104 protein-coding genes, 1 rRNA gene and 1 pseudogene (1 of these 106 running past the window's edge) are annotated in these 110645 nt (G+C 71.6%); 44 read left to right on the top strand and 62 right to left on the bottom strand.

Annotated features, from left to right (window positions below; genetic code table 11):
- Positions 1 to 177: the 3' portion of a hypothetical protein gene (locus ACLJQM_RS27760; RefSeq protein ID WP_360776488.1), read on the top strand. 90 nt of this gene lie to the left of the window's left edge; the window shows 177 of its 267 coding nt (coding positions 91-267); its start codon lies beyond the left edge, outside the window; the stop codon is at positions 175 to 177.
- A gap of 191 nt (positions 178 to 368) precedes the next feature.
- Positions 369 to 1415: a tyrosine recombinase XerC gene (xerC, locus tag ACLJQM_RS27755; RefSeq protein WP_410633306.1), complete on the top strand. Its 1047-nt coding sequence runs from the start codon at positions 369 to 371 to the stop codon at positions 1413 to 1415.
- Here the strand turns inward: xerC and ACLJQM_RS27750 are convergent.
- Both ACLJQM_RS27750 and ACLJQM_RS27745 read right to left on the bottom strand, forming a co-directional pair.
- Positions 1401 to 1658: a hypothetical protein gene (locus tag ACLJQM_RS27750; RefSeq protein WP_410633305.1), complete on the bottom strand. Its 258-nt coding sequence runs from the start codon at positions 1656 to 1658 to the stop codon at positions 1401 to 1403. The genes xerC and ACLJQM_RS27750 overlap by 15 nt on opposite strands.
- Complete coding sequence (locus tag ACLJQM_RS27745) at positions 1651 to 1998, bottom strand: hypothetical protein (protein ID WP_410633304.1); 348 nt, start codon at positions 1996 to 1998, stop codon at positions 1651 to 1653. The genes ACLJQM_RS27750 and ACLJQM_RS27745 overlap by 8 nt, the downstream gene beginning before the upstream one ends.
- A gap of 578 nt (positions 1999 to 2576) precedes the next feature.
- Here ACLJQM_RS27745 and ACLJQM_RS27740 point away from each other — a divergent pair.
- The 5 genes from ACLJQM_RS27740 (at position 2577) to ACLJQM_RS27720 (ending at position 6552) form a co-directional block, all read left to right on the top strand.
- Positions 2577 to 2873, top strand: a complete 297-nt coding sequence (locus ACLJQM_RS27740; protein ID WP_410633303.1) for a hypothetical protein — start codon at positions 2577 to 2579, stop codon at positions 2871 to 2873.
- Between the two features lie 154 nt (positions 2874 to 3027).
- Positions 3028 to 3645, top strand: coding sequence for a TIGR03086 family metal-binding protein (locus ACLJQM_RS27735; protein WP_410633302.1), 618 nt, complete (start codon positions 3028 to 3030; stop codon positions 3643 to 3645).
- Between the two features lie 46 nt (positions 3646 to 3691).
- Positions 3692 to 4159 (top strand): VOC family protein, encoded by a 468-nt coding sequence (locus ACLJQM_RS27730; protein WP_410633301.1) that lies wholly within the window; start codon positions 3692 to 3694, stop codon positions 4157 to 4159.
- A gap of 87 nt (positions 4160 to 4246) precedes the next feature.
- Positions 4247 to 4840, top strand: a complete 594-nt coding sequence (locus ACLJQM_RS27725; RefSeq protein ID WP_410633300.1) for a dihydrofolate reductase family protein — start codon at positions 4247 to 4249, stop codon at positions 4838 to 4840.
- Positions 4841 to 5013: 173 nt separating this feature from the next.
- Complete coding sequence (locus tag ACLJQM_RS27720) at positions 5014 to 6552, top strand: alpha-amylase family glycosyl hydrolase (protein WP_360776499.1); 1539 nt, start codon at positions 5014 to 5016, stop codon at positions 6550 to 6552.
- A 640-nt stretch (positions 6553 to 7192) separates the two neighbouring features.
- Here the strand turns inward: ACLJQM_RS27720 and ACLJQM_RS27715 are convergent.
- Positions 7193 to 8146 (bottom strand): NAD-dependent epimerase/dehydratase family protein, encoded by a 954-nt coding sequence (locus tag ACLJQM_RS27715; protein ID WP_360776501.1) that lies wholly within the window; start codon positions 8144 to 8146, stop codon positions 7193 to 7195.
- Positions 8147 to 8324: 178 nt separating this feature from the next.
- On the opposite strand from ACLJQM_RS27715, the gene ACLJQM_RS27710 reads away from it, so the two are divergent.
- Positions 8325 to 8927: a sugar O-acetyltransferase gene (locus ACLJQM_RS27710; RefSeq protein WP_360776503.1), complete on the top strand. Its 603-nt coding sequence runs from the start codon at positions 8325 to 8327 to the stop codon at positions 8925 to 8927.
- A gap of 54 nt (positions 8928 to 8981) precedes the next feature.
- On the opposite strand, the gene ACLJQM_RS27705 is transcribed toward ACLJQM_RS27710, so the two are convergent.
- Both ACLJQM_RS27705 and ACLJQM_RS27700 read right to left on the bottom strand, forming a co-directional pair.
- Positions 8982 to 10520, bottom strand: a complete 1539-nt coding sequence (locus ACLJQM_RS27705; protein ID WP_410633299.1) for an FAD-binding oxidoreductase — start codon at positions 10518 to 10520, stop codon at positions 8982 to 8984.
- Between the two features lie 299 nt (positions 10521 to 10819).
- Positions 10820 to 11752 carry an LLM class F420-dependent oxidoreductase gene (locus tag ACLJQM_RS27700; protein ID WP_247020368.1) on the bottom strand — a complete coding sequence of 311 codons (933 nt, stop codon included), beginning with the start codon at positions 11750 to 11752 and terminating at the stop codon, positions 10820 to 10822.
- Positions 11753 to 11992: 240 nt separating this feature from the next.
- Between ACLJQM_RS27700 and aroB the strand changes: the two genes are divergently transcribed.
- The 9 genes from aroB to ACLJQM_RS27655 are packed head-to-tail and all read left to right on the top strand — an operon-like array spanning position 11993 to position 20115.
- Positions 11993 to 13183, top strand: coding sequence for a 3-dehydroquinate synthase (gene aroB, locus ACLJQM_RS27695; protein ID WP_410633298.1), 1191 nt, complete (start codon positions 11993 to 11995; stop codon positions 13181 to 13183).
- Complete coding sequence (locus tag ACLJQM_RS27690; protein WP_247020364.1) at positions 13180 to 13851, top strand: HAD-IA family hydrolase; 672 nt, start codon at positions 13180 to 13182, stop codon at positions 13849 to 13851. Before aroB ends, ACLJQM_RS27690 begins: the two co-directional genes overlap by 4 nt.
- On the top strand, positions 13844 to 14743 hold the full coding sequence (locus ACLJQM_RS27685; RefSeq protein WP_360776513.1) for an SDR family oxidoreductase: 900 nt from the start codon (positions 13844 to 13846) through the stop codon (positions 14741 to 14743). The genes ACLJQM_RS27690 and ACLJQM_RS27685 overlap by 8 nt, the downstream gene beginning before the upstream one ends.
- The gene (locus tag ACLJQM_RS27680; RefSeq protein ID WP_360776515.1) at positions 14743 to 15750 is read left to right on the top strand and encodes a BadF/BadG/BcrA/BcrD ATPase family protein; all 1008 of its coding nucleotides are present in this window, start codon (positions 14743 to 14745) and stop codon (positions 15748 to 15750) included. The genes ACLJQM_RS27685 and ACLJQM_RS27680 overlap by 1 nt, the downstream gene beginning before the upstream one ends.
- On the top strand, positions 15716 to 16672 hold the full coding sequence (locus tag ACLJQM_RS27675) for a sugar phosphate isomerase/epimerase family protein (RefSeq protein WP_410633297.1): 957 nt from the start codon (positions 15716 to 15718) through the stop codon (positions 16670 to 16672). The genes ACLJQM_RS27680 and ACLJQM_RS27675 overlap by 35 nt, the downstream gene beginning before the upstream one ends.
- Positions 16666 to 17940: a glycosyltransferase gene (locus ACLJQM_RS27670; RefSeq protein WP_410633296.1), complete on the top strand. Its 1275-nt coding sequence runs from the start codon at positions 16666 to 16668 to the stop codon at positions 17938 to 17940. Before ACLJQM_RS27675 ends, ACLJQM_RS27670 begins: the two co-directional genes overlap by 7 nt.
- On the top strand, positions 17937 to 18662 hold the full coding sequence (locus ACLJQM_RS27665; RefSeq protein ID WP_410633295.1) for an SDR family NAD(P)-dependent oxidoreductase: 726 nt from the start codon (positions 17937 to 17939) through the stop codon (positions 18660 to 18662). Before ACLJQM_RS27670 ends, ACLJQM_RS27665 begins: the two co-directional genes overlap by 4 nt.
- The gene (gene mca / locus ACLJQM_RS27660; protein ID WP_247020353.1) at positions 18659 to 19492 is read left to right on the top strand and encodes a mycothiol conjugate amidase Mca; all 834 of its coding nucleotides are present in this window, start codon (positions 18659 to 18661) and stop codon (positions 19490 to 19492) included. The genes ACLJQM_RS27665 and mca overlap by 4 nt, the downstream gene beginning before the upstream one ends.
- Positions 19493 to 19494: 2 nt before the next feature.
- On the top strand, positions 19495 to 20115 hold the full coding sequence (locus tag ACLJQM_RS27655; RefSeq protein WP_247020352.1) for a DsbA family protein: 621 nt from the start codon (positions 19495 to 19497) through the stop codon (positions 20113 to 20115).
- Between the two features lie 51 nt (positions 20116 to 20166).
- Here the strand turns inward: ACLJQM_RS27655 and ACLJQM_RS27650 are convergent, their stop codons facing one another.
- From ACLJQM_RS27650 to ACLJQM_RS27630, 5 genes are all read right to left on the bottom strand, one after another.
- On the bottom strand, positions 20167 to 21360 hold the full coding sequence (locus ACLJQM_RS27650; protein WP_410633294.1) for an amidohydrolase family protein: 1194 nt from the start codon (positions 21358 to 21360) through the stop codon (positions 20167 to 20169).
- Positions 21357 to 22577 carry a MalY/PatB family protein gene (locus ACLJQM_RS27645; protein ID WP_410633293.1) on the bottom strand — a complete coding sequence of 407 codons (1221 nt, stop codon included), beginning with the start codon at positions 22575 to 22577 and terminating at the stop codon, positions 21357 to 21359. Before ACLJQM_RS27645 ends, ACLJQM_RS27650 begins: the two co-directional genes overlap by 4 nt.
- Positions 22578 to 22750: 173 nt before the next feature.
- Complete coding sequence (locus ACLJQM_RS27640; RefSeq protein WP_247020345.1) at positions 22751 to 23200, bottom strand: NUDIX domain-containing protein; 450 nt, start codon at positions 23198 to 23200, stop codon at positions 22751 to 22753.
- A gap of 26 nt (positions 23201 to 23226) precedes the next feature.
- Complete coding sequence (locus ACLJQM_RS27635; protein ID WP_410633292.1) at positions 23227 to 24579, bottom strand: FAD-binding oxidoreductase; 1353 nt, start codon at positions 24577 to 24579, stop codon at positions 23227 to 23229.
- Positions 24580 to 24600: 21 nt separating this feature from the next.
- The gene (locus tag ACLJQM_RS27630; RefSeq protein ID WP_247020342.1) at positions 24601 to 25902 is read right to left on the bottom strand and encodes an MFS transporter; all 1302 of its coding nucleotides are present in this window, start codon (positions 25900 to 25902) and stop codon (positions 24601 to 24603) included.
- Between the two features lie 333 nt (positions 25903 to 26235).
- Between ACLJQM_RS27630 and ACLJQM_RS27625 the strand changes: the two genes are divergently transcribed.
- The 3 genes from ACLJQM_RS27625 to ACLJQM_RS27615 all read left to right on the top strand — a co-directional run bounded on the left by ACLJQM_RS27625 (position 26236) and on the right by ACLJQM_RS27615 (position 29244).
- Positions 26236 to 26889: a sigma-70 family RNA polymerase sigma factor gene (locus ACLJQM_RS27625; protein ID WP_410633291.1), complete on the top strand. Its 654-nt coding sequence runs from the start codon at positions 26236 to 26238 to the stop codon at positions 26887 to 26889.
- 51 nt (positions 26890 to 26940) lie between these two features.
- Entirely contained in the window at positions 26941 to 27936 is a 996-nt protein-coding gene (rfbB, locus tag ACLJQM_RS27620; RefSeq protein ID WP_247020337.1) for a dTDP-glucose 4,6-dehydratase, read from the top strand.
- Positions 27937 to 28023: 87 nt separating this feature from the next.
- Complete coding sequence (locus ACLJQM_RS27615) at positions 28024 to 29244, top strand: class I SAM-dependent methyltransferase (protein WP_247020335.1); 1221 nt, start codon at positions 28024 to 28026, stop codon at positions 29242 to 29244.
- A 152-nt stretch (positions 29245 to 29396) separates the two neighbouring features.
- Here the strand turns inward: ACLJQM_RS27615 and ACLJQM_RS27610 are convergent, their stop codons facing one another.
- Positions 29397 to 30572 (bottom strand): acyltransferase family protein, encoded by a 1176-nt coding sequence (locus ACLJQM_RS27610; protein WP_247020333.1) that lies wholly within the window; start codon positions 30570 to 30572, stop codon positions 29397 to 29399.
- A 188-nt stretch (positions 30573 to 30760) separates the two neighbouring features.
- Between ACLJQM_RS27610 and ACLJQM_RS27605 the strand changes: the two genes are divergently transcribed.
- The 3 genes and pseudogenes from ACLJQM_RS27605 (at position 30761) to ACLJQM_RS27595 (ending at position 33186) form a co-directional block, all read left to right on the top strand.
- Complete coding sequence (locus ACLJQM_RS27605) at positions 30761 to 32014, top strand: cytochrome P450 (RefSeq protein ID WP_360776538.1); 1254 nt, start codon at positions 30761 to 30763, stop codon at positions 32012 to 32014.
- A gap of 17 nt (positions 32015 to 32031) precedes the next feature.
- A pseudogene (locus ACLJQM_RS27600) lies at positions 32032 to 32181 on the top strand (hypothetical protein); the annotation flags it as partial.
- Entirely contained in the window at positions 32164 to 33186 is a 1023-nt protein-coding gene (locus ACLJQM_RS27595; RefSeq protein WP_410633580.1) for a class I SAM-dependent methyltransferase, read from the top strand. The pseudogene ACLJQM_RS27600 and the gene ACLJQM_RS27595, both read left to right, overlap by 18 nt.
- Before the next feature lie 4 nt (positions 33187 to 33190).
- Here ACLJQM_RS27595 and ACLJQM_RS27590 read toward each other — a convergent pair whose 3' ends face one another.
- The gene (locus ACLJQM_RS27590) at positions 33191 to 34777 is read right to left on the bottom strand and encodes an MFS transporter (RefSeq protein ID WP_410633290.1); all 1587 of its coding nucleotides are present in this window, start codon (positions 34775 to 34777) and stop codon (positions 33191 to 33193) included.
- A gap of 226 nt (positions 34778 to 35003) precedes the next feature.
- Between ACLJQM_RS27590 and ACLJQM_RS27585 the strand changes: the two genes are divergently transcribed.
- The gene (locus ACLJQM_RS27585; protein WP_360776542.1) at positions 35004 to 36140 is read left to right on the top strand and encodes a nucleotide disphospho-sugar-binding domain-containing protein; all 1137 of its coding nucleotides are present in this window, start codon (positions 35004 to 35006) and stop codon (positions 36138 to 36140) included.
- A 74-nt stretch (positions 36141 to 36214) separates the two neighbouring features.
- On the opposite strand, the gene ACLJQM_RS27580 is transcribed toward ACLJQM_RS27585, so the two are convergent.
- From ACLJQM_RS27580 to ACLJQM_RS27540, 9 genes are all read right to left on the bottom strand, one after another.
- The gene (locus ACLJQM_RS27580; RefSeq protein ID WP_360776543.1) at positions 36215 to 37570 is read right to left on the bottom strand and encodes a nucleotide disphospho-sugar-binding domain-containing protein; all 1356 of its coding nucleotides are present in this window, start codon (positions 37568 to 37570) and stop codon (positions 36215 to 36217) included.
- A gap of 101 nt (positions 37571 to 37671) precedes the next feature.
- Positions 37672 to 39180, bottom strand: a complete 1509-nt coding sequence (locus tag ACLJQM_RS27575; protein ID WP_410633289.1) for an APC family permease — start codon at positions 39178 to 39180, stop codon at positions 37672 to 37674.
- Between the two features lie 177 nt (positions 39181 to 39357).
- Positions 39358 to 40926: a GMC family oxidoreductase gene (locus tag ACLJQM_RS27570; RefSeq protein WP_247020320.1), complete on the bottom strand. Its 1569-nt coding sequence runs from the start codon at positions 40924 to 40926 to the stop codon at positions 39358 to 39360.
- Positions 40926 to 42473: a GMC family oxidoreductase gene (locus tag ACLJQM_RS27565; protein WP_247020318.1), complete on the bottom strand. Its 1548-nt coding sequence runs from the start codon at positions 42471 to 42473 to the stop codon at positions 40926 to 40928. Before ACLJQM_RS27565 ends, ACLJQM_RS27570 begins: the two co-directional genes overlap by 1 nt.
- Positions 42474 to 42567: 94 nt before the next feature.
- Positions 42568 to 43947, bottom strand: a complete 1380-nt coding sequence (locus tag ACLJQM_RS27560) for an aspartate aminotransferase family protein (protein ID WP_360776548.1) — start codon at positions 43945 to 43947, stop codon at positions 42568 to 42570.
- A 129-nt stretch (positions 43948 to 44076) separates the two neighbouring features.
- Positions 44077 to 45264 carry an acyl-CoA dehydrogenase family protein gene (locus ACLJQM_RS27555; RefSeq protein WP_410633288.1) on the bottom strand — a complete coding sequence of 396 codons (1188 nt, stop codon included), beginning with the start codon at positions 45262 to 45264 and terminating at the stop codon, positions 44077 to 44079.
- 106 nt (positions 45265 to 45370) lie between these two features.
- Positions 45371 to 45832 carry an SgcJ/EcaC family oxidoreductase gene (locus tag ACLJQM_RS27550; protein WP_247020312.1) on the bottom strand — a complete coding sequence of 154 codons (462 nt, stop codon included), beginning with the start codon at positions 45830 to 45832 and terminating at the stop codon, positions 45371 to 45373.
- A 29-nt stretch (positions 45833 to 45861) separates the two neighbouring features.
- The gene (locus tag ACLJQM_RS27545; RefSeq protein WP_247020310.1) at positions 45862 to 46329 is read right to left on the bottom strand and encodes an SgcJ/EcaC family oxidoreductase; all 468 of its coding nucleotides are present in this window, start codon (positions 46327 to 46329) and stop codon (positions 45862 to 45864) included.
- Between the two features lie 87 nt (positions 46330 to 46416).
- Positions 46417 to 46890, bottom strand: coding sequence for a hypothetical protein (locus ACLJQM_RS27540; protein WP_247020308.1), 474 nt, complete (start codon positions 46888 to 46890; stop codon positions 46417 to 46419).
- Between the two features lie 172 nt (positions 46891 to 47062).
- On the opposite strand from ACLJQM_RS27540, the gene ACLJQM_RS27535 reads away from it, so the two are divergent.
- Together ACLJQM_RS27535 and ACLJQM_RS27530 are read left to right on the top strand one after the other, a co-directional pair.
- Positions 47063 to 48589, top strand: a complete 1527-nt coding sequence (locus ACLJQM_RS27535) for a hypothetical protein (RefSeq protein ID WP_410633287.1) — start codon at positions 47063 to 47065, stop codon at positions 48587 to 48589.
- A 37-nt stretch (positions 48590 to 48626) separates the two neighbouring features.
- Positions 48627 to 48812, top strand: a complete 186-nt coding sequence (locus tag ACLJQM_RS27530; RefSeq protein WP_410633286.1) for a hypothetical protein — start codon at positions 48627 to 48629, stop codon at positions 48810 to 48812.
- Between the two features lie 132 nt (positions 48813 to 48944).
- On the opposite strand, the gene ACLJQM_RS27525 is transcribed toward ACLJQM_RS27530, so the two are convergent.
- From ACLJQM_RS27525 to tpx, 4 genes are all read right to left on the bottom strand, one after another.
- Positions 48945 to 49970 carry a methyltransferase gene (locus ACLJQM_RS27525; RefSeq protein ID WP_247020304.1) on the bottom strand — a complete coding sequence of 342 codons (1026 nt, stop codon included), beginning with the start codon at positions 49968 to 49970 and terminating at the stop codon, positions 48945 to 48947.
- Positions 49971 to 50116: 146 nt separating this feature from the next.
- Positions 50117 to 50572 carry an SgcJ/EcaC family oxidoreductase gene (locus tag ACLJQM_RS27520; RefSeq protein WP_247020302.1) on the bottom strand — a complete coding sequence of 152 codons (456 nt, stop codon included), beginning with the start codon at positions 50570 to 50572 and terminating at the stop codon, positions 50117 to 50119.
- A 23-nt stretch (positions 50573 to 50595) separates the two neighbouring features.
- Complete coding sequence (locus ACLJQM_RS27515; protein ID WP_360776557.1) at positions 50596 to 51054, bottom strand: SgcJ/EcaC family oxidoreductase; 459 nt, start codon at positions 51052 to 51054, stop codon at positions 50596 to 50598.
- Between the two features lie 108 nt (positions 51055 to 51162).
- Positions 51163 to 51702, bottom strand: a complete 540-nt coding sequence (gene tpx / locus ACLJQM_RS27510; RefSeq protein ID WP_410633285.1) for a thiol peroxidase — start codon at positions 51700 to 51702, stop codon at positions 51163 to 51165.
- Positions 51703 to 51960: 258 nt separating this feature from the next.
- On the opposite strand from tpx, the gene ACLJQM_RS27505 reads away from it, so the two are divergent.
- From ACLJQM_RS27505 to ACLJQM_RS27495, 3 genes are all read left to right on the top strand, one after another.
- On the top strand, positions 51961 to 52623 hold the full coding sequence (locus tag ACLJQM_RS27505; RefSeq protein WP_360776559.1) for a DUF899 domain-containing protein: 663 nt from the start codon (positions 51961 to 51963) through the stop codon (positions 52621 to 52623).
- Positions 52624 to 52700: 77 nt separating this feature from the next.
- A complete protein-coding gene (locus tag ACLJQM_RS27500) occupies positions 52701 to 53495 on the top strand; it encodes an SAM-dependent methyltransferase (RefSeq protein ID WP_410633284.1) in 795 nt (264 codons plus the stop codon).
- A 58-nt stretch (positions 53496 to 53553) separates the two neighbouring features.
- Positions 53554 to 54666, top strand: a complete 1113-nt coding sequence (locus ACLJQM_RS27495; RefSeq protein WP_410633283.1) for an epoxide hydrolase family protein — start codon at positions 53554 to 53556, stop codon at positions 54664 to 54666.
- A gap of 52 nt (positions 54667 to 54718) precedes the next feature.
- On the opposite strand, the gene ACLJQM_RS27490 is transcribed toward ACLJQM_RS27495, so the two are convergent.
- The 7 genes from ACLJQM_RS27490 to ACLJQM_RS27460 form a co-directional block, all read right to left on the bottom strand.
- A complete protein-coding gene (locus ACLJQM_RS27490) occupies positions 54719 to 55648 on the bottom strand; it encodes a hypothetical protein (protein ID WP_410633282.1) in 930 nt (309 codons plus the stop codon).
- Positions 55649 to 55717: 69 nt separating this feature from the next.
- The gene (locus tag ACLJQM_RS27485; protein WP_360776567.1) at positions 55718 to 56266 is read right to left on the bottom strand and encodes a carboxymuconolactone decarboxylase family protein; all 549 of its coding nucleotides are present in this window, start codon (positions 56264 to 56266) and stop codon (positions 55718 to 55720) included.
- Positions 56238 to 56690, bottom strand: coding sequence for a DUF6187 family protein (locus tag ACLJQM_RS27480; RefSeq protein WP_247020287.1), 453 nt, complete (start codon positions 56688 to 56690; stop codon positions 56238 to 56240). Before ACLJQM_RS27480 ends, ACLJQM_RS27485 begins: the two co-directional genes overlap by 29 nt.
- Positions 56691 to 56701: 11 nt before the next feature.
- Positions 56702 to 58030, bottom strand: a complete 1329-nt coding sequence (locus ACLJQM_RS27475) for a hypothetical protein (protein WP_410633281.1) — start codon at positions 58028 to 58030, stop codon at positions 56702 to 56704.
- Positions 58031 to 58064: 34 nt separating this feature from the next.
- Positions 58065 to 58541 (bottom strand): DUF6423 family protein, encoded by a 477-nt coding sequence (locus ACLJQM_RS27470; RefSeq protein ID WP_315863277.1) that lies wholly within the window; start codon positions 58539 to 58541, stop codon positions 58065 to 58067.
- A gap of 254 nt (positions 58542 to 58795) precedes the next feature.
- Entirely contained in the window at positions 58796 to 59107 is a 312-nt protein-coding gene (locus ACLJQM_RS27465) for a DUF6235 family protein (RefSeq protein ID WP_247020281.1), read from the bottom strand.
- Positions 59108 to 59261: 154 nt separating this feature from the next.
- Entirely contained in the window at positions 59262 to 59402 is a 141-nt protein-coding gene (locus ACLJQM_RS27460) for a hypothetical protein (RefSeq protein WP_247020279.1), read from the bottom strand.
- Between the two features lie 169 nt (positions 59403 to 59571).
- On the opposite strand from ACLJQM_RS27460, the gene ACLJQM_RS27455 reads away from it, so the two are divergent.
- Positions 59572 to 59820, top strand: a complete 249-nt coding sequence (locus ACLJQM_RS27455; RefSeq protein ID WP_247020277.1) for a hypothetical protein — start codon at positions 59572 to 59574, stop codon at positions 59818 to 59820.
- 1141 nt (positions 59821 to 60961) lie between these two features.
- Here the strand turns inward: ACLJQM_RS27455 and ACLJQM_RS27450 are convergent.
- The 17 genes from ACLJQM_RS27450 to ACLJQM_RS27370 form a co-directional block, all read right to left on the bottom strand.
- Positions 60962 to 61153 carry an acyl-CoA carboxylase epsilon subunit gene (locus ACLJQM_RS27450; protein WP_410633280.1) on the bottom strand — a complete coding sequence of 64 codons (192 nt, stop codon included), beginning with the start codon at positions 61151 to 61153 and terminating at the stop codon, positions 60962 to 60964.
- A 9-nt stretch (positions 61154 to 61162) separates the two neighbouring features.
- Positions 61163 to 62878, bottom strand: a complete 1716-nt coding sequence (locus ACLJQM_RS27445; protein WP_247020273.1) for an acyl-CoA carboxylase subunit beta — start codon at positions 62876 to 62878, stop codon at positions 61163 to 61165.
- Positions 62875 to 63054, bottom strand: a complete 180-nt coding sequence (locus ACLJQM_RS27440; protein WP_247020271.1) for a DUF6222 family protein — start codon at positions 63052 to 63054, stop codon at positions 62875 to 62877. The genes ACLJQM_RS27445 and ACLJQM_RS27440 overlap by 4 nt, the downstream gene beginning before the upstream one ends.
- Positions 63051 to 64094 (bottom strand): NAD-dependent epimerase/dehydratase family protein, encoded by a 1044-nt coding sequence (locus ACLJQM_RS27435; RefSeq protein WP_410633279.1) that lies wholly within the window; start codon positions 64092 to 64094, stop codon positions 63051 to 63053. The genes ACLJQM_RS27440 and ACLJQM_RS27435 overlap by 4 nt, the downstream gene beginning before the upstream one ends.
- Before the next feature lie 14 nt (positions 64095 to 64108).
- A complete protein-coding gene (locus tag ACLJQM_RS27430; protein ID WP_360776580.1) occupies positions 64109 to 64684 on the bottom strand; it encodes a flavin reductase family protein in 576 nt (191 codons plus the stop codon).
- A gap of 1 nt (position 64685) precedes the next feature.
- The gene (locus ACLJQM_RS27425) at positions 64686 to 65138 is read right to left on the bottom strand and encodes an acyl-CoA thioesterase (RefSeq protein ID WP_247020264.1); all 453 of its coding nucleotides are present in this window, start codon (positions 65136 to 65138) and stop codon (positions 64686 to 64688) included.
- A gap of 2 nt (positions 65139 to 65140) precedes the next feature.
- Complete coding sequence (locus ACLJQM_RS27420; protein ID WP_410633278.1) at positions 65141 to 70966, bottom strand: SDR family NAD(P)-dependent oxidoreductase; 5826 nt, start codon at positions 70964 to 70966, stop codon at positions 65141 to 65143.
- A 251-nt stretch (positions 70967 to 71217) separates the two neighbouring features.
- The gene (locus ACLJQM_RS27415) at positions 71218 to 72012 is read right to left on the bottom strand and encodes a TIGR03084 family metal-binding protein (RefSeq protein WP_247020260.1); all 795 of its coding nucleotides are present in this window, start codon (positions 72010 to 72012) and stop codon (positions 71218 to 71220) included.
- A 194-nt stretch (positions 72013 to 72206) separates the two neighbouring features.
- Positions 72207 to 73268, bottom strand: coding sequence for a carboxymuconolactone decarboxylase family protein (locus ACLJQM_RS27410; RefSeq protein WP_410633277.1), 1062 nt, complete (start codon positions 73266 to 73268; stop codon positions 72207 to 72209).
- Positions 73269 to 73342: 74 nt separating this feature from the next.
- Positions 73343 to 74995, bottom strand: a complete 1653-nt coding sequence (locus tag ACLJQM_RS27405) for a GMC family oxidoreductase (protein WP_247020256.1) — start codon at positions 74993 to 74995, stop codon at positions 73343 to 73345.
- Positions 74992 to 75561, bottom strand: coding sequence for a DUF5987 family protein (locus tag ACLJQM_RS27400; protein WP_360776587.1), 570 nt, complete (start codon positions 75559 to 75561; stop codon positions 74992 to 74994). Before ACLJQM_RS27400 ends, ACLJQM_RS27405 begins: the two co-directional genes overlap by 4 nt.
- Positions 75562 to 75596: 35 nt before the next feature.
- Positions 75597 to 76973, bottom strand: coding sequence for a cytochrome P450 (locus ACLJQM_RS27395; protein ID WP_410633276.1), 1377 nt, complete (start codon positions 76971 to 76973; stop codon positions 75597 to 75599).
- Positions 76970 to 77974 (bottom strand): enediyne biosynthesis protein, encoded by a 1005-nt coding sequence (locus tag ACLJQM_RS27390; protein WP_410633275.1) that lies wholly within the window; start codon positions 77972 to 77974, stop codon positions 76970 to 76972. Before ACLJQM_RS27390 ends, ACLJQM_RS27395 begins: the two co-directional genes overlap by 4 nt.
- 1 nt (position 77975) lies before the next feature.
- Positions 77976 to 79949: a CRTAC1 family protein gene (locus tag ACLJQM_RS27385; RefSeq protein ID WP_410633274.1), complete on the bottom strand. Its 1974-nt coding sequence runs from the start codon at positions 79947 to 79949 to the stop codon at positions 77976 to 77978.
- Positions 79946 to 80929, bottom strand: a complete 984-nt coding sequence (locus ACLJQM_RS27380; RefSeq protein WP_410633273.1) for a DUF1702 family protein — start codon at positions 80927 to 80929, stop codon at positions 79946 to 79948. The genes ACLJQM_RS27385 and ACLJQM_RS27380 overlap by 4 nt, the downstream gene beginning before the upstream one ends.
- A 132-nt stretch (positions 80930 to 81061) precedes the next feature.
- Positions 81062 to 82057, bottom strand: coding sequence for a DUF1702 family protein (locus tag ACLJQM_RS27375; protein WP_410633272.1), 996 nt, complete (start codon positions 82055 to 82057; stop codon positions 81062 to 81064).
- Positions 82058 to 82088: 31 nt separating this feature from the next.
- Positions 82089 to 82994 (bottom strand): helix-turn-helix transcriptional regulator, encoded by a 906-nt coding sequence (locus ACLJQM_RS27370; protein ID WP_247020246.1) that lies wholly within the window; start codon positions 82992 to 82994, stop codon positions 82089 to 82091.
- Positions 82995 to 83492: 498 nt separating this feature from the next.
- Here ACLJQM_RS27370 and ACLJQM_RS27365 point away from each other — a divergent pair, with 498 nt between their 5' ends.
- A complete protein-coding gene (locus tag ACLJQM_RS27365) occupies positions 83493 to 84299 on the top strand; it encodes an AfsR/SARP family transcriptional regulator (RefSeq protein WP_247020244.1) in 807 nt (268 codons plus the stop codon).
- A gap of 67 nt (positions 84300 to 84366) precedes the next feature.
- Complete coding sequence (locus tag ACLJQM_RS27360; RefSeq protein WP_247020242.1) at positions 84367 to 85065, top strand: winged helix-turn-helix transcriptional regulator; 699 nt, start codon at positions 84367 to 84369, stop codon at positions 85063 to 85065.
- A 20-nt stretch (positions 85066 to 85085) separates the two neighbouring features.
- On the opposite strand, the gene ACLJQM_RS27355 is transcribed toward ACLJQM_RS27360, so the two are convergent.
- Together ACLJQM_RS27355 and ACLJQM_RS27350 are read right to left on the bottom strand one after the other, a co-directional pair.
- Positions 85086 to 86303 carry an RNA polymerase sigma factor gene (locus ACLJQM_RS27355; RefSeq protein WP_410633271.1) on the bottom strand — a complete coding sequence of 406 codons (1218 nt, stop codon included), beginning with the start codon at positions 86301 to 86303 and terminating at the stop codon, positions 85086 to 85088.
- The gene (locus ACLJQM_RS27350; protein ID WP_247020238.1) at positions 86300 to 86683 is read right to left on the bottom strand and encodes a YciI family protein; all 384 of its coding nucleotides are present in this window, start codon (positions 86681 to 86683) and stop codon (positions 86300 to 86302) included. Before ACLJQM_RS27350 ends, ACLJQM_RS27355 begins: the two co-directional genes overlap by 4 nt.
- Before the next feature lie 127 nt (positions 86684 to 86810).
- Here ACLJQM_RS27350 and ACLJQM_RS27345 point away from each other — a divergent pair, with 127 nt between their 5' ends.
- Positions 86811 to 87476, top strand: a complete 666-nt coding sequence (locus ACLJQM_RS27345; RefSeq protein WP_247020236.1) for a maleylpyruvate isomerase family mycothiol-dependent enzyme — start codon at positions 86811 to 86813, stop codon at positions 87474 to 87476.
- Between the two features lie 81 nt (positions 87477 to 87557).
- Here the strand turns inward: ACLJQM_RS27345 and ACLJQM_RS27340 are convergent, their stop codons facing one another.
- Positions 87558 to 88178: an L-threonylcarbamoyladenylate synthase gene (locus ACLJQM_RS27340; RefSeq protein ID WP_247020234.1), complete on the bottom strand. Its 621-nt coding sequence runs from the start codon at positions 88176 to 88178 to the stop codon at positions 87558 to 87560.
- Between the two features lie 162 nt (positions 88179 to 88340).
- Here ACLJQM_RS27340 and ACLJQM_RS27335 point away from each other — a divergent pair, with 162 nt between their 5' ends.
- Together ACLJQM_RS27335 and ACLJQM_RS27330 are read left to right on the top strand one after the other, a co-directional pair.
- Positions 88341 to 88856 carry a DUF899 family protein gene (locus tag ACLJQM_RS27335; RefSeq protein ID WP_247020232.1) on the top strand — a complete coding sequence of 172 codons (516 nt, stop codon included), beginning with the start codon at positions 88341 to 88343 and terminating at the stop codon, positions 88854 to 88856.
- A 181-nt stretch (positions 88857 to 89037) separates the two neighbouring features.
- A complete protein-coding gene (locus ACLJQM_RS27330) occupies positions 89038 to 91443 on the top strand; it encodes a sensor histidine kinase (protein ID WP_410633270.1) in 2406 nt (801 codons plus the stop codon).
- Positions 91444 to 91495: 52 nt separating this feature from the next.
- Here ACLJQM_RS27330 and ACLJQM_RS27325 read toward each other — a convergent pair whose 3' ends face one another.
- The gene (locus ACLJQM_RS27325; RefSeq protein WP_247020228.1) at positions 91496 to 92101 is read right to left on the bottom strand and encodes a DNA-binding response regulator; all 606 of its coding nucleotides are present in this window, start codon (positions 92099 to 92101) and stop codon (positions 91496 to 91498) included.
- 315 nt (positions 92102 to 92416) lie between these two features.
- Positions 92417 to 92593, bottom strand: a complete 177-nt coding sequence (locus tag ACLJQM_RS27320; protein WP_247020226.1) for a hypothetical protein — start codon at positions 92591 to 92593, stop codon at positions 92417 to 92419.
- A 453-nt stretch (positions 92594 to 93046) separates the two neighbouring features.
- Between ACLJQM_RS27320 and ACLJQM_RS27315 the strand changes: the two genes are divergently transcribed.
- Together ACLJQM_RS27315 and ACLJQM_RS27310 are read left to right on the top strand one after the other, a co-directional pair.
- A complete protein-coding gene (locus ACLJQM_RS27315) occupies positions 93047 to 93799 on the top strand; it encodes a helix-turn-helix domain-containing protein (protein WP_247020224.1) in 753 nt (250 codons plus the stop codon).
- A gap of 273 nt (positions 93800 to 94072) precedes the next feature.
- A complete protein-coding gene (locus ACLJQM_RS27310; RefSeq protein WP_086860973.1) occupies positions 94073 to 94678 on the top strand; it encodes a DNA-binding response regulator in 606 nt (201 codons plus the stop codon).
- Positions 94679 to 94911: 233 nt separating this feature from the next.
- Here ACLJQM_RS27310 and ACLJQM_RS27305 read toward each other — a convergent pair whose 3' ends face one another.
- From ACLJQM_RS27305 to ACLJQM_RS27295, 3 genes are all read right to left on the bottom strand, one after another.
- A complete protein-coding gene (locus tag ACLJQM_RS27305) occupies positions 94912 to 96108 on the bottom strand; it encodes a sensor histidine kinase (protein WP_360776607.1) in 1197 nt (398 codons plus the stop codon).
- A 68-nt stretch (positions 96109 to 96176) separates the two neighbouring features.
- The gene (locus ACLJQM_RS27300; RefSeq protein ID WP_360776609.1) at positions 96177 to 97622 is read right to left on the bottom strand and encodes a SagB/ThcOx family dehydrogenase; all 1446 of its coding nucleotides are present in this window, start codon (positions 97620 to 97622) and stop codon (positions 96177 to 96179) included.
- A 49-nt stretch (positions 97623 to 97671) separates the two neighbouring features.
- Positions 97672 to 99978, bottom strand: coding sequence for a TOMM precursor leader peptide-binding protein (locus ACLJQM_RS27295; RefSeq protein WP_247020218.1), 2307 nt, complete (start codon positions 99976 to 99978; stop codon positions 97672 to 97674).
- Between the two features lie 302 nt (positions 99979 to 100280).
- On the opposite strand from ACLJQM_RS27295, the gene ACLJQM_RS27290 reads away from it, so the two are divergent.
- From ACLJQM_RS27290 to ACLJQM_RS27280, 3 genes are all read left to right on the top strand, one after another.
- Complete coding sequence (locus tag ACLJQM_RS27290; protein ID WP_410633269.1) at positions 100281 to 100973, top strand: winged helix-turn-helix transcriptional regulator; 693 nt, start codon at positions 100281 to 100283, stop codon at positions 100971 to 100973.
- 152 nt (positions 100974 to 101125) lie between these two features.
- Positions 101126 to 101701, top strand: a complete 576-nt coding sequence (locus ACLJQM_RS27285; RefSeq protein WP_410633268.1) for a hypothetical protein — start codon at positions 101126 to 101128, stop codon at positions 101699 to 101701.
- Positions 101698 to 103026, top strand: coding sequence for a copper resistance CopC/CopD family protein (locus ACLJQM_RS27280; protein WP_410633267.1), 1329 nt, complete (start codon positions 101698 to 101700; stop codon positions 103024 to 103026). The genes ACLJQM_RS27285 and ACLJQM_RS27280 overlap by 4 nt, the downstream gene beginning before the upstream one ends.
- A gap of 62 nt (positions 103027 to 103088) precedes the next feature.
- On the opposite strand, the gene ACLJQM_RS27275 is transcribed toward ACLJQM_RS27280, so the two are convergent.
- Complete coding sequence (locus ACLJQM_RS27275; protein WP_410633266.1) at positions 103089 to 103760, bottom strand: maleylpyruvate isomerase family mycothiol-dependent enzyme; 672 nt, start codon at positions 103758 to 103760, stop codon at positions 103089 to 103091.
- A gap of 109 nt (positions 103761 to 103869) precedes the next feature.
- On the opposite strand from ACLJQM_RS27275, the gene ACLJQM_RS27270 reads away from it, so the two are divergent.
- The 3 genes from ACLJQM_RS27270 to ACLJQM_RS27260 all read left to right on the top strand — a co-directional run bounded on the left by ACLJQM_RS27270 (position 103870) and on the right by ACLJQM_RS27260 (position 106951).
- Positions 103870 to 104589, top strand: coding sequence for an MgtC/SapB family protein (locus tag ACLJQM_RS27270; RefSeq protein WP_247025032.1), 720 nt, complete (start codon positions 103870 to 103872; stop codon positions 104587 to 104589).
- 120 nt (positions 104590 to 104709) lie between these two features.
- Positions 104710 to 105552, top strand: coding sequence for a M protein (locus tag ACLJQM_RS27265; protein WP_410633265.1), 843 nt, complete (start codon positions 104710 to 104712; stop codon positions 105550 to 105552).
- Between the two features lie 691 nt (positions 105553 to 106243).
- A complete protein-coding gene (locus ACLJQM_RS27260; RefSeq protein WP_410633264.1) occupies positions 106244 to 106951 on the top strand; it encodes a CPBP family intramembrane glutamic endopeptidase in 708 nt (235 codons plus the stop codon).
- Between the two features lies 1 nt (position 106952).
- Here the strand turns inward: ACLJQM_RS27260 and ACLJQM_RS27255 are convergent, their stop codons facing one another.
- From ACLJQM_RS27255 to ACLJQM_RS27245, 3 genes are read right to left on the bottom strand one after another with little or no spacing between them, the layout of a single operon-like run.
- Positions 106953 to 107234, bottom strand: coding sequence for a metal-sensitive transcriptional regulator (locus ACLJQM_RS27255; RefSeq protein ID WP_125314973.1), 282 nt, complete (start codon positions 107232 to 107234; stop codon positions 106953 to 106955).
- Positions 107235 to 107289: 55 nt separating this feature from the next.
- Positions 107290 to 109410, bottom strand: a complete 2121-nt coding sequence (locus ACLJQM_RS27250; RefSeq protein WP_410633263.1) for a heavy metal translocating P-type ATPase — start codon at positions 109408 to 109410, stop codon at positions 107290 to 107292.
- Positions 109410 to 109616: a heavy-metal-associated domain-containing protein gene (locus ACLJQM_RS27245; RefSeq protein WP_360776625.1), complete on the bottom strand. Its 207-nt coding sequence runs from the start codon at positions 109614 to 109616 to the stop codon at positions 109410 to 109412. The genes ACLJQM_RS27250 and ACLJQM_RS27245 overlap by 1 nt, the downstream gene beginning before the upstream one ends.
- Before the next feature lie 79 nt (positions 109617 to 109695).
- Here ACLJQM_RS27245 and cobF point away from each other — a divergent pair, with 79 nt between their 5' ends.
- A complete protein-coding gene (gene cobF / locus ACLJQM_RS27240) occupies positions 109696 to 110463 on the top strand; it encodes a precorrin-6A synthase (deacetylating) (protein ID WP_410633262.1) in 768 nt (255 codons plus the stop codon).
- A 55-nt stretch (positions 110464 to 110518) separates the two neighbouring features.
- On the opposite strand, the gene rrf is transcribed toward cobF, so the two are convergent.
- Positions 110519 to 110635, bottom strand: a 5S ribosomal RNA gene (rrf, locus tag ACLJQM_RS27235).
- Positions 110636 to 110645: the final 10 nt, after the last annotated feature.

Below are 110645 nucleotides of genomic sequence, written 5' to 3'. Positions count from 1 at the left end.
CTACTTCTCCTGGTCCACGCAATCCTCGGCTTCATCCACCGATGGCCCACCCACCTGTTCGGCTTGCACCTGGGCATCGCGATCGTCCTCGGTGTCGCTGCTGTTCTCCAGGCTGACCGCCGGCGACGCGCGATCGACCGAATCGCGGACGCGATCCGGGACCGCGAAGCCGCCTGACCCCTCCGCGGAGAAGCAGCATGGCACGACCAAGAACCGAGATCGGCACATTCGGGAACATCAACACCCGCGAAGTGTCCCCCGGCGTGTGGGAGGCGCGTGCACGGTTCCGGATGCGGAACGGCCGGCTGCGGCCGGTGAAGCGCCGCGGCGCGTCCCGGACGGCGGCGGAGCGGAAGCTGAAGGCGGCGATGGCGAAGCTCGCCACGGAAGCCTCGAGTAAGACGATCAACGTGGAGACCCGGTTCACGGCGGTGATCGACCTGTGGTTGGCGGAGTTCCGGCGGAAGGTGGAGCGTGGGGAGCGGGCGGCGAAGTCGCTGTACGACTACGAGGACTCCGCGGAGCAGATCCGGAAGCTGATGGGTGAGCTGACCTGCGGGGAGGCGGACAACGCGGGGCTGGCCGATGAGACGTTGAAGGCGATCCGGGACTCTGCGGCGAAGTCGAACCGGTCGAAGCGGGGCGCTGGGTATGCGGCGGCGAAGCGGGCGAAGACGGTCCTGACGGGGATTTGCGGGTTGGCGGTGCGGCATGGGGCGATGACGTCGAATCCGGCGAAGTCGGCGGAGGCGATCGAGCAGTCCGGTGACCGTGAGGACGTGCGCGCCCTGGAGCCCGGGGAGCGGCTGGACTTCTTGACGAAGCTGCGGGCGTGGTGCGAGAGGAAGGCTGGAGGCTCGGCGCGGGGCGGGGTGCGGATGGCGGTGTGGCTGGATCTGCCGGATACGGCGGAGGCGATGCTGGCGACGGGTGGCCGGCCGGGTGAGATCCTCGCGGCGACCGGGTCGGGGGTGGATTCGTCGGCGCGGACGGTGCTGCTTGACCATCACCTGGTGCGGATCGAGCGGGTGGGGTTGGTGCGGAAGCCGCGGCGGAAGGGCGGGGGTGAGGCGGTGGAGCCGATGTATCCGTCGTGGGCGGCGAGCATGTTCGCGCGGCGGAAGTTGGCGGCGGGTGAGGGGCCGTTGTTTCCGACGTGGAATGGGGAGTGGACGGATCCGTCGAACTTCCAGAAGCGGTTCCGGCAGGCGTGTGATCAGATCGGGTATGAGTGGGTGGCCGCGCGGATGTTGCGGCACACGGTGGGGACGCACATCGTGGACGTAGGCGGGACGAACGAGGACGCCGCAGATCAGTTGGGGAACACGCCGGAGATCGTGGAGCGGAACTACCGGCGGAAGCGGCGGACGTCGCCGGAGAACGCGGCGAAGCTGGAGTCGCTACTCGGCGGGTGACGACGTGGTCGTCTGCTCGCCGCGCGCGCGGATCGAGTCGATTAGGTCCTTGAGGTACCGCTGTACTTCGAAGCACGCCGTGTTGCACGCCATCATCTGGGCGGCCTGCTGCGTGAGGCCCTTCTGGTTGTATCGGGCGTGGGCGTCGGAGAAGTTGGTGGCGTCCTTGACGATGCGGGCGCGTGCTCTGGTGAGCGCGTGGAGATGCTGCGGACCGAACTGGGGCGGCTTCAGGTCATCCACGGGAAACCTCCGCGCGCGGCGTGCGCGCGATGCGGCGGAGCTGGCTGGCGATCTCTTCCAGGCGGTCGAGCTGGCCGGGCCGCGCGGACACCGAGGCTTCGGAGTCGAGCTTCTCAGCGAGCTCCATCAGCTCCGCGTTGGCCACTTCACCGCGGACCTGATCGTACTCGCGTAGCGCCTCGTCGAGTGCATACATGTGGTGCTCGGTGAAGAACGCCCGCCAGTTCGGATTCTCCGTCCGGTACTTGTCGTAGTGGTGGCGGAAAGCGCCCCACACGTACGGCCAGCTCTCGCCCGCGTGCGGACCGGTGCGCTCTTCGGTCTGGGTAGTCTCTGCCACGTCGACTCCTCAGGTCGGCCATGCCCCCGGGGCCGTTCGCGCGGCTGCCGGGGTCTCTCGTGCCCAGAGCGTACGCGGTGACACGCCCGAACGATGGTCCACAAACGGACCAGAAACGTATCCGAAAGTGCCCGTTAGTACCCCACGGTCAGAGCATATTCTAGCTGGCCAGGCGCCCGTACCGGTCTAGATCGGACGGTTTCCTGCGACTCTCTAGGTCGCAGGTTCGAGTCCTGCCGGGGGCGCCACCAGGGAAGACGTCGTGCGCGGCTGCGCACGACGTGCCCTGGCCACGTGATCGGCCCCACACCGGAACAGCTTCTCCTGCTCGGTGTGCTCCCACAGTGGACGGTGGCGGCCCGCATTCCCCCGCAGCGCGCGAAGGTCCGGACGACCCACCGTGCGAGCGGCCAGGTGGCCCAACCTGACCGGGCCGAGTTCCAGTCGAGACAACCTTGTTACCCAGGCGGCGAACCCGGCCGTCGTGCTCGCGCGCGACCGAACGGTCACACCGAGCAATGAAACCCGTCAACCCGACACGCCGGACCGATCCGGCACACCCACTGGAGGACACGATCGTGGCGTATCACGGATCCACCCCGCGCCACCGCCGTCGCCGCGAGAACGGCGCCGCGCGGGCCATCTTCGCCGAAGCGCGGCGGACCGGTCTGGTGCAGCGGCACCTGAGGAAGCTGCACCACTTGGCCTTCCGGGCGGCCGCGGAGCATTCCGGCACCGCACCACCGGTCGCGGGCGGCACCGCACTGTCCAGTTCGGATCCGACGACGGGCGGGCTCGCGGCACCGTGCGGAGACACCGTTCGGACGGCGAACGATCCGGTGCCGGACCAGGCCGCGGCCGACCGGGCCGCCTGACCATCACTTGTGGGCACCCGGCCCGTTCCCCGGTACGCCAAGCACTTGCCTCCGAGCCGCTGACCACCGCAAAGGCGAATCTCGCACGCAGCAAGATGATCGTTTGCTTGATCATGTTCCAGATTGGAGGAAAGCCGGCGACGAGAGGACGGACATGGACCTGCCCACACTGCTCGAGCGCGCTTTCCGGACGACGGCGGACGTGGTGGCCGCCATCGAACCGGCGGCCTGGGACCGGCCGAGCCCGTGCCAACGGTGGTCGGTCCGCCAGGTCGGCAACCACATGCTCGGCATGGTCGGGTTGGCGACGCAGGCGGCGACCGGGCCGGCGCTGGACCCCGCGGACTCGCAGCCGGACCGGCTGGAGCACCTGGCGCACACCGAACGGCTCGGCGCGGACCCCGCGGCCACCGTTCGCGCGCTCGGGGACCGGTGCGTCACCGCCTTTTCCGAGCCGGGGATCCTCGACCGGGTCACCCCGGGCAAGGGCGGCGCGGACACGCCCGGTTCGGTGCACGCCTTGATGTGCCTCAACGAGGTGCTCACCCACGGCTGGGACCTGGCGAGCGGCGGCGGGATCGCCTACGCGCCCGACGCCGAGGTCGTCGCCGCGGCGCAGAAGTTCGCCGCCGTGCTCGTCGGGCCCGAAGCGCGGGCGCTCGGGATGTTCGGGCCGCCCGTGGAAGTCGGGGCGGACGCCGACCTGCTGACCGCGCACCTGGGTCACGTGGGGCGCCGGTCGCCGTGGCCGGGGGCGCAGGCGGCCGCGTAGGTTTCGCGGCGGACCGGAATCGTCCGACGAGCGAGGGGAATTCACCATGAGCGGTGCGGCCGGGGGTGGCGTGCGGCGGTTCGAGCACGTCGGCGTGATCGTCGACGACCTCGAAGCGGTCACGGCTTTCTTCGCCGACCTCGGCTTCGAAGTCGCCGCGCCGATGCGGATCGAAGACGAGTGGGTCGAGCGGATCCTCGGGCTCGAGGGCGTGCGGCTGGAAATGGTGATGGTCAACGCGCCGGACGGGAGCGGAAAACTGGAGCTGACCAAGTTCCACCACCCGGTCGACCCGGCGACGGATTCAGCGGACGCGCAGGCGCCGGCGGTGAACCGGTTGGGGTTCCGGCACATCGCGTACATCGTCGGGAATCTCGACAGCACGATCGAGCGAATTCGGGCAAAAGGACTGGACACCATCGGCGAGATCGTCAATTACGAAAACATCTTCCGGATGTGCTACGTCCGCGGTCCCGAAGGTCTCATCGTCGAACTCGCCGAGGAGAGCAATTAGGGAGATGCGCCCCGCGGCCCCGCCGATAGCATCGCCAACGGGCGCAGGAATGTCCTGCGCCGCCGATGAAATCAAGGAGCGGATGCAATGGCCCGAGTTGTCGTACACGCCGTGGTCTCGCTGGACGGCTACATCGCCTACCCGGACGACTCGGTCGGGCCGCTGTTCGACTGGTACTCGAACGGCGACGTCACGATCCGCGCCAACGACGAGTGGTCGTTCAACGTCAGCCAGGCCTCTGCGGACTACGTGCAGCCCTTCTGGGACGCCATCAAGGTCACGGTGATCGGCCGGCACCTGTTCGACACGTTCGACGGCTGGGGCGGCAAGCCCGCGTCCGCCGACGAGCTTGTCGTCGTCACCCACCGGCCGCTGCCGGACGAGTGGCTGGCCCGGTTCCCCGACGCGCCCTTCCACACGGCCGACTCGGTCGAGAACGGCATCAACCTGGCCAAGAAGCTCGCCGGTGACGGGCTGGTCTGCGTGGCCGCCGGTGACGTCGCCGGACAGGCGTTCTCGGCCGGGCTCGTCGACGAGGTCGCGCTGGACGTCGCGCCGGTCGTCTTCGGCGAGGGCAAGCGGTACTTCGGCAGCCACGCCGGTACCGTCCAGCTCGAAGACCCGGACGTCGTCATCCAGGGCGACCGCGTGCTGCACCTGCACTACAACGTCAAGCGCTGACCGGTCCGGCGCCCGGCCGGTGAACGCGTCCGGCCGCCAGGGAAAACGTTTACCAGATCGCCGGGAGCACGGCCGCTCTCGGCGATCTGCGTGCCTCGGCGCAGTCGCGCGCGCGGGCCTTCCCGCACGTTCGGATACGCCCGCCGACCGGCGGTTCTTGTAGCTTGGCAAGCATGGCTGACTGGTTGGCGGATGCGGTCCTATACCAGATCTATCCGCAGAGCTTCGCGGACTCGAACGGGGACGGGATCGGCGATCTCGGGGGCGTCGAGTCCAAATTGGACTACCTGGCGTGGCTGGGTGTCAACACGGTCTGGCTGAACCCGTGCTTCGCCTCCCCCATGTTCGACGCGGGGTACGACGTCGCGGACTACTACCGCGTCGACCCGCGGTACGGCAGCAACGACGACCTGCTCAAGCTGGTCGATTCGGCGGGCAGGCACGGGATCCGCGTGCTGCTCGACCTCGTGCCGGGGCACACCTCCAACGAGCACCCGTGGTTCGTGCACTCGGCGAACGACCCGGACGACCACCGGTACATCTGGGCGGCGGAGCGGGGGCCGAACTTCCAGCCGTCGCCCGGCAGCCGCGAGGGTTTCTACCTGCCGAACTACTTCCCCGTGCAGCCCGCGCTGAACTTCGGCTACGGGCGGCCGAACGAAGCCGAGCCGTGGCGCCAGCCGGTGGACGCCGAAGGGCCGCGGGAGAACCGGCAGGCCCTGCGCGACATCATGGACTTCTGGATGGGCTACGGCATCGCCGGGTTCCGCGTCGACATGGCGCCGTTCCTGATCAAGGACGACCCCGGCCTCGTCGAGACGTCGAAGCTGTGGCGCGACGTGCGCGAGTGGATCGACCGCGCGCACCCCGGCACGGTGCTGCTGTCGGAGTGGAACGACCCGAAGGTCGCCGTCCCGGCCGGGTTCGACGCGGACTTCTTCATGCACTACGGGGAAAGCCGCGCGTTCCGTTCGCTGTTCCACAACCGCGCCGTCTACGACATGACGTGGGAAGACCCGCGACCGGCCTACTTCGACGCGGCGGGCCAGGGCTCGATCGACGTGTTCCTCGCCGAATGGGCGACGACGACGGCGTCGATCGGCGACCGCGGCCACGTCATCCTGCCCACGGCGAACCACGACTGGCCGCGCCTGGTGGCGGGTTCGCGTTCGGCCCGGCACGCGCGCAGCGCGCTGGTGTTCCTGCTGACGTGGCCGACGCTGCCGGCGATCTACTACGGCGACGAGATCGGCACGCAGTACCAGCCCGGCCTGCCCGACCACGAGGGCAGCCTGCTGCAGGTCTTCGAAGACGGCTTCAACCGCGCGGGCTCGCGCACGCCGATGCAGTGGGACGCGGCGGATCCGGAGGTCACGTACCTGCCGCCGAACCCGTCCCCGACCCGGCCGGACGTGGCTTCCCAGCAGGCCGACCCGGACTCGAACCTGAACCTCGTCCGCGAGCTGATCGCCCTGCGCAAGGCGAACCCGGCGCTCGGCGCCCGGGGCGAGGTTTCGATCGTGCGGGCCGGCTACCCGTTCGTCTACCGCCGCGGCGAATTCACCGTGGTGGTCAACCCGGCCCTGCGCCCGGCGACGGTGACCGTCCCGGACCCCGGCGAGCTGATCCTCGGCCAGGGCACGAGCTACGACGCGGCCGGTCTGCACGTCTCGGGCTACGGCTACGGCATTTACCGGGCCGCCGCAGACTGACGCGCTTCGACGCAACGAAACGGATCCCGGCCCGGTCACGACGACCCGGCCGGGATCTTTCGTCGGCGGCAGGCAGCACCGCCGCCACCGGGGCGGGGCGCACGACCGGGTACCGGCGGGGGCGAACTCGCGCGCCGCGCCGGGCCCAGGACGAGCCCCACGCGGCGAGCCCGGCCCGCGCGGGGTCCCAACGCGAGGCAGGCGCGGGTCCGCAACACGCGAAAGCCCGCGCGCGTCCGCAACGCGCGAAGGCCCGCGCGGTTCCGCAACGCGCGAAGAGGCCGCCGGACGGCGGCTAGCGCCGCCCGGCGCGCGGAAAGCCTCGCCCCGCGCAAGTCCGCGCCGCGTGAAGAACCCCCAGGCGACGATCCGCACTGCCCGGATCGCGAAAGGACCCCAGCCGACGATCCGCGCTACCCGAAGCACGAAAAGACCCCAGCCGACGATCCGCGCTACCCGAAGCACGAAAAGACCCCAGCCGACGATCCGCGCTACCCGAAGCACAAAAAGACCCCAGGCGGCGATCCGCACTGCCCCGAGCGCCGACTCGCGCGGAGGCCCGGCCCCCGCGCGAGTCCCCGCCACGCGAAAAGGCCCCAGGCGGCGCTTGGCGCTGCCTGGGGCCCGTTCCCAAAACTACCTACCGCTCGTGCGTCTTCAGCCAAGCGACGTAGTCCTGCACCGTCCGCGCCGAGTCGTACTCGGGCTCGAAGCCCGTGTCCTCGCGCAGGCGGGTGATGTCCAGGTAGTTCGGCGAGGGGCGCTCCGGGCTGCGGCCCGGGGGGAGGGTGATGTTCGCGCCCGGGACCGCCTTGTTGATCTCGTCGACGACCTCGGCGTAAGGCACCAGGCGGCCGCTCGAGACGTTGTACGTGTTGTGGTTCAGGTGCTTCGCCGTCATCAACAGGGCGATCGCGCGGCCGCAGTCCTTGACGTAGCAGAGGTCCGTTGCGTCCTCGGCGTAGGCGTCCGGGCGGGGCGGGGTCAGGTCCGCGTCCTCGCCCAGTACCGCCGAGCTGAGCAGGCGGGGCAGGGCGAAGAACGGCGAGTCCGGCAGGCTCAGCGGGCCCCAGATCGTGCCGATGCGCAGGTTGACCAGCTCGAAGCCGCCGGCGGCCGCGGCTGCGATCGAGAACAGCTCTGCCGTCTTCTTGAACTGGAGGATCTGGGGCAGGGGCAGCACCGGGAGGGCCGCGTCCTCGCGCCACGGGGCGGAGTCGTCGACACCGACGTACACGCCGATCGAGCTGGCGACCGAGAAGCGGCGGACGCCCCAGACCGACGCCGCCTTGAGGGCGTTCAGGAGGCCGAGGGTCTCGACGCGGAGGTACTCGACCGGGTCGGGGGTGGCGAAGTAGCTCGCCGCGAGGTGGACGATGCCGGTGATCTCGTGGCGCTTGCCCAGGTCGAGGAACGCCTGCTCGTCCGTGGTGTCCAGCGGCTCGACGACGACCCGGCCCTCGGCCTCGTTCGCGAGGTATTCCGGCAGTTCGGTCGACCGGTGCGCGGTGAGCACGACGGACTCGCCCTGGTCGAGCAAACCCCGTGCGGTGTGCGACCCGATGGAACCCAGGCCGCCGGTAACGAGTATCATTTTCATCCTTTCGCGCTTCGCCGACGAATGATCGCGCTCGTCTTTGCCGACAGTCATCCTGCCCTACCTCAGCGCATTTTTCGCCGGGGTGGAAGGGGATCGGCACGCTGGGAGATGTCCTGGTCCGGGGCGCGCGGGCACCGTGAAACGGTGAACCAGGACCTCAGGGAGCGTCGCCATGCAGCTTGATGACCACGCGATGAAGGAATTGATGCTGGCCGGCGAGTACCACCTCGCGAACGGGGAACTCCTGAGCGAGGAGGTCCGGCGCGCGCAGGTACTGCTGGAGGAGTACAACCGCAGTTCCGTGCTGGAAGGCGAACGGCGCCGCGAGATCTGCGAAGAGCTCTTCGGCGAATTCGGCGAGGGTGCCTACCTGCGCCCGCCGTTCTACTGCAACTACGGGTACCAGACCAAGATCGGGGCCCGCAGCTTCGCGAACTTCGGCGTCATCTTCCTCGACGTCGGGCAGATCACCATCGGCGAGGACGTCCTGCTCGGGTCGTACTCGCAGCTGCTGGCCGCCGGGCACACGATCGAGCCCGAGTCGCGCCGCGCGAAGTGGGGCTACGGCAAGCCCATCACCATCGGGGACAACGTCTGGCTCGGCGCGGGCAGCATCGTCGGCCCGGGCGTCACGATCGGGGAGAACGCCGTGATCGGCGCGAATTCCGTGGTGATGAAGGACATCCCGGCGAACGTCGTCGCCGTGGGTGCGCCGGCCCGCGTCGTCCGGACCATCGAGCCGGGCGAAGACCGGCCCATCGACATCGCGAGCTGACCGTACGAAAAGGCCCCGGATCGCTGAGCGGTCCGGGGCTTTTCCGTACGCGGGTCAGGACGGGAGTTCGACCGACTGGCGGTGCCGGAACACGTTGCGCGGGTCGTACTTCTTCTTCACAGCCTGCAGGCGCGGGTACGCGCCCTTGTAGTACAACGCGTGCCACGGCGAAGCCGACTTGTTGAACGCGGGGTCGCTCAGGTCGGCGTCGCAGTGGTTGACGTACGAGCCGTCCGAGACGTCGTTGGGCACCGGGACGCCGCCGGTGGCCGCGTAGACCTCGGAGTAGACCTCGCGCGCCCAGGCGATGTTGGCGGCGTCGCCGGCGGCGCCGCTCCACACCGACGACCACTGCACCTGGTAGGCGGCGTCGCGGTGCTGGATGGCCGTGTTCGCCTGCGGCACCGCGGAAACCTGGCCGCCGTAGGGCTGGAAGATGATGTTGATGTTGGGGTTGCTGATGTCGGACCGGGTGAGGTGCTTGTACATCGCCGCGGTCTGCGCCGGGGTGAACAGGCCCTTCATGAAGGCGGCCTTGTACTTCGCGCGCGACGTCGGGTCGTTCGCGACCGAGTTGGTGGTCCCGGTCAGCTCGACGAACTGCAGCCACGGCAGCGTCTGCGGGGCGACGAAATCGGGCGGCGCCACGCCGTCGGCGAGGTAGGCGATGTAGCCGTCCATGATGGCCTGCGCGTTCGGCACCGACACGTCCAGCTGCGCCAGCGCGGTGACCGACCCGCTCGACTTGTGGTTCACCGACAGGGCAGCGGTGAGGTCACGGGCCGGGCTGTTCGGCGACTTGTTGTCGATGTGCCACTGCGAGTAGTTCCGCACCAGGCGGGAGAACTGCGCCTCCGTCAGGTTGTTCAGGTTCCAGCCGGCGACGGTGAAGTTCGTCCGCGCGGGCGGCTTCGGCAGCAGCTTGCGCGGGTCGGTGCCGGTCGCGCCCGGCGAGCGGAAGAAGTACCGCGTCACGATGCCGAAGTTGCCGCCGCCACCGCCGGTGTGCGCCCACCAGAGCTCGCGGTGGGGGTCGCCGGGCTCGCGGGTGGCCACGACCGTCTGGGCCCGGCCCGCGGCGTTCACGGTGACGACCTCGACGGCGTACAGGTGGTCCACGACCAGGCCGTTGCGGCGCACCAGCCAGCCCCAGCCGCCGCCGGCGACGTGCCCGCCGACGCCGACGGAATAGCAGACGCCGCCGGGGATGACGACGCCCCAGGTCTTGTACAGCTTCTCGTAGACGTCCAGCAGGATCGCCCCGGACTCGACCGCGATCGCGTTGCGCTGCTGGTCGTAGTAGATGCGGTTCATGCTGCTCAGGTCGAGGATGACCTGGGTTTCGTCGCTGTAGACGAAGTCTTCGTAGCAGTGGCCGCCGCTGCGGACGCTGATCCGCTTGCCCGCGCTGACGGCCGCGGTCACCAGCGGGGCGACCTGCGACGGCGAGTCGATGACGGCGACCCGCTCCGGGTGCGCCACGAACCGGGCGTTGAGGGCGCGCACCAGGTCCGGGTACTGCTGGTCCGCGGGGTTGACGATCGAGGCGGGGCAATCGGCACCCGCCGCGGTGGATTCGGCGGCTCCCGCCACGCCGGTGAGGAGCCCGTTGTCGAGGAGCGCCGTCCCGCCGACTCCGAGAACTGCGCCAGTGAGGAATTTTCTCCGACCAGTGACCTGCCGCTCATTGAGCATTTCTGCCGTTCCTCTGCGATCGCGACTGAGTGCCGAGTCAAGAATTGAGAGGAAAAAATTAACCGATCAGGTGATTGACCAGCATCTTGCGTCGTGCCTTTAACAAAAAAGATTCACTTTGACACTCCCCGTGACCGCACAAAGGAAGGGGACTTCCCCCTGCTGAGGAAAGCCCCCTTCGACACCGCGGCGGACCCCTAGACCTGCGGGACGACCTCCGCCGCGATCAGGTCCAGGTGGTCCAGGTCGGCCAGGTCGAGGACCTGGAGGTACACGCGGGAGAGCCCGGTGCGCTCGCGCCACCGGCCGAGCTTGTCGACGACCTCCGCGGGCGAGCCGGCGAGCGCTTTCTCCCGCAGGTCTTCCACCGTGCGGCCGATCTTCTCCGCACGTGCGGCGAGCGCGGCTTCGTCCGCGCCGACGCAGATGGTCTGGGCCACCGAGAACGTGATCTCCGCCGGGTCGCGGCCGATCTCCGCGCACGCCGCGCGGACGCGGTCGAACTGCGCGGCCGTGTTCTCCTCGTCCCACAGGGAGTTGTTGAACTCGTTCGCGTAGCGCGCCACCAGCCGGGGCAGGCGCCGGGGCCCCTTGCCGCCCATGATGATCGGCGGGTGGGGCTGCTGCACCGGCTTCGGCAGGGCCGGCGAGTCGACGATGCGGTAGTGCTTGCCCTCGAAGGAATACGTGTCGCCGACCGGGGTGCCCCAGAGTCCGGTGAGGATCTCGAGCTGCTCCCCCAGCCGGTCCACGCGCTCGCCCTTGGTCGGGAACGGCGCGCCGATCGCCTCGTGCTCGCCGGCGAACCAGCCCGAGCCGATGCCGAATTCGACGCGCCCGCCCGACATTTCGTCGACCTGGGCGATCGTGACGGCCAGCGCGCCGGGGTACCGGAACGTCACCGGGCTCAGCAGCACCCCCAGCCGGATGCGGCTGGTCTCCCGCGCCAGCGCGCCGAGCGTGACCCACGCGTCCGACGGGCCCGGGTGCGCCGCCGCGGTTCCGGTGCGCATGTAGTGGTCGGACCGGAAGAACGCGGGGAACCCCGTCGCTTCGGCGTGCCGGGCCACGCGCAGCAGATCGCCGTGGGCGGCACCTTCCTGCGGTTCGGTGAAGATCCTCAGCTCCATGGCGAAAAGCCTATCCCGGCAAGGCGGACGCGCTAAGCGAGGCGGCACGCTCGGAGATGAGCACGACAAGGACCGGTGCGAGAGTTCGATAAGCGACGGCGCAGCCCGCGGTGCTCGCCACCCGGCCATTCCCGGTGACTACAAACTACCAGCCGGAGCACGGGGTTCCACGATTTGGACACCGAGCGGGTCCGCAAGGTGCGGTTGCGCGATCAAGAGGACTTCAAGGGGAGTCAAACCATGCTCGAGCACGTGCGTTGTCCGCATCTGGTACCGATTCCCGCCGCGGACGATACCGAGCCGTTCACCGCCTCCGCCAGCCGGGACGACACCTATTCGGTGTTCGTCTGCAAGGCCGAACCCTGCGCGGAGAAATTCCTCCTCAACCAGATCGACGGGCGCCGGGTCGCGCTCATCACCGACGACACGGTTTCCGCGCTGCACGCCGAGCGCCTCGCGAACTCGTTGCGGGACAAGGGAATCGACGTCTCGATGACGTCGTTCGCACCCGGGGAGGCCAACAAGTCGATCGACACCGCGGTCCGCATGCTCGACTGGCTGGCCGGCACGTCCATCGCCCGGCGCGACATCATCCTGTCGGTCGGCGGCGGCGTGGTCATCGACACCATCGGCTGGGTCGCCAGCGCCTACATGCGCGGCATCCCGTACATCAACGTCCCCACCACGCTGCTGGGCCAGGTGGACGCGGCGCTCGGCGGCAAGGTCGCCGTCGACCACCCGAGCGCGAAGAACCTCATCGGCGCGTTCTACCAGCCGAAGGCGGTCGTCTCGAACGTCGCCTACCTGTCCACTTTGGACCGCCGGCAGATCGCGGCCGGGCTGGCCGAGGCCATCAAGAAGGGCATGATCGGCTCGCCGCCGCTGTTCGACCTCATCGAGGACAACGCCGATCTGGCGCTGAACCGCGACCTGCCGGCGCTGGAGCAGATCGTGCGCGCGGCGAGCGTCGTGAAGTCCGAGCTGATCCAGCTGGACCCGTACGAAGTGGATTTGCGGCGCCCGCTGAACTTCGGGCACACCGTCGGCCACGCGGTCGAGACGGTGACCGGCTACGGCCCGGTGCTGCACGGCGAGGCCGTCGCCTACGGCATGACGATCGCCGCCGAAATCGCGGTGCGGCGCGGGATGCTCGCCGAGAAGGACCGCGCGCGGCTGGTCGGCCTGCTGAACCGCTGCGGGCTGCCGACGTCCACTTTGGACCTCCCGAGCTCGGTCCAGGCGGGTGCCGTCACGGCGGCGCTCGGCCAGATCCGGAAGATCCGCGACTCGAAGATCCGGTTCGTGCTGCCCATCGAGTACGGCTGCACGGTCATCGCCGACGACGTCACCGACGACGAGGTCGCCATGGCGATGGCCGCGACCCGCGCCACCGCGCTGGCCGAAGCCCGCGAGGGGGCGAGGGCGGCATGAGCACCCCGGCCGATGCGCTGTCGTGCGCGGCGGTGCTGTTCGACCTCGACGGCGTGCTGGTGGAGTCCGGCAGCACCGTGGAGCGGTCGTGGCGCGCCTGGGCGGTGGACCACGGGCTGGACCCGGACGCCGTGGTCGCCGCCTGCCACGGACGCCCGTCGGCCGAGACGATCGCGGCCGTCGCGCCGCACCTCGACGCCGCCGGTGAAGCCGCCGCACTGGAACTGCTCCAGGCGGCGGACACCAGCGAGCTCGTGGCGTGCCCCGGAGCGGCGGAGATCCTCGCCGCGCTGCCCGGCACCCGGCACGCCGTGGTGACGTCCGGGACGCGGCCGCTCGCGACCGCCCGGCTGACCAGCGTGCTGCTGCCGGTCCCGGCCGTCCTGATCGCCGCGGGCGAGGTCCCGCGCGGCAAGCCGGCCCCCGACGGCTACCTCGCCGCCGCCGCGCGGCTCGGCTTCGCGCCGGAGTCGTGCGTCGTCGTCGAGGACGCCCGGCCCGGCGTGCTCGCCGCGCGGGCCGCCGGCTGCCGCGTCATCGGCATCGACGGGCCCCTGCTCGGTGATCCGTCCGATGTGGACATCCTGGTGCCGGACCTCGCCGCGCTGGCGGCCACGGTGGGCACCGGCTCGATCGCGCTGACGAGGAGGAGCGAAACCCATGTCTGACCACACGGTTCTGGTCGTCGGCCGCGGGCTGATCGGTGCTTCGGTGGCCGACCGGCTGCGCGCGGACGGCCACGACGTGGCGACCGTGTCGACCACGCCGCTCGCCCACGCCGGGCACCTGTCCGTCGATCTCGACGACCCGGCGGGCCGCGAACGCCTGCGCACCCACGTCGACACGCTGCGCCCGGCGCGGGTCATCCTGACCCACGGCCCCAGCGACGTCACCTGGATCGAAGCGAACGAGCAGCGCGCGGAGGCCGTCCACCACGGCGTGGCCAAGCTGCTCGCCGGGTCCGGGGTGCCGACGGTGCTGGTCTCCACCGACAACGTCTTCGACGGTTCGCGCGGCGGCCACCGCCCGGCCGACCCGATCAGCCCGCACAACGTCTACGGGCGGGTCAAGGCGCTGGCGGAGCAGGAACTGCTGACCGGCCCGAACCTCGCGCTGCGCGTCAGCCTCGTCTACGGCTGGACCGGCCCGGCGCACCGCGCCACCTACGGCCAGCGCTGCCTGCAGGCCGCCGCCGCGGGCGAGGAGCTGGAGGCGCCGACCGACCAGTCGTTCACGCCGGTGCACATCGACGACGTCTCGGCGGTGCTGGCCGCGCTCTGCCGCGTGCCGGAGCTCCCGACCGGCATCGCGCACCTGGCCGGGCCGGCCGAGCTGAGCCGGTTCGACTTCGCGACGGTGGCCTACCGCCTGAGCGGGACCGACCCGGCGCTGGTGCGGCCGGTCCTGCGCCGCGACACCCTGTGGGCTTCGCGCCCGCGGCACTCCTCGCTGGCCTGCGACGACTTCGGGCACCTGCCCGGGCTGGCCGGCTGGACGCCGATGACGCCGGCGGACGGGCTGCGGCAGATGCTGCGGACCGGCCCCGTGGTCGCGGTCTGATGGTCGGCCGGTTCGCGATCGACGCCGGCGGCAGCCGGACCCGGGCTCTGGTGGTGCCCGGGGACGGCGGCCCGCGGCGGACGTTCGAGCTGCCGTCGATCAACCCGCACGCCACCGGCGACGCCGCCGGCCGCACCCTGCGCGAGGCGTTCGCCGAGATCGGCGCCGTGCTCGGGACCGGGCCGTCGGTCGGCTGGCTGGCCAGCGCCGCGGCCGGGCCCGGCGGGATCGGCCCGGAGCTCGAGCGGGCCCGCGCCGCCGCCGACGCTGTGGGCCTGGACGCCGGGCTGGTCGTCTCCAACGACGTGCTGCCGCTGCTGTGGGGCGTTCCGGCGCTCTCCGGCGTCGGTGTGGTCGCCGTGTGCGGCACCGGCTCCGGCTTCTTCGGGACCGACGGGAAGCGCGTGGCCAACGCGGGCGGCTGCGAGTACCTCGGCAGCGACGAGGGCGGCGCCGTCGACATCGGCCTGCGCGGGCTGCGGGCCGCCGTCCGCGCCACCGACGGCCGCGGCCCGGAGACGCAGCTCGTCGACGCGCTGAGCGAGTACGCGGGGACGACCGTCGCCGGCCTCGCGCGCCGGCTGGCCGCGCAGCCGTTCCCCAAGCAGGGCCTGGCCGCGCTCGCACCGGTGATCTGCAGGACCTGGCTGGCCGGCGACGACGTCGCGCTCGGCGTGATCGACCAGGCCGTCGGCGATCTGGCCGAAGGCGTGTACGCGGTCCGCGACGCGCTCGGCCTGCCGGACGGGTTCGCCGTCGCCGCGGCGGGCGGGGTGTTCACCGGGTGCCCCGAGCTGTACGAGCAGTTCGCCCACCACCTGACCGGACCGGTCGGCGCCGGCAGCGCCGACCTCGTGACCGACACGGCCTCGGTCGTGCTGACCGCGCTCGACCGGTTCGCCGGCTCCGGCGAACCGGCGCTGCCCGGCGGGCTCGACGCCTACGCCGCGGCGCTGCCCCCGAGGAGGCGACATGAAGCTGGGACTGTGCTTGGCGGCGTTCGGTGACCTCGACCTGGCCACCGCGTTGCGGCACGCGGAGAAGTTCGGCCCGCTGTGGCTGGACGTGCCGACCGACACGACGTTCGGGCTGATCGACGCGGTCCGGTGCGCGGACGACGCGACCTACCGCGACGAGGTGGCGGAGGTGCTGCGCGGGCAGCAGATCGGCTGCGTCAGCAACAGCCGCGACGCGCAGCTGCTGCTCGGCCCGCACGACCGGCACACCGACCCGGTGCACCGCGGCGACGCGGCGGCCAAGCGCGCCCACGCGCTCACCTGCGCCCTCGGCGCGATCCGCCTGGCCGAGCGGCTCGGCGCGCCGGACGTCCGGCTGCTGCCCGGCTGCCCCGACTTCGGGCGCTGGCTGTCGTGGTGGCACAGCGACGTGAGCTGGGCCGACAACATCGCCGCGTTCCGCACGGCCGCCGAGCCGCTGGTGCGGGCCGCGCGCGAGGCCGGCGTCCGGCTGCTGGTGGAGCCGCACCCGAAGCAGGTCGTCTACGACCGCGCGAGCGCGGACCTGCTGTTCTCGATGACCGAAGACTGGGCCGACGTGCTCGGGCTGTGCGTCGACCCGGCGAACCTCGCCGCGACCGGCCACGACCCGGTCGACGCGGTGCGCGGCTGGGAAACGCGGATGGGCTCGGTGCACGCGAAGGACCTGCAGCGCTGGTCCGGGCGCGGCCTGCCGTCCGGCCCCGGCTGGGGCCGCTACGGACCGCAGCCGCCGATCCGGTTCCGCGCGCTCGGCCTCGGCGAGCTGCCCTGGGCGGAAATCGTGGCGACGCTGCAGGACGAAGGTTTCGACGGCGTGCTGTACCTCGAGCACGAGGACACGCTGCTCCCCCGCGAACGCAGCATCGAGCGCGGCCTCGGCGTGCTCCGGTCGATGGTGCCGGACGCGGTGGCCGAAGGGCGGACGTGGTGAAGCCCGCGTGGGTGCGTGAGCCGGGCCCGGGGCCGCGGCTGGTGCACGTCAACGCGACCGCGACCGGCGGCGGTGTCGCCGAGCTGCTGCACGGCCTGGTACCGGCGCAGCTCGCCGCCGGCGTCGACGCGGGGTGGGCGGTGATCGCCGGGGACGACGGGTTCTTCGCGTTCACCAAGTCCCTGCACCACTTGCTGCACGACCGCGGTGCGCCGCGGATCCCGGCGGCCGGCCTGGACCACTACCGGGCGGTGCTGGCCCCGCAGGCGGAGTGGCTGGCCGCGCGGGTGGGACCGGGCGACACCGTGGTGCTGCACGACCCGCAGGTGCTGGGCCTGGCCCCGGCGCTGGCGGCGGTGGGCGCGCGGGTGGTGTGGCACTGCCACATCGGGACCGACGCCGCGGGTGCGGCGGGGCCCAAGGTGGTGTGGCGGGCTTTCGCGGGTGAACTGTCCTCTGTGGACGTCGTGGTGACGGCGCTGGCGGAGTACGCCCCGCCGGGACGTCCGGTGGCGGTGTGCGCGCCGGCGTTCGACCCGAAGGCGGCGAAGAACCGGCCGATGTGCGCGGCGGAGACGGGTGCGCTGCTGGCGGAGGCCGGGCTGACGGCGGAAGCCGCCGGGGCGCTCGCCGTCGTCGAGCAGGATGCGCCCATGCCCGTAGGGGCTCGGATGGTGCTGCAGGTCTCCCGGTGGGATCCGCTCAAGGACATGCCCGGCGTTCTCCGCCTCCTGCCCGGCCTGCCCGGGGACGTCCACCTCGTGCTGGCGGGCAACGACCCCGAAGAGATCCCGGACGACCCCGAAGGCCTCGCCGTGCTCGCCGAAGTGCGGCGGCTCAGGGCCGGTCTGCCCGCGTCGCTGCGGCGCCGGGTGCACCTCCTGCGCACCTCACAGCAGCACCCCGAACGAGCCGCCCTGCTGATCAACGCCTTGCAACGGCGGGCCGACGTCGTTGTGCAGAAGAGCCTCGCGGAAGGCTTCGGGCTCACCGTCACCGAAGCGATGGCCAAGGGACGGCCGGTCGTCGCGGGGCGCGTCGGCGGGCTGTGTGCCCAGATCGAGCACGGCCGGACCGGGCTGCTGGTCGATCCGGCGGACACCGCGGCCGTCACGGCTGCCGTGTGCGGGCTGCTTTCCTGCCTGCGGGACCGCGAGCGCATCGGCGCGGCCGCGGCGGCCGCGGCGGCAGCCACCTACCCGATGGACCGCCTGGTCGCGGACTACCGCGCGGTGGCGGCCCGCATCCCGGAAGGGGCGTCTCGATGAGAACCGGAGTGGTCACCGCCGCGGGCGGGCGGATCGGGTCGGCCGTGGCCGAGCGGCTGCTCGACGCCGGCGTGGTCGACGAAGTCGTGGCGGTCGACGTGGTCGAGCCGGTGGTTCCCGCCGGTGCCAAGGGTTTCGTCTGCGACCTGCGTGAAGCGTCCGAAGTGGACAGACTGGCGGCCGCGCTGCCCGACGAGCTCACCGTGCTCGTCAACGTGCTCGGCGGCGAACGGCGCCCGCACCTCGAACCCGTCGACGACCCGGCGTGGCCGCCGGAAGCGGTGTTCGACGACATCTTCGCGCTCAACCTCACCACGGCCTACCGCGTGACGCGCGCCCTGCGCGAGCGGTTCGGCCGCGGCTCGGCGATCTGCAACGTCAGCTCGATCGCGGCGAACATGCCGTGGGTCGTCTCCCCCGCGTACGGCGCCGCGAAGGCCGCGCTCGAGCACTGGAGCACCTCGCTCGCCGTCGCGCTGGCGCCGGCCGGGGTGCGGGTGAACACCGTCCGGCCCGGGTTCGTCTGGAGCAAGCAGTGGCAGGACGTCAGCCGCGCCGAGTTCGACGAGGTCGTCGCCGACCGCGTCCCGCTCGGCCGGGAACAGACCGCCGACGACGTCGCCGACGTCGTGGCGTTCCTCTGCTCGCCCGCCGCGAAGCACATCACGGGGCAGGGCCTGGACGTCGACGGCGGGGCGACCCTGGTGCGGAGGGCACGATGAGGCTGATGGCGGTGCACGCGCACCCGGACGACGAATCGAGCAAGGCCGCGGCGACGCTCGCGCGGTACGTCGACGAGGGCCACGAAGTCCTGGTCGTCACCTGCACCGGCGGCGAAGAGGGCAGCATCCTCAACCCGGCCATGGACACGCCGGAAGTGCGCGCCGACCTGACCGCGGTCCGCCGCGGCGAGATCGCCCGCGCGATCGAGGTGCTCGGCGTCGAGCAGAGGTGGCTCGGCTTCGCCGACTCCGGCTGGCCGGACGGCACCCCGGTCCCGCCGGGCCGGTTCGCCAGCCTGCCGCTGGAAACGTGCGCCGAACGGCTGCTCGTCGAGATGCGGGAGTTCCGGCCGCACGTCGTGATCACCTACGACGAGAACGGCGGCTACCCGCACCCGGACCACATCCGGGCGCACGAGGTCGCGGTCGCGGCGTTCGAGGCGGCCGGCGACGACCCGGACTGGCAGCCGCTGAAGCTCTACTACGTCCACGAGTGGTGCGGCAAGAAGATGGCGATGTTCCACGAGGCGCTGCTCGAGGCGGGCCTGGAGTCGCCGTACCACGAGTGGCTGAAGGAGTGGGACACCAAGCCGGACGTCTACGCCCGGATCACGACCAGGGTGCCGTGCGCGGACCACTTCCCGCGGCGGGACGCGGCGCTGCTCGCGCACGCCACCCAGATCGACCCGGACAGCCACTGGTTCGCCGTCCCGCTGGAGCTCCAGCGGCAGCTGTGGCCGACCGAAGATTTCGAGCTCGCCCGTTCCCGGGTGGGCGGCTCTGGGCCGGAGGACGACCTGTTCGCCGGCATCGAAGTGCGGAAGGGGTAAGGATGAACACCGTGGAACAGTGGTTCGACCCGATGGACCCGTGGTCCTGGGTCGTGTCGCGGTGGCTGCTGGAGGTCGAGCAGGTCCGGGAGATCGACCTGCGGTTCCGGGTGATGAGCGTTTCGGTGGTCAACGCCGACCGCGAGATCCCGGAGCAGTACCTCGACGACCCGCAGGCGTACCTCAAGCGGATGCAGGCGGCCTGGGGCCCGGTCCGCGTGGCGACGGCGGCCGCCGACCAGCTCGGCCCGAAGGTCCTGCGCGACCTCTACACCGCGCTGGGCAAGCGGATCCACGAAGAGGGCAACAAGGACTTCCCGGCGGTGATCTCGGCGGCGCTGGACGAGCTGGGCCTGCCGGCGGAGCTGAACGAGGTCGCCACGACGGATGCCGCCGACGACCAGGTCCGCGCGAGCACGCGCGAGGCGATGGACGCGGTCGGCATCGAGATCGGCACGCCGATCATCCGGATCGACGGGGCGGCGTTCTTCGGCCCGGTGGTCTCGAAGATCGCGCGCGGCGAAGACGCGGGACGGCTGTTCGACGCGCTGGCGACGCTGGCGGGCTTCGAGCACGTTTCGGAGATCAAGCGGGCCCGGATTTCGGAGCCCGACTTCTCCTGAACGGCGTGCTGAAGGGGACTTTCCCGGCATCGGCTGCGGGGAAAGTCCCCTTCAGCGCACCACGCGGCCGCGGGCGACCACCAAGCGCACGTCGGCCAGCACGGACGTCGAGGTGCGCGGATCGCCGCCGACCACGAGCAGGTCCGCGTCCAGTCCGGGGCGCACGCGGCCGGTCACCGACGACAACCCCAGGATGTCCGCCGCGCCCGACGTCGCCAGCTCCAGGACGCGTTCCGGGCTGAACCCCAGCCACTCGTACATCCCCAGCAGCCCGGCGTATTCGCCGAACACCGCGTTCCGCACCCCGCCGTCGGACCCGGGCAGGATCGGCACGCCCAGCGCGTCGAGCCACGCGATCCGGTCGAACAGCGGCCGGGCCGCCGCCTCGCCGAGTTTTTCCCGCTGCACCAGCCAGTCTCGCGGGCCGGCCGTGCAGCACGCCGCGATGCCGGCGGAAGCCATCCGGCGCGCGATGTCCTCGCGGCGGTGCCACTGCGCGTCACCGGCCAGCCAGTAGCAGTGCTCGATCGTGTCCGCGCCCGCGTCGACCGCGAACTCGATGGACTCCGTGCCGTGCGCGTGCGCCGCCACGGGCAGGCCGAGCGCGTGCGCCTCCGCGACGACCGCCTTCATCTCGGCCGGGGTGAACTGGGACTCCCACATCGCGGCGCCGCCGGGCGTGAGGCTGCCGCCGCTGGCCATCACCTTGATGACGTCCGCGCCCGCTTCGGCGTTGGCGCGGACCAGGTCTCGCATCGCCGCTTCGCCGGTCACCTCGCCGCCGAAGAACCAGCAGTGCCCGCCCGGCGGGGTCAGCGGGGCCAGCGCGGCCAGGATGCGGGGGCCCGGCCGGGTGCCGGCGTCGATCTCCCGCCGGAGCCCGGTGATCCGCGGCGGCCGGTCGCCGAGGTCGCGGACCGTCGTCACGCCGGAGGCGACGAGCCGCGCGGCCCGCGCCGCCATCCCGGCCTCGACTTCGCCGGGGCCCGCGGCGAGCAGCGCCGCCACCGGGTCGCTACCCCCGTCCATCGCCAGGTGCACGTGCCCGTCGATCAGGCCGGGCACCAGCGTCGCGCCCGGGAACGCCAGGCGCCGCGCGCAGTCCGGCGCCGGTACGGACCCGCGCGGGCCCGCCGCGGCGATCTTCCCGTCCACCACCAGGACGGCGGCGTCCGGGACGCATTCGCCGAGCGGGCCGCGCAGGAGCCTGCTCACCTCGATCAGCAGCGGCTCCGGAGCACTCATGCCACGGACGATAGCAACGGAACGCTGGCCGCCACCCGGCCTTTCAGGTCGCAGAGCAACGGCCAAGAAGTCGCGAAGTTCAGCCGCGCGAACCCCTGCCCGCCGCGGCCGAACGACTCGCCCGGGCTCAGCTCGATGCCGGCGGTCTCGCGCACCACCGACGTCGGGTCCGACCAGCCGAACGCCCGGAAGTCCAGCCACGCCAGGTAAGTCGCCTCCGGCAGGTGGTAGCGCACCATCGGCAGCTCGGTCCGCATCGTCTCGGCGACCATGTACCGGCTGCGGTCGAGGTAGGAGACCGTCGCGTCGAGCCACTCGTCGCCCCGGGTCCACGCGGCCACCGTCGCGGCCGCGCCGAAGATGTTGACCGAGCCGAGCAGGCCCGCCTGGACGTCGACCACCGCGCGCATCCACTTGGGCCCGAGGTGCGCCACCGCGCAGCGCAGCCCGGCCAGGTTGAAGGCCTTGCTGGCGCCGTACACGGTCACCGTGCGCGCGCCCATTTCCGTGCTCAGCGAAGCGAACGGGATGTGCCGGTGCGGCGCGAACGTCAGGTCGGCGTGCAGCTCGTCGGAGAGGACCAGCATGTCGTTCCGCTCGACGGCGGCGGCGAGCGCGGTCAGTTCCGCGCGGGTGAACACGCGCCCGGTCGGGTTGTGCGGGCTCACCAGCAGGAGCAGCTTGGCCCCGGCCAGCACCGCGTCCAGCTGCCCGGCGTCGAACCGCCAGCCGGCTTCGGTGTCCTCCATCGGGATCGGCACGACCCGGCGGCCCAGGCTGGTGATCATCTTCGTGAGCGGGCCGAACGCCGGGGTGTGGATGGCGATCCCGTCGCCCGGGCGCGTCGACGCTTCCAGCACCACGCGCACGGCCTGCGCGACGTTCGTGAACTCGCGCACGTCACCCGGGTTCACGAACCAGCCGTAGCGGTCGGCCATCCGGTCGACGAAGGCTTCGCGCACGGTCCGCGCGCCCGTCGGCCAGTCCGGGTAGCCGAAGTCGCCCGCCGAAATCAGGTCGTGGAGGGACTCCCGGATCGGCTCCGCGACCGGGAAGTCCATGTCCGCCACCCACGCCGGCACCACGTCCGGGCGCACGACCTGCCACTTGGCCCCTGGCCGCGACCGCAGTTCAGGCTCCGACAGCGCCGAGAACGCCTGATGCAGCCGCGATCGCGCCGCCGGCACCAGCGTCGCGCTCGCCTGCTCGATCGTCATGACCGCACCTCGTTTTCGTCTCCACCCAGTGGTTGTTGCCTGCTTATGTGACGGCCGGCGGGTGCAGAACTCATCGGTGCCAGGCGAAAAATCCCCTGCCGATCGCGATTTTCCTGGTCAGGGCATGGGAAGAGCCCGGCCGCGGCCGGGCTCTTCTTCTGGTGAGCGGACTTTCAGCCGTTCCCGGCCGGCTTCCCGCGCTCCAGGGAGAGCGTTTTCGTCGTGCCGTGCGCGACGGTGAACCGCGCCGCCAGCTCCGGCGGCAGGTACTCGGCGAGCCGGTCCACCGGGACCCACTCCGAGCGGTCCAGGCCGTTGCGGCCGAGCGTGAGCCGGATGTCGTCGTCGGCGAGTTCGCCGCCGTCGAAGACGTAGAGGAACTCGTCGCCGTCGTCGCCGGGCACCCAGTCGACGACGACCAGGCCCCGCGGCTCCCGGTCCAGGCCGAGGTCCTCGCCCAGCTGGCGCCGCGCGGCCGCGGCCGGCGATTCGCCGTGCCCCACCAGCGCGCCCGGGATGTCCCAGCCGTTCTCGTAGATCGAGCGGTGGAGCAGCAGCACCGTGTCGCCGCGGGTGAACAGCGTCCCCGCGCAGACGTGCGGCGCGGGCGTGGGCTCGGTCATGGTTCCTCTCCTTCCTGGCCGTCCCGCTACGCGAGCGGCACGGACTGGGCGAACCGGAACAGTCCGTCCGGGTCGTAGTGCGCCTTGACCGCCCGCAGCCGGGCGAGGTTGGCGCCGTAGTAGGCCGAGGGGGCGTCCTCGAGGTCGGGGTCCGGGAAGCCCGGGTAGGCGCCGCCGGTGCCCCACGGGCGCGTCAGGTCCCACGAGCGGTTCAGCCACTTGCGCGTGTCGGCCGGCTCGAGGTCGGCGTCGATGTCGGCGGCGTGCTTGAGCAGGTACTGCGCGTCCCGGTGCGGGAAGGCCGTCGCGGCGGGGTCGACGTCGTTGTACGCGCCGCCCGAAGGCAGCAGCTCCAGGGAGCGGCCCTCCCCCGCCTTGCGCCCGTCGTCGAACTCGGCCAGCAGCGCTTCGACGACGTCGGCGGGCAGCGGCGTGCCGATGAACTCCGCCCGGCTGTAGAGGTGCGCGCCCGGGTGGTCGTCGCCCGGCCCGTTCTCCGCGAGGTAGGCCTTGGTTTCGCGGTAGGGCAGCGTGACGCGGGTGTCGGTGAACGGTGCGGGCAGTGAGCGCACGAACTCCGTCACCGATTCCGCACCGCCGGTCAGCGTGCCGAACAGGTGCGTGACGGGCTCGTCGGCCGGGTTCGCCGACGCCGTCACCATCAGGCTCGGGGCCACTTCGCGCGGCGCGCCGGCGAGCCACTCCTGCCAGGCGAGCACCAGCGCCGGGGCGTGCTCGCGGCCCCACGTGAGGTGGAAGCTGGTGGCCTCCGGCGCGGGCACGGGGTCGAAGACCAGCCGCGTCACGACGCCGAAGTTGCCGGTGCCCGCCCCGCGCAGCGCCCAGAACAGGTCCGGCTCCCGCTGCTCGGAACAGGCCACGACCCGGCCGTCCGCGAGGACCACGGTGGCCGCGCGCAGGCGGTCGGCCGCGAACCCGTGCCGGCGGCCGAGGATGCCCATGCCGCCGGCGAGCGCGTGCCCGGCGAGGCCGACCGTCGGGCCGCAGCCGGCCGGGATCGTCCGGCCGTGCGGCGCCAAGGCGTCGTAGGCGTCGGCGAGCCGGGCGCCCGCACCGACGACGAGCCGGCCGCCTTCGACCGACGCCGTCGCCATCGGGCGGGTGTCCAGCAGGATCCCCGCGGTGGACGAATGCCCGGCGAAGTCGTGGCCGCCGCCGCGGATGGCCAGCGGCAGCCCGGTTTCGCGGGCCGCGGCCAGTACCACCGCCACGTCGGCGTCGGTGGTGCAGCGGACCACCACGGCCGGGCGGACGCTGTCGTACCGGGCCATTTCGGAGCGGCGGGCCTCGTCGTAACCGGCCGAAGCCGGGGTGAGGAGCTCACCCGCCAGCCGCCGCTCCAGCGCGTTCCAGCGCACCAGGGTCGTCCTTCCTCGCGGTCAGGCAGCTTCGTCGGCGCGTTCGGGGGTCCCGGCCTCGCCCGTGGGGGCGGCGGCCGGCGAAACCGCCGCGACCGGGCGGCTGCGGAGCAGCAGCAGGAAGGCGACGATCGGCAGGATCCCCATGATCTCGGCCATGATCGAGTACCCGCCGGCGCCGAGCAAGGCGGTGCCGCCGATGGTGCCGGTCGCCGAGACGCACCAGACGACGGCGTCGACCGCGCCGACGACCTGGCCCTGGCCGTTCGAGGACAGCGTCGTCGCGAGCGTGCGGCTGCCCGCCATGAACCCGAGGTTCCAGCCGTAGCCGAGCAGGAACAGCGAGATCGAGCCGAGCACCGTGTGCGACATCGTGGAGCCCGCGCCGATCGCGGCGGCGAGCACGAGCACCGCCAGGCCGGCGAACATCACCTTGCGCGCGCCGACCCGGTCGATCATCCAGCCGGTGAGCGGGGCGAAGACGAACATGCCGCCGGCGTGCGCGGCGAGCGCGGCGCCCACGACGACCAGGGTGCCGTCCTTGAGGATGATGTCCATCGGGGCCGCGGTCATGATCCCGACCATGATGAGCTGGCTGACGATCATGACCAGCAGCAGCATCCGCGCCGAGCTCGAGCGGAACACCGAGCCGAGCACGGCCAGCTGCGAGCCTTCCCCGCGTGGGGCCTTGTGCCGCGGCAGCGTGATGCCGCCGAGCCCGGCCACCGCGCTGACCACCGCGGCGAGCAGGAACGGCCCGGACAGCTCCGGCAGGCCGAACTTCCCCATCAGCGAGCTCATCGGGGCCAGCAGCAGCGGGCCGCCGACCGAGCCCACCGCACCGGCGGCGACGACCAGCCCGAGCGCGTACCCGCTGCGGTGCTTCGGGTAGAGCTCAGCGGCCGCGTACCGCGAGACGATCGAACCGCCGACGCCGAGGCCGAGCACGAACATCCCCGCGTCCAGCAGGGGAATGCTCTCGATCAGCGTCGCGGTGAAGCAGATCAGGCCCCCGAGCGTCCCGACGGCGAAGGCGACCATCAGGCTCGCCCGCCAGCCCAGCCACGACGTGGCCCGCACGAGCAGCAGTGCCCCGAGACCGGTGCCGAGGATGGTCAACGTCTGCGGGAACGCGCTCCACATGACACCGACGTACGGTTCGGCCCAGATGGTGCTCGTCGGCGCGACGGCGGCCATGGCGGCGTTCATCAGGGTGGCGGTGGTGAACAACGCCAACATCCCACGCCGCCGCGCGGACAGCTCGGCCCGGCTCGCCGTGTCGGCCGGCGGCGTCCCGGCGGCGGCTCCCAATCCTGGTGACACGACTTCCTCCCGGCCATCGGCGTCAACCACCTCATCGTGCGGGAGCTGATCGACCGGCACATCTCCCGCGTTGCCGAGCGGCAAAGGGCACTACGGAAGACGTGCCGGCGGGCCGAAGGGCACCCGCCGCTGATCAACGGGCCGGAACGGGCCTTCACCGCACGTGCCCGGGTGCGAACTGACCGCGACGGCCGGGACCGCGGACCGCACCCTGGGAGAAGAACCGCCGCGCCCGGTCCCCTCCCGCGCGCGAACGCGGACCGCAACCGAGGAGTAGGGCGCTGCCCACCGCGCTGCGAGCCTGGACCCGGGGATGCGAGGGGAGTACGACGAGTGGACGACAGACCGGGCCGGACCAGCGCCGTCGCCGTGAGCGACGAGCGGGCGTTCGGGAGGCTGCTCGAACGGCACCGGCACGAGCTGCGAGTCCACTGCCACCGGTTGCTCGGGTCCTACGACGAGGCCGAGGACATGGTGCAGGAGACCTTCCTCCGCGCGTGGCACAAGCGCGAGCAGTACGCCGGCCGCTCGACTTTCCGGGCCTGGCTGTACCGGATCGCCACCAACTGCTGCCTCGATCACCTCGCCCGGCAGCCGGACGCCGACGAGCTCGATGCCGGCGGCCCCGAGCCGAGCACGCCGGGTGCGGACGCCGCCGTGCTCGCCAGGGAGGTGCTCGAGCTGGCGTTCCTCACCGCGCTGCAGCACCTGCCGCCCAAGCAGCGCGCGGTGCTCGTGCTGCGCGACGTGCTCGGGTGGTCGGCCAAGGAGTGCGCCGACGTGCTCGGGATCAGCGTCGCCTCGGCCAACAGCGCGCTGCAGCGGGCGCGGTCGACGATGAAGCGGCACCTGCCCGGCGCGCGCAGCGAACGGGTGCGGCCCTCCGGCGCCGAACGGGTCCGGCTCCGCCGGTACATGAGCGCGCTCGACCGGTCCGAAGTGGACGTCGTGATGGAACTGCTCGACCGCGACCGGCCGGCGGCCTGACGCGCAAGGGAAGAGACGCGCCGGCGGTCCGCGCCGTGGCACCGTGCCCGCATGCGGATGCTGGTCACGGGCGGAGCGGGGTTCATCGGCGCGAACTTCGTGCAGGACACGATCGAACGGCGGCCGGACGCGGAAGTGACCGTGCTGGACGCGCTCACCTACGCGGGCAACCGCGACAGCCTCGGGCCGGTCGCCGACCGGATCCGGTTCGTGCACGGCGACATCTGCGACGCGGGGCTCGTCGACCGGCTGGTCGCCGGGTCCGACACCGTCGTCCACTTCGCCGCCGAATCCCATGTGGACAATTCCCTGCACGATCCGTCGCCGTTCGTCCGGACGAACATCATGGGCACGTTCACCATTCTGGAAGCGGTCCGCAAGCACGGGCGGCGGCTGCACCACATCTCCACCGACGAGGTGTTCGGCGACCTGGCGCTCGACGCGGTCGAGCAGTTCACCGAGGAAACCGCCTACGACCCGTCGAGCCCGTACTCGGCGAGCAAGGCGAGCTCGGACATGCTCGTCCGCGCGTGGGTCCGCTCCTACGGCGTCGAGGCCACGCTTTCCAACTGCGCCAACAACTACGGCCCGTACCAGCACGTCGAGAAGCTGATCCCGCGCCAGGTGACCAACCTGCTCACCGGCGCCCGCCCGAAGCTGTACGGCGCCGGCGCCAACGTCCGGGAATGGACGCACGTCGCCGACCACAACGACGCCGTGCACCGGATCATCGACGGCGGCCGCACCGGCCACACCTACCTCATCGGTTCCGGGGACGAGCGCAGCAACAAGGAAATCGTGGAACTGATCCTCGAGCTTTCCGGGCTGCCCACGGACGCCTACGACCACGTCGAGGACCGGCCCGGCCACGACCTGCGCTATTCCAACGATTCCACCAAGGTGCGCACCGAACTCGGGTGGCGGCCGCGGTACGCGGATTTCCGCGCCGGACTGGCCGCGACCCTCGATTGGTACCGCGAAAACGAATGGTGGTGGAAACCGCAGAAAACGGACACCGAGGCGCGGTACGGCATTCTCGGGCGCTAGCGCGCAATCGCGGAGACGCCTGCGCGGAAGCGGCCGCCGTACGTTTGTCCACCGGAGCACCGTACGGCTAGCCCGAAGGAGTAGGTCGTGAGTAAAACGCTCTGCCAGACGTGTGGGGACGTGGAGGTCCGCAAGTTCCTCTCACTCGGCCAGCAGCCTTCGTTCCATTTCCCGGCGAACCGGGAAGAAGCGGAGAACGAACGCCTCTGGCCACTCGAACTGGGTTTCTGCGAACAGTGCAGCCTGGTGCAGGTCTTGGAGTCGGTCAGCGAGCGCATCCTGTTCTCGGGCGACTACCACCACCTGGCCGGCCTCACCGCCGGCTACCACGAGCACCTGCAGGGGCTCGCCGACACGCTCGCGGGCCTGTTCGACTCGACCGACGGCCGGTCCGTCGTCGAGTTCGGCAGCAACGACGGCAGCCTGCTGGACAAGCTGGCCGCGCGCTCGTTCGACGTCCTCGGCGTCGACCCGGTCGGCCAGGTGACCGCCGCCGGTTCCCAGGTGGTCAAGGACTACTTCAGCTCGACCGTCGGGGCCGACCTCGCCGCCACCCGCGGCAAGACCGACCTCGTCGTCGCGCTCAACGTGTTCGCGCACGTCACCAACCTGCACGACGTGCTGGACGGCGTGACCGCGCTCCTCAAGGACGACGGTCTGTTCGTCACCGAGTCGCACTACCTGGTGGACCTGCTGGAGACCCTCCAGTACGACTTCGCCTACCACGAGCACTCCCGGTACTACTCGGTGACCGCGCTGGACGAGGCGTTCCGCCGGCACGGCCTGGAGACGGTCAAGATCGAGCGGATCCCGACCCACGGCGGGTCGATCCGGGTCTACGCCGGCTTCGTCGGCGAGCACGAGGTCGACCAGTCGGTCGTCGAACTGCGCGAGCTCGAGGACTCCCTCAAGCTGCGCGACTCGATGATCTACACGCAGTTCGCCGAGCGCGTCGAACAGCACCGCGAGAAGCTCAACGAGCTGGTCCGGTTCCTGAAGAACACCGGCGCGCGCGTCGCGGCGGCGTCCGCGCCGGGCCGCGCGGTCACGATGCTGAACTACTGCGGCCTCGGCCCGGACGACATCGACGTCGTCTCCGAGATCAGCCCGCGCAAGATCGGCAAGCTGTTCCCCGGCACGCACATCCCCATCATCAGCCAGCAGGAGCTGGCCGGGGACAACCAGCCGGAGTACGCGCTGCTGATGTCGTGGCACATCGCCGACGAGGTCATCACCAACCTGCGCAACGAAGGCTTCCGGGGCACGCTCATCGAGCCGCTGCCGGAGCCGCGGATCCTCGAGCGCTGAGGCCGCACCCGCCGTACGGGCAGCCACCGGCCCCGTCCCTCTCCGGAGGGGCGGGGCCGGTGGCTTTCCCGCGTCCGCACGGACAGCGGCCGGGACGGCGGCACGAAAGCGGCCCCGCCACCACGGGGGTGACGGGGCCGCTCGGGAAAGCGCTAGCTCGCGCGGGGTGCGGGGATCCGCGCCGGACGGGCCCGGCTGAACCGGCGCATCATCGGCGTCTCCACGAACCGGTAGAGCAGCCAGCCGACGAACAGCGTCACGACGAACAGGCCGATCAGCGTGAGGATCGCGAGCGGCGTGCTCAGCACGGCGTTGCCCATCAGGGACCGCAGGTAGAAGATCGTCACGCCCTGGGACAGGTAGAACCCGAAGGACACGTTGCCGAGCCAGACGGCGATCGGGCCGCGCAGCCGCGTGCGCGTGCCGTGCAGGTCCGCGTTGGCGAACGACGCCACCATCACCGCGATCGGGATCAGGGTCGCGAAGTTCAGCGAGAACTGGAACGGCACGAACATCGAAGCGACGTACCCGACGACCATGAACACGACCGACACGGCCGGCTTGATGCCGATCCACTTGCCGGCGAGCACGATCCGGGCCAGCACGGCGCCCAGCACGAACTCGAACAGCCTGCCGACCGGCAGGAAGTAGCCGAACCAGTACTGCAGCGGCGAAATCGGGATGTTCGGGTTGGCGCCGTCGCTCGGCACGACGAACGTCGCGATCAGCTGGTAGGCGAACAGCCCGGCGACCATGATCCCCGCCCACAGCCACAGTCGGCGGGTGCCCATCCGCAGGATCGGGCGGATGATCAGCGGGAACAGCATGTAGAACAGCAGCTCGCCGCCGAGCGACCACGACGGGGTGTCGACGCTCATCGCGATGCTGAAGTCCGGGAACCACGGGTGCACCAGGAACAGGTTGGGCAGCCACGCCTTCCAGCTGGTGTACGCGGCCGCGAACAGCACCATCGCCGCGACCCACATCGCCAGGTGGTTCGGGAACACCTTCACCAGACGGCGGCGGATGAACGCCCGCGCGCGCTCGCCGGGCTTCACCGACCACGACAGCACGAACCCGCTGAGCACGAAGAAGAAGGACACGCCGACGAAGCCGCCGGTCCCGAAGATCGCGCCGTACCACTTCGCGACGTCCACGTCGGCGAACGGGTTGATCGGCCCGGTCGGCAGCGCCGGGTTCATCATGATCCCCGTGTGGAAGAGGAACACGACGAACGCGGCGTAGAACCGCAAGCCGGTCAACGAATCGAGTTTCCTCGGCGCCCCCAGGTGGTGGGGCTCGAGGGGTACTTCCACAGTTTGCGCCATGCCGGCTCCTGCTCTTGGGATCGCTCGAGGCAGCCGAAGCTGATATTCCGGTTTCACTCTTCAACTCGCCGTGCGGTGGCGGCGTCTCCCGGCGTGCCGCCCTCGCGCGCAACCTCGAAGGCGCGCTCGAGCACCGGTCTCTGCGATAGTCGTTCCTACACCGTACTTTGGGCGTGGAGGCCGGAAACATGACCACGATCGACCTTTCCGATTTCGAAGGCTTCTGGGCCAAGCCCCTCGATTTCCGGCACGCCGCGTTCGACGAGCTGCGGGCCCGGCCGGGGCTGCCGTTCTTCGAGGAGCCGGAGTTCGGCTCGCTGGCGCGCGGCCGCGGCTACTACGCGGTGACCAAGATGGACGACATCCTCTTCGCCAGCCGCAACCCGGGCACGTTCATCTCCGGCAAGGGCAACGCCACCCCGGTCGACATGCCGGCGGAGTTCCTCGACCAGTCGATGATCTCGATGGACGACCCCCGGCACGCCCGGTTGCGCCGCATCGTTTCGCGCGGCTTCACCAACAAGAAGATCAAGTCGCTGCACGACAACGTGGCCCAGGTGGCCAAGCAGATCGTCGACGAGGTGATCGACCGCGGCGAGTGCGACGCGGTCGAGGACATCGCCTCGAAGCTCCCGCTGCGCATCATCTGCGACATGATGGGCGTGCCGGAGGCCAACCAGCAGTTCGTCTTCGACCAGACGAACAAGATGATGGGCGTCCAGGACCCGGAGTACGTCCCCGAGGGCGAAGACGCGTTCGAGGCGCTGTTCAAGGCCGTGCAGGAGCTGACCAACCTGCTGCACGAGCTGGCCGCCAAGCGCGCCGAAAACCCCACCGACGACATGATTTCGCAGCTGATGACCGCCGAGGTCAACGGCGAGTCGCTGACGCCGAACGAGCTGGCCCAGTTCTTCATCCTGCTCACCGGCGCCGGCACCGAGACCACGCGCAACGCGATCACCTGGGGCATCCACCTGCTGACGCAGCACCCCGAGCAGCGCGAAGCCTGGCTGGCCGACCTCGACGGCGTGACGCCGACCGCGGTGGAGGAGATCGTCCGCTGGACGACGCCGGTCATCGCGCAGCGGCGCACGATCGCCGAGGACGCCGAGCCGGTCGAGCTCTCCGGTCAGCTGCTCGTCCCGGGCGACAAGGTGATGATGTACTACTGGGCCGCCAACCGGGACCCGAAGTACTTCACCGACCCCGCGGGCTTCGACGTGCGCCGCGACCCGAACCCGCAGATCGGCTACGGCGGCCCGGGCCCGCACTTCTGCCTCGGCGCGCACCTGGCCCGGCTGGAGATCGGCGTGATGTTCCGCGAGCTGCTGACCCGGCTCCCGGACCTGCACTCGACGGGCGAGCCGGCCCGGCTGACGTCGCCGATGATCAACGGCATCAAGCGCCTGCCGGTGGCCTTCACGCCGGGCGGTGCGCGGTAACCGTTTGTCGTACGTGCCCGGGCGTCGAGGTCCGTGAGTTCCTCGCGCTCGGGCCGCAGCCGGCCTGCTTGTTCCCCGCGGACGCGGCGGCCGAGCCCGCGTGGCCGCTCGACGTCGCTTTCTGCCCGCGCTGCGGCCTGGTCCAGATCGTGACGCCGGTGAGCGAACGCGTGCTGTTCTCCGGCGACTACCACCACCTCGACGGGGTGACCGGCAGCTACCGGCGGCACCTGCGCGACCTGGCGGCGGACCTCGCCACCGCGTACCCGCGCGCCTCGGTCGTCGAGATCGGCAGCAACCACGGGGTGCTGCTCACCGAACTGGCCGCCCGCGGGCTCGACGTGCTCGGCGTCGACCCGAACGGCTTCGGCGCGGCTCCGGTCATCCGGGAGTTCTTCGGCGCCGAGACCGCCCGGCGACTGTCCCCTGTGGACATCGTCGCCGCGGTGAACACGCTGGCCTACGTCGGGGACCCGGCCGACTTCCTGAGCGGGGTGCGCGCGATCCTGCGCGAGGACGGACTGTTCGTCTCGGAGTCGCACTACCTGCCGGATCTCCTCGAGACGCTGCAGTACGACTTCTTCTACCACGAGCACCCGCGGTACTACTCGCTGACGGCGCTCGAAGCGGCGTTCGCCCCGCACGGGCTCGAGGTCTTCCGCGTCGAGCGGATTCCCACGCGCGGCGGATCGCTCCGCGTCCACGCCGGCTTCGCGGGCAAGTACGCAGTGGACAGCTCGGTGGCCGCGTTGCGGGAGTTCGAGAAACCCCTGCGGCTGAACGAAGAAGCGGTCTACCGGAAGTTCGCCGCGCGCGTGGCCGACCACCGCGACCGCCTGCGTGGCCTGCTGGCCGAGGTGACGCGGGACGGTTCGCGCGTCGCGGCCGCGACGTCTCCGGCGCGGGCGACGACGTTGCTGACCTACTGCGGGCTGGGCCCGGCCGACCTCGAGTTCGTTTCGGAGGTCAACCCGCGCAAGATCGGCCGGCTCTCCCCCGGCGCGCACCTCCCCGTGGTGGCGCAGGATCGCTTGTGCGGCCCCGACCAGCCGGAGTACGCGCTGCTGCTGTCGTGGCACATCGCCGACGAGCTGATTTCCCTGCTGCGCGCCGACGGGTTCCGGGGGCGGTTCATCGTCCCGCTCCCGGAACCTCGCGTCGTCGACGGCTGAAGGACTACACGGTTTCGGCGGCCGGGACCTTCTCCGGCTCGGGAGCCGGGGCGGGTTCCTGGCCGCTCTTCGGCACGTGCCGGAACAGCAGCAGGGCCACCGTCGCGAGCACCACCATGAGCACCGCGCACACCACGGCCGCACCGGCGAACCCGCTGGTGAAGGCTTCGCGGATGGCGGTCAGCAGCTGCCCGGCGAGGTCACCGGGCAGCGTGCCGGCCGCGGCCGTGCCTTCGGCGATGCCCTCGCGGGCGGCCGCGGCGACGTCCGACGGCACGCCGGCCGGGACCTCGGCCACGCCGCGGTAGACGGCCGTGGCGATGGACCCGAACACGGCGATCCCGAACGCGACCCCGAGCTCGTTGCTCGTCTGCGAAATCGCGCCCGCCGCCCCGGCCTTCTCCGGCGGCGCCGAACCCATCACCAGGCCGATGCCCAGCACGAGCATCGGCGAGAGGCCGGCGGTCGCGAGGACCGTGCCGAGCACCGCGATGACCAGCCCGCCGCTCGCCGGCACCTGCGTGAGCAGCACGAACCCGACCAGGGACACCAGCATCCCGCCGGCGATGACGACGGCGGGGCGGAACCGCTGGGCCAGGCCCGGCGACACCATGTACCCGGCCACCATGCCGACGGTGTACGGGATCAGCCACAGGCCGGAGTTCAGCGGCGACAGGCCGAGCACCAGCTGCAGGTACTGGTTGAACAGCAGGATGATGCCGCTGATCGTGGAGCCGCCGAGCAGCATCATGCCCAGCGCGCCGCTGAAGGCCGGGCGGCCGAGCAGCCGCACGTCCAGGAGCGGGTCGGCGAGCCGGCGCTGCCGCCGGACGAACGCCACCCCGAAGAGCAGGCCCGCCGCGAGGACCACCAGCGACACCACGACCGAGCTGCCGCGCGCCAGTTCCTTGAGGCCGTAGACGACCGGCAGGATGGTGGCCATCGACAGCACGATGCTGACCAGGTCGAGCTTGAAGCCGCCGGCGCCGGCGGCCCGGTGCTCGGGCAGCAGGATCGGGGCGACGACCAGCAGCAGCCCCATCACCGGCAGGCCGAGCAGGAACACCGAACCCCACCAGAACGCCGACAGCATGACGCCGCCGACCAGCGGGCCGATCGCCATGCCGACCATGAAGAAGCTCGTCTGGACGCTGATCGCGACCGCCCGCTGCTTGGCGTTGCGGAACATCGTGGAGATCAGGCCCAGCATCGTGGGCATCAGCGTGGAGCCGGCGATGCCGAGCCCCGCGCGGGCGGCGATCAGCATCTCCGCGCTGGACGACCAGGCCGCCACCGCCGAGGCGATGCTGAACAGCGCGGCGCCGATCATCAGCAGTTTGCGGTGCCCGATGCGGTCACCGAGGTTGCCCATGGTGACCAGGAGCCCGGCGATGGTGAAGCCGTAGATGTCGACGATCCACAGCATCTGCGCGCTGCTGGGGTGCAGGTCCGCGGTGACGTGCGGGATCGCCAGGATGAGGACGCTCAGGTCGAGCGACAGCAGGAGGGTCGGGAGGATGAGGACGGCGAGGCCGATCCACTCCTTCTTGCCCGCCCGCTCGCCTGGGGGCGTCGAGCTGTTGGTGGTCATGATCCCCTTTGGATGATTTGTCTGAACCGTTTCAAGAGTCACCGGGCGTGACTCGTCCAACACTGATCGTCGGTCACTCTCGATGACGACCGCATCTTTCTGATTGCTCTGCGTCACGAACTCCGCAAGCAATCGACGAGACGCTGACGGCGCCGGGCGGCTGGGAACCTCGAAGACAAGGACCGTCGCCCACCTGGGCGTTCGCCGACGCTGGGAGCACACGATCATGCGGATCCTCTTCGCCACGGTGCCCCTCTCGGGACACTTCTTCCCCCTCGTGCCGCTCGCGTGGGCCTACCGGGCCGCCGGCGCCGAGGTCGTGGTGACCACGTCGGCGGACTACCTGCCGACGGTGCTGCGCGCGGGCCTCCCGGCGACCCCGGCCGGGCCCGCGGCGGACTTCACCGGTCTCGCCGGGGACGGCTTCGACGACGCCGGCGAGCACCTGCTCGCCCACGGCCGGGTGTTCGCCCGCATCTCCGCCGCCAACCTGGTCGGCACGCTCCGGCTCGCCGAGAGCTGGCAGCCGGACCTCGTGGTGTTCGAACGCGCGGCCGCGGCCGGCGCGGTCACGGCGGCGGTGCACGGCGTCCCCGGCGTCGAGCTGCAGTGGGGCGTGCCGGCGCTGCGCGAGTACCGGGCCGCGGCGAACGAGGTGCTCGCCGGCGAGCTGTCCGCGCTGGGGCTGCCGGAACTGCCGCGCGCGGACCACGTCGTCGGCACCTGGCCGCCGAGCCTGCGCCACCTGCACGCGGCCGAGCACGCGAGCATGCGGCACGTGCCCTACAACGGCGACGCCCGGCTGCCGGGCTGGCTGGCGGTCCCGCCGCGGCGGCCGCGGGTGTGCCTGACGCTGGGCACCGTGCTGCCCGGGCTGGGCACGGCCGGGCTGTTCCTGGCCCTGCTCGAGGAGTTGTCCACATTGGACATCGAGCTGGTGGTGGCGGTGGCCGACGAGACGGCGGCGGAGTGGGGCACGCTGCCGTCCGCGGTGCTCCACGCGGGACGGCTCCCGCTGGCCCAGGTGCTGCGGACGTGCGACGCGGTGGTCCACCACGGCGGCAACGGGACGTCGCTGGCGGCGATCGAAGCGGGCGTCCCGCAGCTGGTGCTGCCGCACTTCGACGACCAGATCGGGAACGCGGAAGCCGTGGTCCGTTCGGGCGCCGGGCTGCGGCTGGCGCCCGGGGAGATCACGCCCGAAGCTGTCGCGGCGGCGTGCCGGGAGCTGCTGGACGACTCGCGGTTCGCCGAAGTGGCGGCCGGGGTCGCCGCGGAGAACGCCGCCCAGCCGTCACCCGCCGAAGTCGTGCGGACGCTGACGCCCCTGGCACTGCAGCCGAAACTCCGCCGCGCCGGCTGAACCGCTCGCACGAAAAGGCCGCGGGCCGGGTGATCGCTCCCCCCGGCCCGCGGCCTTTGCTCCCAGCCCCCGGCTCAGCCCTGGTGGTCGAGCGTGAGCTGCTCCAGGATCTTCACGTACTCGGCCGGGCCGGGGACCGAGTTGATCTCCTTCTGCAGCCGCTGGGCGTTCTCCTTGAAGGACTTCTCCTCCAGGACCCGGCGGATCTGCTCGCGCATCACCGAGGCGTCCGGCTCGGCCACGTTCAGCACCAGGCCCGCGCCCTTCGCCAGGGTGAAGCGGGCCAGCGCCGGGCCGAGGCTGTAGCGCGAGCGGGCCAGGCGGGCCGCGCCGGACGGGTTCGCCCGGATGCTGTGGCCGACGAAGTCGACCAGCAGCTGCGGGACGCTGTTCAGGATCGCCGGCATGACCGTGCCGACGCCGCCGTGGTGGATGAGCAGCGAGCACGTCGGGACCAGCTGGTCCAGCGGGACGAACGGGAGGACGCGGACGTTCTCCGGGATCTGCTCGACCTTGGCCAGCTGCTGGTCGTCGAGCGTCGCGACGACCTCGACGTCCAGTTCGGACAGTGCGTTCAGCAGCACCGGGATGTGGTCCCAGCCGCCCTCCATGAACGCGCGCTCGGACAGGCCCAGCGACACCGCGACGCGGGGGCGCTCCGGCACCGGGTACAGCCAGTCCGGCATCGGCTGCTGGCTCGAGTACGACACCCAGCGCATCGGGACGACGTTCGCGGACACCTCGGGGCCGATCTCCGTCGGCTGCGAGTTGATCGTCCACTGGCCCCACAGCAGCTCGTCGTCGATCTCGACGCCGTAGCGCTCGGCCGCCGCGCGGACCGTCTCGACCGCCGGGTTCGGCAGCTCCGGCGCGCCCGGCTTGCTCGTGAGCTCCTTGAACTTGTCGATGCTGCGGCAGAAGACGTCGGGCGCGGTCCACCAGCGGGCGTGCGCCGCGCCGGCGACCTTGGCCGCCACCGCGGCGGCGGGCAGGCAGGCGTCCCAGATCACCAGGTCCGGCTTCCACGCCTTGGTGAACTCGACGAGGCCGTCGAGGAACGGCAGCGGCTCGTTCGGGTCGCCCTTCCACGGCGCGAAGTCCCACTGCGCGGGCAGGTAGTACTGGCTGTAGACGTCCCAGTGCTCGCGGTCCGGGTCGTCGGCGTCGAAGCCCAGCGCTTCGAGGGCCTCGGTGATCTCGGCCAGGTCCGCCCGCTCCTTCTCGTAGGCGCGGCCGGGGCCCATCGGGATCGGCATGCTGTCGATGTCGCAGACCGGGACCGGGGTGATGCCCATCGACGCGATCGTCTCCACCCCGCCCGGGTGCGTGGCGATCACGACTTCGTGCCCCGCGGACTTCAGCGCCCAGGCCAGCGGCGCCAGCGGGTAGGTGTGCGCCGGGGCCGGCCAGATGGCGAATTGCACACGCATTGTTTCGGCTCCTCCAGGACGTGTCGGCGGGAGACTTTCTTCAGCCGCCAAGGAAAAATCGTATGGGCGCGAAGCGGGGCGGACATCTCCCCGAGTGCCGCTCAGGCTGCCTCGGCCCGCCGGTCACCGGGCTCTTCCGGGTCCGGGACCGCCGCCAGGCCGCCGCGTTCCGACGCGATTCGGGAAAGCGCCGCATAACGCTCGGGACGGCGGGCACGCAGCCACAGCGCGAAGCCCGCGCCGGCCGCCACGACGACCACGAACGCCCACGGCAGCGAGTTCACCAGCGTGCTGGTGGTGCCGGTCAGCAGGTCGAAGTTCTGGATCACCAGCACCGCGGACGCCACCAGCCCGAGCAGGCCGAGGACGGGCGCGACCCCGGTGCGCCACCAGTGCCGGTCCGGCCGGCGGCGGAAGAACGCGATGACCGAAAGGGACGCCGCCGCCTGCAGCCCGACGATGCCGAGCGTGCCCAGCCCGGTCATGGTCGTGGCGAGGTTGACGTAGGGGTCCGCGCCGGCGATGGCGAAGATCGCGGTCACGGCGACGGTGAAGACGGTCTGCGTCAGGCTCGCGCGGTGCGGCGAGCCGTGCTTGCGGTGCACCGCGCCGAGCCCGGCGGGCAGCACGCGGTCGCGGCCGAGGGCGTACAGGTACCGGTTCGAGGCGCCGTGCATGGCCAGCATCCCGGCGAACAGGCTGGTGCACAACAGGATCTGCATCCCGGTGGTGACCGCGGAGCCCAGGTAGTCGTCGGTGAGGCTGCCGAAGAGGTTGCCGAGCTGCTGCCCGGCGACGTCCCGCAGCTGCCCCGGCCCGACGGCACCGACCGCGACCCAGCTCGTCAGCGCGTAGAAGACCGCGATGAGGATCACCGACCAGTAGGTGGCGAGCGGCACGCTGCGGCGCGGGTTGCGCGACTCTTCGCCGTACAGCGCGGCGGATTCGAAGCCGATGAAGGAGATGAGCGCGAACATCAGGGAGACGCCGAGCCCGGCGCCGACGATGGTCGCCGGGTCGAACGAGGCCGCGGGGAGCGCGCCGCCGCCGTGCCGGATCAGCACCGCGACGTCGAGCAGCACCAGGATGGCGACCTCGGCGATCATCAGGACGGCCAGCACGCGGGCGCTGAAGTCGATCTTGCGGTAGCCCGGCACGCCCATCAGCGCGAGGCCGATCGCCGCCCACACCGGCCACGGCCAGTCGAGGCCGTAGGAGGAGGCGACGAGCTGCGCGAAGTAGGCGAAGGCGCCGGTCATGCCGACGGTGGCGGTGTTGTAGGCGAGCACGGCGGCCCAGCCACCCCCGACCGCGGCCGGCCGGCCGAGCCCGGCGGACAGGTAGCCGTAGAACCCGCCGGAGGTGACGATCCGGCGGCTCATCGCGGCGTACCCGACGGAGAAGCAGAGGAGCGTGAGCCCGGCGAAGACGAACATCGCGGGCACGGCGGCCCCGTTGCCGATGGCGAAGGCCAGCGGAACGGTCCCGACCATGGCGGCGAGCGGAGCCGCGGCGGCCACGACCAGGAAGACGATCTTGGGAGTGCCGAGGGTGCGGCGGAGGGACGCCGGTCGCGCGTCCCCGGAGCCGCGGTCGGATGCTGCGCTCACGGGTTCTTCCTCTCACTCGCTCGCGATGGGGTTCGCGACCAAGTTTTCGCTTGCGAGCGGCCCGCCCTCGTCTCCCCCGCTGCGCACTTCGACCGGGCGGGTCGTGAGCGGAGCAGGGGACGCGAAAGGGACGGCCGGCGGGTGCCGGCCGTCCCTTTCTCCGCGCGGGGAGCCGCGTCAGGACGCCTTGGCCAAGTGCGTCGACTGCGCGCCGCGGACCAGGTCCGCCGCCTTCTCCCCGATGACGATCGCCGTCGCGTTCGGCGCGCCGCGCCCGACGGTCGGCATCACCGAGACGTCGGCGACCCGGAGGCCTTCGACGCCGTACACCTTGAGCTCGTGGTCGACGACCCGGCCCATCCCGCAGGCGCCGCTGCCGTGGAAGATCGAGTTCGTGTAGCGCCGAACGTACTCGCGCAGGTCGTCGTCGGAGTCCGTCGCCGGGGCGTTGAGCAGGCGCTCGTTGAACTTCGCGAACGCCGGCTGGCGCGCGATGTCCATGGCGATCCGGACGCCGGCCACCGCGACGTCGATGTCGCCCTCCGCGGTGAAGTACCGGTGCTCGATCTTCGGCTTGGCCGTCGGGTCCTCCGCCACCAGCGTGATCTGCCCGCGGCTGCGCTGCGTCAGCAGCACCGGGCCGAAGGTGATCGCGTGCCGGGTCGGCACCGTCAGGCCGCTGTCGACGAACTCCATCGGCCCGGCGAAGTACACGACGTCCGGTCCGGGCAGCCCCGGCTGGGTGCGCACGTAACCGCCGGCCTCGGGGCCGTTCGACGTCAGCGGGCCGCGGCCCTCTTCCTGGAACGCCCGGATGCTCTCCGGCTCGAACGCGCTCAGCAGGCTGTTCGGCTGCGAGTGTTCGTAGATCAGCGGGACCAGCGGGTGGTCCTGCAGGTTCTTGCCGACCTCGGCGTGGTCGAGCACGACCTCCATGCCCAGCCCGCGCAGCTGGTCGGCCGGGCCGACGCCGGAGAGCAGCAGCAGCTGCGGCGAGTTGTACGCCCCCGCCGAGAGGATGACCTCGCGCTCGGCGTGCAGGGTGAGCTCCTCGTCGACCTGACGGCCGGTGACGCCGATCGCGCGGCCGTTCTCGATCAGCACGCGGTAGACCTGGTAGTTCTTGATCAGCGTCAGGTTCGGCCGCTCGAGCGCCGGGTGCAGGAACGCCTGCGCGGTGCTCCACCGGCGCCCGTTGCGCTGGGTCACCTGGAAGCGGCCGAAGCCGTCCTGGGTGGGGCCGTTGAAGTCGTCGTTGGCCGGGTGCCCGGCCTGCAGCGCCGCCTCGACGAGCGCCGTCGTCGCCGGGTTCAGCGAGCGACCGTCCGAAACGGACAGCGGGCCACCGGCACCGTGGTACTCCGACGCGCCGCGCTCGTTGTCCTCCGAGCGCTTGAACAGCGGGAGCAGGTCGTCGTAGCTCCAGCCGGGCTGGTTCCAGCCGTCGTAGTCGATGCGGTTGTTGCGCAGGTACAGCATCGCGTTGATCGAGCTGGTGCCGCCGAGCACCTTGCCGCGGGGGTGGAAGATCCGCCGCCGGTTCAGCTGCTCTTCTTCGTGGGAGTCGTAGTCCCAGTCGACCCGGGTGCGGAACAGGTCGCCGAAGACGGCCGGGATGTGGATGTTCTCGACGTCGTCGTTGCCGCCCGCCTCGACCAGGGCGACCTTGACGTCGGGGTCTTCGGACAGCCGGGCCGCGAGCACGCAGCCCGCGGAGCCGGCGCCGACCACGATGTAGTCGTACATCAGCTGGCCTCCTTGATGAGGTCGGCGGCCTTCTCGCCGATCATGATGGCGGACGCGTTCGGGTTGCCCCGGCCGACGACCGGCATCACCGAGCAGTCGGCGACGCGCAGGCCGTCGACGCCCTGGACGCGCAGCTCGGCGTCGACGACCTCGCCGATCGCGCAGGTGCCCGCCGGGTGGAAGATCGAGTGGGTGTAGCGGCGGAGGTAGGCCTTGAGGTCCTCGTCCGAGTCCGACGCCGGCAGCTGGTAGAACGACTCGTGGAACGGCCGCAGGGCTTCCTGCTTGGCGATGTCCATCGAGACCCGCAGCGCCCGCACACCCGTCTCCAGGTCGGACTCCTCGGCGAAGAAGTTGTTGAGGATGCGCGGCTTCGCCGTCGGGTTGGTCGACTGCAGGGTGATGTTGCCGCGGCTCTCCGGTGTGATGAGCACCGGGCCGAGGGAGATCGCGTGCTCGTAGGGGAACGCGAGCCCGCTCTCCACGAACATCACCGGCGCCGCGAAGATCGCCGCGTCCGGGGCGGGCAGGTCCGGCAGGGTGCGGAAGTAGCCGCCGGCCTCCGGGCCGTTGCCGGTCAGCGGACCGCGCTGCTCTTCCATGAACAGCCGGAAGTTCTCCGGGGTGGCCGCCGCGGTCATGCTGATCGGCTGCGAGTGCACCGAAACCAGCGGCACGAGCGCGTGGTCGGAGAGGTTCTGGCCGACCTGCGGGCTGTCGGCGACGACCGGGATGCCGAACGCCGAAAGCAGGCACGACGGGCCGATGCCGGACAGCTGCAGCAGCTGCGGCGAGTTGTACGCACCGGCGGAGAGGATGACCTCGCGCTCGGCGCGGATGTCGACCGGGGCGTCCTCGCGCTGCTGGCCGGTGACGCCGACCGCGCGGCCGTTCTCGATGATCACCTTGTGCGCGCGGAACTCCGTCAGCACGGTGAGGTTCGGCCGGCCGAGCGCCGGGCGCAGGAACGCCGCCGCGGTGCTCCACCGCTTGCCGTCGCGCTGGGTCAGCTGGAACTCGCCGAAGCCGTCCAGCTCGGCGCCGTTGAAGTCGTCGGTGGCCTTGTAGCCGGCCTGCACGGCGGCCTCGACGAGCGCGACCGAGCTCGGGTTGTGCGAGCGGTTGTCCGAAACGGACAGGGGGCCGCCTTCGCCGTGGTAGGGCGAAGCGCCGCGCTCGTTGTCCTCGGACTTCTTGAAGTACGGCAGCACCTCGTCGAACGACCAGCCCGGCTGGTTCCAGCCGTCGTAGTCGAGCTTCGTGCCGCGGACGTACAGCATCGCGTTGGTGGAGCTGGTGCCGCCCAGCACCTTGCCGCGCGGGAGGTAGAGCCGGCGCCCGCCGAGGTGCGGCTCCTCCGCGGTGTCGTAGTCCCAGTCGTAGCGGGTGCGGAACAGCTGGCTGAACGCCGCCGGAATGTGGATCTCCTCGGCGTCGTCCGGCGGCCCCGCCTCCAGCAGGCACACCTTGACGTCGGGATCCTCCGACAGCCGGGCCGCCAGCACGCACCCCGTCGAACCCGCGCCGACGATCACGTAGTCGTACATCTGTTCTCCAAGCTCCAGAAGGTGAATCGGGGTCGAGCTCGCTGCCGGAGCTCGGCGGGCGGGACGGCGGGCTCGCACCCGCCGTCCCACGGGGTCAGCGCGGCGCGAGCGTGCCGTCCGGACGCAGCCGGGACACGACCTCGACGACCGCCGCGGTGGCCCGGCGCGCCTCCGCCTCGGTGAACACCAGCGGCGGCGCGAGCACGAAGTTGTGCCCGTACGGCCGGGCGATCACGCCGTGGGCCTTGCGCGTCTCGAACGCGACCGCCTCCACCTGCGACCAGTCCAGCGGGATCGTCGTTTCCTTGTCGGCGACCAGTTCGAGGGCGGCGAGCGTGCCCTCGATGCGGACGTCCCCGACGTTCGGCAGCTCGCGCGCCGGCGCCAGCCCCTCCTCGAACCAGCCCTGGATGCGCCGCGCGTTCTCCAGCAGGCCTTCGCGCTCGATGATGTCGAGCGTGGCCAGGCCGAGCGCGCAGGCGACCGGGTGCCCCTGGAACGTGTAGCCGTGGAAGAAGCCGCCGTCGCCGATGAGGGTGTCGGCGATGTCGTCGGTCATCAGCGTGGCACCGAGCGGCGCGTAGCCACCGGCGATGCCCTTGGCCGCGGTGATGATGTCCGCGTCCATGCCCTGGTTCGCCGACTCGAACCACGAGCCGATCCGGCCGAACGCCGTGACGACCTCGTCCGCGATGAGCAGGATCCCGTTCTTGCTGAGGACCTCGCGCACGCGCTTCCAGTACCCCGGCGGCGGGGCGAGCACGCCGCCGCCCGCCATGATCGGCTCGCCGATCATGGCCGCGATGTTGCCCGCGCCGATCCGCTCGATGGTGTCCTCGAGCTCCTTGACCAGGAAGTCGGTCGGGTCGACGTCGCCGTAGAGCTGCTTCGCCCGGTACGGGTAGGGCGGGGACAGCTTCTCGACGTGCGGCAGGTTCGGGCCGACCCCCGCCTGCATGGGCGGGAAGCCGGTCGCAGTGCCGCTGCCGTAGGTCGCACCGTGGAACGAGTAGTGCCGGGCGAGGATCCACGTCCGGTCCGGCGATCCCTTGCGGGTGTGGTAGAGCCGGGCGGCCTTGATCGCCGTCTCCACCGCTTCCGAGCCACCGCTGGAGAACGCGACCCGGTTGATGCCGGCCGGCGCGAGCTGCGCGAGCCGCTCGGCCAGCCGGATCGCCTTCTCGTTGGTGAACTCGAGGAGGCTCGTGAAGAACTCGATCTCCTTGATCTGCTTCGCGGCGACCTCGGCGAGGTCGGCGCGGCCGTGACCGACCGGCGAGTGCCAGACCCCGCCACCGGCGGCGTCGAGGAGCTCGTTGCCGCGCGCGTCCCAGACCGTGCTGCCCTGCCCCTTGACGATGACCAGGCGGTCGGTGATGTCACCGCGGTGCATCGAGCGGACCAGGTGCTTGCGGTCGAGGTCTTCCAGTTCCTGCGCCGGGGCGGACAACGGTGGGATCCCAGGTGTGGTCACGGCTTTCAGTCCAATCATGAGAGGAGACGACGTTATTCGCCCCAGGAACGTTGGCACACAACACTTTCCGAAACCGAGTTCACCGTACACGGCGGTCGGTCGTCGACTTCTCCGCCGGTGCGGGGCGCCTCAGATGTACTGCGTGTTCGGTTCCAGGCCGAGCAGGACCCGGCCGTAGAGCTCGTTGTTCGTGTCCGGCGCCATCAGCGCGTGCAGGTTCACCACGTGGATGTCACGCGCGATCCGCTGGATCGGCACGCTGGTGTAGGCCGACGAACCGCCGCTGGCGAGGCTCAGCGCGTCCACCGCGGACTTGGTGAGCTTGCAGATCGCGCCGATGTCCGCGCGGGTGCGGGCGCGCTCGACGAGCGACCACTCCGCGCCGGTCGCGGCCTTCTCGTCCGCGGTCCGGGTGATCCGGTCCGCGTGGAAGGCGGCCTGGTCGATCTGCAGCCGGGCCTCGGCGACCTTGAGGTGCGTGACGGGCGCTTCGGCCTGGTGCGCGTAGTCGGTGTAGGTGATCTTGCGGGTGCCGACGCGCTCGAGGAAGTTCTCCATCGCGGCCTCGGCCAGCCCGATCGGCGTGCCCGCCGAAGACGCGTTCGCCACGCCCAGCAACGGGTTCCGGTAGATCGGCAGCTCGGCGCTGGCCGGCGAGTGGCTCTGCCCCTGCAGGATCGACACCAGCGGGATGACGCGCTCGGCGGGCACGAACAGGTCGTTGGCGACGGTCGTGACACTGCCGGAGCCGGCCATGCCCATCGTGTACCAGTCGTCGATGACCTGCAGGTCGCTCAGCGGCACCAGCGCGGCGACCGGCCACATGCCCTGGCCGTCCGGCGTCGGGGCGATCGCGATGATCTCCTGCCAGTGGCTGTGCAGCGCGCCGCTGATGAAGCCCCAGCGGCCGTTGACGACGTAGCCGCCGTCGGTGGGCACGGCCTGCCCGCCCGGGCTGAGCGTCCCGCAGACGCGGACGTCCGGCGTCGAGTAGACCTCGTCCTGGACGGCGTCCGGGAACATGCCGACCATCCAGCCGGGGATGTTCCACACCGACGTCGTCCAGCCGACGGCGCCGTCACCGCGGGCCAGTTCGACGAGCACGGCGTTCAGGGTCGAGGTGTCGACCTCGAACCCGCCGTACCGCTTCGGCACGCGCAGCTTGAAGAACCCGGCGTCGCCCAGCGCTTCGAGGGTGTCGTCGTGCAGGCGGCGGTTCTCCTCGTGCCACACGGCGTTCTTCTGCAGGAGGGGCACCAGGCCCTGGGCCCGGCGGACCAGTTCCTCGCGCGAAGGGACGGGGACGTTCGTCGTCATCGGTGGTCCTTCCGGGTTTCCACGTGCGGCTTCGGATCGAGAATCCGCTTACCCGCTCCGGCGGCGCACCTCCGCGATTGCGGAGCACGCCGCCGGGCGACGGTGCTCAGCCCCGGACCGGGCTGCTCTGGTGCGACAGGAGCGACCACTCGCCGTCCCGCTCCACCACGATCCAGGTGGCGCGGATCTGGCGCTCCGGCGCGGTTTCGGTCTCGCCGTCGAGGATGATGCCGCCCTGGGTGATCACCATGGCGGTGTCCTCGGCCAGGAACGTCACCTGCAGCGGCCAGCCCTTGACGTGCGCGCCGGCCAGCGGGCCGTCGAAGCCCGCCTGCATGTAGGCGCGGATCTGCTCCCGGCTCGTCAGCTGCTGGTCCTGCATGAGCAGGCTGCCGTTCTCGGTGAAGACCCCGGCGAACTCGTCGGCGTCGTTGGTCTTCCACGCGTGCGTGATGCGCAGCGGCACGGTCAGCGCGGCGCGGTCCCGGGGGTCGGTGAACTCCCGGTAGAAGTCCGTGTCCTCCTCGACCCCGTACGAGGCGAGGATCTCCGTTGCGGTGGCGGGCATTGCGGCTCCTTCGTCGGTGTTCGGGATGGTCACCAGCGGAGGGTCGCGCCGGTGCCGCGCGGGCTGTTCTGGTAGCCGGCGAGGTACCACACGCCGTCTTCTTCCTTCTTGACCGTCCAGGTCGAGCGGACGGCCAGCTCCGGCGAGATCTCGGTCTCCCCCGGCGCCAGGATGCCGCCGTGCGTGCGGATCAGCGCGACGGAGTCGTTGACCAGCCGCAGGTCCACCGGCTTGCCGGTGATGCGCGAGTCCTTGAACGGGCCGGCGAACGCGGCCGCCAGGAACGGGCGGATCTCGTCGCGGCCGACCTTGTAGACGTCACCCGGCAGGATCAGGGTGCCGTCCTTGGTGAAGACGTCGACGACCGCGTCGACGTCGTTGCGCGCCCAGGCTTCGACGAGCCGCAGCGGGACGCCCAGCACTTCCTTTTCCCGCTCGCTCGTGAACGGGCCGTAGTAGTCGTCCAACGCGGACGACGCGTCGACTTCAGCGGACACCGGGTCCTCCTCTTAGCCTCAGCGGACGGGTCCCGTCCATCATCGGCGGCCACCCCGTGACCCGGCGCCTTCTGCATTGCCGCTAAGTCACGCGCTCCGGTCGAGCCCGGCGACGAGCGGCTCCGGGCGCACGTTGTGCGGGTAGGGCCAGCCGCGCTGCGTCAGGTAGAGGACGAGGTCGACGGTGTTGCTCGCGACGTCGATCTGCGAAATGCGGTGATTCTCGATCTTCAGCACAATTGTTTCCACGGACGTTCCCTCCCGGCCGGTCGGCCCGATGTGGAAGAACGGCTCGTCGTGTTTCCAGTGCAGGTTGAAGACGATGAATCCCCGCCCGTTCCCCTGGTCGTCCAGTGCGAGGTGCTCGTCGACGAGGTCTATGCGCTTGCCGAGGCGCACGAACCACTTCGCCCATTCCTTCAGCGCCCCCAGGCCGATTTGCCCGAACTGGGCCGGGCTGTTGATCAGCACGTCGTCGGCGATGATGGCGTCCCAGCGGTCGAACTCGACGAGTTGCAACCCGTCGTACAGTTCTCTGGTCAGCGTGGTTTCCGAATTCACGGTCACTCCTGTGGAGAGTAGGTGTGGAACGACCGAGAATGGCATCGCCCGGCAGGCGTTGCCACTTTCCGGCGAAGCGCGAAACCCAGAGGGCACCCTCGGAGTAGAGCGCTGTGCGAGCCCTGACTACCGTGCGACAGTGGAGTGGACCCGGCCCGCGGAAAGGGCGGACATGATTCCCCTGCGAACCGAGGAGCCGCCGGACGCGCGCCTGCGGGCCGCGCTCGCCGCCGACCGGCCCCTGCTGCACGACCACCCGCGCCTGCGGTCGTTGCTGGAGTCGGCCGCGGTGGCCGATCCGGGCCGGTTCTTCCTGCTGTTCCTGCACCACTGCATGGCCACCGGCGCCGCGCTCGACCAGGGCGCGGCCGAAGAGGACGTGGCCGGCCTCGTCTCCGGACGCTGGACCGGCGCCGCGCTGCTCGCCGAACTGGGCCACGCCAACAGCAACTCCCGCACGCACACCGAGGCCGTCTTCGACCCGGCGACGCGGGAGTTCGTGCTGTCGAGCCCGGTGCCCGGCGCGGCGAAGTACCCCGCCACCTTCGGCCCGGCCGGCTTCGCGACGCTCGCCGTCGTCAGCGCCCGGCTCGTCATCGGTGGCACGGAGCACGGCACCGCGCTGTTCCTGGTGCCGGTGCGCGACGAGCGTGGGCCGTGCCCGGGCGTCACGATCGAGCCGTGCCCGCCGACCGCGTTGCTGCCCCTGGACTACGCGACGGTCCGCTTCGACGGCGTCCGGGTGCCCTACCGGCGCTGGCTGCGGGACGGCGCGTCGATCACCTCCGCGGGCGAGTTCCACGACCCGCTGGCCGACACCGGTGCCCGCGGCCGGCGCACGATGAGCATGGGCCGCTTCGGCTGGGGCGCGATCACCGTCGGCCTGGCCGCGGTCGCGCGCGCGAGCGTGTCCCTCGCCCTCGAACGCGCGAGCCACCGCGGCACGCTCGACCGGCTGGCCGGCGAGATCCCCGCGATCGAGCACCTCAACCAGCAGCGCCTGCTGTTCGGCGCGCTGGCGTCGGCACTGGCGGCGACGACGCTCGCCCGGCGCGAAACCGGCCGCTACTGGTCCTTCGGCGCACCGCCCGGCGTGCACCGCGAGCTGGGGCTGACGAAGGTCGCGGTCACGTCGCTGGCCGACGACGCCGTGAACCGCGCCCGCTCGGCGAGCGGCACGGCCGGCTTCTTCTCCGAGCACCGCCTCATCGGCTACCAGGGCCTGACGCTGGCGTTCCAGTCCGCCGGCGGCGACAACCGGCTGATCCGGCTGGACGCGGCCTGGACGATGGCGGCGGGCCAGGACTACACCCCGCCCGCGGCCGCCCCGGGCGCCGACGAGTGGGTGACGCTCTTCGGGCACCGGGAGCGGCTGCTGCACGAGGAACTGACGACCGGGCTGGACGGGACGTTCGCCGGCTGGAACGCGCGATCCGAGCTGGCCCTGCGCTTCACCGCGGCCCACTCCGCCCGCGTGACGGCGGAAGTCCTCTCCGGCGAGCTGCCGTCGGACCTGTACGAGCTGCACTGCCTCGAGGAGGTCGAGGCGCAGGCGGGCTGGTTCCTGGCCCACGGTCTGCTCACGGCCGGGCAGGTGCTCGGGCTGCCGGAGCGGATCAACGAGATCTGCCGCCGGCTGCACCGGGAGGGTGCCGCGCTCGGGCAGCTGCTGGAGATCCCAGAAGAGCGGGCTGCGTAACGAAAGGGCTCCGCTCGCCGAGCGCGAGCGAGGCCCGTTGCACGAGCCGCACTGCCTCGAAGAAGTCGACGCCCGCGCGGGCCGGTTCCTGGCCCACGGGCTGCTCACCGCCGACGAGGTGCTCGGGCTGCCGGAACGGATCAACGAGATCTGCCGCCGGCTGCACCGGGAGGGTGCCGCACTCGGGCAGCTGCTGGATTTTCCCGAAGACTTGGCGGCGTAGCGAAAGGGCTTCGCTCGCCGAGCGCGAGCGGGGCCCTTTGCACAAGCTGTACCGCCTCCGGGAGGTCGAGGCGCGCACACTCGTAGCGAAAAGGCCCGCTCGCCAAGCGCGAGCGGGGCCTTCTCCAAGCACTCAACGAGCCACGGCCTCCACCACCGACACCGCGAACCCAGTGTCCAGCACCCGGGTCAACTCCAGCTCAGCCTTCGCGAACAGCGCCCGGAACTCCTCCTCGGTCCGCTCGCGACCCGGCAGGATCGACATGACCATGATGTCGAACAGCTTGCCCAGGTGCGGTTCGTTGCGCGGCGGGATCACCGTGTCCAGCACCACGATGCGGCCGCCCGGGCGCATTGCGCGGCGGCAGTTGCGCAGGATGCGGACGCACTGCTCGTCGTTCCAGTCGTGGATGATGTGCTTGAGCAGGTACACGTCGGCCGGCGGGCACTCCTCGAAGAAGTCGCCGGTGACGAGCTCCCAGCGTTCGTCGTCGCCCAGTTCGCCGAGGCGGTGGCCGGACACGACGTGGTCGCCCAGGTCCATCAGGAGGCCGTAGAGGCTGTCGTCCGCGCGCAGCGCTTCGAGCAGCAGCCCGCCGTACCCGCCGCCGACGTCGACGACGGTCGCGCCGGCCGGGAACTTCAGGTTGCGGATGATGGAAGCGTTTTCCGAGTCGGACTTCGACTGCATGCCCGAGTAGAACGTCTCCGGCGACTCGACGTCCCGGAAGTAGTCGAAGAACGTCGTGCCGAACACCTTGTCGAAGGAGGCGTCGCCGTGCTCGACGCTGTGGGCCAGCTCGCCGTGCGAGTTCCAGAACGTCTTGTCGGTGAACGTCAGCACCGCGGACCGCAGTGAGCCCGGCACGTCCGAGCGCAGCAGCTCGGCCTCGGGGGTCAGCTCGAAGCGCCCCTGCTCGTCCTCGTGGAACACCCCGCGCATGGCGAGCGCCCGCAGGACGCGGTTCAGGTTGTCCGCGTGGGCCCCGGTGGCCTGCGCCAGCTCGACGACCGACTTCGGCCCGTCGGCCAGGTGGTCGGCGACGCCCACGGCGGCCGCGGCGCGCAACGCCGCGGAATAGACGTAGCCCAGCGTCTCCTCGAACAGGCGGATACCGGCCTGTTCCTGATCGGAGAGTCTTGCGGGTTTGCTGTCCACGGGATCACCTTCCGCTCGTCGCCTGTGGCCACCCATCGTGGCGGCGGCCCGCGCCCGGCGTCGACTTCTCCCGTGCCCGACCACAGTGGACGGTGCACGCGCGAAGGCCACCCCGCGCGGGGGGTGGCCTTCGCGCCGCGACGGGCTCAGCCGCGGATCGGGCTGGTCTGGTGGGAGACGAGCTTGTAGTCGCCACCCTCCTTGCGCACGACCCAGGTGGCCCGGTTCTCGTTCTCCGGCGCGATCTCGGTCTCGCCCTGGTTGATGAAGCCGCCCTTGGTGATGGCGAGCGCGACGCCGTCGGCCAGGAACTTGACCTGCACCGGCTCGTCGGCGACGCGGCTGCCGCGGTACGCACCCGCGAACTGCTCGGTCAGGTAGGCGCGGATCGCCTCGCGGCCGCGCAGCTGCTCGTCGCCGATCAGCATGCTGCCGTCGACGGTGAACAGGTCGGCGAGCGCGTCGGCGTCACCGGCGTCCCAGGCGGCGCGCAGGCGCAGCGGAACGGTGAAGATCGCGCCCTCCTCGCCGTTCGGGAAGTCGCCGTAGTAGCCGGCCCACTGCTTGGCTTTGGCGACCAGGTCGGAAGCCTTGGAAGTCATCGGTGTCTCCTCGAAGATGGGGGTTACCAGCGGAGGGTGGCGCCTTCGCCGCGCGGGCTGTTCTGGTACCCGGCGAGGTACCAGTTCCCGTCGCGCTTGACGGTGATCCAGGTCGAGCGGACGGCCAGCTCGGGCGCGATCTCGGTCTCGCCCTCGGCCAGGATGCCGCCGTGCGTGCGGATCAGCGCGACGTCGTCGGTCACGAAGCGCAGGTCGACCGGCTGCCCGGTGACACCGCTGTTCTTGAACGGCCCGGCGTAGGCGGCCTTCATGAAGATGCGGATCTCTTCGCGGCCCTCCTTGTACACGTCACCGGGCAGCAGCAGGAGGCCGTCCTCCAGGAAGACGTCGGCGACACCGTCGGCGTCGTTCTTCGCCCACGCCGCCACCAGCCGCAGCGGAACCTGGAGCACCTCCTTCTCCTTGTCGCTGGTGAACTCTCCGTAGTACGCGTCCAAACGGGATTGTTCGGTGGTCGTCATTCCGGCCCCTTGTCGTCACGGATCTCTGCCGGGTTCGGCACAGCAAACCCCGGTTACCATGGTGGGCACCCGGTTCCGCGCGGGCGCCTTCATTCGTGCTTGTCGTCCCTACGCGGCGAGCCGCGCGGATTCGGCGGCCTTGGCGGCGGCGATGACGGCGTCGTAGTCGGGGTGCTCCCCGATTTCCGGCACGTATTCGGCGTGCACGACGGTGTCGTTCGCGTCGATCACGAAAACGGCGCGCGCGAGCAGCCGGAATTCTTTGATCACGACGCCGTAGGCGGTGCCGAAGGAGAGGTCGCGGTGGTCGGAGCCGACCAGCGCGCCCTCGATCCCGGCGGCCCCGCACCACCGCGCCTGCGCGAAGGGCAGGTCGACGGAAGCGGTGAGCACGGAGACGTCGCCGAGCCCGGTGACCTCTTCGGTGAACCGGCGGGTCTGCAGGTCGCAGACGGGCGTCTCGAGCGACGGCACGACCGAGACGATCCGCACCCGCCCGGCGAGGGAGGCGGACGCGAGCGGCGACATGTCCGGCGCCGCGAGGGTGAAGTCCGGAGCCTGGTCGCCGACACCGACGGCCGGCCCGAGCAGGGTCACCGGACGGCCGCGGAAGGTCGTGACGCCGGTGCGTTCGGGAATCGCGTTCATGGACATGACCACTTTCGGCTGGGTACGGGTCGAGGCCCCAGTTTCCGGCTTCCCCGGATCGGGCGCCTCTCCTCGGCTGCCGGGTTTCCCCGGCCCGCCGCTCGCCGTTTCCGGCCGCTCATCGAACGAAAACTCCAGTCTTTCACCCACACGATCGACCGGCGTCTTCTCCCGTGCGCTCCCACCGGCAACCGATGTCCCCCGTCCGAAACCGCTGCTACGGTCGGTTTCCCCACCGCCGAAGGAAAGGACCACCCCATGAATCGCCCGCCCGTCGTCTCGGCGGAGGAATGGCAGGCCGAGCGCGACAAGCTCCTCGTCAAGGAAAAGGAGCTCACCCACGCGCTGGACGACCTCGCCGCGCAGCGGCGGCGGCTGCCGATGGTCCGCCTGAAGGACGGCTACGTCTTCACCGGCCCCGACGGCGAAACCGGTGATCTCGTCTCGCTGTTCGACGGCCACAACCAGCTGATCATCTACCACTACATGAAGCAGCCGGGCAGCGACCACCTCTGCGTCGGCTGCGCGTCGCTGACCGACAACCTCTCGCCGTGGGCGCACCTGGCTCCCCGCGGGGTGCGGCTGATCCTCGAGTCCGTGGCGCCGCAAGAAGAACTCGAACCGCTGCGGCAGCGGTTCGGCTGGCAGATCCCGTGGTACTCGAGCTACGGCAGCACGTTCAACGAAGACATGGGCACCGGCGGCGGCTTCGGCGTGAGCGTGCTGCTGCGCGACGGCGACGAGGTCTTCCGGACCTGGTTCACCAACGGGCGCGGCACCGACCGCCTCCGCCTCGACTTCAACCTGCTCGACCTCACCCCGTACGGGCGCCAGGAGGTCTGGGAGGACTCGCCGGAAGGCTGGCCGCAGACCTCCACCATGGGCTGGCTCCGGCTGCGCGACGAGTACCCGCAACGCTGACCAGCGCACGCACGAAGGCGACCGCGGTCCCGGCGCGGCTTAGGCTCGCGGCCGGGACCGACGTGCGGGAGGCCAGGATGCCGGGAGCAGAAGACGCCGTGGCGGCGGAGAAGCCGTCGCCGGCGCGGATGTACGACTACTTCCTCCACGGGGACAACAACTTCCCGGTCGACCGGGAAGCCGGGGACGCCGTCATCGACCAGGTCGGTGAGGTGCTCACCAAGGACGTCGTCTGGGAGAACCGCCGCTTCCTCGGCCGGGTGGTGCACCACCTCGCGGCCGAGCACGGCGTGCGCCAGTTCATCGACGTCGGGGCCGGGCTGCCCAGCATGGAGAACACCCACCAGATCGCCCGCCGGTCCATCCCGGACGCCCGGGTCGCCTACGTGGACCTCGACCCGGTGGTCGCCACCCACGGGAAGACCCTGCTCACCGAAGAAGAGCAGAAGATCACCCGGCTGCTGACCGCGGACCTGCGCGACCCGTTGTCCATTGTGGACAACCCGGAGCTCGCGGACCTCATCGACTTCACGCAGCCGGTCGCGCTGCTGTGCGTCGCCGTCTTCCACTTCATCACCGACGAAGACGACCCGCACGGCATCATCCGCACGTTCCGGGAGCGGCTGGCGCCGGGGTCGTTCCTCGCGCTCTCGCACCTCAACGCCGACGAGTCGCCGGACGACGAGCAGGACACCATGCGCGCGATCTACCGCAACGCGACGTCGCCGATGGTGTTCCGGACCCGCGCCGAAATCGAAGCGCTGTTCAGCGGCTTCACGCTGCAGGCGCCCGGCCTGGTGCCGACCGGGCACTGGCGCCGCGAAGGCGACACCACCCGCCGGATGTACGGCGGCCTCGGCCGGCTGGGCTGACCACCGCCCCCGCGGCCGGGTCCGCGGCCGTGGTCACCACGAACGAAGGACGAATCCCTTGCCGAAACCGGAACCGTTCCGCATCGCCGTGCCCGACGAGGACATCCAGGACCTGCGCGAGCGCCTCGCGCGCACGCGCCTGCCCGGCGACCTGGCCAACGACGGCTGGGAGTACGGGACCAACCAGGACTACCTGGCCGGGCTGCTGACCGACTGGCGGGACACCTACGACTGGCGCGCGCACGAGGCGGAGATGAACGCCCACGCGCACTACCGCGTCGAGCTGGACGGTCAGCCGGTGCACTACCTGCACGTCCCCGGCGACGGGAAGGTGCCGCTGCTGCTGATCGGCGGCTGGCCGTGGACGTTCTGGGACTTCAAGGACGTGCTGCCGCACCTGGCCGGCCACGAGGTCGTGGTGGCGGACCTGCCGGGCTACGGCTTTTCGACGCCGCTGGCCCGGCCGGGCATCGGGTACGCCGAAACCGCCGCCATGTACCACCGGCTGATGACCGAGGTGCTGGGCCACGAGCGCTACGGCATCTACGGCTCCGACTGGGGCGCGATCATCGGCCAGCACCTGGCCCACCACCACCCGGAGTCGGTCGTCGGGCTGCACACGACGATGCCGTTCAGCCTCGAGGGCCCGATCCCCGAGGAGCTCTGGGCGGACGACGAGAAGGCGCGCCGCGCCGCGAACACGGCGTGGGCGCGCTACAGCAACGGCTACTTCGTGCTGCACACGACCCGGCCGCAGAGCATCGCCTACATCGGCGACTCGCCGGCTGCGACCGCGGCGTGGCTGGTCGAGAAGCTGCACGACTGGACCGACCACGACGGCGACTTCGAAACCGGGTACCCGCGCGAGCGCGTGCTCACGACGCTTTCGCTGTTCTGGTTCACGAATTCGATGGGCAGCACCGCGCGGCTGTACGCGGAGAGCTTCCAGAAGCCGTGGACGCCGAAGAGCGACGCGCAGCCGCTGTTCAACGTGCCGACCGCCGTCGCGGCCTACCCGCGCGAACCCGCGGCGGTGCCGCGGAAGTGGGTGGAGAGCCGGTTCGACCTGCGCCGCTACACGGTGATGGAGCGCGGCGGGCACTACCCGGCCATCGAGGCGCCGGAGTCACTGGGACGCGACATCACGGAGTTCTTCGCCGAACTGGCTTGAGCCGGGAGGACGCCTTCGGCGCGCTCGCTGCGCGCCGAAGGCGTCCCCGGCTTCAGTTCACGACGATGGAGTAGTCGCGACCGACGTTCGACTGCTTGCCGTCGGCCGTCCGGCTGTAGACCTGCATGGGGTAGAACCCGGAAGCGGCCGGGGTGAAGGTGAAGCTCGCCCGTCCGTCGGGACCCGCCGGGACCACGGTGGGGTTGTCCCAATCCTCGTAGAAGTAGTAGACGTACTCGACGACGCCCGGCGTGCGGGGCGTCACGGTGAAGACGCCGGCGACGCCGGGGCCGCCGCTGCCCACGAAGTCCGGGTAGTCGGTGCTCGCCACCAGGGGCGCTTCACTGGCCGTGTACGGCCTGCTCGCGGTGCCGGACGTCAGGCCCGTGCCGGTGGTGCTCCACACCTTGAGCCGGTGCGAGCCCGGATTCGCCGTGACGATGTTCGTGGTCGCGGTTCCGTCGGCCGAGGCCGCGACGGTGGTCTCGGGCCCGTTGTCGATCAGGTAGGTGTAGGAGACGACATCGGCGATACCGGGCGAGAAGCGGACTTCGGCGGGGATGCCGACGCCGGTTTCCCGGGGCAGGCTCACCCCGGGTTCGGTCGGCGCCACGTAGAAGTGGTGGACGTGCTGAGGCGACCGGTTGCCCGCGTTGTCGACGCTCACCACGTAGAGGTCGTCGGGGCCGGAAGCCTGCGGTGTGTAGGAGACCGTCGCCGTCCCGCCGGGGTGGTCCGCCGGCACGAAAGTGCCCGCCGGATCGGTGTCCCCGTAGGAGAACCCGACGACCGCGGCGTCGCCACCGGCGTCGAAGGTGAACGAGCCCGGGAGGCCGGCTCCGGGATGCCAGGCACCGTCGTCGGGGTATTCGGCCGAGGTCACGGTCGGCTCGGCGAGCGCGGTACTCGCTTGGGCCGGTACGGCGCCCAGCACCAGCCCCCCGGCGGCCAGCAGCGCGGTGACGCCATGACGAACTCTCATCGAACCCCCCGGAAAAGCGCATCCTGCTGTCGACTCCAGCCAAGCACGATTCCGGCGGTCCGGCCAGGCTCAGTCTTCGGGCAGGAACTTCGCCAGGCCCGCGTAGCCGCTGTGCTTGAGGCGCTCGCCCGAAAGCGACTTGTACTCGTCGTCGGCGTGGATGCCGAGGCCGTCGACCATGCGGTTCATGAAGTTGAACAGCGCGCAGACCAGCACGGCGTCGTGCAGCGCGCGCTCGTCCCAGCCCGCGGCGAACACCGCTTCGGCGTCGGCGTCGGTCATCCGGGACGGCGACCGCGTCAGCTTCCCGACGTAGGCGAGCACCGGCTTCATGCGGTCCTCGACCGGCGCGGTGTCCAGGTCGGCGAGCGCCGCGATCAGGACGCCCGGCGCGACGCCGAAGGCTTCGGCCGTCACGGTGTGGATGCCGTGGCAGTACCCGCATTCGTTGATGCCGGAGACGTAGGCGGCGATCAGCTCTCGCTCCCCCGGCGTGAACGGCGAATCGCCGCGCAGCAGCACTTCGTGGAAGGCCAGCAGGTGCCGGGCGGGTTCGGGGTTGGCTTGGAAGACCTGCAGCAGCGTGGTCTCAGCCGGCAGGGACTTCAAGTACGACATCGGTGTCCTTTCGATCCGCGATCCGGTCGACGTCGGCGCGGCGGAGCACGCACGCCGTCAGGTAGGCCAGTGACGCGGCGCCCGCCCCGGGAACGGCCGCGGCGACCCGGGCGGACGCCCGGTCCCACTCCCGCCGCAGCGACCCCGGCGTCGACGTCGACGGCGGTTCGCCGAGCGCCGCACGCAGGCCCCGCCACTGCTGTTTGCCCGTCTCCAGGAGACCGGGCAGGCCGGCGTCCGGGACGCCGTGCCGCGCCTGGTCGACGACCTGCGTGACCAGCGCCGGGTCATCCGCGAGCCGCGCGAGGCCGAGCCCGGCGAGCAGCCGGTCGGCCTCGAGGCCGAGCAGGATCACCCCGACCTCGGTGGCCGCGGGCGCGTCGACCTCGGGCAGCGCGAACCGGGTGTCTTCGCCGGCGTCCATCACGTTCCTCCTCAGACCCCGACCGCGGTCTTCGCCGGCGCCGGGAGCTCGCCACCCTGCAGGACCTGGGCGATCGCCGCCGCCGCGCGGGTGGTCGCCACCCGGTGGCCGTCGATGTTGCGGGCGGCCGGGCCGAGGACCATCGCGGCCGCGGCGCCGACCACCGACACTCGCGGGGCGCGGACGTGGGCCAGGGTCCGCTCGTCCAGCTCCGGCCAGCCGTCGCGGACGGAAAGCGCTTCATCGGGCAGCAGGCCTTCGCCGATCGACGGGGTCGTGCCCAGCGCGAGCTGGACGTGGTCGGCGGCGATCCGCCCGCCGCCGGACAGGCGCACCACGGTCGTCCCGCCGACGCCGGGGCCGATGCTCTTGACCGCCGCGCCGCGGTGGACGACCAGCCTGCCCTCGGCTTGCGCGCGTTCGAGCAGCGGGCGGAACTCGAACATGATCGACGCCCGCCGGAACCGGTCCATCAGCTCGAGCCGCTCCGGCCAGCCGACGCGGTTGAAGCGCAGGCGGCCTTCGGGGCGGAAGAACGAGGAGTTCACGTCGGCGCACTGGTAGCGCTCGCCGGTTTCGCGCACCACCCAGTGCACCTCGCGGCCTTCCGCGAGCGCGCCGGCGATCAGGTGGGCCGCCGTGAGCCCGGCACCCACCACCGCCAGGCAGCGGCCGCCGACCGGCACCGATTCGTCCCAATAGGACACCCCGGCCGGCGCGGCCCCGCCGCCCCACCAGGAATCCGGTGCGTCACGGCGTTCTTCGCCGAGGCACAGCACGACGTGCCGGGCGGTGACCGAGAACCGGTCGGCCCGCACGGTGACCGCGTCACCCTCGGGCACGATCTCGCGGACGCGCGCCTGCCAGGTCTTGCGGCCGATGTGGTGGCTGGCGATGAGGTGGTCGCAGTAGGCGTCGAAGACGTCCACCGGCACCACCGAGCGGTGGCCCGACTGCGCCATCCGGATCTCGCGCCGCTCGGTGGGGGTCAGGCGTCCCCAGTGCAGGCGCGCGAAGTCGAGCAGCTCGCAGTCGCGGTAGCCCTCGACCCCGGGGTGGTGCTCGTACGGCGACCGGAGGACGCGCTGGCCCAGCCGGTCGATCCGGCCGAAGAACCGGCCGCACGGGCGGCCGGTCCGGTCGGCGATGACAACGTCGCGGACGCCGTGGTGCCACAGCGCGGAGGCCACCGCGACGCCGGCCGGGCCGGCGCCGACGACCACGACGTCCGCCGAAGCGGCGGGCGCCGTGCCGCGGACCGGGGCCGGCACCGGGGGCCGGGGCCAGTCACGTCCACGGGGCGAGTCCAGCAGGTGCGGCTCGGGCACGAACGTGATCATGTGCTCCCCAGCTCGATCGGGACCCGGTGGGTCGTCAGATGACGGTCACCGGGACGATCAGCTCGATCACGGGTCGCTGGTTCATGCCGTGCGCGACCAGCTCGTCCAGCGTCTGCTGCGACTGCTCGGCGCTGTCGGTGGGGATGGGGCTGTACCGGGAGTAGAAGTACGCCGGCTTGCGCCCGCCCGTCTCCATCGAATAGGCCTTGAGCACGGTTTCGCCCGGGCGCACCTCGCCGTCGTAGAACGTCAGGCGGCGCTGGTCCGGGGTCATGAAGCTCTTCGAGAACTGCGGCGACATGAGCAGGTCGTCGTCGACGAACGTCGAGTCCTCGTCCATCACCGCCTGCATGGCGACCCAGGTCTGGTCGGTGAGGTTGGTTTCCGCCTTGATCACGTGCCACCGGCCCGGCTCGGGCAGGTTGACGCTGACCGAGACGTCGTGGTCGGTGGTGTCCACGGCACCGGTGATCATCAGGACCCGGCGGCCGAGATCGGCAGTCCCGGTCATCTGGATGTCCCGCGCCCGGACCCGGCTGGAAACGTCAAGACCCGGCAGTTCAGGTGACGACATTGTGCTGCCTCCTCGTTATTCGCCCCAAAATAACGTTCTGACCAGCGAACATATGAAGAGTTTCATACCGGGAGGGCGATAGTCAAGGTGCGAAACACATGACAGGGGGAGGCGATATTGGGCCGATCACGTGTCGTTGTACCGCCGCTCGCGAGGACGCGTTGCGCCATTCGGACCAGGAACTCCGCCGGTTACTCCGGGTTGACCTGGCTCGACTGGGCCGGCGCGACGTCGACGTCGTCTTCGAGCGCACCGACGAAGCGGATTTCGAAGGACGATTCCGCGCGCTGGACCATGATTTTGAGGACGAGATTCGCTTTCACGACGATGACGAAATTGCGCGGGTTTTCCGCGTCGCCGAAAATGTCGTAAACAAGGAATGCGGAACCGTCGCCGACCGCGAACAGCGCTTCGTAAAGCGCGTTGCGCTGGGCCTGGGTCGCGGATTCAGCCCACTCCTCGAGGATCTCGAAGCCAGCGGTGAGCTGGAGGCGCACTGCCATTTCGCCGGCCTCCCAACCGAACGTCCGCCGGTGGCCGACGCGGGCGTGCGTCGCGGACCGACCACAGGCTCGCCCCGCCGGGAACCCCGTGACGCCCCGGCCGACCTCCAGTTTCCCGTGGCGGCCGGGACGTGGTCATCTCCGAAAGTGCGAGTCAGTTGTAGCCGAGCACGATGTGCCCGCGCTCGTCCGCCTCCGGCTCGGGATCGGGCACGGCGATCAGGTGCCGTTCCCAGGTCCGCTCGACCGGCTCGGCGGGCGGCTGTGGTTCGGCCGGAACCGCTGCTGCTGTCATGGCTTTCTCCTTCCGGTAGGTGATCTCCACGATGCGCCGCCCCGGTCGCGGATCGGATGTGCGCGAATCAGGTCCGGGTGGATGCGCACCGCACGAGTGGCGGCCGGGGATCGCACCGGAGTGCACTGGAGGAACGGAGATTTTCCTGGACCGTCGAGCGAGGTGCCTCATGACCGATCACGAGACCCACCGGGGCGCCGCGGAGCGCCAGCGCACCTGCGCAGCCTGCGGCGGCGCGTTCGTCCCGGGCGAGCACACGGAGGTCGAGGTCCTCCTCGACGGGATGGTCCGCTATGTGGCGGTCCACCCTGGGCACAGCACGTACTCCCCGGCCCGCGAGGGCGAGGTGGCGGCCCGGCTGAGGGAGTTCGCGAGCGGCCGCCAGGAGGGCGAGGAGCTCGGCGACCAGGCTGCTTGATCGGGCGGGGCCCGGGTCGAACCCGGCCCGGGCCGGAGGCGGGTGGCTGGGGGTTCTGGCCTGGCTGCTTGGGGGGCGGAAGCGGCCCCGGGCCAGCCGGCCCGTGAGGCCGACCCGGCCGGCGCATCCCTGCCCAGGCGGCGGAGGGCGGCTGCGATGCTGGACTGGCCATCCCACCCGGGCTGTGGAAGCCACCCCGCCGGCACAACCCTGCCCAAGCGGCGAAGGCCGGCTGCGGTGCCGAACCGGCCACCCCAAGCCGCGGAAGCCGACCCAGGTCAGCCAGCCCGCGAGGCCGACCCCACCGGCACAACCTGCCGCGATTGCGAAGGCCGACTGCAGTTCCGGACCGGCCACCCCGGGCCGCGGAAGCCGACTCAACCCAGCCAGCCCCGTGAGGCCTGCCCGGGTCTGCATAACCCTGCCCGGGCAGCGAAGGCCAGCTGCACTTCCGGACCCGCCACCCCAGGCCGCGGAAGCCGACCCAGGTCAGCCGGCCCGCGAGGCCGACCCCACCGGCACAACCTGCCGCGGCTGCGAAGGCCGACTGCGGTTCCGGACCGGCCACCCCGGGCCGCGGAAGCCGACTCAACCCAGCCGGCCCCGTGAGGCCTGCCCGGGTCTGCACAACCCCGCCCGGGCAGCGAAGGCCAGCTGCACTTCCGGACCCGCCACTCCAGGCAGCGGAAGCCGCCCCAGGCCAACTGGCCCACCAGGCCGACCCGGTCGGCACAGCCCTGCCCAGCAGCGAAGGCCGACTGCAGTTCCGGACCGGCCACCCCCGGCCGCGGAGGCCGGTTGCAGTTCCGGGCGGGATCACCCGCCGCCCCGGGCGGCGGAACCGGCCCAGGCCCAGCACAACCCATCCGGCCGGTGAAGCAAACCGGCCGGCGCATCCCGGTCCCGGCTGCGAAGGCCGACTGCAGTGCCGGGGGTCCCGGGCCGCAGAAAGCCCAGCCGAGCCGCGGAGGCGGGCCGGCGCAGTGCGCGGGCCCGCGCGGCCACCCCGGGCCGGCACAGCCCAGCCAGCACGTGAGCGTCGGCCCAGGCAATGACGGCCGGTGGCGGTTCCGAGGCCGGGCAATCCCCGGGCACGCCAAAGGGGACGGCCCCACAAAGGACCACCCCCACCGGCAAAAACTCAGCGCGGCAACCCCGACAGCCGCCAAGCTCCCGGCCGGCGGAACGAAGGCGCCACCTCACCCCTCGCCCGCCACCCCACCGCCTCGGCGACCGGCTCCGCCGGGGACTCCGTCCCCAGCAAAGCCAGCGCCGTCACCAAAGCCGCCAGCTCGACGTCGTCCGGCGCTCCCCGGACCACCCGCAACACCATCTCCGCCCCCTAGATCGGAAGGTTGCCGTGCTTGCGCGCCGGGCCCGGCTTCCGCTTGTCGCGCAACATCGCGAGCCCTCGCGCCAGCGCCGCGCGGGTCTCGGCCGGGTCGATGATGTCGTCCACCAGACCCCGCTCGGCCGCGTACTGGGGGTTCAGGTACTCCTCCGTGTACTCCGCGACGAGCTTCGCCCGCAACGCGGCCGGATCGGGAGCCGCCGCGAGTTCGCGGCGGTGCAACACGTTCACCGCGCCCTCCGCGCCCATCACCGCGATCTGGTTCGTCGGCCACGCCAGTGACAGGTCGCACCCGATGGACCGCGAGTCCATCACGATGTACGCGCCGCCGTACGCCTTGCGCAGGATCACCTGGATCCGCGGCACCGTCGCCTCGCAGTACGCGTGCAGCAGCTGCGCGCCCTGGCGGATGATGCCGCTGCGCTCCTGCTCCACGCCGGGCAGGAACCCCGGGACGTCGACCAGGCTCACCAGCGGGATGCCGAACGCGTCGCAGAACCGCACGAACCGCGCCGCCTTCTGGGAGGCCGGGCCGTCCAGGACGCCGGCGAAGACCACCGGCTGGTTGCCGACCAGGCCGACCACGCGGCCGTCGATGCGGGCCAGCGCGCACAGCACGTTGCGGGCCCAGCCTTCGTGCAGCTCGAAGAACTCGCCGTCGTCGGCGATCTCCGAAAAGACGTCGTGCATGTCGTACGGCTGGTTGGGCTCCACCGGGACCAGCTCCGCCAGGCGCGGGCGGTAGTCGTCCTTCGCGCTGGACGAGCTCGCGTCCGGCAGCGGCTCCAGGTAGTTCGCCGGCAGCAGGGACACCAGGTAGCGGACGTCGGCGAGGCAGCTCTCCTCGTCGTCGTGCACGACCGTCGCCACGCCCGAATGGGTGCCGTGGACGTCGGCGCCGCCGAGTTCCTCGTGCGTCACGCGCCGGCCGGTGACCGCCTCCACGACGTCCGGGCCGGTCAGGTACATCCGGGCCGTGTCGCGCACCATGAACGTGAAGTCCGCCAGCGCCGGCGAGTACGCCGCGCCGCCCGCGCACGGGCCGAGGATCACGCTGATCTGCGGGATCACCCCGGACGCCTCGACCTGGCGGCGGAAGATGCCGCCGTAGCCGTTGAGCGCGAGCACGCCCTCCTGGATGCGGGCGCCGCCGCTGTCGTTGAGGCCGATCACCGGGGCGCCGTTGGCCACCGCGAGGTCGAGGACCTTGTGGATCTTGGCCGCGTGCGCCTCGCCGAGCGAACCGCCGAACAGCGTGAAGTCCTGGGCGTAGACGAAGACGCGGCGCCCGTCGATGGTGCCGGACCCCGCGACGACGCCGTCGGTGTACGGGCGGTTGCCCGCCAGCCCCGGCCCGCTCGCCTGGTGGCGCCGGTAGGGCTCGATCTCGGTGAACGAGTCCTCGTCGAGCAGCAGGGCCAGCCGCTCGCGCGCGGTGAGCTTGCCCAGCGAGTGCTGGCGCCGCACGGCGTCGAGCTTGCCCTCGTGGATGTGCGCGCGGAGCTCGTCGCGGCGGCGCCGCAGCAGCGGCATGTCCGCGGGCTCCGCGCGCACCTGGTCGGTCGCCCTGGCCAGCTCGATGACCTGGGCGTCGCCGGTCTCCCCCGCCCGCGCGAGCCGGCGGCGGGCGGGGCGGGTCCCCTCCGGGACCGGCACCACCTCCGCGTCGTCGGCTCGCTGGGCCCCGGACTCGTGGCCTCCGCTCACGCGGCATCCCTCATCCGTAGCTGCTGGTCGTGCTCGATCTCGGCGACGATGTCGGACCACACGATGCCGCGGCCGAGCCGGGGCATCGGGCGGACCGGCCACTCGGCGGGCACGTCCGGCACGGCGGGCGGAGCCGCGGCCGACCGGGCGGGTTCGGTGGCATCGCTGGCGGTCATGGCAGGACCTCCTCGGTCGGGGCGCCGACTCCGGCGTCCACAGTGGACACTCTGGGCAGAAGAACGGTCCCCGCCCGGCGGCGGGTCAGCCGCCCGGTGGCGTGCAGCCACGCCACCGTGTCGCGCACGGTCTCGGCCACCGGCCGCGCGGGGACGCCGGCGTGCGGCGCGGCCGCGTCGACGGGGACGGCGGTGGCGCACACGTAGAGCGCGCCGTACTCCGCCGGGATGTGCCACGGCCAGGCGCGCTGCAGCAGGCCGGCGGCGTGGCCGACCGGGAACATCGCGCGGGCGGGCAGGTACACCGCGGGCAGCCGCCGTCCGGTCGCGGCCCGGACGGCGGCGAGGTAGTCGCGGGTGCGCAGGAAGTGCCCGGGCCCGAAGTACGCGGGGCCCGGCGCCGCCGGTTCGAACAGCCGCGCGTGCAGCTCCGCCGAATCGCGGACGTCGCCGATCGGCAGCCCGCCGGAGGGCCACATCGGCATCAGCCCGCGCAACAGGTCCCGCAGCCGCGCGTTCTGGTCGCCCAGGTGCGGGTCGGCCGGGCCGAGCAGCGCGGGCGGGTAGGTGATGGTGACCGGCACGCCGGCGTCCCGGTGCCCGCGGGCGATCAGCTCGGCCTCGGCCTTGGCCGCGAGGTAGGTCTGCCGCGGCCGGCCGACCGGGCTGGCCGGGCCGATCGACGGCTCCCGGGCCGGGTACAGCGCCCCGACGGTGGAGACGTGCACGATCCGCCCCGTACCCGCTCGGCGGGCGGCGTCGAGCACGTTCGCCGTGCCGCCGACGTTGACCCGCCGCACCTCGGCCCGGCGCCTGCTGTCGAAGGTGTAGACGCCCGCCGCGTGCAGCAGCGCGTCCGCCCCGTCGACGAGCCGGGCCGCCGCACCGGGATCCGTGACGTCGCCTTCCACGACGTCCACAGTGGACGGAGCACGACCGGGGTCACGGGCGAGCAGCCGCACCCGGTGGCCCCGCCGCAGCAGCGCCGCGACCGTGTGCCCGCCGAGGAACCCCGTCCCGCCCGTGACCGCGATCAACATGCTTTCCGCCCCCTTCAGGCCGCGCGGGCCCGCCCGTCGATCTGGTGGTAGCCGCCGCCGTAGAAGACGAGCGCGTGCTCGCCCTCGCCGCGGCTGGTCTCGACCACCCGGCCGAGGAAGATCGAGTGGTCACCGCCCTCGATCACCTGGGCCAGCTCGCACTCCAGCCACGCCAGCGCGCCCTTGAGCAGCGGCGAGCCGGTCTTGCCGCCCGCCGTGTAGCCGACCGCTTCGAACTGGGCGATGCCGTCGGGACGGCGCCAGTCGGCGAAGTACTTCGACAGGTCCTGCTGGTCGGCCGAAAGGATGTTCACGCCGAACGAGCCGGCGGTGACGATCGCGGCGTGCATCCGGGCCGCCTTCGAAACGCAGCACAGCACCATCGGCGGCTCGAGCGACACCGACGAGAACGCGTTGGCGGTCATGCCGTGCGCGTCCTCCCCGCCCGCCGTCAGCACCGTCACCCCGGTCGCGAACTGCGCCATCACCTGGCGCAGCCCCGGCTGGGCCGACAGCCCGCGGCGGGCCGGCGAGGTCCGTAGCCGCTTGAGGACGTGAGTCCTCTCGGAAGGCTCGGTTTCGTAGCCCACGTCAGACTCCCTTGCCGTTGACCGCGGCCGTCGAGTAGGGAACCAGCGCCTCGCGCAGCTGCTCGGGGACCCGCGACGGCACGGTGGCCGTGTTGGGGCCGCGCATGCAGGCGATGCGCTGCCGTCCCCGGGCCACCAGGCGCTCCTCGCCGTCCTCGGTGAGGTGCACGTAGTCGAACGCGAACTGGATCTGCGTCGAGGTGAGCTCCTCCAGGCGCAGCCGGATGGACAGCTCGTCGAACGCGGTGATCTCGGCGAAGAACTCGCACTCCACCTTGAGGGTGAACAGCTTGAGGTCGTGGCGGACCTCTTCGAGCACCGCCGGCGCCTTCTCCTTCAGGAACATCTCGCGGCACCGGCCCTGCCAGCGCACGTAGTTCACGTAGTAGACGTTGCCCACCAGGTTGGTCTCTTCGAAGCCGACCGTGTGGCGGATCTCGTAGTAGTCGGTCATCTTCAGTTCCCCTCTGCGTGGAGCACGGCGAACACGATCGGGTCGGTCCGGTCGTTGACGGTGGTCGACCAGGTGGCGATCCGGGCGTTGCCGGAGGCGAGCAGCGCCCACCCGTCGGCGTCGACCTGGCGGACGGTCAGCGCCTGGGTCATCAGCCCGGTCTTGCGCACGCACTCCAGCGCGCTCCAGACCCGGGTGTTCGCCACGCTGATCGCCTCGCCGGTGTCGGCGGCCAGCAGCCGGCCGAGACCGAGCAGCTCCTCGCCGAGCAGGCCGGCCCAGTCCTCTTCGGTGCGTTCGATCGCCGTCTCGATGTCGCAGGCGACCTGGTCGGCGCCGGCGACCACGAGGGTCAGCTGAGAGGTGTGCGAAGCGCCGACGTTGCCCGCGTCGAACTCGGGCTTGCCGTCGGGGCGGTAGCGGACCTCGATCGGCCGGTCGAGCGCGCGGCCCGCGGCGAGCGCGGTCTGCGCCCTCCGCTCGGCGATGCCCTCCGCCGGGCGCCCGGCCGGGTCCGGCTCGAGCACCACCGACCGCGTCCCGCCGAGCAGCCGTTCACAGGCACGCTCCACGTAGGACCCGAGCATCGACGGGACCCAGGGGCCGGCACCGTCGCGCTTGCGGACCGCGCGCAGCTTCAGCCCTTCCCAGCGCTCGACCAGGGTGCCGTCCGGGTTGCGGACGTCGAGGTCGTAGACGTAGCTGTCGCCGTCCTGGGACCGTTCCTTGGCGTCGAGCAGCACGTACTCGTCGTGCTGGGCACCCGGCTCGGCCAGGTACAGCTTCTCGATGCCCTGCGGCAGCAGCGTCGCGTCCGGGACGCAGCACTGGATCGCGTGCATCATCGCGTCCCGCGTGCCGGGGTCGGCCAGCAGCCGCTCCTGCGGGAGGAACGGGGCGAACCAGTAGTGGTCCGCGCTGGTCGCGATCTCGGCGACCGCGTGCCGGGCGCTCGCCCGCTGGTAGCCCAGCACCCGCTGGAACCGCTTGCCCTGGAACAGGACCGAGCCGTAGAGCTCGCTGATCGGCTCCACCGGCACCGGCGGCAGCGCGACGTCGCGGGGCACCTTCTCGCCCAGTTCCGCCGGCCGCGCGAAGCTCAGCCGCGCCCGGAAGTGGTCGGCGCTGAAGCCCGTCTCGTCACTGCGGATCACGACGTCGACGGTGTCGGCGTCGCGGGCCAGCGTGGCCAGCCGGACCGTGGTCGACCCGCCCGGCGAGACGATGATCGGCCGGAGGAACTCGACGTCCGAGAGCACCGGGGTGCCGGTGCGGTCGAGCGTCGCCGCCGCGGCCTGCGTCATGGCCTCCATGCCGAGCACCGCCGGGAACAGCAGCTGCCCGTCGAGCAGGTGGTCGGTCAGGTACGGGTCCGACCCGTCGGACAGGTCCGCCTCGGTGATCAGCTCGACGCCCGGGTAGTGCACGACCGCGCGGTCGACGAACCGGGTCAGCGGCAGCTCCCGCTTCTGGATCGGCAGCGTGGCCAGGCCCGACGTGCGGCCGCAGACCACCAGCACCGGCGGCGCGGCCGGGTCGGCCAGCACCTGGCGGAGGATGGTGATGCCCTCCTCGGTGGGGATCGGCGTGATGCCGTCGCGCATCAGGGCGCTGACCACGCCGAGCTTCTCGCCCATGCCGGTGCCCGACCAGACCGACCACTCCAGCGCGATCGCCCGCGCCTGCGGGTGTTCCTGGCCGAAGCGCAGGGTCAGCTCGGTCATCCAGTCGTTCGCCGTGGCGTAGTGCGCTTCCCCGCGCAGGCCCGCCCGGCCGATGATGCTGCCGAAGGTGACCAGCAGCTTGATCTTGTCCTGGTCGACCGCGTTCAGCACCGCGTTGAGCCCGCCGATCTTCGGGGCGAGCGTCTTGCGGAAGCTGTCCTCCGTGAGGGAGAACAGCGCGGCCGGCTCGTTGCGGCCCGCGCCGTGCAGGACCGCGGTGACCGGGCCGAGGTCGGCCTGGATCCGCGCGACCACCTCGGCGACCTGCGGGGCGCTGGTGACGTCGGCGCGCTCGTAGCGGTAGCGGATGCCCGCCGCTTCCATGCGGTCGAGGTTCTCCGCCAGCTCGGTGTCGGACTCGGGGTCGCTGCGCCCGAGCAGGGCCAGCCGCGCTCCGGAGTCCTTGGCCAGCGCGAGCGCGCTCTCCGCCGTGATGCCCTTGCCGCCACCGGTGACGAGCAGGACGTCGGTGGCGTCCAGCGAGTCCTGGATCGGGCCGGGCTTCGGCGCGGCCAGCGCGGACAGCCGCGGCACGGTGCGCCCGCCGTCGGCGCCGTAGCGCGCTTCGGTGAAGTCCGTGGTCGCGGCGACCTCGGCCACCACGGTCGTCACGGCCGACGCGATCGCGTCCTCGCCCGACGGTGCCGGGTCCGCGAAGTCGATGATCGTCGTCTTCGCCGAGGGGTCCTCGAGCCGCAGGGTGCGGGCCAGGCCGGCGGCACCGTAGCCGTGGTGCACGACCACGAAGCGCGTGCCGTTGGGAGCCGCCATGACCGCGCGGCCGGCGTCGAGGAACAGGCCGACGTGGCTCGAGTCGCAGTCCGCCGGCAGGACGAGCAGGACGCCGTCGCCGACGCCCGCCTTCGCCAGCGCCGCCTTCACCGGTTCGGCCAGCGGGTGGCGCGGGGTCGCGAAGACCTGCCACTCGGCGTGCCCGGCACCCGGCGTGAGGTCCGCGGTGGGCCGCGGCGCGGGCACGTACTCGACCGCGAACGGCCGGACCCACGGGCCGACACCGGGAGCCTCGCCGGCGCCCTGGTCGGTCGGCTTCGCTGTCTGCGCCAGCTCGTCGATCATCTCGGCGAGCTCACCGAGGCACACCGTCGCGAAGTTCGGCATGCCTTCCAGCGCGGGGCGCCCCAGCGCCCGGGTGACGTCGTTGACCAGCTGCCCGACCGTGATCGACGACAGGTGCAGGTCGTCGAGCGGGTGGGTGTCGGCGGTGACGGCTTCCAGCGGCAGCTCGACGCGCTCGGCGGCGAGCTTGCGCAGCAGGTCCAGCGTCGAGCCGGACTCGCTGTCGGCGTTGCCCGCGTCGGCGTCGGCGGCCTGCGCCTTCTCCGCGGCCAGCTCGGCGGCCAGCTCGCTGTCGATCGACGGCGCCGCCTCGCACGGGCTGGCCAGGAAGCTGAAGACGCCGTCGGCGGGCAGGGCGCGCACGACGCGGCCCTCGAACAGCGCGTCCACCGCCAGGTCGGCGCCGAGCGCGAATGCCGCGCCGACGACCCGCAGCAGCGCCTGCAGCGACGCGTTGTCCGTGTCGATCGCGAGCACCGGGGTCTCCGGCGCGATCTCCTCGAACAGCCCGGTCAGCACCCGGCCCGGCCCGACCTCGACCACCAGGTCGCTGCGCTCGGCCACCTTGGCGGCGGCTTCGCGGAAGCGGACCGGCAGCACGATCTGGTCGCGCAGCAGCTCCGAAAGGTTCTCCGCGGCGTGCAGGACGTCGCCGCTCACGGTGGAGACGACCGGCCGCTCGAGGCGGGAGAAGGAGAATTCGCCCAGCTTCTCGGTCATCGCGTTCGCGGCGGGTTCGACCGCCGGCGAGTGGAAGGCGTGCGAGACCTTGATCCGGGTCGCGCCGACGCCCTGGGCCTTGGCCCGGGCGACGATCTTGTCGATCGCCGGGGCGGGCCCGGAGATCACGGTCTGCTCCGGCGCGTTGTAGCCGGCGATGACGACGTCCGAGCCGAGGCCCAGTTCTTCGACGCGGCTCGGCGAAGCGGCGATGCCGGCCATGGCGCCGGTGCCGTCGCCGGTCGTCGAAGCCATGACCTTGCCGCGGACCTTCGCCAGCGCCAGCAGCCCGCGCTCGTCGAGCGCACCGCCCCAGTGCAGGGCGGTCAGCTCGCCGAGGCTGTGCCCGGTGGCCGTGGAAGCCTCGATGCCGAACGACCGCAGCACCCGCAGCGCGGCCAGCGAACCGGTGACGATCCGGGGCTGCGCCACCTCGGTGGCGACCTGGTCGCCGGTGGCCGGCAGCCCGGCGGCGCGGTAGATCTCCTCGGCCGCGGTGAACCGGCGGCGCAGCGCGCTGTCGCCGCCGCGGCCGGAGCCCTGGCCGGGGAACAGGTAGCCGATCTTCGGCGCGCTGCCGCGGCTGCTCGCGAAGATGCCGTCGGCGCTGTCGAAGACCGCGTCACCCGAGTCGAGCTGCTCCAGGAGCTTGGTCAGCTTCCGCTCGGCGTGCTCCGGGTTGGCCGCGACGACCGCCGCACGCACCGCCTTGCCCGAAAGGTCCTTCGCCAGCGAAGCGGCGAGGTCGGTCAGCTCGGCGAACGACAGCTTCGGCACGGTTTCCAGCACCGCGGCCACGTTCCCGCGCAGGGTCGCGAGGTCGTCGGCGTCGAACAGCAGCAGTTCGGCGTCCTGGCGGCCGGCGACCAGCGCGCGGGCCCGCTCGTCGAGCTCGCGGCGCCGCGGCGCGGTCGGCGCCTCGGTGACGGTGATGTGGGAGTTGATCCCGCCGAAGCCCATCGCGGAGACACCCGCGCGGACCGGCTGGTCCGCCGGCCACAGCGACGCCTCGCGCGGGACGTACATCCGCGCCGAGGAGCCGGTCAGCGACTCGTGCGGGTCGTGGTGCCCGGTGGCCGGCGGGATGACCTGGTGGTAAACCGCCAGCGTCGCCTTGATCAGGCCGGCGACCCCCGCCGCGGCCTTGGTGTGGCCGATGTTGCCCTTGATGGTCGACAGCGCGGCCTGCTTGGCCAGCGGGTCGGCGTCGCGGCGGGCGGTGGACAGCGCCTCGATCTCGGTGGCGTCGCCCAGCGCGGTGCCGGTGCCGTGGCCCTCGAAGTAGGACACGGTCTCGACGCCGTAGCCCGCGCGGTCGTAAGCGCGCTTGATGGCCAGCCGGTGCCCGGCGGCCTCGGGCCGGGTGATGCCGCCCTTGCCGTCGGAGGAGACGCCCCAGCCGCCGATCGACGCGTAGATCCGCTTGCCCTGCTCCAGCGCGTCGCTTTCGCGCATCAGGACGAGCATGCCCGAGCCCTCGCCCGGCCAGAAGCCGTTGGAGTCGGCGTCGTAGACCTTCATCTCGCGCTTGGCCAGCGCGCCGGTCTTGGCGAAGCCGATGACCTCGAACGGGTCGATCGACAGGTCGACACCGCCGGCGACGGCGAGGTCCAGGTCGCCCTGGACGAGCGCGTTGGCCGCGGTGACCACCGAAAGCAGCGAAGACGAGCAGGCGCCGTCGACGGTGTAACCGCCGCCGGCGAAGTCGAAGTGGTTGCAGACGCGGCCGGCGATGGTGTTCGCCAGGCCACCGGCGAGGGTGTCCTCGTTGATCTCGGGGAACGGCTCCTTGTACTGGACTTCCAGTTCCCGGAGGAAGCTCGCGGTCTCCTCGTCCTCCCAGCCGCGGGAGCTCAGCGCCGCCGCGACCGTGCGCCGCACGTACGGCCAGCGCAGCCGCATGATGTTGGCGCGGGAGAACTCCCCGGTCAGGCTGTTGCCGATGACGACGCCGGTGCTCTGCCGCGGAGCACCGTCACCTTCGCCGAAGCCGGCGTCCGCGAGGGCCGCGGCCGCGACGTCCAGGGCGAGCCAGTGCGTCGTGTCCGTCGCCCGGAAGGTGCTGCCAGCGACCTTGTGCGCCACCCGGTCGAATTCGTAGTCCCGCAGCACCGCCGCTTTCTGCGCGTAAAAGCGGTCCGGCGCCTTCGGGTCCGGTGAGTAGTAGTCCGCCCGGTTCATCCGCTCGTCCGGCAGCCTGCGGAACGCCCGGCGCCCGGCCAGCACGTTTTCCCAGAGCTCCTCCGGAGAACTCGCGTCGGGGTACCGGAGACCGATACCGACGATCGAAATCCGCTCTACGCTCATGCCACCGCACTCCCACTGGCTCTCGAGCCCCGTATCACCGGGACCATCAGGTCCCCGCTGTCCTCCGGTGCGGGGCTCGAGCCCCACCGCCGGTCTGTCTCCTCGGGCGGCCGCGCCGCCCGGAGTGCCCGTCCGCCGGGCCGTTGAAGTCCAGCATCTCCCGGCCGGTGCGGGCGGTCTTCTCTCTCCCTGCCCGCGGCGCGCACGTCAGCACGCTGGGACAAGGGACCCGCACCGTCTACAATGGATTTTCAGGCGTCGAACTGGCCGGGCTTGCGGCCCTGGCCGGCCGGCCCGCGGTAAGCCTGGGCGATGTCGAGCCACTGGTCCGCCAGCGTGCCCTGCGCCCGCACGTCGAGGTCGTAGCGGTGCCGCCGCCGGGTCACCAGCAGGCAGAAGTCCGCCGCGCTGCCGCTGACCCGCTGGGTCGCGTCCTCGGGCCCGAACGTCCAGAGCGCGCCCGAGGGCGCGGTGAGCTCGAACCGGAACTCCTCGGCCGGCGGCTTCAGGTTCCGCGCCTCGTAACCGAAGTCCCGCACGCGCACGGCGAACCCGACCAGGTGCTTGATCCGGTCGGTCCGCTCGCGGCGCACGCCGAGCGCGTCGGCGATGTCCTGGCCGTGGCCGAAGGCCTCCATCATCCCGGCGCACGCCAGCACGTACGGCGGCAGCGGGTTGACCAGCCACGGCACCAGCTGGTCACCGGGCACGGCCGCGAGGGCCTTGATGCCGGCGTCCCGCTCGGCGCGCCAGCGGGTCAGCAGGACCTCGGCCGGGTCGTGGACGTAGTCCTCCAGCGCGGCGTTCACCGCGGCCTCGAAGCCGCCCTTGAGCGACTTCGTCATGGCGACGAAGGCTTCCGGCTGCGCGGCCGAGAGGCCGGCGATGCGGAAGATGAAGGCGAGGTGCCCGATCTGGTGCCGGACCGGCCAGCCGGGCGCGGGCGTGGGGGTGTCCCACTCCGCTTCGGAAAGGCCGGCGACGAGCGCGTCCACCTCGGCGGCCTCGGCGGTCAGGTCGGCGATCACGCCCGTGGTGTCAGTCACCTGTCAGTCCTTTCACCGATGCGACGTCTTTCTCGTGAGCCGGCGGCCGCCGCGCGGGGCGGGGGTAAGGGCGCCACCGTGCGGCGACCGCCGGCCTGAGCAGATCGGCTGCCGCTCGGGGCGGCGACGCGGTCCCGGAGTTTCTGTGTGTCCCGGTGCTGCGCGCCCCGGCGGGCGATCCGACCTTCCGATCATCACCCGCGCCGACCTGCAGGGTCTTCTCTTGGCGGGCGGACCGGCAGGCGCCCGCCGGCCGCCACGGCCGCGGTGAAAGCGGCCCACGACACCAGCTCCACCAGGCCGCGATCGGACGCGCCGACGGCGGCGACGTCGTCGGCCCCGACCTGGTACGCGGCCTTGGCGGTGAGCAGCGCCAGCCGTCCGGCAGCCCGTTCTCCGGCAGGCAGCTCCGCGAGCACCGGCTCGGCCCACGCCCGGCTCAGCCCCGGCGGTTTCCCGTCCCACGCCTTGACTTCCCGCCGGACGAGCTCCCGCACCCGGAACGGCACCGAGCGCTCACCGGCGGCCGCCACGGCCGCCTCGGCGCGCGCGAAGGCGTCCGGCAGCGTGTCCCCCGGAAGTGCCCAGCCCGGCCCGTCCCCGGCCGCGGCGGGCAGCAGTTCCAGCGCCCGCCCGGCCGGTGGCGGCGCACCCGGCTTGAGCAGGAAGCCCAGTACCGCCTTGGCTTTGGCGCGCGCCTGCGGCGGAACGTTCTCCGGCAGCGGCGAAGGGCCGAGGAACACGCTCACCACCCGGTTGAGGTAGTGGAAGGCGACGGCGACCGCGGTGAACTCGGCGGCGGTGCCGGCCGGGACGTCCGCGGGCAGCGGGCCCTCGCCCCGCGCCCAGGCCGCCAGCGCCCGCGTGTCGCGGTCCGGGATGGCCCCGACGTCCCCGGCCTCGAGGGCCGCGGCGGCCGCGGGATCCCCCAGCGACCCGAGCGCCATCCCGTGCACCTCGACGCAGTAGGGGCAGTCGTTGGCCGCGGAAACAGCGGCCGCGACGACTTCCTTGTCGGCGCGGCTCGCGGTCCCGCCGGCCACGAGCGACTCCCGCAGCACGACCCAGGCCGCGGCGAGCACCTCCGGCGAAGCCGAGTGCAGCGCCATCGGCGGGGCGAGCATCCCGAAGTCCCGCTCGACCTGCCGGTACACGTCCTTGACGAGCCCCCGCGCCCGCCCCGGGCGCACGACCTCGACGTACTTCACGTCCCGCAGCGTCCGCCGCAGCGCGATCCTGACCAAACCCGGAGCCATGACCCCTCCTCCTGAAACGGCGAACTCGCGCACCCCGGCCGGGTGCGCGAGTCCGCGAACGGTGGTGCCGTGCCTCAGTTACCCGCGACCAGGTCCAGTTTGGACACCGCGCGCCGCCCGGTGATCGAGCCGTCCGGGGACGGCGCGCCGTACTTCACGTCGACCCCGCGCGACTGCAGCTCCCGGACGATGCCCGGGATCGAGCGCTCGGCCAGTGCCGCGATGGTCATCGCCGGGTTGACCGTCAGCGCACCCGGCACCGACGCGCTGTCGGTCACGAAGATGCCCGGGTGGTTGCGCAGCTCGTGGTTCGGGTGCAGCGCGGACGTCGCCGCGTCGTCGCCGATCCGGCAGGACGCCAGCGGGTGCACCGTGTACGCCCCGACGACGTCGTTGGTCCACGGCGAAACCTTGGCCAGGCCGTCCTTCTCGATGATCGCCTTGCAGTCGGCGTCGGCCAGCGCCCAGCCCCGGCGGGTGTTCTCCGTCGGGTCGTAGCGCAGCGGGCCGCGGCCGAGCATCTGCTGGGAGATCCGGTACGCGTTGCCGGTCGGCGGCGGCGTGCCGAAGACACCCTCGTTGTCGTCCTCGGTCATCAAGAAGATCGTGAGCCAGTTGGCCCACTGCTTGAGGATCTCCTTCTTCTCCGCCCCGTACCAGCGCGGCTCCTCGCCACCGGGCACCTGCGCGAGGATCGTGCCCAGGCCCGGCGGGAAGTACAGCTGCTCCAGCGAGTACCGCTCGTACTCCGGCAGCGAACCGTCGAGCTTGTCCCAGTTCGCGACCGTCGGGCCCTTGCCGATGTGGTTGGCCGAGTACACCGGACCGTCCTCACGGGACAGTCCGAGCACCTCGCGGACGCGGTCCTCGTCGATGATCGCGGTGTTGAGCCGCTCACCGTTGCCCGAGAAGTAGCGGCCGACGCCGTGCGGCATCTCGCCCAGCGCCGCCTCCGACCGCTGCAGGATGACCGGGGTCGCGCCGGCACCCGCGGCGATGATGACGACCTTCGCCTCGATCACGCCGGTGCCGGTGTGCACCCGGTAGTCCTCTTCGTCCACGATGTCGAAGTGGACGCGGTAGCTGCCGTCCTCGGTGCGCTCGAGCCGTTCGACCTCGTGCAGCGGCCGGATCTCGGCGCCGTGGGACAGGGCGGCGGGCAGGTAGTTCGTCAGCATCGACCGCTTGGCGTCGAACTTGCAGCCCGCCATCATGAAGTTGCAGTTGACGCAGGTGTCGTTGTCCACCGCGACCGGCGCCGGGTTGGCCGTGCGGCCCGAGTGGTTGCAGGCCGCCGCCCACAGGCCGCCGGCGTAGGAGACGTCACTCCAGTCCTGTTTGGACACCGGGATCGACTCGTCGACGCGGTCGTACCACGGCTCCAGGCTGTCGCGGGAGATGACCGACGGCCACATCCGGCGCCCGATGCTGCCGTGGCGCTCGAAGACGAAGCGCGGCGCGCGCGGCATCGCGGCGAAGTACACCACGCTGCCGCCGCCGACGCAGTTGCCGCCCAGCACGCTCATCCCGTCGCCGACGACGAAGTCGAACGCGCGGGTGTAGGACGAGCCGAGCAGGTAGTCGTGCTCGAAGTCGGCCGCGGCCAGCCAAGGCCCGCGCTCCAGCACGGTCACCTTCGCCCCGCCGGCGGCGAGGTGGTAGGCCGGGATCGAACCGCCGAAACCGCTGCCGACGATGACGACGTCGGTCTTTTCGATGGCGCTCATGCGGGGCTCCCGGAGGGCGTGGTGTCGGGGTGGAGTTCGGCCAGCTTGCGGCCGTAGCCGTACTTCGGGAACCGCCAGAACCCGTCCGCGTCCGGCGCGGTGTAGCCCAGCGCCAGCAGGCCGGGATGCCCCTCGCGGATGGCCTCGGCGGTGTGCTTGTGCGCGGCGCTGTCGAATGCCATGTTGCAGAACAGCGCGAGGCTGACCCAGCCGTCCTTCTCCGGGTGCCCGGGCGTGGTCAGCCGGTGCACCAGCTCGCGGCGGTGCTCGTAGGGCAGCGCGACGAACGGCGCGACGTCGTGGTCGAGCTCCAGCTCCACCTCCCCCGCGTACGCCTTCGCGTGGTCGTTGAGCGACTGCGCGAGGTAGGGCAGGCCGGCCGTGACGCCGGTCGCGTCGAAGTTCAGCAGCTCGAGCGCGCCCGCGGCGACCGAACCGGGCCCGGGCGCGGCCCCGGCGATCGCCCGGTCCTCGGGGTACCGCTTCTCCCCGGGCACGATCGTGTCCGCGTAGGCCTCGAGAGTCATGTTCATGACGCGTTCTTCTTCGGTGGCCTCGGGTTGCACCGGCCTACCTCCTCATCGAATGTCCACAGTAGAGTTCAGGCGGCTTCGGCGCGCCGCGTCCGCTCCCGGCGGTGCACGGTCATCGGCAGCCCGCCGCGCACCCGCAGCGAGAGCATCGCTTCGGGGTCGACGACCTTGCCCGGCACCTTCCGCAGCTGCAGGTCCCGCGCCGCCATCGCCAGCACGAACACCGCCTCCATCACGCCGAGGCTGTTGCCGATGCAGAACCTCGGCCCGGCCCCGAAGGGCAGGTAGGCGTACCGCGGCGGCCGCTCCGCGCCGGTGAACCGGTCCGGGTCGAAGCGTTCGGCGTCGGTCCAGAACTCGGGGTGCCGGTGCAGCGTGTAGGGCACCACGACGACGTCGGAGCCGGCCGGCACGTGGTACCCGCCGATCTCGTCGTCGGCCTGGGCGACCCGCGGCAGCAGCCACACCGGCGGGTAGAGCCGCATGACCTCTTCGACCACCGCGACGGTGAACGTCAGCCGCCGCAGGTCTTCGTGCTCGGGCAGCCGGTCGCCGAGCACCTCGACGGCTTCGGCGTGCAGCCGCTCGCCGACCTCCGGGTGCTCGTCGATCAGGTGGAACGCCCAGCCCAGCGTGCTCGCGGTGGTCTCGTGCCCGGCGAGCAGCAGGGTGATCAGCTCGTCGCGCATGCGTTCGCGCGACGCGCCGTCCCCCGCACCCGACGCGATGAGCCGGGACAGCACGTCTTCGCCGTTCTCGACCGGGTTCGCCAGTCGCTGGTCGACCAGCTCGTCGGCGATCCGGCGCAGGTCCTCCCGCGCGGTCCGGAAGTGCAGCTGCTTCTTGAGCGGCACCCACTGCGGGACCATGCTCAGCGTGACCGCCTCGAACATGGCCTGGTCCTGCACGGCCTCGAACGAGTGGCCGAGCGTTTCGTACCCGCCCAGCTCGGCGTCGAGCAGCGTCCTGCCGAGCACGCCGAGGGTCAGCCCGGTCATCTCGTGCAGGATCTCGACCGGCCCGTCGTGCGCGGCGAGCCGCTCGATCAGCGCCTCGACCTGCGTGGCGACGATGCCCGCCTGGCGCGAGATCCGCTTGGGCTGGAACACCGGCTGGATCGTCCGGCGCTGCTTGCGCCAGGTCTCCCCGTCGCTGGTGAGCAGGCCGTCGCCGAGGGCCCGGCGGGCCTCCTGCAGGCCGATTCCCTTGTGGTAGTTCGCCGCGTTGTCCGCGAGCACGTGCTTGGCCAGGTCCGGGTGGTTCACCAGGTACATCGCCTTCGGTCCGATGGCGATGCGGACGACGTCGCCGTAGGCCTCGGCGTTGTCGCCCATGAGCGCGAGCCGGTCGGTGAAGAGCTGCTTCAGCAACCGGATCGTCGCCCGGCGCGGCGGCCCGGGCGGCGCGGTGCGCGCCGCCCGGGTGTCGTCCGTGGGATCGGTCATGCCGCGACGGCTCCCGGCTTCTCGTCTTCGGCCGGCGGTGCCGCGGCGAGTTCGAGCTTCGCCTTCTGCGCGGCCTGGTCGGCTTCGAACTTGATCCGCGCCTTGTTCGAGAAGTGCAGGCCCCACAGGAAGAGCCCGCGGATCAGGCAGACGGTCGCGGTGGCCAGGAACAGCCCGTACGCCACGTGCACGGCGGTGAAGAAGCCGTACGCCAGCGCCACGCCGGAACCGAAGGCGAACTGCGAGGCCGGCTTCGACGGCGACGTGCCCGGGTCGGTCACCATGTAGTTGGTGTAGAGCACGAACGCGACACCGGTGCCCATCGCCAGCGCGCCGGGGATCGACGTGCCGAAGATCCACCCGCGGACGAAGGCCTGGACCACGAAGAAGCTCAGCCAGCCCAGGATCAGCCACATGCGGTTGGTCAGCAACGCGTTGAGCACCGTGCCCGACACCAGGATGATGCCGACGATCAGCCAGCCGCCCCAGGTGGGGATCTGCTCGGTGAAGTGGTACGGCGGGGCGATGCTGGCCCACGGGAACACGAGCAGGATGATCGTGATGCCGAAGTTCGACGGGTTCATGTAGTGCCGCATCCGGCCGTACACCGGAGCCTGCAGCACCCACTTCGCGCCGACGGCGACGACGACGCCGAACATCATCACGAGGATCTGGTCGTTGACGTAGGTCAGCATGTTCAGCGCGAGACCGGTGATGTGCGCCGGCAGCAGGAACTCCACGAGCCCCTTGAAGCCGTTGCCCTTGAACCGGACGTCGCGGTGCGTCACCCGGGCGTTGATGATCTCGAGCAGGATTTCGGTGGTGTACGCGGTCGCCAGCGCGACGAACGGGTACAGCCACGGCTGCTCGAAGCCGAGGACCGTGTAGCCGATGATGTTGAAGATCGTGATCGAGATCGCGAAGCGCCGCAACGCGGTGATGACCTTGTTGGTCCGCTTCGGTGGCGCGCTGTCCACCTTGGTCAGAGTCGGGGTGGCCATGTCACATCGCTTCCTTCGCCGTGGAGCCCAGCTGGTACATGTGGCAACCGGGTTCGAGCTTCAGGTCCTGCGTCCGCAGCTGCCCGGTCCGGTCCCGCCACTGCAGGTGCACGTCGAGCGGGCCGCTGACGTCGTGGCCGAGACCGATCTGGATGTCGAAGCTGCGCCGGCCGGCTTCGCCGCTGCTGCCGTCGACCCGGCCGAGGTACTTCTTGCCGTCCGAGGTCGTCACGGTGACCTGGGCGCCGATCGCGGGCTGGCCGGCCGCGGGCAGCGGGCCGGGCGCCACGGGAGCGTCGGTGGTCAGCTTCAGCTGCAGGAACTTGCCGGGGTTCGGGCTGTCGTTGTGGTAGAAGATCGGCTGCTCCCACTGCCGCGCCACCGCGAACTCGGGCAGGCCGTCCCCGTCGGTGTCGCCGACGGCGATGCCCCGGGTCGGGACCGGCACCGCCAGGCCCAGCTTCGGCGCGAGGTCGACGTACCGGCCGTCCGCGCTCTTCACGAAGAAGTGCAGGGTCTGGTCGCCACCGATGTCGTCACCGGCGCGGGCGTTCGGCCACCAGAACGGGTTGGACAGCAGGCCGTCGTGGGCGGTGGCGATCTCCTGCAGGTTCGGCCAGCGGTTGACCTGGCCCTTGACGAACCCGGTCGCCTGGGCGATCTGGTTCTCGCCGCTGTTGTTGAAGTCCTGGATCTTGACGTCCCAGCCCCAGCCGGACCACGCCGTGCCCTTCTCGGCGCTGTCGTCGTGGAACGGCGCGACCCCGTCCTTGAACTGCTTCGTCAGGTCCGCGTTGTCCTTGGCGGTGTTCATGAACTGGAAGTTCGACTCTTCGATGCCCCACGACGTCGTGATGTTGCTGACGAACAGGTCGTAGAGGCCGTCGTGGTTCAGGTCGCCGAAGTCGACGCCCATCCCCTTGAAGGAGTCGTGGCCCAGCACCTTCGACTTCGGGTCGGCGATCCCGCGGACCCCGTTGACCTCACCGAACTCGACGTGGCCCGGCGTGGACTTGTTGTACAGGAAGTGGTCGTGCCCGAAGTCGTTCGCGATGTAGAGCTCGGGCAGGTTGTCCCCGTCGACGTCGGTGGCGCTGGAAGCCAGCGTCCAGCCGAGCCGCGCGCTCTCCGGGATCCCCTGGGACGCGTCGACGAAGCTCGCCGACGGGTTCGCCCCGGCCTTGGCGCCGGTCCAGCGGTAGATGTACTTCGCGCCGGAGTTGGTCGCGTGCGACATCGACTGGTTCAGCGTGATGCCGCCGTCGGCGTTCGGGTCGAGGACCTTGCTGTCCGGGAAGTAGTTCCCGACGAAGATGTCGACGTGGCCGTCGCCGTCGAAGTCGCCGATGGTGACGGAGTCGGTGTTCCACAGTGGACCGTCGTACTTGCCGTCGGCGCCGCGGTGGTTGCCCGGCACCAGTTCGGTCGGCTGGAACGCGGAGGCGTCGAACTTGGTCGCGTTCGCCTTCTGCAGGAACAACACCGGCGTCCGGCCCCAGTAGTAGGCCAGGATGTCGGTGCGGCCGTCCTCGTTGTAGTCACCGGGCACGCAGCCCATCGGCGCCATGTAGTCCCAGGTCGGCAGCGCCGGGGCGGGGTCGAGCGCGAAGGGCGCGTACCGCGGGCCGGAGTCCGGCGCCGGCGTGATGACGACCTGGTCGCTGCGCGGGTCGACCAGGCAGAGGTCGTTGGGCTTGCCGCTGCCGCTGATGTCGTTGATGGCGATCGCGGCGCCGACCGAGGAGATCCACGCGGCGATGTGCTCGTACTCCTTGTTCACCGTGCGGATCGACTGCGACTTCGTGGCCGCGGGCAGCGCGATCGTCATCGGGGTGAAGTGGAACTGGTCCGCCAGCTTGTCCTGTTCGGCGGCGGAGACGCTGGGCAGCCGTGCGACCAGGAACAGGCCGAGGATCAGCACCAGCGCCACGATGCCCGCCAGCTGCTTGCGCAGCCAGCCGAAGGTCGCGGTCATTTGTTCTTCCCTCCGTGGGTCAGCACTTCTTCGGCGATCCGCTGCCGCCAGGTTTCGAACGCCGGGACGTCGTCACCGTCGACGACCACGGCCGGCCTGACCTCTTGCGTGATGGCCGCGGCGCGTTCGGCGGACATCCCGCAGATGGCCTGGGCCGCCATTTCGGTCTCCGGGATCATCAGGCCCGCGCGCACCCGGCACTCGGCGGCGAAGGCGCTGCCCTGGGCCAGCGGCCCGTGGTGGATCCCGGCCCGGTCGACCAGTTCCGCCAGCTCGTCTGCGGTGACGCCGCACGCGTAGGTCGAGGCCAGCCCGACCCCGGCGTACAGGTCGCCGTGGCGCGACTCGGGGAACTCCTCGATCGTCTTGGTCACGAGCTCGACGTCGGTGCCGCAGATGAACCAGAGCGCCCGGCCGATGCCCTGGTCGATGGCCCGCAGCGCGTAGCCGTCGTAGCGCCGGTCCGGCCAGGAGAAGCCCTGGTCCTGGTGCTGCTGCCGGATGTACTTCTCGGTCTTGAAGTACGCCTGGTGGAAGCCGTAGCCGTCGAGCACCAGCCACCGCAGCAGCGGGTCGAACGCCGACGCCTTCGGCCACGCGAACCGCGGGAGCCGGCACATCGCCCAGCCGACCCCGACGTAGATGATGTAGTCGTGCTTCTCACCGGGGCCGGCCAGGAACTCGGCGATGTTGGTGCTCTTGCCGAAGGGCAGCCCGTCGAGAACGCCGTACCCCATTCCCGCGCCCTCGTAGGCGAACCCGCGGAACTGCGTCGGGATCTGCTCGAGCCATTCCTCGGCCTGCCCGACCGACCGGGCTTCGACCGCGTGTGCGTAACCGAGGAGGAACTTCTCCCCGACCGTCTCGAGCCGTTCTTGAGCGGCTGGGCTCTTCCGGTGGAACCCCCGCTTCTCCAGCGAGGTCTCCGAGACATTCGGTGTCAGGATGCGCCGTCTGAGCGCGCGCCAACCATTGCCCAACGCACTCTCCCCCTTACGGGTCGAATAGGAAGGTGTCGCTTCTTCGCCTTCTACGGTCACAGATTCGCTGGTCAGCGCTCTACTCCACATTTGCGTGGCGAGTCTGGCCTCTCCGCGAGTGCGGAATCCGCGTCAGCTCGCGCGACGCTTCGCGGCGACGTCGAATTCGTCGCGGATCCGCTGCCGCCACAGCTCGTATGCGGGTTCCGGCCCGTCGTCGCCGTCGGCCCGCTCGGTGCGGTCCGCGAGGTTCTGCGCGCCCTGCACCGACAGGTCGGTGAGCACGCCGGCCGCGAGGTGCGTGTGGGCCGGGACGTAGCCGGAGTAGGTGCGGGCCTTGACGGCGAACACCACGCCGAGCGCGAGCTCGTCGTAGTGCTCCCCGGCCAGCCGCCGCAGCTTGCCGAGCCCGGCCTGGTCGGCCCCGCCGGCGAAGGTCGCAGCGAGCCCGACCCCGCTCCACAGGTCCGCCCGGCGCCCCTCGGCGAACCGCCCGACCGCGGCGGCCGCGGCTTCGGGGTTGCCGCCGTTGATGAACCACAGCGCCCGGCCGACGCCCTGGTCGAAGGCGCGCGCGAAGTACTCCGGGCGCCCCGCCCACGGGTAGGGCTGTGGCTCGGCCTGCTCGCCGACCCACTTTTCGGTGTCGAAGTAGGCGCGGTCGAAGCCGAAGCCGTCGACGGCGAGCCAGCTCATCACCGGGTGGTAAGCCACCCCGCTCAGCTCGGGCAGGATGTTCTTCCACAGTGGACGCGGCAGCCGCGCCATCGCGAAGCCGATTCCGATGTAGGTCAGGAAGATGTGCGGGCGGCCCGGTCCTTCGAGCAGCTCGCGCGTGCGGTTGCGGCCGCCGCCGGGCATCGCGTCGAGGATCGTGTAGCCCATCGTGGCGCCTTCGTAGGCGAAGCCGCGCTGCTCGGGCTCGATCAGCGCGAGGCGCCGCTCGATCTCCCACAGCGAAGCCCCTTCGATGGCCCACTCGAACCCGCACACCACCGCCTGCGGCACCGCCTCCAGCCGGGCCGTCGCGTCGGTGTGGGTGACCGGGAAGCCGCGGTCGGCGAACCCGACCGAGGCGAGCGAAGGAGCGAGCACCCGCTTGCGGAGCACTCCGATGACAGTGGACATCGTCGTAGTCGTCCTTAAGGTTCGAAGGGGATCAGGCGACAGCGCGCAGGTGCGGCCGCTGGGCGGCGAGCATCCGCTGGGTGAACGGCGACTGCTTCGACGCCAGCGTGATCGCGATCGGCGCATCGGTCGACGCGGGAGCGCGCAGCCCGACCCGGCCGGTGGACTGGCCGTGCGGGGCCACCTGCACCGGCGAGTAGCCGATCGAGAAGCGCGGCCCGGCGTTGCCCGGCTGGTGCTGGGCGACCGCGATCGCCGTCCACCGCCCGGCCGGGACGCCGTGGATGGTCAGGTCGCCGGAGGTCATGTTGGCCATGCCGCCGAAGGCGACCGGGCCGCACTGGGGCACCGGGTCGGCGAACAGCCCGACCAGCGTGTCCGCCGGCGCCGAGCCGCGCGGCATGTCCAGCTGCAGCGACAGCACGCCGGAGCCGGTCTGCAGCGAGGCGCAGCTGCGGCCGGCCGCGCGCAGCGTCCGCAGCGGCGGGAGCCGCTGGAACGTCGACGAGATCGCGACGAGCAGCTCGGCCACCTGCGGCTCGCGGTACTGCGTCGGGGTCATCCCGACCGCCCGCGAGAACCGGCTGGTGAAGGTGCCGACGCTGCTGTAGCCGACGCTGCACACGATGTCCGAGACGTTCAGCGACGTCGTCAGCAGCAGCCGTTTCGCCTCGAACAGGCGCACGGCGGTGAGGAACCGGCCGGGCGTGACGCCGGTGGCCTCGGCGAACATCCGCGAGAAGTGGAACCGGCTGACGAACACCTCCGACGCCAGCTCCGCGAGCGTGATCGGCTCGAAGTACCGTTCCTGGATCGAAGAGATGGCTTGCAGGACGGCGGGCCGGACCGACTTTTCCACTCGCTCGAGCGCCGGCTCGCGGCGCGGTTCACCGAACTCGCCGTCGTTCCCGACAGCAGCTATAGAGCGCAACATCATCAGTCCAAACCTCGAATTCCCCTGATGGCAGTTCTCCTGGTTCTCTTGTAGCCAGGGAAGACGCCACATCTCGCAGATCGATCGACGAGCGATTGAGGAATCCCGATGTCCGTCCAACCCGGACGCGTGACACCCACCCGGGTGCGGGGATTCCACCCGGGTGTGGCGTGCGCAACACCCGGGCCGGGCGTGCGCAACACCCGCCGTCTTGATCGTCCGCGGTCCGCCGGGAGTCCCGTCTGGTCCGTTCCGGGGACCCCCTGGACGGGCCGGGCCCCTGGTTCGGCCAGATGGCCGAGGATGCGCAACGCACACCCGGACCGTGCGAAACGCATGCGGGGGCGGGGTTAACGCACGAGGAGTCTGGTGGGCGGCTCACTGGCCGCGGCGGCCCGGCTCTGTCACATTCGGATAGAAGCCCGGAATTCGGCCGTCCACCGAGCCGCGCGGCACGACCTGGGGAGCACGAGGACGCTTTGATGATGCTGGAGGCCTGCCATGTACTCCGAACAGCGGCGAACCGACGAGCCGGACCCCGGTGGCGTCCGCTTCACCGTGCTGGGGCCGCTGGAAGTGCTGCGTGAGGGAACCGACTACGCCCCGACGACGCCGAAGGTGCTGGCGCTGCTGGCCGTGCTCGTGATGCGACCGGGGAAGATGGTACACATCGACACCCTGATCCGGGAGCTTTGGTCGGACAACCCGCCGCGGACGGTCCGGACCACCCTGCACACCTACGTCTACCACCTCCGCCGGTGCATCGACCAGAACAAGCTCGCGGGGGACGGTGAAAAGATGTTGACCACCAAGCAATCCGGTTACACGTTCCACATCGACCCGGCCCAGGTGGACACGTACGACTTCACCCGGCTGCAGCAGATCGGTCACGAGCACCAGGACGCCGGCGACCACTCGGCCGCCGCGGACGCCTACCGCGCGGCGCTGGACCTGTGGTCCGGCACGCCGTTCGCGAACGTCCACTGTGGACCGGTGTTGTCCGCGTACCGGACCGAACTGCTGGAGCAGCGGCGCAGCGTGCTGCACCTGAGGATCGAAGCCGAGATCATCGGCGGGCGGCACCGCGAGCTGATCGGCGAACTGCGTTCGCTGACCACGGGCAGCCCGCTCGACGAAGCCCTGCACGGGCAGCTGATGCGCGCGCTCGGGCGCAGCGGACGGCGGTCCGACGCGATGTCCGTCTACCGCAGACTCCGGTCCCGGCTGGCCGGGGAGCTGGGCGTCGAACCGTGCGACGACCTGCAGACGCTGCACCGGGAGCTGATCTCCGAAGGCGACCACCGCTGATCCGCCCAGACTTCCCCGGCACCCGCCGAACCGTCGGATCGCCCGAGAAAGAAGTGAGGAACGTTCGATGCCCACTGCACCCACCCGTGCCTACGGCCAGTTCTGCGGCGTCGCCCGCGCGCTCGAACTCATCGGCGAGCGCTGGTCGCTGCTGATCATCCGCGATCTGGTGCTCGGCGCGAAGCGCTACGACGAGCTGCAGGCCGGCCTGCCGAAGATCCCGCCGTCCATCCTGTCGGCCCGGCTGAACGAGCTGGAGGCGACCGGCGTGATCCGCCGCCGCGTCCGCGCCGAGCTGGAGGCGGGCCTGGTCTACGAGCTGACCCAGTACGGCAGCGAGCTCGACCACATCCTGCTCGACCTCGGCCTGTGGGGCGCCCGCTCGCTGCACGCCCCCGGCGCCGACGACGTGTTCACCTTGGACGCGGCGATCCTGTCGCTGTACACCACGTTCCGCGCCGAGTGCGCGGAAGGCGTCCAGATCAACTTCGAGATCCGCTACGACGACCGCATGATCGTGCACGCCTTGGTCGAGGACGGCGCGGTCAAGGTCGGCGAGGGCCGGTTCGCCGGTGCCGACCTGGTCATCAAGGCCGTGCACGGCGCGGCGCTGCTGGACCTGATGAGCGGCCAGCTCACCGCGCCCACCGCGCTGCGCTCGGGCAAGATCGCGATCGAGGGCGAGCTGTCGGACCTCGAGCTGTTCGCCCAGCTGTTCCACGTCCCGGCGGCCCCGGAGCCGGCGTCCGGCATCGTGGTCCGCTGACCCGCCGGCTCGGAGTCCGGTCAGGACTCCGAGCCGAGCCGGTCCGCTTTCGCCCGCAGGTAACGGCGTTCCGGGCCGCTCCCGGTCCGGTTCGCCGCCCTGAGGTAGCACTCCCGCGCTTCCGCCGCGCGGCCCGCTTCTTCCAGCAGGTGCGCGCGCACCGCGTCGGACCGGTGGGCGACGTCGACCCCGTCCAGCAGCGCCAAGCCCGCCTCCGGGCCCGAAACCTGCGCGACGGCGACCGCCCGGTTCACCGCCACCACCGGGCCCGGCATGAGCTCGCCCAGCACGCCGTACAGCTCGACGATCTGCGGCCAGTCCGTCGTTCCCGTGCTCGGCGCTTCGTCGTGCAGCGCCGCGATCGCCGCCTGCACCTGGTACGGCCCGATCGGGCCGCGGCCGAGCACGGCACGCACCAGCTCGACGCCTTCGGCGATCATCGCCGCGTCCCAGCGGGTGCGGTCCTGCTCCGGCAGCGGGACCAGCTCGCCGTCCGGGCCGGTGCGCGCCGCCCGCCGCGCGTCCGTCAGCAGCATCAGCGCCAGCAGCCCGGCCACTTCGCCCTCGCCCGGGACCAGCTCGCGCACCGCGCGCGTCAGCCGGATCGCCTCCGCCGCCAGCTCGACGCGCAGCAGGTTCTCCCCCGACGTCGCCGTGTAGCCCTCGTTGAAGATCAGGTACAGCACCTGGAGCACCACGCGCAGCCGCTCCGGGAAGTCGGCGGGCGAAGGTTCGCCGAACGTCGAGCCGGCCGCCGCGATGCTCTCCTTCGCGCGGGTGATGCGGCGCGTCATGGTCGCCTCGGGCACCAGGAACGCGCTCGCGATCTGCGCCGTCGTCAAGCCGCCGACCGCACGCAGCGTCAGTGCCACTTGCGAAGGCGGCGAAACCGCGGGGTGGCAGCAGAGGAACAGCAGCGTCAGCGTGTCGTCGGAGTCGGCGGCCCGCTCTTCGCCGGGGCCTGCGACGACCGCGGCGGGCTCGCGCACGGCGACCGTCTCTTCCCGGCGCCGCCGGGCGCTTTCGCTGCGCCAGAGATCGGTGAGCCGCCGGGTCGCGACCGTGACGAGCCAGCTGCGCGGGTTGTCCGGCACCCCCTCGGCCGGCCACTGCTCGCTCGCCGCGAGCAGGGCCTCCTGGACGGCGTCCTCGCAGGCGTCGAACTGGCCGTAGCGGCGGACGAGCACGCCCAGCACCTGCGGCACCAGCGGCCGCAGGACCTCGGCGACGCCGGTCACGCCATGGGGACTTCGGTTTCGGCGTCGGCGAAGAAGACGACTTCGCGCACCTCGATGCCGAGGCCCTCGATCGCGGCGTCCGGGATCATCGCCGCGAGCTCGACCGCGCGGTCCTTGCTCGCGCACTCCACGAGGTAGTACCCGGCCAGGAACTCCTTGGACTCCACGAACGGCCCGTCCGTGACCGCCGGCAGGCCCGAGCGCACCCGCACGACGGAGCTGTCGGCGACCGCGCCGAGCGCCTGCGTGCTGATCATCTCGCCGGATTCCCTGATCGTGCGGATGAAATCCTGGTGCCCGGTCATGATGGTGTCCATCTCGGCCTCGGACAGGCCCGCCATCACGTCGGGGTTCAGGTACATCGCCAGCAGGTACTTCACGCCCGCTCCCTTCGTCCGTGCGCCTCGAACATAGCCGAGGCCGACGTCGCAACCGCGGAGTGGAGCCCCCACGCGCCCGGCTGCCAGCCTGGATCCGGGCAGTCCCGGACCCAGGAGGGTGGCACCGATGGCCGACGTGTTCACGGACCTGCAGACCGAGACGGAGGCGCTGGCCGAACTGGCCGAGCGCCACGGGTACGGTCCCGGCCCGAACATCACCGGGCACTTCGCCCGGCTGACGTCGACCGCCCGGCTGGTCCGGCTCAGCGTGGAGAACCCCGGCGCGTTCGGCGTCACGCCGCAGATCTCCTACGACTCGCTCGACGAGGCGATCCTGGTCTGGCTGATCGAGCAGCGGAAGGCCAACGCCCTGCTGGCTTCGGCACCACCGGAGCCGGAGCTGCCGTGGAGCGACGGTCCGTTGCGCCCGTCGGTCCTGGCCGCGGCCGTGCTGACCGAGGTCTTCGCCGGCGGCCAGGACATCGCCGACCTGTTCGGCGTCCAGCCCCAGCGCGACGACTCCATCGGCCACGTCGCCTACTACGGCGTCCGGACCAGGGACCGCGCCTACCGGCGCCACCAGGAGACGCCACCGGCGAAGCCGTTCCGCTTCGAGCTGGTGGCCCCATCGGGAGCGCGCTGGGACTTCGGCCCGGAGAACGCGACCGACCGCGTGAGCGGCCCGGCGGAGGACTTCTGCCTGCTGGTGACCGGCCGCCGCTTCGCCGAGGACCTGGACCTGGCGTTCACCGGACGGCACACGGCCGAATGGCTGGAGCTGCTGGAGAGCTGACCGCCGCCGGTCGTGAGTGGGAAACAGGGTTAGAACACTGTTCCTCACTCACGACCCGGCCGCGCAAGGCTCAGCCGGGCGTCACTCGAAGGGGGCCGGGTCGCCCGCGCCGACGCGCAGGATCTCCGCCTCCCCCGAGGAGAAGTCCACGACCGTCGTCGGCTCCACGCCGCAGTCGCCCGAGTCCAGGACCGCTTCCAGGACGTTGTCCAGCTCTTCCTTGATCTCCCAGCCCTGCGTCATCGGCTCGCCCTCGCCGGGCAGCAGCAGCGTGCTCGACAGCAGCGGTTCGCCGAGCTCGGCCAGCAGCGCCTGGGTGACGCGGTGGTCGGGGATGCGCACGCCGACCGTCTTCTTCTTCTCGTGCATCAGCCGCCGCGGCACCTCCTTGGTGGCGGGCAGGATGAACGTGTAGCTGCCCGGCGTCGCCGCCTTGATCGCGCGGAACACCGCGTTGTCGACGATGACGAACTGGCCCAGCTGGGCGAAGTCCTGGCAGACCAGCGTGAAGTGGTGCCGGTGGTCCAGCTTGCGGATGCTGCGGATCCGGTCGAGCCCGTCCCGGTTGCCCGGCCGGCAGCCGAGCGCGAAGCACGAGTCGGTCGGGTAGGCGATCAGCCCGTCGCCGCGGAGGATCTCGACGACCTGGCCCAGCGACCGCTTCTGCGGGTTCTCCGGGTGCAGGTCGAAATAGCGTGCCATGGGCCGAGCCTAGGGTCGCCCGCCCGGACCGGCACGTCGGGCCCCACCGGCAGCGACACGCCGCCCGCGTCTCCTAGGTTGCGGTTCACGGGCCGAACGCTGGGCTCGTGCCCCGGCACCGGCTCACAATCCGCTGTGGGACCAAGCCAGGGAGGACGAGTCATGACGGAGCTGACCGTGCCGGAGCTGGACCGCCCCCGCGTAGTCGCCGGGGCCGAGTACCTGTTCGAAGGTTCGCGGGGCCGCGTTTCGCTGGCCGGGCTGTTCGGCGGTCACCAGCGCCTGGCCGTGCACCACCCGATGGCCGACCACAGCGGACCCGCCGACCTGCTGCCCGCCGCCGACGTCGCGGCGGCGCTGGACGACCCGGGCCTGCGGCTGGTGCTGGTCTCCCGCGCGCCCTACGCCAAGGTCGAGCAGTACCGGCGGCACCTCGGCTGGGACGTCGCCGCGTTCTCGGCCGCGGGCACCCGGTTCACCGACGACTTCCCGGCGACCCGCCACATCCCCGGTGCCGCGGGCAGCGACTCGTGGGACGACGACGAGTCCGGGCTGAGCTTCTTCCGGCTGGCGCAGGGTTCGGTGCTGCACACCGGGTCGGTCGCCGTGCCCCGCCTCGACTTCCTCGGCCTGCTCGCACACGCGTTCGGGTTCCCGCCCGCACCGGACGGCCGCTGACCTGGCCGTCACCTCCGATTCCCGGTGTCCGAAGGGGCCACCGGGCCCGTTCCGCGCGCTTTCGCACCCTTTTCGGCGCGCTCCCGTGAGTTAGGATCTACCGCACGCCATGCACACCGCGTCCAGGTTCCGGCCTCCCGAGCGGACCGGCCGCCGCGCAGACTCCGGGGGGCCCGCACTGATGTCTCCGGTCGCCGCACTCGAGCCGCCCACCGGGCGCTCAGCGACCGCCGAGCCCCGCGGCACGACCGCGGCGGACCGGCGGCCACGGCTGGCCACCTACCTGGCGGCGGCGATCGTCGTCGTCGTGGTCGCCGGGTTCGGTGTGGTCGGCGTGGTGAACCTGCTGCCGACGTCGGTCGACGGCTGGCACGCCGTGTACGCGATCGCCGCCGTCGCCGGCCTGCTCGCGATCCAGCTGCTGTGGTTCAGCCGGCCGAGCGCCCAGCTCGACTCGGCGACCAGCCGGGTCCTGCTCGCCGTCGTCGTCGTCCTGGCCTACCTCCCCATCCTGACCTTCGGCGTCTACTGGGCGGACATGCCGGACTTCGTCGGCGGCGCGGCGCTGCTCGTGCTGCCGCCCCGGTGGGCGTGGCCCACGCTCGTCACGGTCTGCCTCAGCGTCGTCTTCGTCTACTGGATCTTCGACGCCGAGCCGCTGTCCGCCATCTACAACGGGCTCGCGGCCGCCTTCTACTGCTTCCTGTTCTACCTGCTGGCCCGGCTCGTCCGGCTGGTCAACGAACTGCACCAGGCCCGCACCGAACTGGCCCAGCGCGCGGTCGCCGAGCAGCGGCTGGCCTTCGCCCGAGACCTGCACGACCTGCTCGGGCTAAGCCTGTCCGCGATCGCGCTCCGGGGCGAGCTGGTGCACCGGCTGATGCGCAAGTCCACCGAGCGCGCCAAGGCCGAGCTCGCCGAGATCACCGCCACCGCGCAGCGCACCCTCTCCGACGTCCGGGCCGTCTCCCACGGTTACCGGGAGCTGTCGCTGGAGAAGGAGTCCCGGACGGCCGAGACGCTGCTGTCGGCCTCCGACATCGCCGTGCAGATCCACCTGGACCAGGGCGACCTGCCCGTGCAGGCCCGCACGCTGCTCGCGCGGGTGCTGCGCGAAGGTGTCACGAACGTCCTGCGCTACAGCGAAGTCGAGCACTGCGAGATCGACGTCCGGCACCACGACGGCAAGGTCACCCTCGAGATCGTCAACGACGGGGTGACGGCGGACGACGTGGCGCTCGCCCCGGACAGCAAGCTGACCGCCCTGCCCGACGAGGTCGCCGCGCTCGGCGGCACCGCGACCGTGAAGGCCGGCGCGGACGGCCGCTTCCGGCTGCGCGTCGACCTCCCGGTGGCCGACCGGACGGTGGGCTCCGCCGACCGCGAGACCGAGCGGCAGGGCACGAGCGAGTCGAAGCGGATCCGCTGGCTGCTGCCGGCGTGCATGGCCATCATGGGGTGCGGCGCGACCGTGCACGTGCTCCAGCTGACCACCCAGGCGTGGCAGGTGACGCTGGTGGTCGGCTGCGTGCTGGCGCTGCTGGCCCTGCAGTTCTCGTACTTCAACCGGCCGTCGACGCAACTGCGGTCGGGGCAGAGCTACGGCATGCTGTTCGTCCAGATCTGCCTGACCTACCTGCCGCTGCTGCCGCTGGGCGCGAACTGGGTCAGCGTGCCCGGGCTGCTGATCGGCAGCGGGCTGCTGGTCCTGCCGCCGGTGGCGGGCTGGGCGTTCTTCGCGGTGAACATCGCCGTCTACGCCGAGATCCAGCGGTTCTCCGGCGCGGACGTCATCTCGACGGTCTACTACACCGCCGCGACCGTGATGACCGGGCTGGCCGTGTTCGGGCTGCTGTGGCTGGTGCGGCTGGTCGCCGAGCTCGACAGCACCCGGCGCCGGCTGGCCGAGATGGCGCTGGCCGAGGAACGGCTGCGGTTCGCCCGCGACCTGCACGACCTGCTCGGCATGAGCCTGTCGGCGATCGCGCTGAAGAGCGAGCTGACCGCGCGGGTGCTGCCGCTGGACCGCGACCGCGCCGCCGAGGAGCTGACCGAAGTGCTCGGCCTGACGCGGCAAGCCCTTTCCGACGTCCGGTCGGTCGCCAGCGGCTACCGCGAACTGTCCCTCGACAGTGAGTCCCGCACCGCGAAGTCCGTGCTGGTGGCCGCCGACGTCCGGGTGCGGATGGAGATGCTCGAGGACGACCTGCCGATGCCGGTGCGGACGGTGCTCGCCGTCGTCCTGCGCGAAGGCGTCACGAACGTGCTGCGGCACAGCCGGGTCGAGAGCTGCGAGATCGCCATGCGCCGCACGGACAACGGGATCTGCCTCGACATCGTCAACGACGGCGTCGAGCGCACCGGGAACGGGACCCGCCCCGACCGTCCTCAAGCGCCGGACGCGGCCGGGGAAGAGCCGGTGGTGCCCGCACCGCGGCGCCCGGACGTCGTCGTCGCGTCGCGGGACACCTCGCCGGGCAGCGGGATCGGCAACCTGTCGCACCGGGTGGCCGACCTCGGCGGCGAACTCACCGCCGGGGTCGAGCCGGACGGCCGCTTCCGGTTGCGCGCGGTCGTACCGGTCTGAACCACGGGAATACTGGTCTGTACCTTTATGGTCCAGACCAGTATTCCGCGACTCAGAGCCAGCCGGACTCCTCGGCGATGCGGATGGCGTCGACCCGGTTGCGGGCGTTGAGCTTCGCGACGACGGTCGTCAGGTAGTTGCGGACCGTGCCGGCGGACAGGTACAGGCGCGCGGCGACTTCGACGGTTCCGTAGCCTTGCGCGGTCATCCGCAGCACGTCCAGCTCGCGGCCGGTGAGCGGGCAGTCCACCGTGTCCCAGGCCGCCAGCGCCAGGTCCCCGTCGACCATGCGGCGGCCCGCGAGGACCCCGCGGACGGCGTTGGCCAGCTTGTCGGGCGGTGCGTCCTTCAGCAGGAACCCGCCCACCTTGGCGTCCAGCGCGCGCCGGAGCGTCCCCGGTCTGCCCAGGCTGGTCAGGATGAGCGTCCGGCACTCCGGCAGCTGTTCGTGCAGCTCACCGGCCGCCGTGAGCCCGTCCTTGCCCGGCAGGTCGATGTCGATGACCGCCACCTGCGCCTGCTTGGCCCTGGCGGTGGGCAGGATCTCCAGCCCGGAGGCGACCTCCGCGACGACCTCGATGTCGGGCTCCAGCCGCAGCAGGGCGACCAGTGCGCCCCGCACGATGTGCATGTCCTCGGCAACCAGCACTCTGATCACGGGTGCCTCCGCACTCACGATTCCCCAGAAGCTCAGTTAAACATTCTGCTTGACGAATCGGTTGCACCATTCGGGCACCACTTTGCCGTCACCGCGGCGGGAATACTCCGCACCAGGTAAGTACCAGGTTAAAAATGCCAGCTCGCGACCGGACGGCTACCGGCCGTGACGAGCGTACCGGCGGTTCGGTGGGAAAGTCACCAGCCGGCGAGTGTGGACACTCGGGCCCTCCACATGCGACGAGCCGGTCGCAGCGGACACGGGAGGCATCCGTCGAGACCGGCTCGGCACCGTCAGGAACTGCGCAAACAGACCTCAGGCGGCTTCGAGGAGGTCCATGTTGCAGATGGTGCCCATGACGGGACGGAGGTCGGCGCCGCGGTTGCTCCACTGCTCGAAGCGGTCGATGGCCAGATCGGTCGCGGCCTTCTCGAACTCGATACCCATATCGGCGAAAAGTGCGCGGACGTCAGCAGAAACCTGTGCGGACATTTTTTGCTCCCAGTGGCGAAGATGAATGCTTCACGTGCCATAAATCGTCGCCGACGGACGCAACGACAGCCAGTGCCCGCATCATCGGGGCGCTGTGGCTTACACATGGTCCGTGCGGTTCCGGAGCGGACTCCGAACGGCCTAACAAGAAGTCGAATCGGGAGCTGAGCACACCGATTTCGTGACGAAGCGCGGTCGCCTGGCTGCGCTTTGCTATCACCGTCACGGGTGACACACGTCCGGTGCACGTCGGCTACCCGCCCCGAACCCCCACAAACAGGGCATGTGCAAAACGCATGTCGACCACCGGTGAAATCCACGTCGACCGGTGCACAGAGCACTTAAGAAGTAGACGGCGGCGGATCTACAGTTTTAGTCGAAATCAATTCCCGCACCGGGTGCCTGCTTCGGCGGGCGATCGGGCGGCATCCTCGACCGGAAGGACGGCCCACCATGGATGAGATCGTCCGGCAAGCTGTGGCGCGAGCGATCGTGACCATGCGAGACAACCTGGGCGAGCGGCTCACGATCGACGACCTCGCCCGCGCGGCCATGTTCAGCAAGTTCCACTTCACCCGCGTGTTCCTGCGGGTCACCGGGCTCTCGCCCGGCCGGTTCCTCTCGGCGCTGCGGCTGGCGGAGGCGAAACGCCTGCTCGCGACCACCGTCATCTCGGTGGCCGACATCAGCCACCAGGTCGGGTACAACAGCGTCGGCACCTTCAGCGCGCGGTTCAGCGGCAGCGTCGGCGTCTCGCCGTCCGGTTACCGCCAGCTGCACGGCATGGCGCCGCGGATCGCCGACCGGCAGGCCGAGCCGGGCTCGGGTGCCACGGTGCGCGGGCAGCTGCGCCTTTCCTCGCCGGCCGACGTCGGGCCGGTGTTCATCGGGCTCTTCAGCGCCCGGATCGCCGAGGGTACCCCCGCCCGGCACGTCGTCGTGCCCGGTCCCGGGCCGTACGCGCTGGCAGACGTTCCGCTGGGGTCGTGGTACGTGCTGACCCACGCGTTCGGCAGCTGCCCGCTGGACGGCAACCAGGGGCTGCGGCCGTTCACCGGCCTCACCGGCCCGGTGACCATCCAGCGCGGCGTCACGGCGAGCCTGGCCGACGTCCGGCTGCGCCCGCGCCACGGCTTCGACCCGCCGGTCCTGCTGGCCCTCCCGGACCTGCGCCAGGCCGCCGTTTCGCGCTCGCTGGCGAGCTGAAGCACGCACTGGGGAGTCACTGGGGAAGCCGCCGCCCGCCGGGGTGCGGGCGGCGTGGGGTACTGGGGAGCACCCGCGGCCGTTCGGCCCAACGTGCCGTCATCGGCCGCGGGATTGCGGGTAAGTGCCTATCTCGGGTAAGCGCGCGGGAATTGAGGGGGCATTCTCCTCCGGTGCGCGATCCGGGTTTCACTTCCGCGAAACTCCGGCGGTGCGGGGCAATGGCGTACAATTACTGTTCGGAGTCGTCGGACTGGGGTGCGAGGTACCGTCGTGATCAAGGTGTTGCTGGCCGAGGACATGCACATGGTCCGCGGCGCGCTCGTCGCCTTGCTGAACCTCGAATCCGACATCGAGGTCGTGGCCGAGGTGTCAACAGGGGACCAGATCCTGCCCGCCGCGAAGGCGGCCCAGCCCGACGTCGCGATCATCGACATCGACCTGCCGGGCAAGGACGGCCTGTCCGCCGCCATCGAGATCCACGAGAGCCTGCCGGACGTCCACACACTGATCCTGACCAGCCTCGGCCGCCCGGGCACGGTGCGCCGCGCGCTGGACGCCAAGGTGAACGGCTTCCTGCTCAAGGACGCGCCGTCGGACAAGCTGGCGAACGCGGTCCGCTCGGTCGCGATCGGACGCCGGGTCATCGACAGTGAACTGGCGCTGGCCGCTTGGGAAACCGACGACTGCCCGCTGACCCCGCGCGAGATCGAGATCCTGTCACTGGCAGCACGCGGGCGGACGGTGGCCGACATCGCGTCCGAGCTGTTCCTGTCGGCGGGCACGGTCCGCAACTACCTGGCCGCGGTGGTGACGAAGCTGAACGCCCGCAACCGGGTCCACGCGATCCGCATCGCCACCGAAGCCGAGTGGCTCTGACCGCACCGGTCCCGGAAAGCGCTTTCGCCCACCCCGCTCCGCCTGGCCCAGCTGCGCCCGCACCCGCCCGCTCCGCTGCGCCCCGCACCCGCCCGCACCCGCTCCGCGCCCAGCCGCGAGCGCCCCAATGTGGCGTTGGTTGCGTCCAACGCACCGAACGCCACATCGGGGGCGCGTGAGCGAGCCCGGCGACCACCGAGCCGCCCGGCACCGCGCAGGCCGGGCCGCCGGCCTCAGCTCGCCTTCGGGCGTTCCCTGCGCACCGACCCGACCGGGATCGCCACCAGCAGGCGGTGGGTGCCGTCCTGGCTCACTTCCGTCGTCAACGTCCCGTTCATCGCCGCCACGCGGTCGCCCAGGTTCCGCAGTCCCGCGCCCGAACCCGCACCACCACCGCCGCCGGCGCCGCCCGCGCCGTCGTTGACGATCTCCAGCCAGGCCGTGCCGTCCTCGGTGCTCACCGAGAACGCGCACCAGCTCGCCGTGCTGTGGCGCACCACGTTCGTCACCCCTTCGCGCAGCACCGTCCCCAGCGTCGTGGCCACCGGCGGCGGCAGCTCGCCGATGCCGGAGCGGGCGACCGTCACGCGGGTGCCCGCCGCGCTCAGCACGTCCGCCGCCGCGCGGCACTCCTCTTCCAGGGACAGTTCGCGGTAGCCCGCCGCGATCGTGCGGACGTCGGCCAGCGCGCGCCGGGACATCACCAGCAGCTCCGCCAGTTCCGCCTTGGCCAGCTCCGGCTTGCCGGGCACCATGCGGTCGACGAGTTCACCCTTGAGGGTGATGGCCGAAAGGCTCAATCCCAGCAGGTCGTGGAGGTCTCGGGAGAAGCGCATGCGTTCCTCGGCGATGGTCCGGCGCTTCAGCTCGCACACCTCCTCCGCCCGCCCGGCGACCACCCGCGCGGCCGTCGCGAGCCCGAACAGGGACAGCGCCGCCACCCCGGCCGACACCGCGCTCCCCACCCCCGCGTCGAGCAATCCGGCCGGCCAGCCCGGCAGCGCCGAAACGACTCCCGCCACGACGCACGCGAGCAGCGCCCACGGCACCGCCCTGGCCGGCGGGGACACCAGCAGCAGCCCACCGGCGAAGAAGCCGCCCGCCGTGCTCCACGGCTCCCCGAGCGCCAGCAACGGCCCGAATCCCAGCACGGCCTGCACGGTCAGGGCCAGCCACGGGCGCCGGACGCGGCCGCGGGCGAACCAGGCGAGGTGCCCGGCCACCAGCCCCGCGGCGCACACCAGCGCGATCGGCTTGAGGAACCAGGGCTGGGCACCGGTCAGCACCGGCAGTGCGGCCAGCACGGCCACCCCGACGGCGGCCACGGCCTGCGCGCCGAGCACGAGCGCGCGGGATTCCCGCCGCTCGCCCGCGAGCGGCGCGGTCCGCTTCCGAAGCCGTGCACCGCGCACCCGCACCGGATAAACCACGGCCCCTCCCGCGTCACCCCGCACCCCAGTGACTCCAAGGTAACAGGGCGGCCCACCGGATTCAGGGGTCAACCGACCCCGGGGAAGTCGAGGACGCACTCGCCGACGCTCACTTCGGCGGGCCACTCCAGCTTCAGCGAGCGGTCGACGCGGTCGCCGGCGTCGACCGGCACGGCGTGCGCGGCGAGGCCCATCGCCTTCGCCGTGAGGTACAGGACTTGCTGGAGCGCGCCGACGTGCAGCAGGGTCGTCGCGTACGCGGCGCTGCCGAGCACCCACGCGATCCGCGACATCCGCGCGGTCATCGTCAGCAGCACCGACGGCCTGCGGTGGCTGCCGGCACCGATCATCGCCAGGTCCAGCATGCCGTCCAGCGCCACCGCGTCGTCGTTGATGAGCGTCAGCGTGTGCCACAGCGGGTCGTAGTGGTAGATCCCGCGCCCGAGGCCCGCGCACCGGTTGACGGCGACGTAGATTTCGAGCTCGTACAGGCAGGCGACGCTGAAGTACGGCCGCTGGGACGCCTCGTGGCCGGGCCCGCCGGGCAGGTACGTCGGCCCGATCGAGCGCACCCGCGCGGCGCGGAAGAGGAACTCGCCGATCTGCTCGGCCGACAACGCGCGCTCGGTGACCTCGGGGCACAGGTGGTCTTCTTCGAGCAGCGAGCTCAGCGTCGGGTCGGCCGCCTTGAGCACCGCCGGGTCGGGGCGGTGCAACGGGAAGGTCGGGCCCGCCGTGATCGGCTTGACCACCGGCGGCTCGGCGCCGGTGCGGCGCGGCCCCGGTTCCGAGGACCCGCCCTTCTGCCACGTCCGGCTGCGCGCGTGGAACATCAGGTCGTCGGGCGACCAGGCGGCGAGGTCGTCGTCGCCGTCCTCGGCGAACTCCGCCCAGTCGTCGGCCGCGAGCACCACGCCGGCGGACACCAGGAACGCCGCGATGTCGGCCACCACCGCTTCGGTCAGCCCGGTCGTCTCGGCGACCTGGGCGACGGTGACCGGCCGGGCGAGCGACGACGCGACGGTCACCGCCGCCGGGCGCAGCAGCGCGACGCGGTACCGGGCGCGGGGCGATTCGAGCAGCAGCCCGCCGCCGTCCGGGCGCATGGCCGAGAACCGCGAAAGCTTGATGAGCCGGCCCGGTTGCACCGGATCGCTCGGGAAGACCGGGAACTGCGTCACCGGGATCGCCGAAAGCAGGGGCCCGCGGCCGTCGTTGAGCGCCAGCGAATGCACGACGGAGCCGGACAACCGGTTCAGCGCCTTGCGCAGCGCCCCCGCCCAGGCCTCGGTGCCACCGCTGGCCGACGAGGCGAGGTTGCCCATCGAGACCGGGCCGAGCACCATCCGGCCGAGCGACTCACGGACCGGACCGGGGATGCCCGCCAGCTCGTACTCACCCCACCAGGTGATGGCGACGATCGTGTCGTCGTCCCCCGCCTCCAGCAGGGTGTCTTCGGTGAGGGACCAGAGCCGGACGGTCTCCGGGATCCCCTCCTGGCGGTGTGCAGGCAAGGCGGAACTCCTCAAGCGAACTGCGAAAACCGAGCTTCCCACGGGACGCTCAGAGGAACATCGGGAACGGGTTGAGCCGCTCGTACGGAGTCGGCGCCTCGAGCCGGCCCAGCGCGACCGGGACGTCGAAGAGGCGGCCGGGCGCGAACCGGGCCCAGAACGGGCGCAGGCCGGGCACGAGCACCTTGACCACGGGAATCCCGACGTCCGGGCGGGTCTGGTCGAGCACCAGCAGCTCCAGGCCCGCACGGTCGAACACCTTGCCCAGCGCCTCGACGTCGTCGCGGACGTCGGGCCGGTTGACGAACGGGAAGTCCGCCGCGGTCCGCATCCGCTGCCCGGCCGCCGGTCGCAGGTACGGCTGGTTCGCGACGGTCGCGTAGGCGAGCCAGCGCCGCGCGTCCGGGTCGTCGAGGCCGCGGCCGCCTTCCCGCACGACCGGCAGCATCTGGTTCAGCTCGGTCACCGCGCGGCGCACCGCGATCCGCGGGTCGAGGTGCGCGCCGAAGCCCATCATGATGTCCTCGTGCGGCCCGTCGGTCCGCCGCGAAAGCGCGACGGCCACCGGGATCCCCAGGTCGGAGGTCACGTCGAGGACCCACAGCTCGCGGCCGATCGCCACGTAGTTGCCCGCCATCTCCTCGAGCCACGCGTCGGCGAACGAGGCGAGGTCGACGCCCGGCACCGGCGTGCGGTTGTACCACCACAGCGCCACGGCGTCGCGTTCGACGAGCTCGAGCGCGCCCTGCAGGATCGCGTCCTCCAGGCTGCTGCCCGCCGCCGCGCCGTTCGAATCGGCGCGCACCCCGCGCGCCGCGCTCACCCGCGGGGTCCCGTAGTAGAGGTAGGACGTCGGCAGCAGGCGGCGGCGCCCGGACGGCGACCACACCGGCGTCCAGTCGGTGCGGGCCGACGTGTCGAACGGCTCGGGGACGTGCTGGAAGTCGGCGTGCGCGCGGTTCCAGGCCTCGCGGTCGGCGTACTGCCGCCCGGCGAAGAGCATGCAGGCGTTGGGGTGGACGGCTTCGTCCTCCAGCTCGTCGTAGGAGCCGCGGATGCGCAGCTCGTCGCCCTGGAAGTTGCCGGAGAAGCGTTCCGCCGCCTCGCAGAGCGCGCTGACCTCCGCGTCGAGCGGGCTGACGCCCTTGCCGCCGTTTTCGCAGCGCAGCCCGGCGCGCAGCGCGGCCATCCCGGTGATACCGCGGGCGACGTTGGGCCCGGAGCGGTAGGCGTTGGCGAACGGCGGCGCGGCCGGGTCCGGCTGGATCTCCTTGATGATCCCGGTGATCGGGCTGATCAGGTGCCGGTGCCGCTCGAGCATCTGCGACGGCGTCGCCGTGCGGTGCCCGCCGCCGCCGGTGGTCGCCTTCTTCGCCGGCTGCAGCGTCACCGGCCGGACCGAGCGCCACGCCACCTGCCACGGGTCGCCGCAGCCCGGGCACTGCGGGCGGCGGCGCAGCTCGTGCAGGCGGCCCTGCAGGTCGAGGGTGTCGAGCGTCCACACGCACTGCTGGCCGTGGTAGCGGTAGCCGGCCACCCACTTGGCCGCTTCCAGCGCCACGAGGTGCGCCGCGGCCGAGGTGAGCGGCGGCAACGCCGGCATCGGGCGGCGCGCCGGGCCGGCGTGGCCCAGCTCCTCCTGCACGCACGCTTCGGCGTGCCGGTGGCCCCACAGCCGGTGGGTCAGGCAGTGCCAGCAGGCGCCTTCCGGCTGCAGCACCGGGCCGATCCACACCTGGGCGCCGAACGGGCGCGCCAGCAGCCACGGCCGCCCGGCCCGCCGGTGTTCGGCGTCGACTTCGGCCAGCCGCGGGTCGAGGTAGTCGGCGCACAGCACGACCGACAGGTCGGCGGCCCCGGCGTCGGCGCGCACCACCCCGAGCCCGGCACCGGCGAGCGCCCGCTCGACCGCGCCGGGGTCGACGCCGTCGGCGCTGTCCCCGACCGCCGTCAGCCGCACGGTGCCCTGCCGTGCGGCGACGAGGTCGGCGTCCACGCCGCACGCGTCCCAGTAGGCCAGCGCGCGTTCGTCGCCGGCCCGGTCGTCTTCTCCCTGGCTGCGCAACGTCACCAGACCGGCGTCGACCAGCTGCGCCAGCAGCGCGGCGACCTCTTCCGGGGCCATCCCGCCGGGCCGGTCGCGCAGCAGCCCGTCGAGGTCGTGGGTCCCGTCCAGCAGCGCCGCGAGCGACTCGATCTTCGCCCCGCGCATCGCGATCACGCCCTGTTCGGAGAACAGGTACGCCCCTTTGCCCGCCCTGACCTCGGCGCGGAGGTGCCGGCGGAAGGCGGGGGCCCGCGTCGGCACCGCGCCGCCGTCTTCCGGGACCCGTGCGTTGACAGCCGTCGTGCGCATGGGCTCTCCTGCCGGTAGCCGGGTGGGGCGGGACGAGAATCTGAATCCTGCTCCACGCGAGGTCTACTCAACCAGTGCGGCAAACACGGAGAAGTCATGCAAAACGCATGGGCCGATGTGGGAAACGCATGGCGCGGCGGTGCGGGACTCACTGGCCGTGCACCGCGCTGAACCGTCACCGTAGACAGCGACGCCCGCGCCGGATTGGTGCGTCACGGGGCACCGTAACCGACCTCGCGGCCCTGCGCGATTCGGGGGGTGGTGCCCGGTCTGGCACCCCGAGACATAGTGAGGACCCGAGTATGCCTACCTCTGCTCGCACCTACGGACAGTTCTGCGGCCTGGCCCGGGCGCTCGAGATCGTCGGCGAGCGCTGGTCGCTGCTCGTCGTCCGGGACCTCATGCTCGGCCCGAAGCGGTTCACCGACCTGCAGCTCACCCTGCCACGCATCCCGGTGAGCATCCTGACCTCCCGCCTCAACGAGCTCGAAGAGTCGGGCGTGGTCCGGCGGCGCGTGCTGTCGCAGCTGGACGGCGGCATCGTCTACGAGCTGACCGAGTACGGCACCGAGCTCGACCACATCGTCCTCGACCTCGGCCTGTGGGGCTCGCGGTCGCTGACCTACCCGAAGCCGGACGAGGTCTTCACCCTCGACACCGCGATCATCTCGCTATACACGACCTTCCAGGAGGAGGCCGCGACGGGCGTGCACGTCAACTACGAGCTGCACCACCCCGGCGACATGGTCGTGCACGCCATGGTCGACGACGGCGCGCTCAAGGCGTCCGCGGGCGCGCTGCCCGCCGCCGACCTGGTGATCGAGCCGCAGGGGCCGGCGCTGCTGGACCTGCTCAACGGCAACCTGTCCGCGCCGGACGCGATCGCCAGCGGCAAGGTCCGCGTCGAGGGCGACCCGGCGCACCTCGACTTGTTCACCCGCCTGTTCCGCGTCCCGCCGGCCCCGGACCGGCCGACCGGCCTCGTCGCCCACTGACCGATCCGCGCCGCGGGCCCGCCCCGCGGCGCGCATTCGGCCGAGTGCCGCAGTTTCCCTGGTGGAATGCGCAATCCGGAGTAACGGATCACGGCCCGCGGACCGCTATCGTCGACGCACACCTTTTCGACTTCGGAAGACCTGGGGTTCGCATGTCGACGTCCGAAATCACCCGCCCTGCCGGGTTCCTGGGCAGTCTCAACAGCCGGTACCACAACCGCGCGCTCGCGGTGTTCATGGTGATCGTCCTCGCCCACTGGGGCGAGCACATCGTGCAGGCCGTGCAGATCTACGCCCTGGGCTGGCCCACTTCGCGGGCTCGCGGTGTGCTCGGCATGCCCTTCCCGTGGCTGATTTCGCAGGAGTGGCTGCACTACGGCTACGCACTGGTGATGCTGGTGTTCCTGTGGGTGCTGCGGCACGGGTTCGCGGGCCGCTCGCGGCAGTGGTGGAACCTCGCGCTGGGCATCCAGTTCTGGCACCACATCGAGCACCTGCTGCTGTTCATCCAGGCGCAGAGCGGCTGGCGGCTGGCCGGGCAGAAGGTGCCCACCAGCATCATCCAGCTGCTGGTACCCCGGGTGGAGCTGCACCTGTTCTACAACACGATCGTCACCATCCCGATGATCGTCGCGGTCGTGCTGCACCGGCGTGCTTCGGCCGCCGAGCGCGAGATCACCGGCTGCTACTGCGGCGCGCCGAAGCAGCCCGAGCTCGCCGCGTCGTGAAACGCGCGCTGGCCCTGCTGGCCTTCCTGGCCGGCTGGCTGCTGCTCGGCGCCACCCCCGCTTCGGCGCACGTCGAAGTCGTCTCGTCGACCCCCGGGGACGGCGCCCGCCTGAGCGCGGCGCCGTCCCTGGTGTCGGTCACCCTGTCGGAGAACGTCGGGATCCAGCCCGGGTCGATCAAGGTCGTCGACCTGACGGGCAAGCAGGTGGACTCCGGTCCGGTGTTCCAGCCCGGTGAGGACGCCGAACAGCTCGCCGTGAAGCTGCGGCCGGGCATCTCCGACGGCAGCTACCTGGTCGAGTACGCGTTCGTCTCGGCCGACTCCCACCCCGTGCGCGGCACGTTCGCGTTCGTCGTCGGCACCGGCCCGCTGGTGACGTCGGCGGGCGCGGTGTCCGCGGCCACCGGCACCGACGGCGTCGTCGACGCGGCCTCGACGTCGGTGCGCTGGCTGGCCTACCTCGGCGTCGTCCTCCTCGGCGGCGCGGCGTTCCTGGTCCTGTGCCGCCCGGCGGGCCGCACCGACCGCCGGGCCCGCCGGCTCTTGAACACCGGCGCGGGCCTGGTCGCGGCGGCCACCGTGGCGGCGTTCGTGCTGCAAGGCCCCTACGCGGCCGGGCGGGGCATCGGCGCGGTGTCCGACTTCGGGCTGCTGGCGGACACGCTGCGCGTCGCCTACGGGAAGCTGCTGCTGCTCCGGCTGGTCGCGGTGGCCGTGCTGGTCGTGCTGCTGCCCAGGCTGCTGCGGCCCGGGCAGCCGGACCGGCTGCGGGCCCGCTACGAGAACCTGACGATGGTGACGGGCTTCGTCGTCCTGCTGACGTTCTCGGCCACCGGCCACCCGGTGACGGACCCGGTCATGTTCGTCTCGGTGACGGCGGACCTGGTCCACTTCGGCGCGATCGCGGTCTGGGCGGGCGGCCTGGTCCAGCTGGCCCTGTGCCTGTACCGCCCGGCCCCGGACGAGGACCTGACCGGGGTCGCGACGCGGTTTTCCCGCATCGCGGCGGGCTCGGTGACGGCGGTCGCGATCAGCGGCGCGATCCTGGCGCTGCGGATCATGCCGACGCTGTCCGCGCTGTGGACGACCGAGTTCGGCCTGCTGGTGCTGCTGAAGATCGCCGGACTGGCGGCGCTGCTGGCGGTGGCGAGCCGCTCGCGCGCGGCGGTCCGGCGGAGCATGACCGAGCGGGGCGAGGGAACGACGAAGACGGTGACGGCGAACCTGCGCCGCCTGCGCGCGGCGGTGGCGATCGAGGTCCTGCTCAGCGTGGTGGTGCTGGCGCTGGCGGCGCTGCTGACGGTCACGCCCCCCGGCGGTTGATATGAACGACTCGTTCATGTCGCCAGGTGGCATGAACGAGTCGTTCATGCCGTCCGGCGCGCTCAAACCCCAGGTCGGGGCGGGGGCACGAACGGTCCCCACGTGAAGGCCGGCAGCCACCGAGCCGGCGGCGCGCTCCAGTCCAGCGCCGCGAGCTGGCTCGACGACCGGCGTCCGGCCAGCGCCCGGTACAGCTCGTGGGCCGGGGCGGTCACCGTCACCTCGGGCCGTCCCGCACCCGCCGTCCAGGCCGAGCCGCCCGTCGTGCGGATCCGGACCGCGGGCAGGCCGCGGCCGGCGATCGAGCCCGAAAAGCCGCGGACCAGCACGGCGAAGCTCGGCGCCCAGGCCAGGTGCTCCACCGGCGGCGGGACGCCCAGGGCCGCGCGCAGGTCGAGTTCGTGGGTGTAGGCGTCCATCACCAGCACTTCGCCGCTGCGCCCACCCGCGTCCGCGAAGCGCCGGTCGAGTTCGTCGCCGATCTCGTCCCAGCGGTCGAGCAGCTCGGGGACCTCGCGCGGCACCGCGGGCGGCAGCGTGCCGCCGTGGCGCTCGAGGACCCCCTCGGCCTTCTCGAGGACGTGGTCGAGCAGGTCCGTGACGGTCCACTTCGGACACGCCGGGACCGGGCGTCGGTGCGTGCCGGGCCGCCCGTCGAGCAGCGCGCGGACGTGGCGCCGCACTTCCGGGTAGCCGACGAAGTCCGGGGCCGGGACCGGCCGGGTCGCTGTCACGAGCTCACCTCACCCTGGCACGATCGGGAGTCTTGACCCAGTATCCCCTGGTGACGGGCTCGCGGTTCTCTTCGCGTGCCGTCGGCCGAAGAGACAGGAGGTCGTGACCTTGCCCACTCTGTGGTCCACGTCGGCGCAGTGGGAGCTGCTGCCGCCGGTGCTGCTCGCGCTCGTGCTGAGCGTCGCCATCGGGCTCGAACGCGAAGCCGGCATGAAGGCCGCCGGGCTGCGGACGCACAGCCTGGTCGGGGTCGGGTCGGCCGTGTTCATGCTGGTGTCGAAGTACGGTTTCGCCGACCTGCTCGGCCTCGACCACGTGTCGCTCGACCCGTCGCGGATCGCGGCGCAGATCGTGTCCGGCATCGGATTCATCGGCGGCGGCCTGATCTTCGTCCGCCGCGACGCGGTCCGCGGCCTGACCACGGCGGCGACGATCTGGGTCACCGCCGCGATCGGCACGGCGTGCGGTGCGGGTCTCCCGGTGCTCGCCGTCGGCGCGACGATCGCGCACTTCGTGGTGACCCGCGGGTTCCCGCCGCTGCAGCGGTTCGTCGCGCGGCACCGCCGGGAACCGCCGCTCCTGCAGCTGAGCTACCTCGACGGCCACGGCGTGCTGCGCGCGGCACTGGCCACGTGCACCGGACGCGGCTGGTCGGTGCAGCACGTCGACGTCGACCACGAGTCCCTTTCCGAGGAGGGGCAACGGATCGCGGTCGTCACGCTGCGCCTCGACGGCCGCGGTGATCTCTACGACCTCGCCGCCGAACTCGCCGAACTGCCCGGCGTGCGGAGCACGTCCACCGGCGCCGGGGAACCGCTCGACGAATGATCACCCGCCCGGGCAGCGCGCGGCGGCGGGTTTGCGGCACACTGGGGTGCACACCGGATTCCCCGGTACCGCAAGGAAAAGGTGCGGCCGAGGAAAAACCATCCAATTCGGAGGTGAGGCATGGCCCCCGGCGGTGGCGAGGACGTGGCCCGATTCGACCTGGCGTGGCGCGGCTTCAATCGCGTCCAGGTCAAGGAATACGTCGAGTGGGCCGAGTCCGAGATCCGCAGACTCACGACCGAACGCGACGCGGCGCGCCGCCGCGGAGCCGAGCTCGCGGAGCGGAACGGTGAGCTCCGCGTGAAGATCGACCGGATCAGCCGCACCCCGATCGCCCCGGACGCCCTCCAGGAGCGCTCGCGCCGGATGATCGAGCTCACCCGCGAAGAGGCAGCCGAAATCACCGGCCGCGCAACGGAAACCGCGGCCCGCATCCGCGAAGAAGCGAAGGCGGAGGCCGTCCGCCTGACCGCGGAGGAGCGCCGCCTGGTGGCCGAGGCGGAAGCGGAGCGCGACCGCCACCGCACCGAGCACGAAGAGCTGATGCGCGCCTCCGAGCAGCGCCGCCGCGAACTCGACGAAGCGGCGGCCCACCGCCGAGCGGAGCTGGAAGAGGACCACAAGCGCGCGATGACGGTCCGCCGCGCGGAGGCGATGCGCGAGCTGGCAGAGCAGGAAGCGGCCGCCAGGACGAAGGCGGACCGGCTGGTAGCGGAGGCCACCACCCGCGGCGAGGCCCTGGTCGGCGCGGCCGAGCGCGAGGTCACGGCGTTGCACGAGGTCCGCGACAAGCTGCACGCGAGCTTGACGGGCTGCCGGACATTGCTGAGCGAGGCAGCGGTGGCCCTGGACGACCGCCCGGCGCCGTTCGATCCGGAAGCGACGTTGCCGATGCCGATGTCGAAGAGAGTGCCGGTCCAGCGCCGCTCACCAGCGGACAACCTAGCCGACCCGGTCAGCTGACGTTGGTCGGTGCAGGTGGCGGGCGGCCGGCGGTGGTGTCGCGAATGACCCATTCGCGACCTTCGCCGCCCCGGCTGGCCGACGCCCGGCCCTGCGGTAGCCGGCCGAGGGTGCCGCGAATGCCCCATTCGGGACCGCTGCCGCCGCCAATGACCGATTCGCGACCTCTATCGGCTGGGCTGGCCGCACCCCGCAGCCACCAGCCGACTGCGGCGATGCCGCCAATAACCCACCCGCGACCGCAGCCGCCGCGACCAGCCCCAGTTGCCCAGGTAGGCCGCAACCGGCCGGTGACGTGGTCGCGAATGACCCACTCGCGACCATGGCCAACCCGACCAGACCAGGTGACCGGAGCCTGCAGCCACCAGCCGACTGCGGCGATGCCGCCAATAACCCACCCGCGACCGCAGCCGCCGCGACCAGCCCCAGTTGCCCAGGTAGGCCGCAACCGGCCGGTGACGTGGTCGCGAATGACCCACTCCCGACCACGGCCAACCCGACCAGCCCAGGTGACCGGACCCAGCGGCCGCCGACCGGCTGCGGCGATGCCGCCAACGACCCACTCCCGACCACCAACGTCCCCAATGAGTCATTCGCGACCCCGCCGCCCCGGCCCCACCAGCACGCACGGCACTCCAGCGGTAAGCCCGCCGACCCCAGCCAAGCCCGTCGCGACCACAGGCATCCGACCTTGAGCGATGCCGTCCCCTTCACGCCTCGCCGCGTGTTCGCCCTGGTCACCGCGGTCCTCGTCCTCGCGGCGGCCACCACCCTCGCCAACCGCGTCCTGCCCGGCTGGGCCTACCCGCTCTGCGGCCTCGTCGCCGTCCTCATCCTCATCGTCCTCGGGCGAGCCGCCGGCTGCACCTGGGCCGACCTCGGCCTCAGCGCCCTCCGGCGCCCAGCGCTCGTCGGCCTCTCGGGTGCCGCGCTCATCGCCGTCGTCTTCGGGATCGCGCTGGCGATCCCCAGCCTCCGCACCGTCTACCAAGACGGCCGCGTGGGCGACCCCGATCTCACCCAGCTCCTCTGGCTGACCTGCGGACGCATCCTCTTCGGGACCGTCCTCATCGAAGAAATCGCTTTCCGCGGAGTCCTCCCCGGCCTCTTCGGCGCGACCGACGACCGCTGGCGCTGGCCGCCCGTCCTCTGCTCGGCCGCGCTCTTCGGGCTCTGGCACGCCCTCCCGGCGCTGGCCGTCGGCCGCAACGCCGCCGTGCACGCCGTGTTCGGGTCGACTCCCGTGGTCGTCCTGCAGATCCTCGCCATGGCCGCCGCCGGTGTCGCCGGGATCTTCCTGCACTGGTGGCGGCATGCCGGCCGGGGCGTGCTCGCCTCCGTCATCGTGCACTTCGCCACCAACGCCGGCGGCCTCATCATCGCCGTACTGGTCAAATAACCTACGAACGGACCAGCCGGGCGATCGCGTCCGACGCTTCCCGCACCTTCAGGTCCGCTTCCTCGCCACCCGATGCCGCCGCCTGGACGACGCACGTCGCCAAGTGCTCGTCGAGCAGTTCCAGCGAGAACGACTGCAGTGCCTTCGTCGCCGCCGAGACCTGGGTCAGGATGTCGATGCAGTACTTGTCCTGCTCGACCATGCGCTGCAGCCCGCGGATCTGCCCCTCGATCCGGCGCAAGCGCTTGAGATAGGCCTCTCGTTCGGTGCCGTAACCCGTCATCGCCCACCTGTCCCCTCGTCCGCGTCCCTGACCACCGACTATACCCTCCGGGGGTTCAGCGGAACCGGCGCAAGCGGAGGCTGTTGCTCACCACGAACGCCGACGAGCACGCCATCGCCGCGCCCGCGATCATCGGGTTCAGCAGGCCGAGCGCCGCGAGCGGCAGCGCCGCCACGTTGTACGCGAACGCCCAGAACAGGTTCCCCTTGATCGTCGCGAGCGTGCGCCGGGCCAGCCGGATCGCGTCCGCCGCCACGCGCAGGTCGCCGCGGACCAGGGTCAGGTCGCTCGCCTCGATCGCCGCGTCGGTGCCCGTGCCCATCGCCAGGCCCAGGTCGGCCTGGGCGAGCGCGGCCGCGTCGTTGACGCCGTCGCCGGCCATCGCCACCACGCGCCCCTCGGCCTGCAGCCGCTTGACGACGTCGACCTTGCCCTCGGGGAGTACCTCGGCGACGACCTCGTCGATGCCCGCTTCGGCCGCGATCGCCCGGGCCACGCCCTCGTCATCGCCGGTCAGAAGCACCGGCGTCAGGCCGAGTTCCCGCAGTTCGGCGACGGCCCGGGCGGACGTCGGCTTGATCGTGTCGGCGACGACCAGGGTGCCGCGGACCTCGCCGTCCCAGGTCACGCCCACCGTGGTCGCGGCGGCACCCTTCGCGCGCCCGACGCTGACCGTGCGTCCTTCGACCACCCCGGTCACGCCCACGCCCGGCGTGCTGCGGAACTCCGTGACCGCGGGCAGCGCGCCGAACCGCTCGCGGGCGGCCTCGGCGATCGCGCGGCCGATCGGGTGCTCGGACGCGGCCTCGACGGCGCCCGCCAGCCGCAGCACCTCGCCGTCGCCCTCGACGAGCGTCATCCGCCCGGTGGTGACGGTGCCGGTCTTGTCCAGGACCACGGTGTCGACGCGCCGGGTGGACTCGAGCACCTCCGGCCCCTTGATGAGGATGCCCAGCTGCGCGCCGCGGCCGGTGCCGACCAGCAGGGCGGTCGGCGTCGCGAGGCCGAGCGCGCACGGGCAGGCGATGATCAGCACGGCGACGGCCGCGGTGAACGCCGCCTCCGTCGCGCCGCCGGTCGCCAGCCAGACGACCAGCGTCGCCAGCGCCGCGAAGACGACCGCCGGCACGAACACCGCCGAGACGCGGTCGGCCAGCCGCTGGACGTCGGCCTTGCCGTTCTGCGCCGCTTCGACGAGCCGCGCCATCTGCGCCAGCCGGGTGTCGGCGCCGACGCGGGTGGCGCGCACGAGCAGCCGCCCGCCGACGTTCACGGTGGCGCCGGTGACCGCGTCGCCCGGCCCGACCTCGACCGGCACGGACTCCCCGGTCAGCATGCTGGTGTCGACCGCGGAACCGCCTTCGGTGACGACGCCGTCGGTGGCGATCTTCTCGCCGGGCCGCGCCACGAAGACGTCGCCGGGGTGCAGCTCGGTGACCGGGACCAGGTGTTCTTCGCCGTCGCGCAGGACGGTGACGTCCTTCGCACCGAGGTCCATGAGCGCGCGCAGGGCGGCGCCGGCGCGGCGCTTCGACCGCGTCTCGAAGTAGCGCCCGGCCAGGACGAACGTCGTGACGGCGGCGGCCACCTCGAAGTACAGCGTGTCGCCCGTCTGGCCGGAGCTGGTGAACTCGAACTCGTGGCGCATGCCGGGTTCGCCCGCGGTGCCGAACAACAGCGCGTAGAGCGACCAGGCCGTCGCGGCGATGACGCCGAGCGAGATGAGCGTGTCCATCGTCGCGGTGCCGTGGCGGAGGTTGACCGCGGCGGCCCGGTGGAACGGCCACGCGCACCAGGTGACGACCGGCGCGGCGAGGGCGAGCGAGCGCCACTGCCACAGGCCCATCTGCCAGTCCGGGACCATCGCGAGGGCCATCAGCGGGACGGTCAGGACGACGGCGAGGAGCAAGCGCTTGCGTAGGGCCGCCAGTTCGTCGGGGGCGTCCGGCTCGGGGAGCCGCGCGGAGTAGCCCGCGGCTTCGACCACGGCCGTCAGGTCCTCGACCGACAGCGCGCTCGGGTAGCTGACCTGGGCTTTCTCGGTGGCGTAGTTGACCGTCGCGGTGACGCCGTCGACCTTGTTGAGCTTGCGCTCGACGCGGGCCGCGCAGGACGCGCACGTCATCCCGCCGATGGCGAGTTCGACGCGTTCCGCGGCGGTCGCTTCGGCCGCCATCACGCCACCAGGCGGTAACCGGCCTCGGTGACGGCGGCGGCGATCGCTTCGGCGGCCAGCGGGGTGTCGCTGGTCACGATCACGCGCCCGCTCTCCACGTCGACGTCCACCTGCCGGACCCCGGTGAGTTCGGAGACCTCTTCGCGGACCGACGTGGCACAGTGTCCGCAGGTCATGCCCTCGACGGTGTAGCTCGCTTCGGTCATCTGAGGGTCCTTTCGCTCTCCCCTCCTTTATACCCATCGGGGGTAGGGGTTCACCATCGGGCCCCGACAGACTCGACCCATGCGCAAGCTCTACGCGATCGGGATCGGTGCCGGCGACCCGGAGCACCTCACGGTGCAGGCGATCGACCGCCTCAACCGCGTCGACGTCTTCTTCGTGCTCGACAAGGGCTCGGAGAAGGCCGACCTGGTGCGGCTGCGGCAGGAGATCCTCGACCGGTTCGTCACGCGGCCGGGCTACCGCGTCGTGCTGGCGGAGGACCCGCCCCGCGACCGGACGCCGGCGGACTACCGGGCCGCGGTCGCCGACTGGCACGCGGCGCGCGCGGAGGTCTACGAGCGGCTGATCCGCTCGGAGCTGGGCCCCGACGGCACGGGGGCGTTCCTGGTCTGGGGCGACCCGTCGCTGTACGACAGCACGATCGCCCTGATCGAGGCGGTGCTCGCGCGGGGGAACGTCTCGTTCGACTACGAGGTCGTGCCGGGGGTCAGCAGCATCTCGGCGCTGGTGGCCCGGCACCGGACGACGATGAACCAGATCGGCCGCGCGGTCCAGCTCACGACCGGCCGGCGGCTGGCCGAAGGCTGGCCGGACGGGGTCGACGACGTCTTCGTGCTCCTGGACGCCCACACGACCTTCGACCGCTTCACCGACGAGGGCTTGCAGATCTTCTGGGGCGCCTACGTCGGGACCCCGGACGAGATCCTGCTTTCGGGCCCGCTCACGGCCGGCCTCGCGGCGGAGATCCGGCGCGCGCGGGCCGAGGCCCGGGAGCGGCACGGCTGGATCATGGACACCTACCTGCTGCGCCGGCCGGTCCGGAAATAGCGAAAGGCCCCGGGAGAACCGTGAGGTTCTCGACCGGGGCCTTTCATTTGGTTATGTTCGGCGGTGTCCTACTCTCCCACAACCCTTCGGTTGCAGTACCATCGGCGCTGTCAAGCTTAGCTTCCGGGTTCGGAATGGGACCGGGCGTTTCCCTGACGCTAAAACCACCGAAACACTCCGAA

The organism is Amycolatopsis sp. cmx-4-83 (genome assembly GCF_046548815.1).
GTDB classification, from domain to species: domain Bacteria; phylum Actinomycetota; class Actinomycetes; order Mycobacteriales; family Pseudonocardiaceae; genus Amycolatopsis; species Amycolatopsis pretoriensis_A.
This window is presented reverse-complemented; position numbering and strand designations above follow the sequence as displayed.

Excerpts from the sequence above, each read along its gene's own strand:
- ACLJQM_RS27500 (WP_410633284.1), top strand. The coding sequence starts at position 52,701 with ATGCCGGGAGCAGAAGACGCCGTGGCGGCGGAGAAGCCGTCGCCGGCG.
- ACLJQM_RS27610 (WP_247020333.1), bottom strand. The coding sequence starts at position 30,572 with ATGGCGCAAACTGTGGAAGTACCCCTCGAGCCCCACCACCTGGGGGCG.
- ACLJQM_RS27690 (WP_247020364.1), top strand. The coding sequence starts at position 13,180 with ATGAGCACCCCGGCCGATGCGCTGTCGTGCGCGGCGGTGCTGTTCGAC.
- xerC (WP_410633306.1), top strand. The coding sequence starts at position 369 with ATGGCGAAGCTCGCCACGGAAGCCTCGAGTAAGACGATCAACGTGGAG.
- cobF (WP_410633262.1), top strand. The coding sequence starts at position 109,696 with ATGCGCAAGCTCTACGCGATCGGGATCGGTGCCGGCGACCCGGAGCAC.
- ACLJQM_RS27440 (WP_247020271.1), bottom strand. The coding sequence starts at position 63,054 with ATGACCGCCAGCGATGCCACCGAACCCGCCCGGTCGGCCGCGGCTCCG.
- mca (WP_247020353.1), top strand. The coding sequence starts at position 18,659 with ATGAGGCTGATGGCGGTGCACGCGCACCCGGACGACGAATCGAGCAAG.
- ACLJQM_RS27385 (WP_410633274.1), bottom strand. The coding sequence starts at position 79,949 with ATGACCGCGACCTTCGGCTGGCTGCGCAAGCAGCTGGCGGGCATCGTG.
- ACLJQM_RS27645 (WP_410633293.1), bottom strand. The coding sequence starts at position 22,577 with ATGACGATCGAGCAGGCGAGCGCGACGCTGGTGCCGGCGGCGCGATCG.
- ACLJQM_RS27285 (WP_410633268.1), top strand. The coding sequence starts at position 101,126 with ATGTCGACGTCCGAAATCACCCGCCCTGCCGGGTTCCTGGGCAGTCTC.
- ACLJQM_RS27455 (WP_247020277.1), top strand. The coding sequence starts at position 59,572 with ATGACCGATCACGAGACCCACCGGGGCGCCGCGGAGCGCCAGCGCACC.
- ACLJQM_RS27505 (WP_360776559.1), top strand. The coding sequence starts at position 51,961 with ATGAATCGCCCGCCCGTCGTCTCGGCGGAGGAATGGCAGGCCGAGCGC.
- ACLJQM_RS27330 (WP_410633270.1), top strand. The coding sequence starts at position 89,038 with ATGTCTCCGGTCGCCGCACTCGAGCCGCCCACCGGGCGCTCAGCGACC.
- ACLJQM_RS27245 (WP_360776625.1), bottom strand. The coding sequence starts at position 109,616 with ATGACCGAAGCGAGCTACACCGTCGAGGGCATGACCTGCGGACACTGT.
- ACLJQM_RS27680 (WP_360776515.1), top strand. The coding sequence starts at position 14,743 with ATGGTCGGCCGGTTCGCGATCGACGCCGGCGGCAGCCGGACCCGGGCT.
- ACLJQM_RS27650 (WP_410633294.1), bottom strand. The coding sequence starts at position 21,360 with ATGAGTGCTCCGGAGCCGCTGCTGATCGAGGTGAGCAGGCTCCTGCGC.
- ACLJQM_RS27460 (WP_247020279.1), bottom strand. The coding sequence starts at position 59,402 with ATGACAGCAGCAGCGGTTCCGGCCGAACCACAGCCGCCCGCCGAGCCG.
- ACLJQM_RS27375 (WP_410633272.1), bottom strand. The coding sequence starts at position 82,057 with ATGTCCACTGTCATCGGAGTGCTCCGCAAGCGGGTGCTCGCTCCTTCG.
- rfbB (WP_247020337.1), top strand. The coding sequence starts at position 26,941 with ATGCGGATGCTGGTCACGGGCGGAGCGGGGTTCATCGGCGCGAACTTC.
- ACLJQM_RS27405 (WP_247020256.1), bottom strand. The coding sequence starts at position 74,995 with ATGAGCGCCATCGAAAAGACCGACGTCGTCATCGTCGGCAGCGGTTTC.
- ACLJQM_RS27265 (WP_410633265.1), top strand. The coding sequence starts at position 104,710 with ATGGCCCCCGGCGGTGGCGAGGACGTGGCCCGATTCGACCTGGCGTGG.
- ACLJQM_RS27585 (WP_360776542.1), top strand. The coding sequence starts at position 35,004 with ATGCGGATCCTCTTCGCCACGGTGCCCCTCTCGGGACACTTCTTCCCC.
- ACLJQM_RS27360 (WP_247020242.1), top strand. The coding sequence starts at position 84,367 with ATGCCCACTGCACCCACCCGTGCCTACGGCCAGTTCTGCGGCGTCGCC.
- ACLJQM_RS27730 (WP_410633301.1), top strand. The coding sequence starts at position 3,692 with ATGAGCGGTGCGGCCGGGGGTGGCGTGCGGCGGTTCGAGCACGTCGGC.
- ACLJQM_RS27640 (WP_247020345.1), bottom strand. The coding sequence starts at position 23,200 with ATGACCGAGCCCACGCCCGCGCCGCACGTCTGCGCGGGGACGCTGTTC.
- ACLJQM_RS27675 (WP_410633297.1), top strand. The coding sequence starts at position 15,716 with ATGAAGCTGGGACTGTGCTTGGCGGCGTTCGGTGACCTCGACCTGGCC.
- ACLJQM_RS27520 (WP_247020302.1), bottom strand. The coding sequence starts at position 50,572 with ATGACTTCCAAGGCTTCCGACCTGGTCGCCAAAGCCAAGCAGTGGGCC.
- ACLJQM_RS27735 (WP_410633302.1), top strand. The coding sequence starts at position 3,028 with ATGGACCTGCCCACACTGCTCGAGCGCGCTTTCCGGACGACGGCGGAC.
- ACLJQM_RS27315 (WP_247020224.1), top strand. The coding sequence starts at position 93,047 with ATGGATGAGATCGTCCGGCAAGCTGTGGCGCGAGCGATCGTGACCATG.
- ACLJQM_RS27480 (WP_247020287.1), bottom strand. The coding sequence starts at position 56,690 with ATGGACGCCGGCGAAGACACCCGGTTCGCGCTGCCCGAGGTCGACGCG.
- ACLJQM_RS27655 (WP_247020352.1), top strand. The coding sequence starts at position 19,495 with ATGAACACCGTGGAACAGTGGTTCGACCCGATGGACCCGTGGTCCTGG.
- ACLJQM_RS27555 (WP_410633288.1), bottom strand. The coding sequence starts at position 45,264 with ATGACGACGAACGTCCCCGTCCCTTCGCGCGAGGAACTGGTCCGCCGG.
- ACLJQM_RS27420 (WP_410633278.1), bottom strand. The coding sequence starts at position 70,966 with ATGAGCGTAGAGCGGATTTCGATCGTCGGTATCGGTCTCCGGTACCCC.
- ACLJQM_RS27320 (WP_247020226.1), bottom strand. The coding sequence starts at position 92,593 with ATGTCCGCACAGGTTTCTGCTGACGTCCGCGCACTTTTCGCCGATATG.
- ACLJQM_RS27470 (WP_315863277.1), bottom strand. The coding sequence starts at position 58,541 with ATGACCGGGACTGCCGATCTCGGCCGCCGGGTCCTGATGATCACCGGT.
- ACLJQM_RS27335 (WP_247020232.1), top strand. The coding sequence starts at position 88,341 with ATGACGGAGCTGACCGTGCCGGAGCTGGACCGCCCCCGCGTAGTCGCC.
- ACLJQM_RS27365 (WP_247020244.1), top strand. The coding sequence starts at position 83,493 with ATGTACTCCGAACAGCGGCGAACCGACGAGCCGGACCCCGGTGGCGTC.
- ACLJQM_RS27570 (WP_247020320.1), bottom strand. The coding sequence starts at position 40,926 with ATGTACGACTACATCGTGGTCGGCGCCGGCTCCGCGGGCTGCGTGCTC.
- ACLJQM_RS27390 (WP_410633275.1), bottom strand. The coding sequence starts at position 77,974 with ATGGCCACCCCGACTCTGACCAAGGTGGACAGCGCGCCACCGAAGCGG.
- ACLJQM_RS27485 (WP_360776567.1), bottom strand. The coding sequence starts at position 56,266 with ATGTCGTACTTGAAGTCCCTGCCGGCTGAGACCACGCTGCTGCAGGTC.
- ACLJQM_RS27550 (WP_247020312.1), bottom strand. The coding sequence starts at position 45,832 with ATGCCCGCCACCGCAACGGAGATCCTCGCCTCGTACGGGGTCGAGGAG.
- ACLJQM_RS27605 (WP_360776538.1), top strand. The coding sequence starts at position 30,761 with ATGACCACGATCGACCTTTCCGATTTCGAAGGCTTCTGGGCCAAGCCC.
- ACLJQM_RS27290 (WP_410633269.1), top strand. The coding sequence starts at position 100,281 with ATGCCTACCTCTGCTCGCACCTACGGACAGTTCTGCGGCCTGGCCCGG.
- ACLJQM_RS27710 (WP_360776503.1), top strand. The coding sequence starts at position 8,325 with ATGCAGCTTGATGACCACGCGATGAAGGAATTGATGCTGGCCGGCGAG.
- ACLJQM_RS27295 (WP_247020218.1), bottom strand. The coding sequence starts at position 99,978 with ATGCGCACGACGGCTGTCAACGCACGGGTCCCGGAAGACGGCGGCGCG.
- ACLJQM_RS27370 (WP_247020246.1), bottom strand. The coding sequence starts at position 82,994 with ATGATGTTGCGCTCTATAGCTGCTGTCGGGAACGACGGCGAGTTCGGT.
- ACLJQM_RS27410 (WP_410633277.1), bottom strand. The coding sequence starts at position 73,268 with ATGGCTCCGGGTTTGGTCAGGATCGCGCTGCGGCGGACGCTGCGGGAC.
- ACLJQM_RS27425 (WP_247020264.1), bottom strand. The coding sequence starts at position 65,138 with ATGACCGACTACTACGAGATCCGCCACACGGTCGGCTTCGAAGAGACC.
- ACLJQM_RS27340 (WP_247020234.1), bottom strand. The coding sequence starts at position 88,178 with ATGGCACGCTATTTCGACCTGCACCCGGAGAACCCGCAGAAGCGGTCG.
- ACLJQM_RS27475 (WP_410633281.1), bottom strand. The coding sequence starts at position 58,030 with ATGATCACGTTCGTGCCCGAGCCGCACCTGCTGGACTCGCCCCGTGGA.
- ACLJQM_RS27580 (WP_360776543.1), bottom strand. The coding sequence starts at position 37,570 with ATGCGTGTGCAATTCGCCATCTGGCCGGCCCCGGCGCACACCTACCCG.
- ACLJQM_RS27255 (WP_125314973.1), bottom strand. The coding sequence starts at position 107,234 with ATGACGGGTTACGGCACCGAACGAGAGGCCTATCTCAAGCGCTTGCGC.
- ACLJQM_RS27465 (WP_247020281.1), bottom strand. The coding sequence starts at position 59,107 with ATGGCAGTGCGCCTCCAGCTCACCGCTGGCTTCGAGATCCTCGAGGAG.
- ACLJQM_RS27700 (WP_247020368.1), bottom strand. The coding sequence starts at position 11,752 with ATGGAGCTGAGGATCTTCACCGAACCGCAGGAAGGTGCCGCCCACGGC.
- ACLJQM_RS27490 (WP_410633282.1), bottom strand. The coding sequence starts at position 55,648 with ATGAGAGTTCGTCATGGCGTCACCGCGCTGCTGGCCGCCGGGGGGCTG.
- tpx (WP_410633285.1), bottom strand. The coding sequence starts at position 51,702 with ATGAACGCGATTCCCGAACGCACCGGCGTCACGACCTTCCGCGGCCGT.
- ACLJQM_RS27250 (WP_410633263.1), bottom strand. The coding sequence starts at position 109,410 with ATGGCGGCCGAAGCGACCGCCGCGGAACGCGTCGAACTCGCCATCGGC.
- ACLJQM_RS27515 (WP_360776557.1), bottom strand. The coding sequence starts at position 51,054 with ATGACGACCACCGAACAATCCCGTTTGGACGCGTACTACGGAGAGTTC.
- ACLJQM_RS27345 (WP_247020236.1), top strand. The coding sequence starts at position 86,811 with ATGGCCGACGTGTTCACGGACCTGCAGACCGAGACGGAGGCGCTGGCC.
- aroB (WP_410633298.1), top strand. The coding sequence starts at position 11,993 with ATGCTCGAGCACGTGCGTTGTCCGCATCTGGTACCGATTCCCGCCGCG.
- ACLJQM_RS27720 (WP_360776499.1), top strand. The coding sequence starts at position 5,014 with ATGGCTGACTGGTTGGCGGATGCGGTCCTATACCAGATCTATCCGCAG.
- ACLJQM_RS27715 (WP_360776501.1), bottom strand. The coding sequence starts at position 8,146 with ATGATACTCGTTACCGGCGGCCTGGGTTCCATCGGGTCGCACACCGCA.
- ACLJQM_RS27590 (WP_410633290.1), bottom strand. The coding sequence starts at position 34,777 with ATGACCACCAACAGCTCGACGCCCCCAGGCGAGCGGGCGGGCAAGAAG.
- ACLJQM_RS27685 (WP_360776513.1), top strand. The coding sequence starts at position 13,844 with ATGTCTGACCACACGGTTCTGGTCGTCGGCCGCGGGCTGATCGGTGCT.
- ACLJQM_RS27565 (WP_247020318.1), bottom strand. The coding sequence starts at position 42,473 with ATGTACGACTACGTGATCGTCGGCGCGGGTTCGACGGGGTGCGTGCTG.
- ACLJQM_RS27725 (WP_410633300.1), top strand. The coding sequence starts at position 4,247 with ATGGCCCGAGTTGTCGTACACGCCGTGGTCTCGCTGGACGGCTACATC.
- ACLJQM_RS27535 (WP_410633287.1), top strand. The coding sequence starts at position 47,063 with ATGATTCCCCTGCGAACCGAGGAGCCGCCGGACGCGCGCCTGCGGGCC.
- ACLJQM_RS27395 (WP_410633276.1), bottom strand. The coding sequence starts at position 76,973 with ATGACCGATCCCACGGACGACACCCGGGCGGCGCGCACCGCGCCGCCC.
- ACLJQM_RS27435 (WP_410633279.1), bottom strand. The coding sequence starts at position 64,094 with ATGTTGATCGCGGTCACGGGCGGGACGGGGTTCCTCGGCGGGCACACG.
- ACLJQM_RS27665 (WP_410633295.1), top strand. The coding sequence starts at position 17,937 with ATGAGAACCGGAGTGGTCACCGCCGCGGGCGGGCGGATCGGGTCGGCC.
- ACLJQM_RS27450 (WP_410633280.1), bottom strand. The coding sequence starts at position 61,153 with ATGGTGTTGCGGGTGGTCCGGGGAGCGCCGGACGACGTCGAGCTGGCG.